General features: G+C 71.8%; 117 protein-coding genes (1 of these 117 only partly in view). 17 read left to right on the top strand and 100 right to left on the bottom strand.

Annotated elements, in window-relative coordinates; all coding sequences use genetic code 11:
- From F7Q99_RS35315 to F7Q99_RS35255, 13 genes are all read right to left on the bottom strand, one after another.
- Nucleotides 1-120: the 5' portion of a hypothetical protein gene (locus tag F7Q99_RS35315; protein WP_153469962.1), read on the bottom strand. 552 nt of this gene lie to the left of the window's left edge; the window shows 120 of its 672 coding nt (coding positions 1-120); its start codon is at nt 118-120; the stop codon falls past the left edge of the window.
- Nucleotides 121-143: 23 nt separating this feature from the next.
- Nucleotides 144-749, bottom strand: a complete 606-nt coding sequence (locus F7Q99_RS42150) for a hypothetical protein (RefSeq protein ID WP_230211238.1) — start codon at nt 747-749, stop codon at nt 144-146.
- Between the two features lie 43 nt (nt 750-792).
- Complete coding sequence (locus tag F7Q99_RS35305) at nt 793-1,185, bottom strand: hypothetical protein (protein WP_153469959.1); 393 nt, start codon at nt 1,183-1,185, stop codon at nt 793-795.
- Nucleotides 1,182-2,735: a DNA phosphorothioation system sulfurtransferase DndC gene (dndC, locus tag F7Q99_RS35300; protein WP_153469956.1), complete on the bottom strand. Its 1,554-nt coding sequence runs from the start codon at nt 2,733-2,735 to the stop codon at nt 1,182-1,184. The genes F7Q99_RS35305 and dndC overlap by 4 nt, the downstream gene beginning before the upstream one ends.
- 109 nt (nt 2,736-2,844) lie before the next feature.
- Nucleotides 2,845-3,876 carry an AAA family ATPase gene (locus F7Q99_RS35295; RefSeq protein WP_195911391.1) on the bottom strand — a complete coding sequence of 344 codons (1,032 nt, stop codon included), beginning with the start codon at nt 3,874-3,876 and terminating at the stop codon, nt 2,845-2,847.
- Between the two features lie 71 nt (nt 3,877-3,947).
- A complete protein-coding gene (locus tag F7Q99_RS35290; protein ID WP_153469950.1) occupies nt 3,948-5,261 on the bottom strand; it encodes a hypothetical protein in 1,314 nt (437 codons plus the stop codon).
- Nucleotides 5,262-5,368: 107 nt separating this feature from the next.
- Complete coding sequence (locus F7Q99_RS35285) at nt 5,369-6,028, bottom strand: hypothetical protein (RefSeq protein ID WP_153469947.1); 660 nt, start codon at nt 6,026-6,028, stop codon at nt 5,369-5,371.
- 104 nt (nt 6,029-6,132) lie between these two features.
- On the bottom strand, nt 6,133-6,717 hold the full coding sequence (locus F7Q99_RS35280) for a hypothetical protein (RefSeq protein WP_153469944.1): 585 nt from the start codon (nt 6,715-6,717) through the stop codon (nt 6,133-6,135).
- A gap of 218 nt (nt 6,718-6,935) precedes the next feature.
- On the bottom strand, nt 6,936-7,358 hold the full coding sequence (locus F7Q99_RS35275) for a hypothetical protein (RefSeq protein WP_153469941.1): 423 nt from the start codon (nt 7,356-7,358) through the stop codon (nt 6,936-6,938).
- 526 nt (nt 7,359-7,884) lie between these two features.
- Nucleotides 7,885-8,523: a hypothetical protein gene (locus F7Q99_RS35270; protein ID WP_153469939.1), complete on the bottom strand. Its 639-nt coding sequence runs from the start codon at nt 8,521-8,523 to the stop codon at nt 7,885-7,887.
- Between the two features lie 109 nt (nt 8,524-8,632).
- Nucleotides 8,633-9,346 (bottom strand): hypothetical protein, encoded by a 714-nt coding sequence (locus F7Q99_RS35265; RefSeq protein ID WP_153469936.1) that lies wholly within the window; start codon nt 9,344-9,346, stop codon nt 8,633-8,635.
- 31 nt (nt 9,347-9,377) lie between these two features.
- Complete coding sequence (locus F7Q99_RS35260) at nt 9,378-9,857, bottom strand: hypothetical protein (RefSeq protein ID WP_153469933.1); 480 nt, start codon at nt 9,855-9,857, stop codon at nt 9,378-9,380.
- A complete protein-coding gene (locus F7Q99_RS35255) occupies nt 9,854-10,432 on the bottom strand; it encodes a hypothetical protein (protein WP_153469930.1) in 579 nt (192 codons plus the stop codon). The genes F7Q99_RS35260 and F7Q99_RS35255 overlap by 4 nt, the downstream gene beginning before the upstream one ends.
- Nucleotides 10,433-10,735: 303 nt before the next feature.
- Between F7Q99_RS35255 and F7Q99_RS35250 the strand changes: the two genes are divergently transcribed.
- The 4 genes from F7Q99_RS35250 (at nt 10,736) to F7Q99_RS35235 (ending at nt 12,826) form a co-directional block, all read left to right on the top strand.
- A complete protein-coding gene (locus F7Q99_RS35250; RefSeq protein ID WP_153469928.1) occupies nt 10,736-11,467 on the top strand; it encodes a hypothetical protein in 732 nt (243 codons plus the stop codon).
- 41 nt (nt 11,468-11,508) lie between these two features.
- Nucleotides 11,509-12,204 carry a GNAT family N-acetyltransferase gene (locus F7Q99_RS35245; RefSeq protein ID WP_153469925.1) on the top strand — a complete coding sequence of 232 codons (696 nt, stop codon included), beginning with the start codon at nt 11,509-11,511 and terminating at the stop codon, nt 12,202-12,204.
- 69 nt (nt 12,205-12,273) lie between these two features.
- Nucleotides 12,274-12,453: a hypothetical protein gene (locus tag F7Q99_RS35240; RefSeq protein WP_153469922.1), complete on the top strand. Its 180-nt coding sequence runs from the start codon at nt 12,274-12,276 to the stop codon at nt 12,451-12,453.
- Nucleotides 12,454-12,490: 37 nt separating this feature from the next.
- Nucleotides 12,491-12,826, top strand: a complete 336-nt coding sequence (locus F7Q99_RS35235; protein ID WP_153469919.1) for a hypothetical protein — start codon at nt 12,491-12,493, stop codon at nt 12,824-12,826.
- A 25-nt stretch (nt 12,827-12,851) separates the two neighbouring features.
- Here F7Q99_RS35235 and F7Q99_RS35230 read toward each other — a convergent pair whose 3' ends face one another.
- Entirely contained in the window at nt 12,852-13,415 is a 564-nt protein-coding gene (locus F7Q99_RS35230; RefSeq protein ID WP_153469916.1) for a hypothetical protein, read from the bottom strand.
- 367 nt (nt 13,416-13,782) lie between these two features.
- Between F7Q99_RS35230 and F7Q99_RS35225 the strand changes: the two genes are divergently transcribed.
- Nucleotides 13,783-14,436 (top strand): hypothetical protein, encoded by a 654-nt coding sequence (locus tag F7Q99_RS35225; protein WP_153469913.1) that lies wholly within the window; start codon nt 13,783-13,785, stop codon nt 14,434-14,436.
- Between the two features lie 82 nt (nt 14,437-14,518).
- Here F7Q99_RS35225 and F7Q99_RS35220 read toward each other — a convergent pair whose 3' ends face one another.
- From F7Q99_RS35220 to F7Q99_RS40635, 32 genes are all read right to left on the bottom strand, one after another.
- On the bottom strand, nt 14,519-18,160 hold the full coding sequence (locus F7Q99_RS35220) for a LysM peptidoglycan-binding domain-containing protein (protein WP_153469910.1): 3,642 nt from the start codon (nt 18,158-18,160) through the stop codon (nt 14,519-14,521).
- Between the two features lie 8 nt (nt 18,161-18,168).
- A complete protein-coding gene (locus F7Q99_RS35215; RefSeq protein ID WP_230211237.1) occupies nt 18,169-18,621 on the bottom strand; it encodes a pilus assembly protein TadG-related protein in 453 nt (150 codons plus the stop codon).
- Nucleotides 18,618-19,067, bottom strand: coding sequence for a TadE/TadG family type IV pilus assembly protein (locus F7Q99_RS35210; protein WP_326847492.1), 450 nt, complete (start codon nt 19,065-19,067; stop codon nt 18,618-18,620). Before F7Q99_RS35210 ends, F7Q99_RS35215 begins: the two co-directional genes overlap by 4 nt.
- Nucleotides 19,064-19,471 carry a TadE/TadG family type IV pilus assembly protein gene (locus F7Q99_RS35205; protein WP_326847491.1) on the bottom strand — a complete coding sequence of 136 codons (408 nt, stop codon included), beginning with the start codon at nt 19,469-19,471 and terminating at the stop codon, nt 19,064-19,066. The genes F7Q99_RS35210 and F7Q99_RS35205 overlap by 4 nt, the downstream gene beginning before the upstream one ends.
- The gene (locus tag F7Q99_RS35200) at nt 19,472-19,702 is read right to left on the bottom strand and encodes a hypothetical protein (RefSeq protein WP_153469907.1); all 231 of its coding nucleotides are present in this window, start codon (nt 19,700-19,702) and stop codon (nt 19,472-19,474) included.
- Between the two features lie 26 nt (nt 19,703-19,728).
- Nucleotides 19,729-20,625 carry a type II secretion system F family protein gene (locus tag F7Q99_RS35195; protein WP_153469904.1) on the bottom strand — a complete coding sequence of 299 codons (897 nt, stop codon included), beginning with the start codon at nt 20,623-20,625 and terminating at the stop codon, nt 19,729-19,731.
- On the bottom strand, nt 20,622-21,515 hold the full coding sequence (locus tag F7Q99_RS35190; protein WP_153469901.1) for a type II secretion system F family protein: 894 nt from the start codon (nt 21,513-21,515) through the stop codon (nt 20,622-20,624). The genes F7Q99_RS35195 and F7Q99_RS35190 overlap by 4 nt, the downstream gene beginning before the upstream one ends.
- Nucleotides 21,515-23,059 (bottom strand): CpaF family protein, encoded by a 1,545-nt coding sequence (locus F7Q99_RS35185; RefSeq protein WP_230211236.1) that lies wholly within the window; start codon nt 23,057-23,059, stop codon nt 21,515-21,517. Before F7Q99_RS35185 ends, F7Q99_RS35190 begins: the two co-directional genes overlap by 1 nt.
- A complete protein-coding gene (locus F7Q99_RS35180) occupies nt 23,046-23,900 on the bottom strand; it encodes a P-loop NTPase family protein (protein WP_153469898.1) in 855 nt (284 codons plus the stop codon). Before F7Q99_RS35180 ends, F7Q99_RS35185 begins: the two co-directional genes overlap by 14 nt.
- 1 nt (nt 23,901) lies before the next feature.
- Complete coding sequence (locus tag F7Q99_RS35175; protein WP_153469895.1) at nt 23,902-24,594, bottom strand: SAF domain-containing protein; 693 nt, start codon at nt 24,592-24,594, stop codon at nt 23,902-23,904.
- A 29-nt stretch (nt 24,595-24,623) separates the two neighbouring features.
- Nucleotides 24,624-25,610, bottom strand: a complete 987-nt coding sequence (locus F7Q99_RS40640; protein WP_195911390.1) for a hypothetical protein — start codon at nt 25,608-25,610, stop codon at nt 24,624-24,626.
- Entirely contained in the window at nt 25,604-26,185 is a 582-nt protein-coding gene (locus F7Q99_RS35165; RefSeq protein ID WP_153469892.1) for a hypothetical protein, read from the bottom strand. Before F7Q99_RS35165 ends, F7Q99_RS40640 begins: the two co-directional genes overlap by 7 nt.
- A gap of 144 nt (nt 26,186-26,329) precedes the next feature.
- Nucleotides 26,330-26,791: a helix-turn-helix domain-containing protein gene (locus F7Q99_RS35160; protein ID WP_153469889.1), complete on the bottom strand. Its 462-nt coding sequence runs from the start codon at nt 26,789-26,791 to the stop codon at nt 26,330-26,332.
- Between the two features lie 511 nt (nt 26,792-27,302).
- On the bottom strand, nt 27,303-27,662 hold the full coding sequence (locus F7Q99_RS35155) for a hypothetical protein (protein ID WP_153469886.1): 360 nt from the start codon (nt 27,660-27,662) through the stop codon (nt 27,303-27,305).
- Entirely contained in the window at nt 27,649-28,686 is a 1,038-nt protein-coding gene (locus F7Q99_RS35150) for a hypothetical protein (RefSeq protein ID WP_153469883.1), read from the bottom strand. The genes F7Q99_RS35155 and F7Q99_RS35150 overlap by 14 nt, the downstream gene beginning before the upstream one ends.
- Nucleotides 28,686-29,408: an HNH endonuclease family protein gene (locus F7Q99_RS35145; protein WP_153469880.1), complete on the bottom strand. Its 723-nt coding sequence runs from the start codon at nt 29,406-29,408 to the stop codon at nt 28,686-28,688. Before F7Q99_RS35145 ends, F7Q99_RS35150 begins: the two co-directional genes overlap by 1 nt.
- 132 nt (nt 29,409-29,540) lie before the next feature.
- On the bottom strand, nt 29,541-30,518 hold the full coding sequence (locus tag F7Q99_RS35140) for a hypothetical protein (protein ID WP_153469877.1): 978 nt from the start codon (nt 30,516-30,518) through the stop codon (nt 29,541-29,543).
- A 75-nt stretch (nt 30,519-30,593) separates the two neighbouring features.
- Nucleotides 30,594-31,004: a hypothetical protein gene (locus F7Q99_RS35135; protein WP_153469874.1), complete on the bottom strand. Its 411-nt coding sequence runs from the start codon at nt 31,002-31,004 to the stop codon at nt 30,594-30,596.
- Entirely contained in the window at nt 31,001-31,249 is a 249-nt protein-coding gene (locus F7Q99_RS35130; RefSeq protein WP_153469871.1) for a hypothetical protein, read from the bottom strand. The genes F7Q99_RS35135 and F7Q99_RS35130 overlap by 4 nt, the downstream gene beginning before the upstream one ends.
- A 60-nt stretch (nt 31,250-31,309) precedes the next feature.
- Nucleotides 31,310-31,819 carry a hypothetical protein gene (locus F7Q99_RS35125; protein ID WP_153469868.1) on the bottom strand — a complete coding sequence of 170 codons (510 nt, stop codon included), beginning with the start codon at nt 31,817-31,819 and terminating at the stop codon, nt 31,310-31,312.
- Complete coding sequence (locus F7Q99_RS35120; RefSeq protein ID WP_153469865.1) at nt 31,816-32,064, bottom strand: hypothetical protein; 249 nt, start codon at nt 32,062-32,064, stop codon at nt 31,816-31,818. Before F7Q99_RS35120 ends, F7Q99_RS35125 begins: the two co-directional genes overlap by 4 nt.
- Nucleotides 32,061-32,546: a hypothetical protein gene (locus F7Q99_RS35115; protein WP_153469862.1), complete on the bottom strand. Its 486-nt coding sequence runs from the start codon at nt 32,544-32,546 to the stop codon at nt 32,061-32,063. Before F7Q99_RS35115 ends, F7Q99_RS35120 begins: the two co-directional genes overlap by 4 nt.
- 81 nt (nt 32,547-32,627) lie before the next feature.
- A complete protein-coding gene (locus F7Q99_RS35110) occupies nt 32,628-33,764 on the bottom strand; it encodes a hypothetical protein (protein ID WP_153469859.1) in 1,137 nt (378 codons plus the stop codon).
- A 175-nt stretch (nt 33,765-33,939) separates the two neighbouring features.
- Nucleotides 33,940-34,326 carry a hypothetical protein gene (locus F7Q99_RS35105; RefSeq protein ID WP_153469856.1) on the bottom strand — a complete coding sequence of 129 codons (387 nt, stop codon included), beginning with the start codon at nt 34,324-34,326 and terminating at the stop codon, nt 33,940-33,942.
- Between the two features lie 101 nt (nt 34,327-34,427).
- Nucleotides 34,428-34,715, bottom strand: a complete 288-nt coding sequence (locus F7Q99_RS35100; protein ID WP_153469853.1) for a hypothetical protein — start codon at nt 34,713-34,715, stop codon at nt 34,428-34,430.
- A gap of 174 nt (nt 34,716-34,889) precedes the next feature.
- Complete coding sequence (locus tag F7Q99_RS35095; protein ID WP_153469850.1) at nt 34,890-35,432, bottom strand: hypothetical protein; 543 nt, start codon at nt 35,430-35,432, stop codon at nt 34,890-34,892.
- Between the two features lie 26 nt (nt 35,433-35,458).
- Nucleotides 35,459-35,971, bottom strand: coding sequence for a hypothetical protein (locus tag F7Q99_RS35090; RefSeq protein ID WP_153469847.1), 513 nt, complete (start codon nt 35,969-35,971; stop codon nt 35,459-35,461).
- Between the two features lie 178 nt (nt 35,972-36,149).
- On the bottom strand, nt 36,150-36,662 hold the full coding sequence (locus tag F7Q99_RS35085; protein ID WP_456114943.1) for a hypothetical protein: 513 nt from the start codon (nt 36,660-36,662) through the stop codon (nt 36,150-36,152).
- A 393-nt stretch (nt 36,663-37,055) separates the two neighbouring features.
- A complete protein-coding gene (locus F7Q99_RS35075; protein ID WP_153469837.1) occupies nt 37,056-37,859 on the bottom strand; it encodes a deazapurine DNA modification protein DpdA family protein in 804 nt (267 codons plus the stop codon).
- The gene (locus F7Q99_RS35070; protein ID WP_153469834.1) at nt 37,856-38,242 is read right to left on the bottom strand and encodes a hypothetical protein; all 387 of its coding nucleotides are present in this window, start codon (nt 38,240-38,242) and stop codon (nt 37,856-37,858) included. Before F7Q99_RS35070 ends, F7Q99_RS35075 begins: the two co-directional genes overlap by 4 nt.
- A complete protein-coding gene (locus F7Q99_RS35065) occupies nt 38,232-39,215 on the bottom strand; it encodes a DUF4007 family protein (protein ID WP_153469831.1) in 984 nt (327 codons plus the stop codon). Before F7Q99_RS35065 ends, F7Q99_RS35070 begins: the two co-directional genes overlap by 11 nt.
- Nucleotides 39,216-39,286: 71 nt before the next feature.
- Nucleotides 39,287-39,562 carry a hypothetical protein gene (locus F7Q99_RS40635; RefSeq protein ID WP_195911389.1) on the bottom strand — a complete coding sequence of 92 codons (276 nt, stop codon included), beginning with the start codon at nt 39,560-39,562 and terminating at the stop codon, nt 39,287-39,289.
- A gap of 316 nt (nt 39,563-39,878) precedes the next feature.
- On the opposite strand from F7Q99_RS40635, the gene F7Q99_RS40630 reads away from it, so the two are divergent.
- The gene (locus F7Q99_RS40630; RefSeq protein ID WP_195911388.1) at nt 39,879-40,187 is read left to right on the top strand and encodes a hypothetical protein; all 309 of its coding nucleotides are present in this window, start codon (nt 39,879-39,881) and stop codon (nt 40,185-40,187) included.
- A gap of 87 nt (nt 40,188-40,274) precedes the next feature.
- On the opposite strand, the gene F7Q99_RS35055 is transcribed toward F7Q99_RS40630, so the two are convergent.
- From F7Q99_RS35055 to F7Q99_RS34970, 19 genes are all read right to left on the bottom strand, one after another.
- Complete coding sequence (locus tag F7Q99_RS35055) at nt 40,275-40,982, bottom strand: hypothetical protein (RefSeq protein ID WP_153469828.1); 708 nt, start codon at nt 40,980-40,982, stop codon at nt 40,275-40,277.
- A gap of 705 nt (nt 40,983-41,687) precedes the next feature.
- Nucleotides 41,688-42,131, bottom strand: coding sequence for a hypothetical protein (locus F7Q99_RS35050; protein ID WP_153469825.1), 444 nt, complete (start codon nt 42,129-42,131; stop codon nt 41,688-41,690).
- Between the two features lie 62 nt (nt 42,132-42,193).
- Complete coding sequence (locus F7Q99_RS35045) at nt 42,194-42,589, bottom strand: hypothetical protein (RefSeq protein ID WP_153469822.1); 396 nt, start codon at nt 42,587-42,589, stop codon at nt 42,194-42,196.
- 131 nt (nt 42,590-42,720) lie between these two features.
- On the bottom strand, nt 42,721-43,095 hold the full coding sequence (locus tag F7Q99_RS35040; protein WP_153469819.1) for a hypothetical protein: 375 nt from the start codon (nt 43,093-43,095) through the stop codon (nt 42,721-42,723).
- On the bottom strand, nt 43,095-43,658 hold the full coding sequence (locus F7Q99_RS35035) for a hypothetical protein (RefSeq protein WP_153469816.1): 564 nt from the start codon (nt 43,656-43,658) through the stop codon (nt 43,095-43,097). Before F7Q99_RS35035 ends, F7Q99_RS35040 begins: the two co-directional genes overlap by 1 nt.
- Nucleotides 43,659-43,745: 87 nt before the next feature.
- A complete protein-coding gene (locus tag F7Q99_RS35030) occupies nt 43,746-44,018 on the bottom strand; it encodes a hypothetical protein (protein WP_153469813.1) in 273 nt (90 codons plus the stop codon).
- Between the two features lie 176 nt (nt 44,019-44,194).
- A complete protein-coding gene (locus F7Q99_RS35025) occupies nt 44,195-44,608 on the bottom strand; it encodes a hypothetical protein (RefSeq protein WP_153469810.1) in 414 nt (137 codons plus the stop codon).
- Nucleotides 44,609-44,811: 203 nt separating this feature from the next.
- The gene (locus F7Q99_RS42145) at nt 44,812-45,168 is read right to left on the bottom strand and encodes a DUF3263 domain-containing protein (protein ID WP_326847490.1); all 357 of its coding nucleotides are present in this window, start codon (nt 45,166-45,168) and stop codon (nt 44,812-44,814) included.
- Nucleotides 45,150-45,302, bottom strand: a complete 153-nt coding sequence (locus F7Q99_RS42140) for a hypothetical protein (protein WP_230211234.1) — start codon at nt 45,300-45,302, stop codon at nt 45,150-45,152. The genes F7Q99_RS42145 and F7Q99_RS42140 overlap by 19 nt, the downstream gene beginning before the upstream one ends.
- Nucleotides 45,303-45,370: 68 nt before the next feature.
- Nucleotides 45,371-46,690: an Eco57I restriction-modification methylase domain-containing protein gene (locus F7Q99_RS35015; protein ID WP_326847489.1), complete on the bottom strand. Its 1,320-nt coding sequence runs from the start codon at nt 46,688-46,690 to the stop codon at nt 45,371-45,373.
- Nucleotides 46,691-46,806: 116 nt separating this feature from the next.
- Nucleotides 46,807-47,811, bottom strand: coding sequence for a hypothetical protein (locus F7Q99_RS35010; RefSeq protein WP_153469804.1), 1,005 nt, complete (start codon nt 47,809-47,811; stop codon nt 46,807-46,809).
- Nucleotides 47,808-47,996, bottom strand: a complete 189-nt coding sequence (locus tag F7Q99_RS35005; protein WP_153469801.1) for a hypothetical protein — start codon at nt 47,994-47,996, stop codon at nt 47,808-47,810. The genes F7Q99_RS35010 and F7Q99_RS35005 overlap by 4 nt, the downstream gene beginning before the upstream one ends.
- 178 nt (nt 47,997-48,174) lie before the next feature.
- Nucleotides 48,175-48,654 (bottom strand): hypothetical protein, encoded by a 480-nt coding sequence (locus F7Q99_RS35000; protein ID WP_153469799.1) that lies wholly within the window; start codon nt 48,652-48,654, stop codon nt 48,175-48,177.
- A 47-nt stretch (nt 48,655-48,701) separates the two neighbouring features.
- Entirely contained in the window at nt 48,702-49,295 is a 594-nt protein-coding gene (locus tag F7Q99_RS34995) for a cell envelope biogenesis protein OmpA (protein WP_195911387.1), read from the bottom strand.
- A 691-nt stretch (nt 49,296-49,986) separates the two neighbouring features.
- A complete protein-coding gene (locus tag F7Q99_RS34990; protein WP_153469796.1) occupies nt 49,987-50,751 on the bottom strand; it encodes a hypothetical protein in 765 nt (254 codons plus the stop codon).
- 100 nt (nt 50,752-50,851) lie between these two features.
- Nucleotides 50,852-51,424, bottom strand: a complete 573-nt coding sequence (locus tag F7Q99_RS34985) for a hypothetical protein (RefSeq protein ID WP_153469793.1) — start codon at nt 51,422-51,424, stop codon at nt 50,852-50,854.
- Nucleotides 51,421-52,140, bottom strand: a complete 720-nt coding sequence (locus tag F7Q99_RS42135; RefSeq protein WP_230211233.1) for a hypothetical protein — start codon at nt 52,138-52,140, stop codon at nt 51,421-51,423. The genes F7Q99_RS34985 and F7Q99_RS42135 overlap by 4 nt, the downstream gene beginning before the upstream one ends.
- Nucleotides 52,141-52,333: 193 nt before the next feature.
- A complete protein-coding gene (locus tag F7Q99_RS34975) occupies nt 52,334-52,708 on the bottom strand; it encodes a hypothetical protein (protein WP_153469790.1) in 375 nt (124 codons plus the stop codon).
- 230 nt (nt 52,709-52,938) lie between these two features.
- Nucleotides 52,939-53,232: a hypothetical protein gene (locus F7Q99_RS34970; protein ID WP_153469788.1), complete on the bottom strand. Its 294-nt coding sequence runs from the start codon at nt 53,230-53,232 to the stop codon at nt 52,939-52,941.
- A 360-nt stretch (nt 53,233-53,592) separates the two neighbouring features.
- On the opposite strand from F7Q99_RS34970, the gene F7Q99_RS34965 reads away from it, so the two are divergent.
- Entirely contained in the window at nt 53,593-55,227 is a 1,635-nt protein-coding gene (locus tag F7Q99_RS34965; protein ID WP_230211232.1) for an ADP-ribosylglycohydrolase family protein, read from the top strand.
- Nucleotides 55,228-55,323: 96 nt separating this feature from the next.
- Here F7Q99_RS34965 and F7Q99_RS34960 read toward each other — a convergent pair whose 3' ends face one another.
- The 30 genes from F7Q99_RS34960 to F7Q99_RS34815 form a co-directional block, all read right to left on the bottom strand.
- Nucleotides 55,324-56,088, bottom strand: coding sequence for a hypothetical protein (locus F7Q99_RS34960; protein WP_153469785.1), 765 nt, complete (start codon nt 56,086-56,088; stop codon nt 55,324-55,326).
- A 58-nt stretch (nt 56,089-56,146) separates the two neighbouring features.
- Nucleotides 56,147-57,253 carry a hypothetical protein gene (locus tag F7Q99_RS34955; RefSeq protein WP_153469782.1) on the bottom strand — a complete coding sequence of 369 codons (1,107 nt, stop codon included), beginning with the start codon at nt 57,251-57,253 and terminating at the stop codon, nt 56,147-56,149.
- Nucleotides 57,254-57,526: 273 nt separating this feature from the next.
- The gene (locus F7Q99_RS34950; protein WP_195911386.1) at nt 57,527-58,303 is read right to left on the bottom strand and encodes a GP88 family protein; all 777 of its coding nucleotides are present in this window, start codon (nt 58,301-58,303) and stop codon (nt 57,527-57,529) included.
- Nucleotides 58,300-58,695, bottom strand: a complete 396-nt coding sequence (locus tag F7Q99_RS34945) for a hypothetical protein (RefSeq protein ID WP_153469779.1) — start codon at nt 58,693-58,695, stop codon at nt 58,300-58,302. Before F7Q99_RS34945 ends, F7Q99_RS34950 begins: the two co-directional genes overlap by 4 nt.
- A complete protein-coding gene (locus F7Q99_RS34940; protein ID WP_153469777.1) occupies nt 58,685-58,957 on the bottom strand; it encodes a hypothetical protein in 273 nt (90 codons plus the stop codon). Before F7Q99_RS34940 ends, F7Q99_RS34945 begins: the two co-directional genes overlap by 11 nt.
- Nucleotides 58,958-59,169: 212 nt before the next feature.
- Nucleotides 59,170-59,670 (bottom strand): hypothetical protein, encoded by a 501-nt coding sequence (locus tag F7Q99_RS34935; RefSeq protein WP_153469774.1) that lies wholly within the window; start codon nt 59,668-59,670, stop codon nt 59,170-59,172.
- Nucleotides 59,671-59,997: 327 nt separating this feature from the next.
- Nucleotides 59,998-60,420: a hypothetical protein gene (locus F7Q99_RS34930; protein WP_153469771.1), complete on the bottom strand. Its 423-nt coding sequence runs from the start codon at nt 60,418-60,420 to the stop codon at nt 59,998-60,000.
- Nucleotides 60,417-60,983: a helix-turn-helix transcriptional regulator gene (locus F7Q99_RS34925; RefSeq protein ID WP_153469768.1), complete on the bottom strand. Its 567-nt coding sequence runs from the start codon at nt 60,981-60,983 to the stop codon at nt 60,417-60,419. The genes F7Q99_RS34930 and F7Q99_RS34925 overlap by 4 nt, the downstream gene beginning before the upstream one ends.
- 122 nt (nt 60,984-61,105) lie before the next feature.
- Nucleotides 61,106-61,570, bottom strand: coding sequence for a hypothetical protein (locus F7Q99_RS34920; RefSeq protein ID WP_153469765.1), 465 nt, complete (start codon nt 61,568-61,570; stop codon nt 61,106-61,108).
- Nucleotides 61,571-61,608: 38 nt separating this feature from the next.
- Complete coding sequence (locus F7Q99_RS34915; protein ID WP_153469762.1) at nt 61,609-63,864, bottom strand: hypothetical protein; 2,256 nt, start codon at nt 63,862-63,864, stop codon at nt 61,609-61,611.
- The gene (locus F7Q99_RS34910; protein WP_153469759.1) at nt 63,864-66,584 is read right to left on the bottom strand and encodes a hypothetical protein; all 2,721 of its coding nucleotides are present in this window, start codon (nt 66,582-66,584) and stop codon (nt 63,864-63,866) included. Before F7Q99_RS34910 ends, F7Q99_RS34915 begins: the two co-directional genes overlap by 1 nt.
- Complete coding sequence (locus F7Q99_RS34905; RefSeq protein WP_153469756.1) at nt 66,584-66,979, bottom strand: hypothetical protein; 396 nt, start codon at nt 66,977-66,979, stop codon at nt 66,584-66,586. The genes F7Q99_RS34910 and F7Q99_RS34905 overlap by 1 nt, the downstream gene beginning before the upstream one ends.
- 163 nt (nt 66,980-67,142) lie before the next feature.
- On the bottom strand, nt 67,143-67,826 hold the full coding sequence (locus F7Q99_RS34900; protein WP_153469753.1) for an NUDIX hydrolase: 684 nt from the start codon (nt 67,824-67,826) through the stop codon (nt 67,143-67,145).
- Nucleotides 67,827-67,985: 159 nt separating this feature from the next.
- Nucleotides 67,986-69,098: a DUF4417 domain-containing protein gene (locus F7Q99_RS34895; RefSeq protein ID WP_153469750.1), complete on the bottom strand. Its 1,113-nt coding sequence runs from the start codon at nt 69,096-69,098 to the stop codon at nt 67,986-67,988.
- On the bottom strand, nt 69,095-70,411 hold the full coding sequence (locus F7Q99_RS34890) for a ParB N-terminal domain-containing protein (protein WP_153469747.1): 1,317 nt from the start codon (nt 70,409-70,411) through the stop codon (nt 69,095-69,097). Before F7Q99_RS34890 ends, F7Q99_RS34895 begins: the two co-directional genes overlap by 4 nt.
- Nucleotides 70,412-70,461: 50 nt before the next feature.
- Nucleotides 70,462-71,475, bottom strand: a complete 1,014-nt coding sequence (locus F7Q99_RS34885; protein WP_153469744.1) for a replication-relaxation family protein — start codon at nt 71,473-71,475, stop codon at nt 70,462-70,464.
- The gene (locus tag F7Q99_RS34880; RefSeq protein ID WP_230211231.1) at nt 71,472-73,916 is read right to left on the bottom strand and encodes a type IV secretory system conjugative DNA transfer family protein; all 2,445 of its coding nucleotides are present in this window, start codon (nt 73,914-73,916) and stop codon (nt 71,472-71,474) included. Before F7Q99_RS34880 ends, F7Q99_RS34885 begins: the two co-directional genes overlap by 4 nt.
- Before the next feature lie 24 nt (nt 73,917-73,940).
- On the bottom strand, nt 73,941-74,456 hold the full coding sequence (locus F7Q99_RS34875; RefSeq protein ID WP_153469741.1) for a hypothetical protein: 516 nt from the start codon (nt 74,454-74,456) through the stop codon (nt 73,941-73,943).
- 197 nt (nt 74,457-74,653) lie between these two features.
- On the bottom strand, nt 74,654-75,739 hold the full coding sequence (locus F7Q99_RS43490; protein ID WP_326847488.1) for a bifunctional lytic transglycosylase/C40 family peptidase: 1,086 nt from the start codon (nt 75,737-75,739) through the stop codon (nt 74,654-74,656).
- A 13-nt stretch (nt 75,740-75,752) separates the two neighbouring features.
- Nucleotides 75,753-76,157 (bottom strand): hypothetical protein, encoded by a 405-nt coding sequence (locus F7Q99_RS34865; RefSeq protein WP_153469738.1) that lies wholly within the window; start codon nt 76,155-76,157, stop codon nt 75,753-75,755.
- Between the two features lie 374 nt (nt 76,158-76,531).
- Complete coding sequence (locus tag F7Q99_RS34860; protein WP_153469736.1) at nt 76,532-79,123, bottom strand: hypothetical protein; 2,592 nt, start codon at nt 79,121-79,123, stop codon at nt 76,532-76,534.
- Nucleotides 79,120-81,723 carry an ATP-binding protein gene (locus F7Q99_RS34855; RefSeq protein WP_153469733.1) on the bottom strand — a complete coding sequence of 868 codons (2,604 nt, stop codon included), beginning with the start codon at nt 81,721-81,723 and terminating at the stop codon, nt 79,120-79,122. The genes F7Q99_RS34860 and F7Q99_RS34855 overlap by 4 nt, the downstream gene beginning before the upstream one ends.
- Before the next feature lie 87 nt (nt 81,724-81,810).
- Nucleotides 81,811-82,104 (bottom strand): hypothetical protein, encoded by a 294-nt coding sequence (locus F7Q99_RS34850; RefSeq protein WP_153469730.1) that lies wholly within the window; start codon nt 82,102-82,104, stop codon nt 81,811-81,813.
- Between the two features lie 31 nt (nt 82,105-82,135).
- Complete coding sequence (locus F7Q99_RS34845) at nt 82,136-82,726, bottom strand: hypothetical protein (RefSeq protein ID WP_326847487.1); 591 nt, start codon at nt 82,724-82,726, stop codon at nt 82,136-82,138.
- Nucleotides 82,723-83,058, bottom strand: coding sequence for a hypothetical protein (locus tag F7Q99_RS34840; protein ID WP_153469727.1), 336 nt, complete (start codon nt 83,056-83,058; stop codon nt 82,723-82,725). The genes F7Q99_RS34845 and F7Q99_RS34840 overlap by 4 nt, the downstream gene beginning before the upstream one ends.
- A 24-nt stretch (nt 83,059-83,082) precedes the next feature.
- Nucleotides 83,083-84,201, bottom strand: coding sequence for a conjugal transfer protein (locus tag F7Q99_RS34835; RefSeq protein ID WP_195911385.1), 1,119 nt, complete (start codon nt 84,199-84,201; stop codon nt 83,083-83,085).
- A complete protein-coding gene (locus tag F7Q99_RS34830) occupies nt 84,198-84,479 on the bottom strand; it encodes a hypothetical protein (protein WP_195911384.1) in 282 nt (93 codons plus the stop codon). Before F7Q99_RS34830 ends, F7Q99_RS34835 begins: the two co-directional genes overlap by 4 nt.
- A gap of 110 nt (nt 84,480-84,589) precedes the next feature.
- The gene (locus F7Q99_RS34825) at nt 84,590-85,519 is read right to left on the bottom strand and encodes a hypothetical protein (protein ID WP_153469721.1); all 930 of its coding nucleotides are present in this window, start codon (nt 85,517-85,519) and stop codon (nt 84,590-84,592) included.
- 1,157 nt (nt 85,520-86,676) lie between these two features.
- Entirely contained in the window at nt 86,677-88,365 is a 1,689-nt protein-coding gene (locus tag F7Q99_RS34820; RefSeq protein ID WP_153469718.1) for a hypothetical protein, read from the bottom strand.
- A gap of 1,221 nt (nt 88,366-89,586) precedes the next feature.
- Nucleotides 89,587-90,369, bottom strand: a complete 783-nt coding sequence (locus tag F7Q99_RS34815) for a GntR family transcriptional regulator (protein WP_195911383.1) — start codon at nt 90,367-90,369, stop codon at nt 89,587-89,589.
- Between the two features lie 110 nt (nt 90,370-90,479).
- Between F7Q99_RS34815 and F7Q99_RS34810 the strand changes: the two genes are divergently transcribed.
- The 9 genes from F7Q99_RS34810 (at nt 90,480) to F7Q99_RS34770 (ending at nt 98,025) form a co-directional block, all read left to right on the top strand.
- A complete protein-coding gene (locus F7Q99_RS34810; RefSeq protein ID WP_153469712.1) occupies nt 90,480-90,764 on the top strand; it encodes a hypothetical protein in 285 nt (94 codons plus the stop codon).
- A 157-nt stretch (nt 90,765-90,921) separates the two neighbouring features.
- Nucleotides 90,922-91,581, top strand: a complete 660-nt coding sequence (locus F7Q99_RS34805; protein ID WP_153469710.1) for a WhiB family transcriptional regulator — start codon at nt 90,922-90,924, stop codon at nt 91,579-91,581.
- A 94-nt stretch (nt 91,582-91,675) separates the two neighbouring features.
- The gene (locus F7Q99_RS34800; RefSeq protein ID WP_230211230.1) at nt 91,676-92,041 is read left to right on the top strand and encodes a hypothetical protein; all 366 of its coding nucleotides are present in this window, start codon (nt 91,676-91,678) and stop codon (nt 92,039-92,041) included.
- Entirely contained in the window at nt 92,038-93,483 is a 1,446-nt protein-coding gene (locus F7Q99_RS34795; protein WP_326847486.1) for a hypothetical protein, read from the top strand. Before F7Q99_RS34800 ends, F7Q99_RS34795 begins: the two co-directional genes overlap by 4 nt.
- A 77-nt stretch (nt 93,484-93,560) precedes the next feature.
- Nucleotides 93,561-93,755 (top strand): hypothetical protein, encoded by a 195-nt coding sequence (locus F7Q99_RS34790; protein WP_153469707.1) that lies wholly within the window; start codon nt 93,561-93,563, stop codon nt 93,753-93,755.
- Nucleotides 93,752-94,312 carry a hypothetical protein gene (locus F7Q99_RS34785; RefSeq protein ID WP_153469704.1) on the top strand — a complete coding sequence of 187 codons (561 nt, stop codon included), beginning with the start codon at nt 93,752-93,754 and terminating at the stop codon, nt 94,310-94,312. Before F7Q99_RS34790 ends, F7Q99_RS34785 begins: the two co-directional genes overlap by 4 nt.
- Nucleotides 94,312-94,818, top strand: a complete 507-nt coding sequence (locus F7Q99_RS34780) for a hypothetical protein (RefSeq protein WP_030230748.1) — start codon at nt 94,312-94,314, stop codon at nt 94,816-94,818. Before F7Q99_RS34785 ends, F7Q99_RS34780 begins: the two co-directional genes overlap by 1 nt.
- Nucleotides 94,819-94,880: 62 nt before the next feature.
- On the top strand, nt 94,881-97,088 hold the full coding sequence (locus F7Q99_RS34775; protein ID WP_153469701.1) for a hypothetical protein: 2,208 nt from the start codon (nt 94,881-94,883) through the stop codon (nt 97,086-97,088).
- Between the two features lie 163 nt (nt 97,089-97,251).
- Entirely contained in the window at nt 97,252-98,025 is a 774-nt protein-coding gene (locus F7Q99_RS34770) for a VWA domain-containing protein (protein ID WP_153469698.1), read from the top strand.
- 1,346 nt (nt 98,026-99,371) lie between these two features.
- Here F7Q99_RS34770 and F7Q99_RS34765 read toward each other — a convergent pair.
- The 4 genes from F7Q99_RS34765 to F7Q99_RS34750 all read right to left on the bottom strand — a co-directional run bounded on the left by F7Q99_RS34765 (nt 99,372) and on the right by F7Q99_RS34750 (nt 101,201).
- Nucleotides 99,372-99,632, bottom strand: coding sequence for a hypothetical protein (locus tag F7Q99_RS34765; RefSeq protein WP_153469695.1), 261 nt, complete (start codon nt 99,630-99,632; stop codon nt 99,372-99,374).
- A gap of 86 nt (nt 99,633-99,718) precedes the next feature.
- Nucleotides 99,719-100,465: a hypothetical protein gene (locus tag F7Q99_RS34760; RefSeq protein WP_153469692.1), complete on the bottom strand. Its 747-nt coding sequence runs from the start codon at nt 100,463-100,465 to the stop codon at nt 99,719-99,721.
- Between the two features lie 114 nt (nt 100,466-100,579).
- Entirely contained in the window at nt 100,580-100,792 is a 213-nt protein-coding gene (locus tag F7Q99_RS34755) for a hypothetical protein (RefSeq protein ID WP_153469689.1), read from the bottom strand.
- Between the two features lie 52 nt (nt 100,793-100,844).
- Nucleotides 100,845-101,201, bottom strand: a complete 357-nt coding sequence (locus F7Q99_RS34750; RefSeq protein ID WP_153469686.1) for a hypothetical protein — start codon at nt 101,199-101,201, stop codon at nt 100,845-100,847.
- 1,793 nt (nt 101,202-102,994) lie between these two features.
- Here F7Q99_RS34750 and F7Q99_RS34745 point away from each other — a divergent pair.
- Nucleotides 102,995-109,144, top strand: a complete 6,150-nt coding sequence (locus F7Q99_RS34745) for a DnaB-like helicase C-terminal domain-containing protein (RefSeq protein WP_153469683.1) — start codon at nt 102,995-102,997, stop codon at nt 109,142-109,144.
- A 58-nt stretch (nt 109,145-109,202) separates the two neighbouring features.
- Here F7Q99_RS34745 and F7Q99_RS34740 read toward each other — a convergent pair whose 3' ends face one another.
- On the bottom strand, nt 109,203-109,688 hold the full coding sequence (locus F7Q99_RS34740) for a hypothetical protein (RefSeq protein ID WP_153469679.1): 486 nt from the start codon (nt 109,686-109,688) through the stop codon (nt 109,203-109,205).
- Nucleotides 109,689-109,812: the final 124 nt, after the last annotated feature.

The raw sequence follows: 109,812 nt of genomic DNA, 5'->3' as shown, positions 1-109,812 counted from the left end.
CTCGGCGGGGGCCAGGAGGCCGTCGGCTGCCGGGGCGAGGCCGGTCGGTCCCGCGGCGGGGCCGGGCCGGTCGCGGTCGGCCGCATCGGGCGACCGTTCGTTCATCGTGCTCTCCTGCATGGTCGGATGGTCCGGGGCGGGCGTCAGGCCGGTGCCGCGGCCGCCGGGCCGGAAGGGGCGTCGTGCTCGGGTTGTACCGCGTTCGCGTCCAGTTCCCACTGCTGGAGGAAGTACGGGTCGGAGGGCAGGGCTTGGAGCAGGCGCCGACCGTCGGAGGTCAGCTGGGCGCGGGTGACGAGGTAGGCGCTGCTGCGGGTGGCCGGGCCGGACAGGTGCGGGCAGGACGCCCGCGCCAGATCCCTGCACACCTGGTGCAGCGCGGCCTGCAGCACCACGCCGAAGGGCGTGGCCAGCACCCACGCCTGCTTCGGGAGGGGGTCGCCGCACATCTGGCAGCGCCACTCGTTGTGGGCGCGGGCCAACAGCCGGGAGTCCATGGCGCGCCACCAGGCCCGTGCCGCGCTCCACGGCGTCACCCAGGGCACCGGCAGGCCCTGGCGCGTCGGCCGGGGCAGCCCGGTGACCGGGGGGAGCAGCATCCCGGCTTCCTCCAGCGCGCTCCACACCGGCTTCTCCATCCCGAAGAACGCGCACTGCCCGTTGCCGCAGACGAAGACGGCGTCGGCGGTGTCGTACTCCAGTTGCTCGGCGCAGTCCGGGCAGGCCGGGTCGGACTCGGCGCTCGTCATGCCTCGCTCTCCTGCTCGTTGAAGGTCTTCTGGGGCCCGGTCGCTACAGTCGCTGCGCCGGGGGCGCGGCCGGATGGCACGGGGCGGTCCAGGTGGTGCGGGTGACCTGGGTCCAGCCGTGGAGTTTGACCGGGTCGGCCCAGGCCACCGGGTCGACGGTGTAGCCCACCGCGGGGAGCAGCCCGGTCGCGTCCGTGAGCGGCGGAACGGGCTGGGGCTCCGGGCTCGGGAGGATCAGGTGGTGCTCGGGGCCGTCCGGGTCGGCGACGGCGAGGGTGTCGGCCGGCCCGAGGTCGAGCGCGTCGACGACGACTTCGGGGCCCGGCGCGACGACGATCAGCTGCCATCGATCCCGGTGCACGGCCAGCTCGGCCATGTACAGCGCGGGCATGCCCCGGTGGTCGGGGTGCGGCGCGGCCGGCGGCTGCTCGGTCACGAACTCTCCTTCGATCCGTACGGGTTGTCGTCGTCCCCGCCTGCTTCCGGGGGCTCGGGACCGCTCTGATGGTAGAGGCCGGAGCGGATCTCCTCGCGGGCGATCGCGTACCGGAGGGCGTCGTCCTCGTCGGTGAACATGTACTTGGTGACGGTCTTCTCCAGGGCCTCGAAGTACCCGGCGCGGCGCCCGGCGGTGCGGAAGCGGCGCTCCAGCCCGAGCAGCGCGCGGACGCCCTGGTACTGGCTCTCGTCGCCGTCGCAGACCTCCCGCAGTACGGCCATGGCGGCGGCGTCGAAGCCGACGCCGCCGTCCAGGACGGCCGGGCCGGGGAACGGCTCACCGGTTTCCTCCAGGTAGATGGACGGGAGGAGGTCCTCGACTTCATGCTTGACGACCACCCACTCGTGCCGGATCGCGTGCAGTTCCTCCAGGCTGATGAGGGCCAGGTCGCGCACGTACTCGGGCCCGCGGGTGCGGATCTGGTGCTGGGCACGCAGCAGCCGGCGCAGCCAGTCCTCCCGGGCCGCCTGGGTGTAGGGGCCGTGCACCAGCCGGCCGTGGAAAAGCATGAGCGTCCCGTTCGACCTGCGGTAGTCCCGCAGATGCCGGTCGTCGTCGATGTCGAGCGCGTTGCGCAGCTCCAGCAGCGGACGCATCCAGACGTTGTCGTCGTCATTGGCGATCATCGCCTTGAGGGACTTGTCCTGGCTGACCATCGTGCACGTCCAGCACCCGAACCGGCTGTCGCCGCACGAGGGGGTGGTGGTGTCGACCACCAGCGGGCACTCGGAGTCCGGGCTCGCCCCCTGGTAGAGGCCCAGCAGGTCCTTGTGGCTGTGCCCCCACGGATTGTCGTACTGCATCAGCAAGATCCATACCTCGTCGTTGGTCAGCGCCTCGATCGGGCTGTAGACCAGCGAGTTGGGCAGGTCGCCGTTGGGCGAGAGCCGCTCGCGCACACGGCCCTTCTCGTGGCGGGCCATGGACTTGGCCCGCGCCGCGCTCTCGGCCTTGCGGATACCCAGCACGAGGATCGCCTCTCCGTGGGCGGCGACGACGGAGCGGATGAACCGGCTCGACGGCTTGATCTTGAGCCGCTCTGTGCACCACCTGAACTTCGGCCGCGGCGCCGCGTAGCCGCGCCCGATCAGACACATCCAGAAGGAGTCCTCCACGGCCGGCGTCAACCGGTGCACCTCGATCGGCAGCTGCTGGGCGGCGGCGGCCTCGCGCATCGCGTCCAGCGACCGGCCCACCCACGCGGCCACCAGAGGGTTCTCCACCAGGGTGTCGGTGGAGATCACGTGGACGGTCTTGGTCCGCTGCTCCGGCGGCAGGGAGGCCAGGGCCCACCAGACCAGCGCCGCGACCAAGGTGCTGTCCTTGCCGCCGCTGTAGCCGACCACCCAGGGCACCTGGTCGGCCCGGTACAGCTCCCGGATCTCCTCCAGGAGCATCTCCAGGTACTCGTGGGGGGCGAGGTCGCCGAACGGGCTGCGGCGGGTGGGGCCGAGGCCGGGCACCAGGACGGGCGGGGGCGGGGGCATGGCTGGCCTTTCAGTACGCGGGGTGGTGGTGGCCGGGGCCGGGTCGGCGGCGGCGGGAGGGGCGGGCCAGGGTGCCGGGCCGGGAGCGGCCCGGCACCCCGGCGGGGCTTCACGCGGCGGTGAGCATCCGGGCGAGCCGGGAGGGCCGCACGCAGTGCCCCGGCCCCTCCTCGGGCCGGGGCTCCCGGACGGGCAGGGCGACGCTGACGGGCGTGATGGTTTGCTGCGCCGGGTCGACCCGGTGGGGCTTCTCGATCACGACCACGCCGCCGTGGTCGCCGCCGGACAGCGCGTTGACCACGTCCAGGACGTACGTGCTGGCGATCAGTTGGGAGGGCGAGGAGGAGGCGCCGAGCCGCCGGGAGATCCGCCGGACCAGTTCGGCGGCGGCCTTCGGGTGGAGCCCTTCCCCGATCCCGTCCAGGACCAGCACGCCGGGCCGGGTGTGCCAGGCGGCCAGGACTCCCAGGATCCGCAGCGCCCCGGCGGACATCATGTTCATCGGCACCCAGCCCCGGTGCGCCATCCGGACCTCGATCCGTCCATCGGCGGCCCGGACGCCGGAGGCGCCGTGCACCAGCGCCGCGAGGTCAGCATCCAGCCGGGCCGCCGCCTCCGGGCCGAGCCGCCCGAGCAGCGAAGCGGTGTCGCCCGCATCGCCGGATGCCGTCCGCCAGTTCCTGGCCTGCTCCCGGAGCGTGTCCATCAGCGCCCCCGTGCCGTCCAGCGGAATCAGGTGCTGCGCCGCCCCGGTCCGCGCGGCCGTCCGTACGCCGCTGCCAGCGGTGTCGAGCACGGCCGTGCGGCCGTCGGGGGCCCGGAGCGCGGTCAGTTCCACCGAGACCGGCCCGGCCGCGCCGGGCACCAGGGCCTGCACGGTGATGCGCATCCTCTGCGCGGTCCGGGGCCGGCCTTCGTGCTCGCTCCGGAGCAGGAGGGCGTCAGCGGCCAGCCGTGGGCTGGAGACGGTGGCCGCCTCCCAGCCGTCCGTCAGGGTCCGGGAGACCAGGGTGAGGGCGTCGAGGAGGTTGGTCTTGCCGGTGTCGGCGGGTCCGGTCAGCACGGTGAGCGGGCCCGAGGGGAATGCGAACTCGAAGTCCTGGAACGACTTGAAGCCGTCTATCGCGATGGTGGTGATCACTGCAACTCCCGGTTCGGGGCGGCCGGACTGCAACCGGCCCGGTGACATCCACCATACGCACACTCATGGAATTAAGCAATGTCGATGAAGGGGTGCCCGGCCTCGATTCGCCCTGAGCCCGATCGGGCCGCCTCACGCCCTCCAGCCGGGACCCCCAGCGCGTACACCGTCTCCCGGTCTGCCAGCGGCAGGTCCGGCCTGATCCGGGTGCGCGCCACCCACCGGTGCCGGTACTCGTAGGTCACCCCGAGCACCGCGTGCTCCTTGTAGACCGGCCCGACCTTGCGCCCGCTGCCGTCGCGGATCCCGTAGCGCACACGCGGGCGGACGTGGGCGCGCCGCCAGGTGCCGACCGCGAGCTCGCCCGCCCCTGCGGCCGAGCGCGTCCGCGCGGCCGGCTCCTCCGGCGGAGGCTCGTAGTCGAGGAGGTGGACGCCGTGGAAGCCGCCGTCGCGGGCCTGCCGGGTCCGCGCGAGCTTCTTGATCTCCCTGTCCTGGCGGCCCGAACCGTCCCGCCGGGGCAGCTCGGGCGGCGGCCGCCAGTTCTCGAAGGCGAGCAGTGCCGCGTAGCCGTACAGGGCCCGCCCGGCCGGATGCCCGCCGTAGGGCACCGGCACCAGGGAGTAGAGGGGGATGCCGGTGCGCCGGTCGGTGGCCGCGGTGAGGAGCCAGCCCAGTCCCTCGTCCAGGTGACCGTCCTCGCGGGCGGTGAGTACGCCGCCCATCACCACCGGCGCGTCGCCCAGCGGCAGGCGCCCTTCGTCGGCGGCTTCGACCAGGTCCCTGTCGTCGGCCACCGCGTCGAACGGCACGCCGTCGTGGAACAGCAGCACCGACGGGGCGGGCAGCGTCAGTTCCGCGCGGGTCTGCGCGTCCATCATCGCGGTGGTCGCGGCGTCCTCGGCGAGCGGGCCGGGGACGAAGTGTGGCACCGAGCTGTATGCGGCCAGGCCGGCCGAGACGCGCAGCAGGCGCCCGTCCTGCAGATGGTGAGGGGTCGCCAGGCCGTGGTGGGCGAGGAGGGCGCCGGGAGGGGCGAGCCGGCTGCGCACCGCGCCGATGTCGGCGGGCGCCAGGTCGCGCAGGGCGCCGCGGCCGCCGGTCCACCGTTCGTCGTAGCGGGCGAAGGTCTCGTCCCGCAGCCGGGCCTGGGCGAGGGTGCCGCCGGCCACGGCGACCACGTCGACGACGGTGTCGGCGCGGGGGCCCGTGCGGGGCATCAGCGCGGCGATCGTCTCCTCCGACTCCGGGGCGTCGAGGGCCGGGGCCCATCCGCCGCACGCCGCCCGGACGGCGTTTACCGCGCCGGTGCGGTGCAGCAGGTGCCGCCAGGCGGTGTTCAGGGGCAGCTTGGGGCCGTGGGTGAGCAGATCGGCGTACGGCATGCCGTACAGGAACCGATCCAGCGCGGCGCGGTCCGCCTCTTGCCGGTGCGCGCTGCCGGCCCATGTCGCGGCCGGCCGTGCAGGGGAGCGGACCGGCCCGGCCCCGGTCACCGCCGGCGCCATTCGGTGCCGTCGAACACCCGGTAGAGGAAGCGGCGGTTGATGTCCAGGCCGGTGGCGATCTGCTTGACGAGCCGTTCCTCCTTCATCCATGCCTTGCCCCGGCGGACCGCGTCGCCCAGTTCGGCCGTCAGCACCACGTCCCGGACCTGGTTCGCGCAGCGCCGCAGGTGGGCGCTGGCGATCTGCGCGGTGAGGGTGTCCCCGGTCAGGACGAGGCCGCCGGCCATCTCGTCCAGCCGCTCGGCCATGGCACGGTGGGCGGCGTCCCAGGTGTCGTGCTCGGAGAAGCCCGGCACCCCGTTGCTGACCCAGGCCGCGGCCCACCGGTCCCCGCCGGGCTCCGCGCCGGCCGCCGCCCGGTTGTCCGTGTCCCAGCCCTTGCTGACCGCCGCGTCGGCGAACACGGTGTCGGCCAGGGCACGGTGGAAGGCGAGCTCGGCCTCCTGCGCCAGTGGATAGTTGGTCGCCGTCGGCTCGGCGGTGCGGCACACCACGATGGGGCCGTCGAGGTGGTTGCGGACCTCGTAGGTCGCGCCGCCCCACTGCCGGTGCAGGGGCCGGCCCCGCGTATCGCGCCACAGCGGGGCGTCCTCGAGATCGGGGATGTCCCCGGCGGGCAGGACCTGGTCGAAGGGTACGGGCACGGCCACCTCGCCTGTTCACGGTAAGTGAGCACGAAGGTACACACGGCCGTGCCGAGTGTCCACTCAGGTACACACTTCCGTGTGGCGGGTGGCCGAGACTCCGCCTACATGACGCTGATCAGCACCGGGTGCCCGGACGGCAGGCGCCCTCGGCCGTCGATCCCGAACGGAATCGCGGGGGCGGTCCGCAACGCGGTGACCCCCGTCGAGGCCGCGACCATCGCCCCCTTGGGGTCGTCGGCACCGTCGACGAGCAGCTGCACTCCTAACCGCTGCGCGGTGTCGGTGACCTCCAGCCCGCTGACCGAGACCGGCAGGCCAGCCAGGGTCTGCGCCCAGGGAACAAGGGTCCGCAGGAGCGCCGCGGTGGCGGCGGTGGAGGTCGAGCGTTCGGGGCGGGACCGGTTCAGGGTCGGGTGCGTTCCCGCGACCAGCACCATCCCGCCCGGCAGGTCCGCGGTCAGGGTGTAGGTGTAGGCGCTCGCCCCGAGCTCGGACAGCACCGGGTCGGCGCCGGTCGCCGCGGCCAGCCGGTCGACGCTGCTGCGCTGGTCCGCCATCGTGGTGAACTCCGCGAAGGAGACCTGCACGTCCCGGCCGGCGAGCGCGAGCCGCAGGGGCTCCAGCGGGCCGGCTGCGTCCAGCACCTCGGCGGTCGCGTGCAGCAGATCGGTCAGGTCGAAACGCATGCCGTCATTGTCGCCGCTCGGACAAGCCCCGCACCAGACGATCCCCGGACTTCGCCCCACACCGGAGGCGCTCCGGCCCGAGGCCAACTGGTTCACCGGCCACGACCGCGGACCACGGCCTCGGGGCGCGCCCGACCCGGCTCGCTGCTGCCAGGGCAAGCAGCTCGGTGCTCCACTGCCGGTCCGGTGGAGGGCGCGGGAGACGGCAGTCGTGGCCCCTACCGGTCGTCCGCCTTCGGCCCCCGTCGCAAACGGGACAACCCGGCCGCCGTGATGCGCTTCCACCAGGGAACAGGGACGGGCGGAGGGGGTTGGCACACGGCGACCTCTTGGGCGAGCTCCGCGAGTGCTTCGAGGGTGCTCTCCGCTGCGCGGGCGAGGAGGAACTCGTCACTGAGCACAGCGATGACCCCGGCCATCACGCGGGAGAAGTCCGGCGAGCGGGTCGGCTTCCAGAACTCGCGTCGGCTGCTGACGTACATCGACCGTGAGACGGGCTCCGGGCCGGTGATCCCTGTCTCGAAGGCACGGCGGAGCTCCGCTTGGAGCCAGCTGGCGCATTCGATGTCGGCTGCGGTGGGCTCCCACAGTCGAGTGCGGAGCTCGAGCTGCAGCGACTCCGAGGCCGCCTCGATCGGCATTGGGAACGATGTACCCCGGATAGGGGCCGTAGCGGCGACCTGCTTCAACAGGTCGCGCCGGCGTTCGACGTGGTCAACGGCTGGGCCGAAGTTGGGAAACCAGAGTGCCCCGCACAGGTGGCACACGATTCGGGCCTCCTCGCCCAACCAGCCGGCCACAGTGTGGGGCCCTTCACTGCCGCACGTCGTGCAGGCGAGCACCCGAACCGGGACGCCGGAGACGGGGGCACCCGGTGGGCCGGGGTTGGCGACCTCCGGTCTGGCCTCGGCGATCTGACCTGTAACCACCAGCCAGAACCCCGGGGTTGGATCGGCAGAAGGGAAGTCACGGGTATTCACGCAGTCAACATAGTGCCTTCCTCTGACACGGTTGACGGGAAGGACGCAGCGGGCAGATTCCGCTGGAGGGCTGGCGCGTGGGGCCCCACCCCGCACGGTCTGTTCGCCGTGAAGGCCGCGACGGAGCCCCGCCGACCAGCCCGGCCGGGGCCCGGTGAGCCGATCGAGACGGCCCCGCGCGGCCCCGCTACACGCGCTTCACCGGCGGGGGCATCTCCAGCGGGAAGACGCCCGTACCCTGTCCCATCAGCCACAGTGCGGGGGCCAGGGTGCGCCCGCGGGGGGACCGGGAGATGTGACCTTGGGACCGGCGCGTGGTCGGCTCACCCGCGGTGCGGGTGACGACCAGGACCGTGCCGTCGGCCAGCACCGCGGTCAGGTTGCGCTGCTGCTTGGCCCCGGGAGTATCCAGGATGTCCACGCCTTCGATGAGTTCGCCCTGGTCGAGCGCCCATCGCTCGGCGAGGGCGAGTAGCCCTACGACCGGGCCCATAGGGTTGGTCCTGGAATCTGCGCCCAGACCGGCGGACTCGTCGAGGAGCGTCTGCCCGTACTCCTCCATCGCGACCTGGAATGTCGGCCCGCCGTCGCGGGCCCAGGCCGGGACGTCCATGTCCTCGACCGCGACCGCTTGGCTGGCGGGTCCTGGACCGATCAGCTCCGGATGCGGGAGGCGGATCTGCATCCAGGTGACTGGCAGGCTGCCCCAGGCGACGGACTCGTGGAACCCGTGCTCCAGCGCGACCAGGGCGGCACCGATGGCGCCGCGGGCGTCCTGGCTGAGTAGTTGGCGGGCGTGATTTCCGGTGTTGATCAGGCGGGTCACAGTGGTTGGTCCTCTCACAAGGTGGTGGAACGGGAACACGACGGGCCACCCACGGCGGGGAAGTGGCAGAAGAACGAGGCGCGGACACAGCGCGCGGCCCGGCTCGGGATCACGATGCGGCGGCTGATGAAGCAGGGCCGGTAGGCGGTGTGCCGAAGGCTGGGGACGGTATGGGGGGTGTGGTCATGCGGACGGTTCCCAGGTCGATGGAGGGCAGGTACTCGTACCGGTCGTCGACGTCCAGATCGCGGGCCGTCTCGGGCAGCGAGCCGAAGGTGACTCCGGCGGCCTGGAGCTCGCCCACGATGTGGTCGAGGTCGAGCTCGCAGCGCGGGTCCTTGCCCCAGGCGCGGGCCAGGTCCTCAGGCAGGGCGGGGAGCGGTTCGTCGAAGTTGTGGACGGTCGTCCCGTCGGCGGTGACCGCGCGGTCCACCATGAAGGTGTCGTCGCCGCGGACCTGCAGCACCACGTACGCGGCGTGGGGGAACAGGACGCGCAGGAGCGCGGTGAACTCCTCGGCGGCGGCCTCGGCCTCGACGCGCAGCCATTCCTGGAGGGCGAGCATCCGGGTGTAGCGGACGGCCGGTGACTCCTCGCCGGCGTCGGCGGCCTGCTCCTCGGCCTCCTCGGCCATCAGCACGTGGGCGCGGGCGGCCAGCTCGTACTGCCGGGTGCTGAGATCGTCCGGGTCACCGTGGACGGCTTCGGCTGCGGTGCGCACGAGGCCCTCGAGTTCGAGGGGGGTGAACGAGGCGCTGATGCCGGTCAGTTCGGCGAAGGGCGCCGCGCCGGGGCGGGCCGGGGGGATGGGCTTCTGGGTCATTTTCGCTTCTCCGGTCGGGAGTTGGGGGTGGTCAGGTGTCCTGGACGGTCAGGAGCACCGGGGGGCGGCCGTAGGACTGGGTGAGGGCGTCGACGACCGTGCGGCCTGCGGCGGTGAGGTCCTGCTCGCTGGCGGTCCAGAAGCCCGCGAAGCACTCGGCGATCGGCGTGGCCGGGTCGGTGTCCGGTTCGCGCAGCGCCCAGCTCGCTCCGGTGGTGCCCAGGAGGAGGGCGGCCAGGAGGCCGGTCGAGCGCTCGGCGGCCTCGGGGTCGCCGTCGTCGATGTCGGGGAAGACCGCGGCCCACGGGCCGCGTTCGCCGATGGGCTCTTCCTGCAGCTGGGCGAGCAGCAGGAGGCCGGGGGAGCAGACCAGCATCGGCTCGTCGGATGCCTCGGGCCACACGGCGTAGACGCTGGTGCCGCAGCCTCCGTAGCTGTCGAGACGGGTCGGCCAGTTCACCAGGGAGCCGGTCATGGCGGTGCGGTCCATCCGCCGCCAGTGGGCCGTCACGTCCGGGCTCCGGCCGTTTGGACGGACGCGGGGCAGCGGCGAGCGTAGGAGGCCAGGACGATGCCGAGGATGCCGTCCTCGCTGGCCTCGGGGTCGGTCACTTCGTGATCGTGGAAGAAGCCGGCGGCGGCCTGGAACGCCGCTTCCAGGAGGCGGCCTTGGGCGTCGTACCGGTAGCCCTGGTGTTCGGTGTCCAGGGCGTAGTCGAAGGTGAAGGTCCAGGTGCCGCGCTCGCGTACGGGGGTGGTGGCGAGGTCGATGCCTTCGCCGACGACGAGGGCGGTCTCCCATGCTGCCCAGTTCGCGGTGAAGGCGGGGCGCGTGAGCTTGGCGATCAGAAGCCGGGCCCGCATGAGCGAGTGGAGCTGTGCGAGGCGGGCGGCCGGGACCGGCGGGGCGCCGTCGGTCGTCTCGTAGATGTCGTACATGGGGTGGCCGGGGAAGGCGTGGGAGCCGTGGACGGCGAAGGTGCGGCCGGTGTCGGCGACCTGCCAGCGGTGCCGGTCGCCCGCGCCGCCCGGCGCTGCGAGCGCGGTCAAGGTCTGGTCGTGATCCCAGGGGTACGCGGAGAGCATGAAGAGGGGCCCTTCAAGGGTGTGTGCCAGGGCGGCGGTGCCTGCGCGGAGGTCCGGCGGCGTGCCGCGAGTGCGGGGCGAAGACGCCCGGTTCTGATTGCCTAACTCTATGAGTGAGATTAATGAAGGTCAAGGGCCTCGTGAGATTGCTTAAGTCTATGAATCTGCATTACTGTGTGGGTGTCGCCGAACGAGGCGGCAACTGATCGGCCGCCGATGACCTTTCTCGGCCTGGCCTGCCTTCACCGGCGCGCGTCCGCTCGTCCCTTGCCGCGCCCCGTTCCAGCCGAGGAGTTCCCACACATGAAGCGAAGCCTGCGCAGCCACATAGAGGCCGCCATCAACCAGACCTGGAACCCCCGCCGCTTCGACCGCCGCGGCCGCGTCACGGTCGTGCTCTCCTTCCCCGAAGCGGCGTTCCCCGACGCCCCGCAGTGGAGCCCCGGGCCCGGGTTCACCGCCACCGCCGGCGACTACGCCTGGCTGCGCGACAACGGCGACGGAACGAGTACAGCGGTCGTCGCCGGGGTGGGCCCCAAGGAACTCCCCGGCGCGGACGGCGGGGAGTGGACCGAGCCGGAGGTCTGGACGGCCACCGCCCCCAACGACAGCCTCTTCATCGACAGCGGCGCCATGTGGGACAAGCCCCACCGCATCACCTGGCTGCTCGACGAGCCCGGCGCGACGGTCACCCGCGAGCCCTACGAGGGCCACCCCTCCGCCGCCGTTCAGGACCACTGGGACAACTTCCACGAGCAGTGGGGCTTCGTCCCGCGCCGGATGCACCGGGGCGAGTTCCCGTACGCGGACCGCCGCCGGTTCGCCGTTCTGCACACCGAACCGGACTTCGGCAGCCTGCCCGACGAGGCGCAACTCCTGGAGACGGCCCACACCTTGATGCGCTTGTTCGGCGCGAAGGCCCGGGTCTACGCCTACGACCCCCAGCGCGGCACCACCCGCGATCCGATGCACACCGTCTCCGACGGCACGCTCACCGACGTTCTGCGCGCCCTGGACCGCCGCGCCTCCCGCTGACCGCGACGACCATCCCTCTCACTTCCCCAGGAGACCCTGCCATGGCACCGCTTCCCGACCCCCGACCCTCCACCGGCAGCGCCGCATTCACGGTCCGCGACGCCCGCCCCGCCGACACCGACACCTTCATGCCGGTGATCGCCCTCGCCGACCCCCTCGACCCCGACCCATTCGGCCTCGCGCGGGACGTCCTGGCCTCACCGCCCATGCCGCCCCTCTCCCACGACCGGAGCCTGGCCCTGGTCGCGGAGGACAACGAGACCGGCACCCTCATCGGCGCACTGCTCGGCGGCCCGCCGCGCTGGCTGTTCACCCACCCCGGCATCGACCGCCTCCCGCTGCTGGAACGGCTGGTCCACCGCATGGGCATGATCAACGGCATTGCCGTCCACCCCGACCACCGCCGCCGGGGCGTGGCCGCCGCCCTGCTCGGCGCCGCCGAACAGCGGTTCACGCAAGCCCGGTACGGCCTGATGACGGTCAACCACGAGCCCGCCCTGGACGACTTCTACCGCCACCACGGCTACACCATCGGCGACGCCCTCCTGGTCCACCTCCCGCAGCAGCGCCTCATCGGCATGACCACCGACGACACCCGCATGTCCGCCAAGCCTCTGCACCCGGCGGTCCGGCTCGCCGACGTCTCCGGCGCTCCCCACCGGGTCATCACCGGCCTCCTGCCCGGTGCCTCCCTTCCGGACGACGCCGTGTTCGACGGCACACGCCTCCAGTACTGACGAGACGACCGCCCGCCGGGCCCGGCGTCCCACCAGCCGGCCCGGCCCCACCACCAGCAGGAGCCCCCATTGCCGCCCCACCTGCACATCGCCGAACGCTGCATCCACGGCGAGACGAAGCGCATCCTGTGCGACCACCACGTCGCCTGGCACCGCTACCGCGTACGGGAAGTGCCGTGCTCGCCCTCCTTCTGCAAACCGCCTGCCGAATCCGGGCCGCAGGAAGCCAGGACCGCCGACCGCGACTGAGCACCCGCTGCCCCGAACGATCGCCGAGGACAGCCCCATGCCCCGATTCCGCTTCCGCCACCGCGGTGCCCCCGAGGCCTACGACTCCGAGCTCCTCCGCGCCTGGAACGACTTCTGCGCCCGGCACCGGATCTCCGCCTCCCCCCGCTGCCCGAGCGGCGACGCCGAACTGGATGCCTGGAACGCCTCGCACGAGTACCGCGAGCGCCCGCTGGCGCAGATGACCCGGCTGCGCCTGCCCGCGCCGGTGGGGCGGCTCCGCCCCGGCCGCTACCGCTGGCTGGCCCGCAAGTACTGGAGGAAGAACCCGACCCGGCTGTGGTGGCTCGGGCACGTCCGGGACGAGGTCCGTTCCGACTTGCGTGCTCGGTGACCGTGCCGGCCGGGATCGCGCAGGGTCAGCCCTGGGAACCCGAGGGAGCAAGGTCGGTGAACCAGGCGGCGAAGGGGACCCAGGTGCCCGCGGGAACGGCCATCAGGTTCTCCAGCGCGCCGAACCGCGGTGCCGCGCTGCTCCCGAGGGGGAACACCTCTCTGAGCATGTCCGCCTGCGGATCCAAGCCGCTGGGCCGGACCCGCTCCTCGAACAGCTGGTAGGACAGCGCCTCGGCGACACGGAGCGCCCCTGCACGGCTCCCGACCACCAGGTAGGGGCAGACGCGAGCGGCGTAGGCGGCGCACGCCGCATGCAGCGGTGGCTCTCGTACGAGCTGGGCGGCGGTCCCCTCCGACTCGCCGGCGATGAAGACCACCTTCGCGTCCCGGTCGATCGAAGAGCCGCACAGCTGGCAGCGCCGCCGGGCCATCGCCGTGCGCTGGCGCCGGGGACACACCTGTCCCAGCAGCGGGGTCCCGGTGCCGGTCGCGCAGTAGCACCACAGCACCATGCCCTCCTCGGGGCTGCGGATCACTGAGGACCGGCCCGGAGCGTCGCGGGGTTCCCAGAGCGTCGTCCAGCCCACCGGATATCCCCGGCCGTCGCGGGGGAGGCCGGCCACGGCTGGCGGCATCGGGACCTGCTTCCACCCGGGACGCGCTCGCATCTCTTCCACGCCGCCGATCCTCGCAGAGCACCGCCGCGCGTCCACGGGCGGGCGGAGCCGACGACGCCTCCACGGCCCGGCTCTTCGCAGCGGTGCAGTACAAATGAGAGTTGCTTAACTCTATGAGATGCTTTAATGTCTAGTTATTACCCCGCCTGGGGACCCACCCGCCGAGCAGAGGCGGGCCGGCGTGCCCTTCTTGGCGAACAGTCGCGGGCTGAGCCCGGAATCCGGCCGAACGGCGACCGGGGTCGGCACCCGATCCGAAGAGAAGAGGCAGTAGCAGATGGCTGGTTCAACGGACCCGACCGACGACCCGGTGCGCCTCGGTGAGCGACTCGCCACCGCGCGCGCCGAGCTCGAGACCGCACGCGGCCGGGTGACGGCCCTGGAGCGCGAGGTGACGGCCCTGGAAGAGCGGATCGTGGCGGCCCAGAGTGCCGCCGCTCTGGCCCGCGGGGGAACGGAGGGCGTTCTCCGGTGGTGGTCGGAGCGGGGCCGTGGACGGGACGAGGACCACAAACGGACCGCGATGCGCGCGTGGATGCAGAGCGTGCATCCCTCCCTGAGCTGGCCGGACTTCAGGCCCGGCAAGGGCCCCGTCAACATCAACTGGCGGGTGGAGCGCTCGTCCACCCCGGAGGAGACAGCGGCGGTGGCCCGGGAGCTTGACCGCATCGGTGCGGCGGTACGCGCCGTGCGATCGCAGGACGTGCCGCTGGCCGGTCTGCACGTGCTCGTCATCGCGCCCCGCACCGGGCCGATGCGTTTCGGCGACCAGTTTCCGAAGCCCTGTCTCGTGGTTCGTCTCCAGCCCCACGGCTGGGACCTGGTCACCCCATCCGAGCGGCCTCTCACGCTCGGGGCCTCCCAAGAGGACTTCCTGCCCCTCCTCGAACAGGCCCGGGTGGCCGCGCTGAGTCTCGCGGCCGACGCCTGAACGAATTAGGCAAGGACTCCAAACGTCGGGGGCCTGTCCGTACCGGAAGTCCGGTTCGGACAGGCCCCTTTCGCGTGCTCGGTCAGGCGGACGCGATGCGGTTCGCGTCCATCAGCGCGTTGATCAGGGCCACCGTCTCGGGCGCGGAATCGGACCCGCTTTCGATCTCGATGCGCGTCAGCTGATGAGCCGTCCGCTCCATCCCCTGGCGGTCACCGGTCTCGCTGTAGACGGTGAACAGGTCCCGGTAGAGGAGCTCGCTCATCGTGTCGCAGACCAGCCCGCGGGAAGCCGCCGCGAGCGCGGCGCGGTAGTCGCGCACCGCCATGCGCCGGGTGGCGAGCTCGTGCGCGACGTCGACGACGGCCGAGATCATCTCTTGGATGTCGTATTCGGCCCAGGCGTACTTGGACTGGTTGATGTCGCTGAACGGCCGGCCGCGAACGAGCGCCAGCGCGTTGGCCAGCGCGGTGTCGGCCTCCGTGCCGGAGTAGTGCATCCCTTCCCGGTAGTACGCCTGGAACTGCTGCCAGTCGCTGGTGACCTGGTCGTTGAAGGCATAGATGCCGCCGCTGATCGTCGGCAGGTAGGCGCCGGACGGGTCGTCGGCCGCCAGGAGGGGATCGCGGCCGAGCCACGCCCTCAGCTTGGAGATCGCCGTGTTGCGGGTGTCGGCGCGCACCCGCTGGCCGGGCCAGACCGCCTCGTCGAGCTCGTGGCGGGACTTGCCCGGGTGCAGGGCCAGCCAGGCGGCGATCTCGGTGAGCCCGTTGCGGCGGTACGACTCGACCTTGCCGAGGGTGCCGATCACGTCGACGGGTCCAAGGACCCGGATCTGAGGGGCGGCCGGCGGGTCCGGCGGCGTGTTCAGGGCCGCCAGCACGCCGGACGTGACGGCGGTGACCCGGGCGGCCGGACGTACGGGACGCGCGGTGTCCGGCTCGACCTGGTCGACCTCCGGTCGGCCAAGGGCCTCCGGGGACAGGGCTGAACCCTCCGGTGCCTGCCCGGCGTCGAGCTCGTCCAGGTCTTCGGGCTCCTCGCCTTCTTCGTCCTCGTCGTCGCGTTCGTCGAGGACCTCCTGGAGCGTCTCGTCGAAGAGCTCCTTGGGCAACGCCTCCACCTCCGGTGCGATTCCGTCTTCGGCTTCCTCTAGCGGGTCGCCGCCCGCCGCGCCGGTGACTGAGGGCGCCAGGGCGCTGAGACCGAGGTCGGGTACTGCCGTGGCCGAGGAGGACCGCAGGGCGCTGACCGCCACCTGCACGATCGGAGCGGCCGGCAGAGCGGCGGGCGGCTGCTCGGCGGCGTCCTCCAGCGCGGTGTCCTCGCCGTGGGCGCCGTCCTCCGTCGTGTCCTGGGCGAGGGCGGAGTCGCCTCGCTGCGGGATGGGACTCGGGCCGTTCGGCACGGAGGTGCCGTCGGGCGCGTGGGTCCAGGCGGGGGCAGGGACGTCGTCGGTGCGGGCGGCCGTGGCGAGCAGCTGGACCAGCGGCAGATATGCCTCATCTTCCAGCCTCTGCAGGGTGACCGTCAGATCCAGGCCGGGAAGCTGCACCGGGCTGCCGGGCGCTGCCGGAAGAGTCCACGCGCCGGGGATCTCGAGCTCGTCTCCGGCCTCGGTGACGATCGCGGTCGCGGTGCGGGGCCGCGAGGACATCAGATCGACAAGGGCCTTCGCCTCGTCGCCGCTGGGCGCGGCGGGGGCGATCAGCACCTTGGGGATCCAGGTGTCGCCGCCGTCTTCGGACAGGCGGGCCTGGCCGAGATCGTCGAGGTCGCGTGCCTCCAGAGCACGGCGCTGCAGGGCGTCGTGCGCGCGCAGCTCCGGCAGGGCCTGCGCCAGATCCTCCTGGTACTCGACACGGACGGGGAAGACGCCAGCGAGTTCTTCGCCGAGGCCGGCCAGGAGCAGCGTGGTGTCGTCGGACAGGCCGGAGGAGGCCAGCTCGACGGCCATGCCCAGCATGACGGCGTGGATGTCGGTGCCGGTGCCGGTCAGGCGCAGCGCGCCGATGGACTCGAGGTTGACGAGCACGGGTTCGCCCTCCTCGGTCTCCCCGAGGCTGACGAGCGCCGGGTAGGGCGGCATGGTGTCGTGGGCCTGGTCCTCGTCCAGGAGCTGGGCGCCCCGGGCCGGGCACCACCAGCGGTCCGGGCCTTCCTCCATCTCGGTGAACGGCGCGATCTGCGGGGTCGGCGCCGACAGGTACAGCTCCAGACCCTTGGCGGTAACGCGGACGGCCTCCAGTGGCGGGAGCGGCTGGCCGGCCTTGGCGCAGTTGGCAGCCAGGGTGCGCAGGGCGAAGTCGACCAGGTCGAGGCCCTCGGGGTCGGAGGCGGCCCGCAGCTGCTTCTCCAGGTCGGCCGTGGCGGTGGCCTGCTGCGGCATCGGGATGCGCCGCCGCGGGCGGCGGCGGCGTTGCTGGAGCGCGCGTCGGCCGCCGAGGACGGCCAGGACGGCGGCGGCGAACAGGCTGGTGACGGCCAGGACCACCGACACGACGGAGGACTCGTCGGCATCGTCGGCCGACGCTGCGGCGGGGGTCTGGGGCTGCTCGGCCTGCGGGTGGGTGGGCGCGGTGCTCGGGGTGGCCGCCGGCTGGCTGTGGTCCGCGCCGGTGTCCGGGGTCGCCGGGGGCTTCGGGGCTTCCTTGGTGGGCTCCGCCGTCGGGGTGCTGCTCTGGCCCGCGCCGTCGCCGGTGTGGGGCGCGGGTGTATCGGCGGTCGATCCGGTGCCCTGGCCGTTCTCGGTGCCGTGGGCGGACTGACCGCCCCCTCCCGCGTCCGGGGTCTGCGCCGGGGCGGATGTGTCGCCGGAGGGCTGGGCGGTGTGCGGCAGCTGCAGTTCCCAGCCGGGATAGATCTTGTCCGGGTCGGTCAGGGTCCGGCCGTCCGGCTGCTGCACTCCCTCGTTCAGCTCGGCGAGCTTGGGGTAGTCGGCGGCGCTGCCGAGTTCCTTCTCCGCGATCGAGGACAGCGTCTCGCCGGGCTGGACCCGGTGCTCGCGGTCGGTGGGGTTCCAGTCCTTGGGCATCGCCAGCTTCCAGCCCGGCTGGAGGGCGCTGCGGGTGGAGAACGTCGTCCCGTCGACCATGGTCTTGCCGTCGTTGGCCGCGGCGATCTCCCGCCACCTGGAGGCGTCCCCGAGCTGCTTGAGGGCGATCTTCGACAGGCTGTCGCGGGCCTCGACGGTGTAGGTCCCCGGGTGCTGATCGGTGGTGCGCGCCACGGCGGCCGGGGCGTCGGCGGTCGTGGCCGCCTGCACGGTCGCTGGGGCGGTGACGGCGGTGGGGGAGTGCGTGACGACGGGTGCGGCCGAGGCCGGCGCCGCCATGGCGGTTCCGACGGGCAGAAGCACCAGGACGCCGCTGACCAGGGCGCCGGCCATGCGCTGCTGGAAGCCGAGGGCCGGCAGGCGCAGGGTGGGGCGCCCGCGCAACTGGGCGGGGATCTCCAGCAGGGTGGACAGGGCGAAGGTGGCCCAGCCGATCCAGCCGATCGCCATGACGACGGCGAAGAACGGCGCGCCCAGCTGGTGGCTGGTCAGCAGCGAGGTGATCTCGTCGAGTGACACCCCTTCGGGCAGCAGCACGCCGGTGAGGGCCCACAGCAGCACGGGCAGTCCCGCGAGGAGGGCTATCAGGACCACCAGGCTGACCAGGCCGCGGACGACATCGACCGCCCGGAGGCGGCGCCGGGCGGTGTGGGAGCGAGTCGGTGTCATGGCGCGGATCATCCCTCCGGAGCGCCGATGCCGTGCAGGAGCTCAGCGCTGGCGTGACCCTCGACGGGGAGCGAGGACTGGCCGATGACCTGCAAGAAAATCGTCTTGTGCTGAATGGTGACGTGGACGTTGATGGTCTTGCGGTCACCGCTGACCGTGACGGTGCCGCGGACGCCGGCGGAGTTCAGGTACCGGTAGGCCGCCTGCTGAGCGGGGCCGGGGTCCAAGACGACCGCCTTGCCTGCGATCGCCTTCGCCGGGTCGATGGCCTGGCCGCCGGCGCGAGCGGCCTCGGCGGCGATCGCGTCCGCCCGCTCGACATCGCGCAGCTTCCCGCCGAGGTCGAAGCACAGGCCGAGCATGACGAACATCGGAATGACCATCAGGAGCCACCACATCGACAGCGAGCCGCGGTCGTCGCGGAGCCAGTCGAGGCGGGAGGCGGAGGTGGTGGTGCTCATCGCTGCCTGTACCTGTCGATCACGGAGGTGAAGCTGGACTGGACGGTCTTGGTCCCGATGGAGAAGCCGAGGTCGTTCAGCTGCACCGTGCAGCTGACCCGCACGGTGACCGCGCCGTAGGTGCCCAGCGGGGCGCTGAAGCCGGAGGTGTCCACGCTGACGCTGGTGTTGGCGCACTTGAGCTTCTGGTCCGAGAGCGCGACCTCGGCGGCGGCGCGCGCGTTGCTCTGCGCCTCACCGGGACTGCGGGCGATCGAGGCCTCGCGGGCGGCGGCCGCGGCCGAGGAGTCGACGGCGTTGCCGGCCATGACGATGCGCCCCGCCACGAACGCGATCGCGAGGAACAGGATCGCGGCGGGGACCCACATCACGAACTCGATGGCGACGCTGCCGCGGTCGTCGTCGCAACGACGGAGGCGGCGCAGGAACCGCAGGCGGCTGGTCACGGGGTGGTCCACCTCTCTACCGGGCCGGTGGCGCGCTCGGTGACGGTGATGCTGAGACCGAGCAGGGACGGTGCCTTGGCGGTGACGGTGAACACGACACGGTTCGCGTCGGAACCGGAGGCGCTCACACGGGGGTTGACCAGGGTGCCGTGGACCCGCTGGAAGACGGAGTTGGCCCGCGCGACACCGTCTCCGGTGCTGTTGCCGTAGGCGCGAGCACCGGAGACGGCCTCGCGGGCCGCGGTGGTGGCGGCCTGCTTGGCGAAGTAGACGTTGCAGGTCTCGATCACCATGAACGTCAGCAGCAGGGCGGCGGGAAAACAGATCAGCATCTGCAGGCTCGCGTCGCCGTCGTCCTCCCGCCACCGCTGCCGGATACGACGGGCGAGTGCCCGAAGAGCCACTTACAGGCCCTTCATGTCGTCGAGCTTGGACTGGCCGAGGACCTTGAACGCGGCGATGGCTATCGCCGCGAACGCCACGATGCCGACGATCCACATGATCGTGGAGATGTTGTTGTCGCCGCGGTCGCCCTCCTCGCGGGCGTCGGTGAACTTCTGCTCGGCGGTCGACAGGAGGTGCGCGAGCGCGGTGTACGCGGTGACCGCCATGCGCAGAGCGGGAGAGGTGTTCATGGTGATGTGCTCCTTGTGAGTGCGGTTCAGACGAGGAAAATGCGGACTACGGAGGGGAAGCCGAAGAAGACCAGCAGGACCATGGACAGCAAGGTCACCGGCACGATCAGGCTCTCGGAGGCGGCGTTCGCCCGGGCCTGCTCGGCGGCGGCCTGCTCGTCGGCCAGGCTCTCGGCCCGGCTGCGCAGGGTGCTGTAGATCGCGGCGCCGTCGGTTCCGGCGCTGGCCACGATGTCGGCGATGTCGCCGGCTGCGGGCACGTCGAGCTCGTCGGCGATGGAGCGCAGCGCGTCCCAGGCGGGTGCCCGGTCGAGGCGGGCGCGGACGAGGGCGGCCTGGATGCGGCGGAAGGCCCAGCCGTTGCCGACCTCGGCCGGCCGCTCCAGGGTGTCCTGGGCGCCGGAGCTGGAGATGCGCTCCATCGCGGCGAGTTCCATGTAGGCCATGACGGCCTGTGATGCTTCCGCCCGGGCTTGGGCGGCCCGCTTGGCCAGCTGCGCGTCGGGGAGGAACCACAGGCCCACCCCGGCGGCCACACCGGCCAGGCCGGTGAGGAAGAAGGGCAGGTCGATACCCGCGAGGGTGACGACCAGCGAGAAGAACGAGGGCAGGAGCAGCCCGACGACGAAGTGCAGGGCCTTGCTGCCGAAGAACTCGCCGATGCTGTCGCCGACCAGGTTGAGGTTCTTGACCGGGACGCTGACACCGGGCCAGTCCCTGACCCGCTCGGCGACCCGGTCACCGACCCGCTCGATCAGCGGACGCTTGTCGTCGCGGCGGCGGACCGGGGCCTGGGCCTTGCCGTGCAGGCGTTCCAGCGCGGGACCGAGCGCCGGTCCGGAGGGCAGCAGTTCGCGGACGAGGAAGAACAGGCCCAGTCCGATGCCGGCGCCGGCCAGCAGGGCGACGGTGAGTTCGTTCATCGTGCCACCTCCGCGAGCACCGGGTCGGTGTCCGAGCCGGCGGCGCGCTCGTCGTACTCCATGAAGCCGGGCAGGGGCTTGTCCATGCCGAGGCGGCTCATCCACCAGAACAGGGCGACGACCGCGGCCATCAGGATGACCAGGACGAGCATCCCCAGCGGGGTGCCGTAGGGCTCGATGTAGGCCTTGTTGAAGGAGAACCCGACGATCACGACCAGGGTGATCGCGCAGATCCAGCGGGTGGTGGTGCGGTGCTTGGCGCGGTCCGCTTCGACGTCGCGGCGGCGGCGGACCACGTTGGAGGTGCGGGCCGCCAGGTCGGACAGGACGTCCGCCAGGCCGGGCCCGCGGTCCTTCATCCGCAGCAGCAGCGCCGCGGCGACCAGGTCCGCCCGCGGGTCGCCGATCGCCCGCGCGAACGCGGTCAGCGCGTCCGCTGCGGCGACCCGTGACTGCAGGCGCACCGCCAGGTCTGCCACCTCGCGCTCGATGGGCCGCGGTGCGGTGCGGACCGACACCGCGATCGCCTCCTCGATGCCGGTACCGGTGCGGACCAGGTCGGAGAGGCGCTTCGTCCACTGGGCGAGCGCGTCCAGCCGCTCGATCTGCTCGTTGGCCGCCTTGTTCGGGTTGATGAGCCACGGCAGGAAGAAGACGGCGCCGGCGACCAGCAGGGCGGAGGGGAGCCACCCAGAGACCAGCCAGGTCAGCATGCCGGCGACGGCGGCGCCGCTGATCTGCAGCTGCCGCAGCCGCTTGGTCTTCGGCGGGAGGGTGCGCTTGACCTTGACCGGACGGTCGGCCACCTCGGTGCCGCGCACGCCCACGACGAACAGGACGAGGCCCCCGATGAGGAACAGCGCGGCGAAGCCGGCGATCAACAGACCCATCAGGCCACCGCCGTCCGCTTCAGTTCCAGCGGGCCGCCCCAGTTGCCGTTCTCGTTGCGCAGCCACTCCGGGTTGAAACCGGCGCGCACCAGGTCGTCCAGGCAGGCTGGGTTGACACCGGTCGGCACGGCACGGGGGTCGCGGGACCCGGGGCGCGGCGCGTAGATCTTGTTGGTGGCCGGAAGACCGGTCTCGCTGGCCTCGCCGGTGACCTCCAGGATCTGCTCGACGAAGCGGACCTTCTTACCGCCGAGGCGGGTCTCGTCGATCATCTTGACGTGGACGACGAAGTCCAGCGCGGCGCCGGCGATCAGGTAGGCCAGCTCCTGGGTCATCCCGTCGCCGTGCTGGATGCACAGCTGGGCGATGCGCGCGAAGACGCCCTCGGCCTTGCGGCTGTGGATGGTGCACAGCGACCCGCCCTCACCGGCGGACATCGCCTGGAGCATGGGGACGATCTCGCGGGAGCGGACCTCTCCGACGATCATGCGGCGCAGCATCATGCGCAGGGAGGGGGCGATGAGGTCCGCGATCTCGATCTCGCCGACCTCGCGGCCGTCGACCCTCTCGCCGTTGCCTTCGCGGGCCTCCATCGGGACGACCTGCTTGAGGTGCCCGACCTCGTGGAGGAAGAGCTCGTACTCCGTCTCAAGCGTTCCCACGCGCTCCTGGGGGTCGATCTCACGGGCCAGCGCGATGATCATCGTGGTCTTGCCGACGCCCTGGGTCCCGCTGATCATGATGTTCTTTTCCGCGGCCATGGCGGCCTTGAGGAAGTGCATCATCCCGGCGTCGATGCTGCCGTACTCGACCAGGTCCTCCAGCGTGACGGAGCGGATCCGCTGCTTTCGGATGGTCACGTACGGCCGCGGGGTGGACTCGGTCATCGCCTGCAGACGCGAGGTGTCCGACAGCCGCAGGGCCAGGGTCGGCGAGGCCTTGGACAGGCTCCGCTCGCCGGCGCCGTGACGGCGGGCGAGCATCTGGAGGAACTCGACGAGTTCCTCGTCGCTCTCCGCGACGGGGTCGACCTTCTGCCGGGGGCGGTCGGTGTAGTCGATCCACACGTCGTCGCAGCCGTTGATCAGGATGTTCTCGACCGTCGGGTCGTCCAGGTGAGGCTGGAGACGGCCGTGGGCGAACTGGGCGTCGAACACTGCCTGCGCGAGGGTGGTCTCGTCCGACTCGGCCGGCGAGATCTGCCGGGCCGCGGCGAAGTCCGCCGCCCAGCGGGCGACGAGCTCGTTGATGATCTCCCAGCCGCGCTGCTCGGCGTCGTCGGCGGGCATGTCCCGCTTGTTGCTCTCCCTGTACGCCTGGAACTCGGGCGCCATCTGGCGGCTGAGCTCCTCACGCAGGCTGTTGACGGTCTCCCAGTCCCACAGCGACTTGCGGGAGACCACGCGGCCGTCCCCGGCCGGCTTCTGCGCCGTCACCGGGGCCGGGGCCACCGGGCCGGGCACGACGGGGAATCCCGCGACGGGGACCTGCTGGGGCAGGTAGGAGGCCTGGCCCGGCGCGTACAGGGGCTTACCGCGCTGCATTGACAGCTCCCTTCATTCGGTCGAGGACGGTCTGCGGACGCGCCGCCGGTGCGAGGAGCCTCTGCTGCTCCTGGACGGCGAGGCCGCGCAGCTGTTCGGACATGACGCGTGCTTCGCGCAACAGGGCGGAGCGGCCGAAGTACCGGCCGCCGTCGCCGCCGTGGGAGAGGACCTGTGCGGCCCTCGGGTCGTGGGGGAGGGTGGCGAAGATGGGCAGCTGCAGTTGCTCGGAGATGTCCCGCGGGCGGAAGTCGCCGTCGTCGATGACCACCAGGCCGAGCCGGCCGCTGTCGCGTCCGCGGACCTCGAGCGCGGCGCGCAGCGCCTCGACCCGCGGCTTGGCGGCGCTGGCCGAGCGCAGGGTGCGTCGTACGACGACGGCGACGATGTCCGCGGACCTGGCCAGGGCGCCGGCCGTGCCGGTGGCGCCGGAGCGGCCGAGGTCCACCAGGACGTCGTAGCCGGGGTCCTGGGTCTGCAACTGCTCGAAGAGCAGGCCGAGGCGCTGCCAGACCTGGCTGAGGCCGGCGGCCTGGGCGGGATTGGTCAGGCCGGGCAGCAGCAGACGGTCCTGGGTGTCCTTGTCGGACAGGTCGATCAGCTGGTACCAGAACTCCTGGTCGAGCTGGCGGCGGCGGTGGGCGACCTCCAGGTTGTGCAGGCCGTAGTCGCCCAGGATCCGCGACTCGAGATAGCCCGCGGCGATCGAGCCGCCGTCCGGGTCGCACTCGGCCAGGATGGCGCGGCGTCCCTGCGGGAGCGGCCAGGTGAGCAGCGCCGCGAGGGCGGTCGCGGTCACTCCGGGGCCGCCGCTGGCGCCGGCGAAGGCGATGACGGCCATGTCAGCTCCCCGACGGCACGACGACGAGGGAGGCCTCGCCGTTCGCGGACCACTGGGCCAGGGTCGCGCCGTCAAGGGTGTTGGCGGCGAGGTCCACAACGCGGTCGCCGCTGTTGTCGGCCTTGCCCACCTCGATGACGACGGCCTGCACCGTGGTGTTCTTGTTGCTGCCGGAGGCGCCGTCGGTGGCAGCGGCGGCGTTGTTCTTCGGCGTGTGGATGACGTTGACCTTCTGGCCGGGGCTCAGCTGGCTGGCGGGGATCTGCGCCGGGGAGAGCGAGACGCCCACCAGCGACTGGCCCTGCTTGATCAGCGGCTGATCGGTGACCGACTGGGTGGTCAGCAGGCTGCCCTTGGTCAGGCCCACGGTGGTGCGCTTGCCGATCATCTTCTTCAGCTGGCTGGCCGGCACGGGGGTGAGGACCGGGTCGGTGGCGATCCGGGCTTCCACGAGGTCGTCGGCGGTCAGCTGGGCACCCATCGGCACGTCGTGCGCGATGGCGACGACGGGCTCGCGGTTGCCCGTGGACATGTACAGCCACGCGTTGGCGCCGACGCCGACCGCGATCAGCGCGACGGCCATGGCGATGAAGCCGGGGCGGCGTCGGCGGACGACGGGCTGGCGGACGATCGACTTGGGCGCGGGCGTCTGCTGGTCGGTGGTTTCGGGGGCGGGCCCCGTGGTGGTGCTCATCTGGGTAATTCCTTACGTGTGCGGGCGAGTCACGGCTTGGCGACGACCTGGGCTTCGCCGATGGCGAGGTTCACGCCCCCGGAGGCTCGGGTCGTAGTGATGTCGCCCTGCTGGCCTCCGCCCTCCCAGTGCACCGTCCAGGTGGTGACGGCACTGACGGAGAAGGCGCTGGAGGTCTTGGTGTACCGGTAGCCGCAGTCGGGAGAGGCGCTGCCGCCGTAGGACTCCTTGTAGGGAGTGCCTGCGCTGGTGCAGGTCACGCCGCCGCCGTCGCCCATCGTGTAGACGATCTTCTGCACGTTGGCCGTGGCGTTGACCGTGATGCCACCGGCCGAGGCGCTCGCGGAGACGGGGCCCCAGGTGCGGTCGGTCTTCACGTTCCAGATCCACACGGGCATGCCGACGATTCCGGTCGTGCCGGTGCCGGGCGCCGTGCCGATCTGGGCTCCGAGCAGCCGCATCTTCTTGATGGCTTCCTGGGCGAGCTCCTCGGGGGAGGGGCCGCCGCCGAAGCCCGGAGGCGGGTTCAGGCTCCAGCTGGTGCCGCCGGCCAGCTCGCGGCCGATGCCCGGGCAGATGACGTTGTACGCCTTCCCCTTGGTACGGGCCGCGGGGTCCGAGGGCGCTCCGCTGCCCCACTGCCAGTCAGGGGCGTCTGCGGGGGGCTGGGGGTTGAGGATGTCCCAGTAGCACTGGTCCGTGTAGTTGAACCAGCCGACGCCCTCCTTGTAGCAGGGCACCTCGCCGACTTCCTGGCCGTTGGGGTTCTTCCAGGTGATGACGCATTTGGCAGCTCCGCCGCCTCCGCCGCCACCACCTCCGCCGGTGCCGCCTCCACCGCCGGTGCCTCCACCGCCGGTGCCGCCACCGCCTCCGACGTGGATGTCGCAGTCGGGGACGAGGTCGGGGCACTTGACACCACCGTCGGCGCTGGCCGTGCCGACGGGCACGGTGAGCGCGACCAGCAGCGCGATGAGAGCGCCGATCAGCGCCCCCGCCCCTCTGCGGCTCAGCATGTGCTGTCCTTGTCGATGGTGGAGTCCACGATCAGCCACTTGCCGCTGCCGTAGTACGCCTTCGAGGTCTGCACGTGGCGCCGGTTGGCGCCGTCGAGGTCCGACTTCTTGCCCGTCTTGGCGTTCTCGGGGACGAAGTTCGAGCTGTCGACGCAGTCCACGACGGTCGCGGTCTTCGGGTTGGTGTCCAGCGACAGGTCGGTGACCTTCGGGGACAGCACCGGGGCGCCCTTCACTACCAGGCCGTTGTCCTGGTAGTACAGCGCGGCCACCTTGACCTTGGAGAGCGCCTTGTCGGCCGCGTACTCCTCCAGCTTCGAGCCGGCGAAGGTCCCCGAGCTGTAGATCTTGGTCTGCTCGGTCCACATCCCCCGGTAGGCGGCCAGGACCTGCTCGGTCGCTGTGGCGCTGGGGTCGGGCGAAGGAGCGGCCGACGTTGCCGAGGCGGACGGTGATGCGCTCGCCTTGGCGTCGCCGCCGCCCGACCCACAGCCGGCCAGCAATGCCACGGCGGCCGCGGCCACCACCGCGGAGACGCCGGCCCGGCGTATCTCAGCACTGATTGAAGGTGCCACTGGCATATCCCCCTGATGAGTGGTGGTCAGAAAGCTGAAAGGCATGGGAAATCGGCGGACCACGGAATTCCGCGTCCAGTATGCAAACGGTTGATCAAATGGATAAGGAGCCTAAATCGCCTGCTGCGGAGTCGTCACATGCTTTTAGCGACGACCACGCGGCAGCCGGCTGCCGGTGGCGGCGTCCAGTGAGCGCAACAGCTGCTCGACCGTGACCTTCAGCAGTTCGGCGGCCAGCCGGAACTTCGACTCGTCGAGCGATGCGAGGCCCCGCTCGATCCGTGACCACCGAGCCTGGGCAACGCCCAGCCGGTGCGCCAGCGCTCGCTGGCTCCAGCCGGCCAATAGCCGAAGCCTCTGCACATCGTCCGGCTTCCCGGTCGACAGGAGCGACTTCAGCGGCACTCTCAGGCTGTCGGCGAGGGCCTGCGCCGTCGGCAACTGCGGTTTTCGTCGGCCCTGTTCGTACAGGCAGATGTGGGTGCCGGCCACTCGCGCCCCGCGCCCGCGGGCCAAGGCCGCCAGCTCGTCCTGCGACAAGGAGGCCTTGGTGCGCAGTCGGCGCAGGGCGGCGGCGCTGAAGGCTGGTACTCCTCGGCTTGCCACCTTGCTCCGTCTCGACGGGGGTCTCGAGGCGCCTCTCGGCGGGCGGGGTCAAGCCCGAGCCGGAAGCAGACTGCGAGGCGGCGGCGGTGGCATGGTGGCCGGCCGCCAAGTGCGCTCGCGCTGAGCCGGATTGACTTGCGCCCCAAATCTGATTGAGGGTCAGCATTCCTTTGAAATGCACACGACCCCCCTCCCCGTGGCCGCACGTGCGTGTGCGGATAGTGCTCGTCCCGTGACTGAATCTGACCGGTAACTTATACGAATCTTGCACGGCCTTTTCCGGCCGTCAAGATCTATTCTGACGATGATCTTGCGCTTTGCGGCTTATGCCCGATTCGTTCTAGTGTGGCGCTGACCTGGCCATCTACCCGGCAGCGGTCGGTAGAGCGCTCGTCGCCCTGCGGAGTCGCACCGGACAACCCCGTACTTTCGGCCATGCCGAAGGTCCCGCGCCCCTGTCCGGCGAGGCACTGGGTGCCGCCGCAGCGCCCAGGGCCCGCTGTGGCGGAGATCACGGCTCTTCTTGTGGACGCGCGGGCTCCGGAGCGGGCTTCGAGCGCGCACCCAGCCGCCCCGGAACGGCGACCCGGCCGAGAGCGAGCAGCGCCAGGAACGCGATGAACAGCCGGTAGAGCGTGACCAGTCCGGACACCAGGCCGCCAAGGAGAGCGAGCAGCAACACCGGCCTGCCCCAGGGGCTCGGAAGGTAGGGCGCCGTCACCACGGTCCCCAGCAGACTGACCGTCAGGACCGCCCACACCACGCCCCGGGCGAACGACGCCGCGGCCAGACGCGCCCGCTCGGCCGCCAGCGGATCCCGCGCACCCCCGCGCGCGGTCGCGGACGCGGACCACCGCTTACCGGCCTTCATGGCGCTGCTCCCCGGTCCGAGGCGTCACATCGGCCGTACGCGCGACGGCCTGCTGGGCGTCCCGCAGGCCGGCGGCCAGCTCGTCCAGCCCGGCGGCGAGTTCGTCGAGGAGCTGCACCGGTACGGCATCCTCGACCAGCCGGGACCGCCGGCTGCCGAGGTAGGCACCTGGTGCCTCGGCCCCGCGCCCCGCTTCGTCCAAGTCCGCCAGCCGGTGCTCCAGGCGCTCCTGCTCGCCCAGGGCCGCAGCCGCCGCCACGCCCAGCCGCCGGTAGGCGGCCTCGTACTCCTGGACGACATCGAGGCCGGCTCCGTCCTCTCCGGCGGCCAGCACCAGGCCGGCGGCGTCCCACAGGAACCGGTGTCCGGCCTCGGCCGCGCGCCGAAGCTCGGCCACCCCCGACGCCGTTGCCGCCGCGGCCACCTGCTGCTGCAGGGCCAGGAGCCGATGGATGGAATCCGCCCGAGGGACGGTGGCATCCACGACCCGCACATGGCGACGGGTGACGATCGCGGCGAGGCCCGGCCCGCCCCAGGCCAGCGTGACGCCGACCGCCACGGCCGCGGTCAGGGCCGCTCCCGCGGAAAGGTGCTCACCCAGCGCCGGGGTCAGCAGCAGGACGGCGGCCACGACCACGGCCAAGCGCCCCACGCTCACCGCTGCCGGCAGCTCGGCGCCGCCGATCCTCCGCAGGAACGGGGCCGGCCGCCGCCCCCACACCGTACGGGCGAGAAGCGATGCCGCCCGTGCGCGCGAGGCCGGGGCGAGCACCCCGACCTCTGCGGGGAAGGCGTCCTCGAACCGCGCCTCCGAATCCAGCGGGTACCCCCACCGGACCCAGCCCCACTCCGTCCGCTCCACCTGCCGCACTGCACTGACGGCGGACTCGAAGGCCGCGGTGCCGGCGCGGCTCTGTCCCGACGCGGCGAGGTGGTACTGCAGGGCGTGGACCGTTTCGCGGTGCCAGCGGTCCACGTCACCCCCGTAGGGAAGCAGCCGGAGCCGGTCCTGGAACTCGCCCATCACTTGGACGCCCCCTCACCCGGCAGAGCCGGCCCGGGGCAGCTGCCCAGGACGCGGCGCAGCGCGTCCTTCTCCGGCGGGGTCACCCAGAGCTTGTACTTCGCCTTCACCTCGATCTGGCGCTGCGCGTAGCCGCAGCGGATCGGCTTGTTCGGCGGAAGCCAGGTGGCGGCGTCGCCGTCCCCCTTCGCCTCGTTCGTCGGGCCGTCGACCGCCACCAGGTTGAGCGGGTCGTTCGCGAGGCTGAGCCGTCCGGCTGCGGTCAGCTGCTGCGCGCCGGTCTGCCAGCTGAGGCTCAGGGGCACGATGTGGTCGATCTGCACGGCCAACGACGTCTTGACGCCGCGGGTGAAGGAGATCGTGCGCGCGGTGTACGGGTCGTGGAGCACCCCGGAGACGACGGTGCACGGACCCTGCCGCACGACGTCGGACAGATCGCGGGCGAGGATGTCGTCACGGGTCGAGCAGCCGTTGTGGCTTCCCGGGGCGGTGCTGCTGTCGCTCCAGGCCGGACCGAACTGATCGCGGCTGTATCCGGTCTGGGGGGCTCTCCCCTTGACGGTGAGCTGGTCGAGTGCCTGGAGAGCGGCCGTGGCGGACATCATGGGCCCGGCCGCGGCCTCGGGCGCTGACTTCACGACGTCGGCGGGGGTGCAGGCGGCGAGCATGGCTGCCGCAGAGAGAGCGGCGCCGATGGCCGCGGTGCGAAGAGGGCGGGGCATGGAGTGGTGCTCCTGACTGGTCGGAGGTGCGCGTCATCCCATAGAGGTGCCGCGCGACGTATCCGTGTGACCACTCCAGCCCCACCGGTGTCGAAAAGTTCGGCGCGCCCCGGTCGGCGGCGCACCTCGTCGTCAGCTGAGCGTGCCGCTGAAGGTGATCCGGTCGCCGTGGTCGAGGGCCTCGACCGTGACCGGGCCGGGGACGGCGGAGGAGGGGAGGGTGAACCGCACGGTGACGGTGGCCGAGCGCGAGGGCGCGATCGGAGCGTCGGGGTAGTCCAGGCTCGGGGTGACGGTCGCGGCGTCGGTCAGGCCGGCGCCGGGCATCACCCGCAGGGTGATGCCCAGGCCCGGCTGCGGCCGGGGATCGCCGTTGGTGACGGTGAGGTCGGCCGTCGCCGTCCGCTTGCCGTCCTTGTCCGGCCCGAGCGTGATCGGGGAGATCCGCAGACCCGCCGGCGACCACGCACCGAAGGGGAGGAGAGGGCCAGATGACGCCGGCGTCGTGCCGGTGGGATCGGGAGAGCCGGAGGACGAGGTGGAGCTTCCGGGCAGGGTGCCCTCGAAGAAAAGGTCGTCCGCCTCCGCCATCCCCTCCTGGGTGGCCTCGGCGGTGACGGTGACCCGCTGGCCCAGGCCCTGCGGGGGAACGGCCACGCCTATCTCGGCGGTGTAGGAAGCGCCCGGCGCGACCTTCGTCGCAGCATCGTGTGCGGGGAGCCCGGGGAGGGTCTGGTCCCTGACTGGGACGGCCTGGCGCCCCAGCGGTCCGTAGCGCACGGTGAGCGCGGTGTCCGGCAGCAGGGTGATCCGATCGCTGGTGTTGGTGAACGTCGCCGTGGTGCGAAGGACGGCCCAGCCGGCCGGCACCTCGCCGGACGAGGCGCCGGCCTCCTTGAACGGAGCCACCGCCAGGGTCCAGCCCTGCGCCGCGACGGGGACGGCAGGCCCCAGCTCGGTGATCCCGGTCGGCAGTCCGGCCGGCGTGGCGCCAGCGGAGGCGGATGCCGGGCCGGGAGCAGGCGGCCCCGACGTGGAGCCGCTGCACCCCGCCGACAGCGCCGCGACGGCCATCACGACTACGGCGGCCCATCCCCGTGTGCTGCGCATGATTCTTCCCCTCGGTCATGGAGCGCGATCGCGCTCCTGAACGGGGATCATGCCAAAACAGCCGACGGTCGAACCTCAGCGTTGCCCGGTGGCGGCCGCGCCGGGAAGCACCGGCCGGTGACGTGCGCCCAACGCTCCGGGTGCTGCCTCGGCTTCGTCGGGCGCGCTCCCGGCGGGCTGCCCCGCCTCCGCGCGGGCCCGGGCGACGGCGGCCAACCCCTCACGCACGATCCGCTGGTTCCTCGAATGGAAGGCTTCCGCCTCGATCAGGCGGCCGAACAGGAGGTCGGAGGTGATCAGGCCCAGGCGGTACGACTCGGCGGCGTACTCCGCTGCCGCATCGACGGCAGCACGGGACAGCTCGGCCGCGCGCTTCGCCCACGCCTCGATGGCCTCCCCGGTGTCGTCGGTGTCCGGGAGGCGGCCTACGTGTTCGGCGAACGCCTGGGCAGCGGCGAACGCCAGAGAGATCGGCTTGAAGATCACGCCTGCGCCTCCGCTCCGGGGTACTCGCTGCTGAGCGCGGCGCTGCGTCGGCGGTGGTGCTCGGCGGTGATGAGTCCGGCCGCAAGCTGTGCGTCGAACAGGGTGCGCGCGGCGGTCTGTCCCTCGGCGCGGGCACGTTCGATCGTGGCCGGGTCGGCGCCGAGGATGGCCAAGCGGAAGTCGGTCACCCGGGCGTTGAGCTGCCGAGCCCGCTCGCGCACGGTCTCGCGGTCGATGGTGTTCATGTGGGTCGTTCCTTGGAGGGGTTGGAGGGGTTGGCCGTCCGGCCGTTGCGGCTGGCCGGTTCAGACCTGGCGCAGCGCGGGGTACGGGCCGCCGAGAGGCCGGCTGTAGCCGGCGGGTACGAGGTAGGCGACGTAGCAGCAGACGGCGGCGCCGCAGTGGAAGGTGACGTGCAGGCCGTAGGGGATCGCACCGTTCGCCGCGCTGAGCGGCTCGACCCGGCGGATGAAGGGGTCCTGCCGCGCGGTCAGTGCGCGGATCAGGTGCCGCTCGACGGCTGTGAGCGGCGTCTTGCCGACGGCCGGCAGCGCGGCGGTGCGCTGCCTCGGCGGCGGGGTGCCCTGCGGTTCGGCGCGCCCGTCCGGAGGGCGGGCGGCCACGATCTGGAGGTAGACCTCGGCGCCGGTGGGGAGGGTCAGCCGCAGTCCGTACCGGCTGTGGGTACAGCCGGTCTCGGCGAAGGTGGCGACCTGTACCTGGTTCCTGGTGTTCTCGTCGAGGCAGGTGCGCAGAAGCGACTCGAACTCGGAAGCCTGCCAGGGCTGGAGAAGGGCCGGGGCCAGGGCGCTCATCGCTCGGCCCGCCGCCCGGCGCACACCGCGTGGTGGTCGGTGACCATGCCGATCAGCGTGGGCAGCACGTCGCCGGACTCCGCGTCGCACAGGTGCTGTCCGCATCCGGTGTGGATCAGTTCGAGGTCGTGCTTGGCGGGGTCGCCGGAGTCGAGCAGCGGGTAGTCGTCCCAGGCGATCGGCGGGGGCGGCGCATGTTCGGCCGGGGTGGTCGCCTCCGGTCCGGCGAGGGGCTCGGGGCTCATCGGTGGCTCTTCTCGTAGGGCTCCAGCGCGGTGAGCACGGTGACGCCGAGGACCTGGTCTCCGGCGCCGGTCAGCCAGTCCTGGACCGAGGTTCCTTTGGGAGCGGCGGAGAGCTGCTTGGTGAGGTCCGTGACGTCGGCGTGAGGTACTCCCTCCGCGGTGCAGCCGGTCTCGTAGATGCCGACTCCGGGCACGTGGGCGACGAGGTGGCCGTCCGCTCCGGACCAGTGGGGGTCCTGCCAGAGCTTGAAGACAGCGGTGGGGGCCTGCGCCTGGAGGGTTGCCGCGAGGTCGTCCGAACTGCCGAGCGGGGTCTCGTGGATGCCGTAGCACGCACCGAGCACCAGCCGGGCGGGGTCCGGTTCGTCGGTGTCTCCCCAGTCGAGGCCCAGGTCCTCGTCGGAGATGGCCCTGAGCACGGCGGCCTCCTCGTCCTCGTGGACGGCGTAGACGAACAACTGCATCGGTGAGCGGTCGGACATGGTGCTTCTCCGTGTCGTGTGAGGGGGTGATGTGGTTCGAAGGGCGGGGCGGTGCCGGTCTGGCACGGCCCCGGGGGCGGTTCAGGCCGCGAGAGCGGCGTCCGGGCGCTGGCGCTTCTTCAGCCCCCGCGTACGGAGCGGGTCGTGGCGCTGCTCGTCCACGGGGACCACGGTGGTGATCGGGTCGGTGTCCTCGGGGAGCAGGTCCAGGCGGACCCAGTAGGGCATCACCCAGCGGGTGGTCTCGCCCTGGCGCCGCTTGCCGATCCGGAAGCGGCGGAAGTGTCCGCACCGCTGGTGGGGTGCCTGCTGGATGCCGGAGGGGATGCCGTCGCCGTCCAGCACGCGGCCGGTTGCCCGGCGGGCGGCGTGCAAGGCGGGGCCGACGCGCCAGCCGATCTCGACGAAGAACGGGTCGCGGTTCTTGTGGACTGCCCGGCGCTTCTTCTTCGACGGCTTGACGACGGGCGGTTCGGCCAGGTCCCGGTTGTCGCAGCAGAGGTAGATCAGGACGCTCAGCGCGGGGCGCAGCAGCTCCTCGAACAGGGTGTACGCGGCGGCCTTGTCCCGGGTCCGGCTCCAGTGGGCCTCGGCCCTCGCGGCGGCGAAGTCCACGGCCTGGGCCACGGTGAACTTCTCCATCCCGGTGGGGATGTTCATGCGTATGTAGGTCTGGCCGCGTACCTCCCAGGTCTCCTCGTCGAGGAGGTCGATCACGAAGAGCAGGCCGAGTCCTTCGATCTCCTCATCGGTGTAGGTCTGCTGCTCGGGGTTCTGGTTGAAGCCGAAGAGGTAGAAGCCTCGGACCAGGCCGTCCGACTCCTTGTACCGGATGGGCCAGGGCTCAGGCAGGACGACGAGCGGGTTGATGTGCGGGAGCTGGCTGAAGATGTTCCCGGGCAGCGTGTCCGAGGTCGAGCGGTACAACTCTGCGGCCAGGTGCTGGTTGAGGTCGTAGGTGACCCGGCCCCGCCGGGCCCACATGCGGAAGATCCCCACGTGGCTGGCGACGTCGATCAGGTCGGCCTGTTGGGCGAGCGTCAGGCCGGGCGGCGCGGTGTGCCCGAGGGTGACTGGCCGCCCGGTGGAGAGCTGGTCGAGCTGGGGGGCGAGCCACAGGTGGTTGCCGCGCAGAGCGCTCTCCCGCTCGGTCAGCTCTTCGACGAAGACCTCGCTGATGTCGCGGCTTCTGAGCGCGCGGGAGTGTCGGCGGTTCATCTTGGCCATCCCTGTGGCTACGGGCCCTAGAGGCCGGGGCGTCCCCGGACGGACCGCTGGAAGGCGGTCCACCCGGGGGAGGATCCGGTGCGCGGCGGCCGATGGCTGCGCCGGGTGCGTGACCCGTTCGCACCGGAGATGCCCTAACCATAACTCATCTCATAGACTTAAGCAATTATGGAGTGGCGGGGATGGGCACCAGGAAGAACTCCTGCCCGTCCTGCCCGGCCACGCGGATCGGCCGGTCCGGCAGCGCACCGAACACCGCCTCTGCGACGGCCGCCGGCGCACTGCCCGGGCCCAGCGCCGGCCCGAGGGCGGAGCGGATGGCCGCCAGGGTGTCCGCCGACAAGGGCGCCTTCAACGGCGCTGCCTTGGCCTCCGCCGCACAGGCCGCCAGCTCCCCGTCGTCAGCGCTCGCGTCCAGGCCGTGGCGGCGGGCGATGGCGGCCACCGTCGTGGCAAGCGCCGCGCGGTTGTGCCAGCGGCACAGGTCGCCCGGAGTGCCCGCGGGGTGCAGGTGCCGGGCGGTGCCGATCGAGGTCTTCTTGGTCGTCTTCACGTGTCCTCCATTGTGAGGGGGCGGCTGATGCCGGGGGCAGGTTGGGGGCCGGTCCGCTCAGTACCGGGCGGGTGTACCGGAAGCGGTGGCCCTGGGCCTCGTCACGCTGCCAGCCGCCGATCCGGCCTCCGGTGCGCTCCGAACGAGTGGAGGATCGTGACGTCGTGGTCGGCCAGCACCTGCGCGTACGCGCCGTTGTCGCGCACGTAGCGGTTGATCTCCGGATCGTCGATGTAGTGCGCGGTCCAGCAGAGCATGTGGCTGCGGCCCGAGGTGCGCTCGTCGGAGCAGATCTTGCGTGCGTCGACTTCACTCGTCCGCCAGAGCACCCGCCGGTGGGTGGTGTTCGAGTTCTTGGAGGCGATGAAGACCGCCACTTGTGCGGTCATGCGGAGTTCCGATCGTGTGTGGGCGCCCTGCGCGGCTCGGTCGGCGCAGTGCTATGGGAAGGCACGCTGTCGGGCCCGGCGCACCAGCCGGGTGCTGATGCGCCGGGTGTTCGAAGGTGACGGGCTCGCGGACTTCTGCGTCGTCCACGGGCGGGAGGGCCGCCTCGGTGCCTGCTACGGGGGCGTGACCTCGAAGGTGCCGGTGGAGAGGTTCACGGTCAGGTTCGAATTGTGCTTCGGCCGGTCGAGGCGGGAGTAGGCCGCGAGGAGGTCCCGGAACCGGGCGTCCAGCGCGTCGGCCGAGTCGTCCTGCTGCTCCGGGGCCTCGTACTGCCATTCCCGGCCGTCCGTGCCGTGGAGCCAGAGCGTCTCCTCGTCCCAGTACACGCCGTCGGAGTAGTTCGCGTTGGTCACGAACTCGACGCTGGCCGCCGTGCCGCCGGCCTGGTCGGGGCAGCGGGCGCACATGGCGCGCAACACCTGGAGCAGTTCCTGCTCCAGCCGGTCGTCCGCCGCGTCCCGCAGCCAGTTGCCGAGCTCGTAGAGCTCGTCTCGGGCCAACTGCGGGAGCAGCGAGCTCATCTGCTCCTTGGTCAGCATCGCCCTAGTGAGCAGGGTGCCCGTCTCCAGGGTGACGCCGGACCCGGGGGCGGCGTCTGCCGGGAGCCGGTTGGCGCTGTCGTGGCCGCTGGCGTTCTCGGAGAGGGTGCCATTCATGATCGTCTTCCTCTTCTGGGCGGGGTTCAGGCGTGCAGCGGGACGAAAAGGACGGGGCTCGGCGTCCCGTAGGGCTGCTCGTCGTCGGCGATCTCGATCAGGGCGTCCGCCACGAACGTACGGTCGAAGTCGGGGGCCTCGACCGTGACGTGGGGGCCGTAGTGGAGCGTCGCGCCGTAGGTGTTCCAGGCCGGTCCGTCGTCGTAGTCGTTGGTCACGATGAACGTGACCGCGCTCGGCACCGGGTGCTCAGGGCTGTCCGCGAAGAACTCGATCAGAGCGTCCCGGAGGTCCGTGCGCAGCTCGGCCGGAACCTGGGGGTACACGTCGTGGGCAGCGCCCAGGGTGACGGGGAAGGCGGCGCGCCACGCGGCGGCGGTGTCCGGCGGAAGGTCCCGAGAGGCCGTGGCGCCGAGTTCGGGCGGGAGGGCCGTGGACGTGGTGGCCAAGGCGCCGAAGGCGTGCTTCAGGTCGTCTTCGGTGGCGCGGAGTACGGCGTCCTGGGCGTGACGCTCGATGTCGGACAGGGGCTTGGGCATAGCTGGGCTCCTGATCGGATGGAAGGAGGCCGCCTACTACCAGGTGGACGGTGAGCGGCTCTGCCGCGTCGCTCACGCGGCAGGGGAGGGCTCGGAGGGCTCGGTCTGCGCGGCGCCGGGCCGGGCGGTCGAAGGGCGCCGCCCCGGCAGCTCCCTAACCATACCCATTTTCATCGACTTAAGCAATGTCGGTTTTGGGGTAAGGCTGAGCGCCGAGGGCGATGAGCGTGCGGGAGCGCTCGGCGCGGCTGCGCCCGACGGCCAGGACATAGCGAAAGTTGCCGGGATGACGGATGGAGCGGGCTCCGAGCTGCTCCAGGGCCCTCGGCAGCCACTGCGATGGGGATTCGCCGGCCGTGCGGGGCGGCGCTCCGAGAGCGGCCAGCCGACTCTCCACCCCTGCGGCCCCGGGCTCGGGCACGCGGCTGGTCAGCTTGGCCCGGGACCGGGCCGTCAGAACGGTGCCGTCCGGCAGCAGCGTGAGCGTTCGCTTCGTCCCGCGCCCGGTGAACCGGAAGTTGCAGCTCTGGTACACGATGCCGAGGTGCCCGTTGGAGATGATCATCTCTCCGCTCGGCGTGCGCCGTGACCTGGGCACCGGGTCGGAGAAGCTCACCACTCCCCGGATGCCGCGCTCGGCGGCACGCCTGAGGGCCGCCGCGATGAAGAAGCTCTCGCCGTTGGCCGCCACGTCGTCGGTGAGCGCCAGGCGCGAGATCTCCGCGCTCTCGTAGTACGGCCAAGCGGGGAAAGGCCCTGGTGAGGACGCGTTCGTTCATGGGGCAGCCCAGGACGAGAACGCCGACCAGGGCGGCGCCTTCGGGGCCGGGGCCTTCCCCGCCCTGCGGCGGCTCGTGGTCCCACAAGCCGTAGCGGTGGAGAGCCGAGGGCCAGCCGGCCAGGTAGTGGTGGCGCTCGATGAACGAACGGGCGAGCGCCTCGGGGATCTCGGTGACGCTGTACCGCTCACGCCGGAAGCCGCCCTCGCTGACGTGCCGCCAGCTGGGCAGGCCGTACCGCCAGCGCTGGGTCCAGCCCTGCGGCCGCCCGGCGAGGATGCCGCGCATCTCGGCCGGGGTGGGCGTCACGCCGGGCATGACGGCACCCCGGCGTCCTCCAGCCGCTCCATCAGGTGGTTCCTCCACCAGAGCGCGTACGACATGCAGTTGCTCTCCGTCTTGTGGGTCGGGCCGCACCCTCGTTCCCTGCGGCCGGCCGAGCTCCAGGCCATCGAGTCGGCCGACGCCAGCGAACGAGACAGCGTCAGGCCCTGGATCTTGAAGCCGAAGGCGTGCAGCGGCACGAGCGGCGCCCCGCGCCCGCCGAGTCGGGCGAGCTCGTCCAGGAGGAGGGAAGCCCGCCAGTGGTTCTGGCGCCGGCACATGCTGCCGACGCCCACGAGCGGCTCGGCCAGGAGGTCGATGCCGGCGTCGGCGTACATCTCGGCGCAGCGGAGGTAGTGGGGGCGCAGCCAGCCCTGCAGGACCGGGATGACGCGGGTCTTGATGCCCAGAGAGCGCAGTTCGACGACGGAGTCGACGGTGCGCCTCAGGTGCTCCTCGATGGTGAGGCCGGTCTTGGGCAGCATCCAGGGCTCGCAGACCCAGTCCATGGGACTGCACCACTCGAGGTTGCCGATCTCGTCGTGGTAGCGGTTGACGGCGGTGGCGTACTGCTGGGCGGTGGTCTTCCACCGGCCGTAGAGGTCGACCTCGCTGAACGCCCCGCTGTCCAGGGCCCAGGGGCCGGCGGCCCGGGGCAGCGACTTGCGGTTCATCAGCCGCCGGTTGGAGACGAACAGGGGGAAGTCGAGGTGTTCCATCCATGCGGGCTGGTGGACGCCCAGGTGGAACCTGACGGGGGTCGGCGTGATGGCGGGGGCGGTCATGGCAGGAGCCGTTCGTTGGGTGTCGGATGCTCGGGCCAGGGCGCGAGCAGGGTCGGGTCTCCGGCTTCCTCGCGGGCCCGGTCCTGGGCCTCGGCGGCGCGGACGCGGCCGGTGTGGAACCGGTCCGCCGCGTGCCCGCTCGGCCGGATGCAGCGCTGCTCGGCCTTGACGGAACAGCGCGGGCAGGGCAGGGAGCCGGGGCAGGTGGCGGTGTCCACCAGCCAGTCGCAGGTCGGGCAGGGGGCGCCGCTCACCGGCCGCCCGGCCCGGTCGACCAAGGCGCCGGCGGCGAGCAGCTGCTGGTACTCGAGCCGGTAGACCGGGGCCGGGAGCGGCTGGTACACACCGGCGAAGGCACCCGGCCGGGAGGGGTCAGCAGTCACCGGGTCCCTCCGGGCGGCCGTAGGCGGCGGCCAGGACCTCGTCGGCCAGCTCCGCAGGGGGTGCCGAGTAGGCAAGCAGGGCCTCTCCCGCCGCGGACTCGACGACCGACAGGGCCGGGTGTCGGCGCGCGGCTCGTTCGAGGGCGCTGTGCAGCGAGCGGGTGTCGATGAGCAGCACCCGGCCGGGGCTGCCGGGCTCGTTGGCCAGCCGCGAGAGGGCGATGCTGCCGGGAGCCGACCCGCAGCGGCGAGCAGCGTGGTCGAGGCAGGCGTGCGCCAGGACGGCGGCGGGAGCGAGTCGGCCGGCCCCGCGGTTCAAGCTGAGGACGTGACTGCGGTCGCCGTGGTGATGTTCCCCCGGGGCCGCGGTGGAGAGCAGGTTGAGGTCGCGGAACGGATTGGTGAGGACGTCCTCCAGGCCGGCGCGCGGCTGGTCGGGGGAAGCGACCTGCGGGGCGTACATCGTCGCGATGCAGGCGATGTCGCGGCCGACGGTGTCGTCGGCCGGAGCCTTCCAGCCGGTCCGCTCCGCTGCTCCGCGGACGTGGGTGCGCAGCTCGGCCCGGGTGAACGTGGAGAGCCCGGCGCGCGCGAACAGGTAGTACCAGGCTGGTACAGAGCAGGGCGTGCCGCTGAGCAGCCACCAGTGCAGCAGCCACAGACTCGCCGGGTCCTCCAGGTACGGGTCGGCGCCGGCTTCGTCGAGCAGCCAGTGGCCGCGGGCGGTCGGCGTCACCGCTCCGCTTCCTGCGGCATCCTCCTCGACGAGACCGAAGGCGTTGGCCCAGAACCGCATGCTCGCCACCATGCTGGAGCCGACGCCGAGGATGACGGGCGCGTCGGGGTGGCGGAAGACCAGCGGGTCGTCCTGAACGGCGGTGTGGACCTTCAAGAGCCACCCCTGCCTCGGAGGGTAGGTCCGGTGGCGGCCGAACGCCGGAACGCAGCCGGCCAGCGGCGGGTGATCCGTCATCGGGACGGTGTTCTCCTTGTCGTGGACGGGTGCCCTGCCGCTCGGCGGCAGGGCACCCGGGCGGTCGGAATTCAGGCCGGGACCTCGGAGCGGGCGAACTCCCTGGGGCCGGAGGGCCAGACGGCGCTCACCTGCTGGCGGTGCAGGAGCTCCGTCAGGTCCTTGTCGGGAGGCGAGGGGAGCAGCAGAGCCCGGCGCGGCTCCGCGTCGAAGTAGCGGGCCAGGTCGTGCAGTTCCCCGATGGCTTCCCGCACGACGGAGCGGGCGGCTGTCGCGCGGGCCACCACGAGCTCGTTGCGGGTGAGGTCGTACAGGTCGACGTGGAGTTCGGCGAAGGCCCCGGCCACCTTGACTCGGAAGCTGGACAGGTCGGCCTGGTGCGCCCACCGGGCGTAACTCTCGTAGTCCCGCAGCAGCCTCCTTGGCCGGGCTGGGATCGGTGGTCCTCATGACGGTCCCGGGGCCGATCGGCCGCACGGCGTTCAGTTCCGCGATGGGGTCGACGGTGCTCAGGCCCATCGGGGCGCCGTTCAGCGGCAGCAGCCGGAAGACGAGAGCCCTTCTGACCTCCTGGGGCCGCCGCGCGTCGAAGGGGCCATCGGCATACACGACCGGCACCTCGGGGTCCAGCCGGTACTGACCCAGGTACTGGGCCGGTCGTCCGTGAAGCTGGAGGAACACGCGCAGCGCCCGGCCGTCCTGCTCGTGTTCGACGACGGAGCGGTTCCCCTGCGAGAGCGTCTGGTCCGTGCCGTCGAGACCGCCCTCGCCGCCGAAGTGCAGATGAGCGCCGGTCCAACCGTCGAAACAACTGGCCTCGGCGTCCGGTGTGACGAACAGGTGGACGTTCGGGCTCTGCTTCGACGGGCTGATGCGGGAGTGGATGCGGCCGCCGAAGCGGGCGTGGATGTCGGTGCGGTCGATGTGCTGGCCGGGGATGAGGTCCCAGGACACGGTTGGCTCTCCTTGTAACGGGCGGTGCTGGAGGGGGAGTTCGGTGGAGCGGCGCCGCCAGGCTGTCCGCCCGGCGGCGAGGGGCCGTCTCCGGCGGGCCGAACGTCAGCGGCGGCAGTCGACGCCGACGACCAGGAAGTCGGCGGGCAGGGCGTCGATGTAGGCATTCGCGTGTTCGTAGTACGCGGTGCTGCCCGTCTCGGCGGCGTCGTCCGAGTTCAGCCCGGCTGGGTCGGCGGTCCACGTGCCGTCGAGTTCGAGGAGGATGTGGCCGGGGACCGCCCGGCGGCGGGCCCGGTCGATGAACCCGGCCCGGTCCAGGCTGATCAGCGCCGCCTCGTCGTCGTCCCGCTGCCGCGGGCCCGTCCTGCCCTTGATCTCTGCCAGGGCCTTGAGCCGGGGCTGGTCGCGGAAGGCGAGGAGCGCCCGGGGGGAGTCGCTGCCCCACTGCTCCGCGAACGCCGCCCATGGCCGGGCAGGGGGCATCCCTTCGGTGGCATGCGCCCAGGTGTCGTAGAGGTCGGCCGCCTTCGCCGCGTGCTGGTCCCGCAGAGCTGCGAGGTCAAGGAGGCGGAGGACGCCGCCCGCGCACCGGCCGGGCTCTCCTGACGCGGACCGTACGAGGCGAGGATCGTCGGCGGGCGCTCCGGCGACCAGCGGGAAGTGGCTGGCGTATCGGCCTTCGGAGATCTGGTAGCTGGTGGTGTCGTCGTCGTCGGCTTCCTCGACAGCGCACAGCACTCGGGTGGCGAGGGGGTGGGCGGCTTCGGCGGTGTGCGGGGGCAGGCAAACCAGGATGTGTCGTGAGGTCATTGGGAGTGTCCGTTCGCGGAGGAGCAGAGAGCGCCGAACCAGGAGCAGGCCCTTCAGAGCGAGCTCTGCTGATGGCGCGTGATGTTCAAACAATACCTATTCTCATAGCGTTAAGCAATATCACGAGGATGCTTAACGCCTCCGGCTCCGAGGGATGTCGAAGGGGCGGCCGATGTGCCAATGCGGCTCTCGCCCGCTGTACTGGCACTCGTACGCGACCTTGGGGTGCCTCCATGGAGACTCGCGCGCCAGCCGCTTGACGGCCTCCTGCGCCGAGTCCGGCGACGGATACGGCCGCTTGTCGAGGCAGGCGCGTCTGCGGGTCGCGGACACCTTGGTGCGCCGCAGCGCGGACTTGCCCATCAGTCACCACCCTCCGACGCGCCCCCCTGCGGCCTGCCGGCCCCCGGAGGTCGGTCGGGTGCCCCTGGCTCCTCGGTCCGAGAGGCCCCAGAACTCGGGAAGTGCCCTATCGCCTTCGACGGCAGATACCAGGAGGGCAACGGGCCGCGGCGCGGCAGGTCGCTGTTGTCGATGATGATCCGGCGGGCCTGAGCCCGCGGCACCCCACCGGACTTTGTGTCGTCCATGATTCCCTTCAACGTGTGTCGCGGGCGGGACCTGCGGGCTGTTGGCCGCCGGGTTCCGTCTGGGCGGAGTGCGGGGGCCCGCGTGGCGGGCCCCCGAGCCTGGGGCGAGGGCGGGCTAAGCGTAGTAGCTCGCCATGATCCATTCCGGCTTGGTGGTGTGCGGATGCAGCTCCAGCGCGAACAGCGCCCGCGCCAGGGGTGCGTCGTGCTGAGAAGTGGCGCCCATCGTCGCGGGATCCAGGGTGAGCGGCTTCCCGTCAGGCTCACGGACGACGGCGGCGAGGATGTGGCCTTCGTCGTCCGGGCCGATCGAGTACGTCCGGAGCAGCAGTTCACCCAGGCCGAAGGCCGCCAGGCGGTCCTCGGCCGCCGCGGCGAAGTGGTCGCTGTGGTTCTCCTCGCGCATGGCGTCCGTCGCCCATGACACCTGCGGCATCAGCCAGGATTCACCGTCGGCGCTGTACCAGGTCAGGTCGCTCGCCAGCCCGGCCCAGCCGTCGGCCGGGCCTCCCAGGCGGTACCCGTACATGAGGGCTGTGTGGTTCTCGATGGCGCCCATGGCGTCCTCCGTGTTCGTGGTCTGGTCGGTCTGGGTCGGGCGGCGGGGCGTCGCGGGCGGGTTCAGGCCAGCGCCTTGTAGATGCTCTCCGCCTCCTCGCGGAAGTACTGGCAGGCCTCGACGTACATCTCCTGCCGCGCGTTGGACACGTGGGTTCCCATGCCGCCCGTCACCCCGATGTCGACGGTCCTCTCGGCGTTGGCGATCGCATCCTGGAAGACCAGCGAGGCGTTCCTGAGCGCGCACTGACCGACGACGCTGGACCACATCTCGATGAGCTGCTGGCGCAGCTCCAGGCCCTTGAACAGGCCCGATGCGTTGATGATCCTCGGGTCCATGTCCTTGAACCGGTCCCAGTGCTCGGCCAGCTTCTTCTTCTGGTCCTCCAGCGCGCGCTGGGCCCGGCCGGAAAGGCGGTCGTGGATCTGGGCGGATCGCTTGCTGGCGGTGGGGGTCATCGTGGTCTCCCGTGGAGGATGTCGGGGTGGGTTCGACGGCTACTGGTGGCCGGCCCGGCGGGCGGGCCGGCCGCGATGCCTCCACTCTAGCCATATTCATAGAGTTAAGCAACATCTGATGTGTGGTGCACTCAGCTCACCGGAGGCCGCGAGTGCACCCACTTCTGGGCAGCGGGGTGCCAACGGGCCTGTGCGAAGACCCTGTTGAGGTCCGGCATGTAGTCGGTCCCGTAGTCCACGGCGTCGGGCCTCGGCGTAACCGGCACCCATCCCTCGCCGGGGCGGAGCGCGGCGAACCAGCCGAAGCCCACCGCGGCTTCCTCGCCGGGTACGAGTCCGGTCCACACGCCACCGCCGCTGTGGCCGTGGCGGCCAGGGCAGATGGCCTGCGGGAGGCCGGTCTGCGGGCAGTGGGTCTCCAGGCAGCCGGCCGAGTGCTCCTCGCCGACCTGCACCCCGCAGCCGATGCACGGTTCACCGCAGGAGAGGGTGAGCTCGGTCGCCATCAGCGCCCCCCGTCCGACAGGGCCTGGGGCCCGAGGCGGAGTTCGAGGAGACGCAGCGCCCGATCCCGCTCGCCGTCGACGTACGCGCGTTGGCCGGGAGTGAACGAGGACCTGGTCGCCAGCTCGTAGTCGGACGGGTCCGCCCAGAGCGGTACGACCACCGAGGCGATCTCCCGAGCCGCCTCGACCCAGTCTGCGGCGGCGTCCTGCGGGATGTTGAACAGCGGGGCGAGAGTGCTTGCCGGATAGGGGTCCCTGCCCAGCGGCGCCGGGGTCCGGGCCAGCTCGGCGGCCAGCGGGCGAAGGTGCTCGGCCGGGCAGGTTCCGTCGACGCGCTCCTGCGTCACTTCCGCCCCGCGCTCACGGAGGTGGCGAATCTGCTGGTTGTGCACGGCCAGGCAGCCGAGCTCGTCCGAGTCGAACCGCTGGACGACCTCGCCACCCTGCCACTCGTACCCGGCGCCGAGCACCACCAAGACCTGATGGAGGGCCAGGGGCCGGGTGGGGTATGAACAGGGGAACGCGCGGATGAGCTCGGCCAGGGTTCGGTCGACGCTCGCCATGGAGACACCTCTTGACGTTGGGGGTGGGATCGGGCTCCGGGGGCGCGACCTCATGGCCGCGCCCCGCCGGTCGGATGGCGGTTGCCGCTATGCGGCGGCGGTGCGGAATTCGACGCACGCCGGGAAGTCCGGCTTGATGTCCGGCCCTCGCCGACGCTGGGCCTTGATGGCGCACTTCATTCGTGACTTGCCGTCGTCGGCGACCCGTTCCACCAAGAAGGTGCACGTCCCGCAGCGGGAGGCCGGGGTGATGGTGCCGGGCTCCAGCAGCGGCTTGAGGGTGGCCGGGTGGATGCCGCGGTCCAGGTTGATGCGTATCGCTCCGCGACCGACGACCGCCGGCGGAATGGTCAGGTTCATGTGGCTGCGCCCCTTCGAAAGGTGCTGGTGGGGATGGGTGATGGGCAGGCTTGGCCCTGTTGGTGCTGTGCGGTGGTTGTGGCGGAGGCAGGGCTCCTTGACACGGTCGCCGGGCTCGAGTTCGGCGACCGTTGCGGGTCATCGGTGCGAACCTGGTTGGTATGGCCAGGGCTAGGTCAGCGGAGCTTGACGTACGTGGTGTAGTGGCGGCCGATGTAGCCGCGGGTGAAGCGGGCCCCGCAGCGCCAGGCGTCGGTGAGCAGCATGTCGAGAGTGCGCTTGGCGTCGTCGGCGTGTGGGCCGACGTGGGGCCGGGCGGCGCGCTTGGGCAGCCGGGCGAGCGGCCAACCGCCGATGCGGTGCGTCGGGTAGAGCACACGGCCTGAGCGGTAGGGCCCGCCGTGTCGGCGGCCATCGGCCGTGTACACCTCGCCGATGTGCGCCTGGCCCTGGTGGACGTGGACGGTGACGTAGGTCGCCTCGGGGTAGAGGGCGGCCAGAACGGCGGCGACGGCGCCCGTGAGCTGCTGCGCGACGGGAGCGAGGGCATTGCGGGCAGCGTCGAGGGCGCTCACGGCGTCGGTGCTCACGGTCGTCGGCCTTCCTCAGGTGTGCTGTCGTTGGCTCGGGTTCGGATCGCCGGTCGACTTCCGGAGTAGCGCCCCGCGATGTCACAACCATAGCGAAATTCATAGACTTAAGCAATGTGAGTGGCCATGCGGGGCGGCTGCGGCGGGAGACTTCCCCGTCCGAGCCGCCCCGCGGGACGCCGGCCGCGACCGGCTTGACTGCGCTACTGCCGCGCGATCCGCCGACTCTCCCGCACGGCTCGGAGGCGATTGATCATCACGGGGTGGCGGGCGAGGGCTGCTTCGCTATCCATGAGGCCGTTGAGCAGCTGGTAGTAGCGCGTCGGCGAGATGCCGAGTTCCTGCCGGATCGCCGCTTCCTTTGGCCCCGGGGCAGCGGGAGTCGACCTGGGCCAGTGCCTGTGCTCGAAGTCCAGGAGGGCGGAGTCGTGCTCGCTGAGGGCCAGTCGGGCTGCGGGGACCCCCTCCGCCCTGCCCGCCCTGTCGCTGTCTGGGCTGTTCGGTGGCGGCGCGGGAGGTCGGATGGCGTCGGGCGGGGTGCTCAATGGGTGGTCTGCCACTCGCCGAGGCCGATGGCGACTACGACGGCCAGCCACATCAGTTCGAACTGGCTGTAGATGAACAGCCCCGCGGCGGCCATCCATGCGAGATAGCGGAACGCGTCCAACGCGATGTTCACGGTGCTCTTGCTCAAGGGGGTCACTCCATCGGGAAGGTGGGCCACTGCGGCACACGATTGAAACCATAGGCGAAATCGTAGCGTTAAGAAATATCCGAGAGGGGATCGTCTCCCCTGCGGTGCGTCTCGAACCCCCGGCGCAGGCGGTCGAGCGCCAGTCGCTGGTGGACCGCCTCCTCGATTGCTCTCCACACCAGGCCTTGGGACGGGTCCTCCGGCACCCCGGGCTCGCCCCGGTTGCCGCGGATGGCGATCACGGTGTCCCCCTGCGGCGGCCTCGCCCTGTGGACCATGATCAGCGTGGGCGTCCCGTGGCCAGGGATGTACGCCCCCGACGTGTCGATCACCCAGGTCAGGTCCAAGCGGGAGAGGTACTGCTCGATGTACTTCTTGCCGAACTCGCGCTTCATGAACGAGTTGGCCGTGAGCTGCGCGATCGTTCCGGCTGGCCGGGCCAGGTTGGTCATCAGCACGGTGAAGGGCAGCGCGAGGCTGTACTTGCCGCTGCACACCTGCGGGTAGGCGCGCCGGATCTGCTCGCGCACCTGGGGGTCGCGGACCGTGATGTAGGGCGGGTTGCCCACGACCGCGTGGTAGCGGCCCGGCTGGAGCAGCGGCTCGTCGGTGTCGAGCAGCGCGTCGGCCGCGGCGACCTGCACGGGCCAGCCGGCGGGCACGGCCGCGATGGGGCCGCCCAGGATGCCGGCGGTCGTCGCGAGGAGCCGGTACCGCGTCAGAGCGGCGGCGTAGGGGTCGAGGTCGACGCCGTGCACGGCCTGGAGGGCACGCTCCAGGGAACGCTCGACCGTAGCCCCGGCGTACGGGGCCCGCCCTCGCGGCCGGTAAGCCCGGACACGGTGGAGGGCGGATAGCAGGATGTGCCCGGTCCCGCAGGCGGGGTCGATCATCCGGACGTGGTCGGCGCCGACGTCGTCGAGCGCCGGCTCGAGGGAGAGATCGAGCAGCAACTCCGCGACCCAGGGAGGGGTCTGGCATAGCGCCCTCGACTTCCGGGCGTCGGCCGACAACGCCTGGTAGGCGTCTCCCAAGCGGTATCCGTCGATGCGGTGACCGTCGTCGCCGATCGGTGCGGCGTTCCACAGCCGGGCGACCAGTTCCCAGCCGGCCGGGCTGATCGGGCTCTCCCAGAGGGGGACGACCTGCGGGTCGGCGAGCGGTTCGAGCGCCGGGTGCGAGCTGGCCAGCGCGCCCAGGACGCGCCTGGTGTGATCGGGGCCGGCGCTGCCCTGGCGCAGCGCGGCGACGAGGCCGTGGGCGGCGGCGTGCTTGACCAGGGCGGCCGCGTGGGCCCAGGAGACTGCGGCCTTGGCGCCGATCTCGCCGGTGAGATCGGCGATCAGGCGCTCGCAGGCCCGAGGGGAGAGTGCTGCGGAAGAAGACACGGAGTTCCTTTCATTCGGAGGCGGTCTCCGCGCCAGGTGCCGCGGAGACCGCCTCCGAACTGTTCAAGTCGACGTTGAGAGAGCTGCTCGCGCGGAGGTCCAGGGGCGAGGGCTTCTCACACTGCGGCTGCTCTGGTGCTGATCGTGCTGATCCGGGCGGTACGACGGGTGTCGAGACCTCGGCCCTTGGGGCCGTTGACGTGTGCCTTGACCCGGACCTTGATCTTGGGACAGGTCCCTCCGGCTTCGACGATGGCCTTGTGGTCGCGGGGGTTCGGGCAGCGCCAGCTCCACCGGGCGTCGACGCTCCAGCGCAGTGTCTCGTCGGCCCACCTACGGTCGTGCTCGGCCGGTACGTGCTCGCCGGTGAAGCGGGTCGCCGCCTCGCGGATCACTCGGACCGGCCGGAACTTCACGCGGAGCTTGCGGCCCTTGCCGGTCTTCTGCGCCACGGTCTGCTCGTCGTGCTCGAACGCGGGGCGCAGCGTCCAGAACGCGAGGAGGAGGCCGACCAGGATGGACGTCGGTGCCGCGCCCCAGTGGGGATGGTGTCCGTAGCTCTGGATCTTCGTACTGACCTCGGGGACGGCCAGGACCATGGCGTTGGGGGTGTAGGGGCTGCGAGCCCAGTGGAAGGGGAGCAGGGGCGGGGGGAGGGCCTCGTACAGGTCGGGTGTGCTGGTGAGCGCGGTCACGGACAGCTGGAGCTGGTCTCCGCTTCCTTCGGATTCCCAGGCCAGGCCGTGAATGGGGAGTTCGGAGGCGGCAGTGATCGGGATGGGGAAGTACACGACGCCGACCGGCGCGGGGGCCTCGTCGGTGTTCTCCAGGAGGTAGCCGTCGGAGCTGGTGACCAGCTCGTGGTCGGTCATGGCCGAGGTGAGGGACGGCGAGGCGACCCACACCTGCGCCTGTTCGAGGTTCTTGGCCATCTGGAGGACCCGGTCCCGGTGGAGTTCGACGGCACGCCGGTCGTCCCCGAAGTCCTCGCTGGTCCGGCTCAGGTGCATGGCCTGGATGAAGTCCAGGGCCACGGGCAGGCCGCGGACAGGCTTGCCGAAGAAGTCGGCGAGGTCGGCGCGCATCTGCTCGGCGGCTTCGGCGCTGTGCTCGATGCTCACGGGATCACCTCCTCGGAGAGGATCAGCGTGCCGATCCGGGCGGGGTCGAGGCCGTGGGCCTCGAACAGGCTGACGAACAGCGAGGTGACCAGGTCCGCGGCGGGCTGCTCGCGCAGCGGGAGCGCGCGGCCGCAGTTCGCGCAGTGAAGCTGGACCTCGTCGGTCTGGATGTCGGTGATCTCCATGCGCGTTGCGCTGGGGTTGTCGGCGTCGACAAGGTTGATCCATGCCGTGGTGGCGATGGAAGGAGTGGTTTCACCGCACTTCGGGCAAGGGCCGAACATGATCAGTACCTCCTGGAGGTGGCTGGTGAGCGGGGTCGGCGCCCGGCCTGGCGGTGGCCGGGCGCGGTGTGAGGACGGGTCAGCGGGCGGGCTCCGTCGGAAGCTCGGCGACCTGCTGTCCGAGGGCAGTGCGGAACGGGTAGTGGACTGCACCGGAGACGCCGGTGTCGCCGTCGGTCGGCTTGGGGTTCCCGTTCGCGTCGCGGTACTCGGCGAGTCCGAGGTCGACGAGGGAGCTTGCCGTCTGCCAGGTCACGTTCGGCGCCAGACGGCCGCTCGGTTCGACGTGCCGGGTCAGGGCGTACAGCTGCGGTGTGCTCAGGACGGCTCTGCGGCCCTCCATCGTGATGAAGACCGGTCCCGCGGTCTCGGCGAGCGCGTCCTCGACCGAGAGGCGGTAGCCGTCGCCGTCCGGGCGGTAGGCGTATTCGTCGGTCAGTAGTGCGTGGAGGATCTTCTTGCTGATCTTGTCGGGCAGCCGGCCGTTCGGGTCGGCGCACGCGGTCTTGAGGTGCTTGACGGCCCTCTGCGTCGGGGGTTCGGGGGTGGTCGTGGTCACGGGAAGTGTCTCCGGGTTCTCGGTGCGGGCGTGGGCTGAGTGGGGTGCTACAGGCCCAGGGCGCTGATCAGGGCCCGGAGCCGGTCCAGTTCGGGCCGGGGGTTTCTCCGGATGGGCCGGATGCGAAGGACCGGGACCGCCAGGTCCACCCCGAGCAGCACGTTCGGCCGGTCCGGCGCCGTCTTGATCCGGTAGTGGGCGGCGTCGATCATCCAGGCGTCGAAGTCGTCGGCGGGACGGCCCGAGCGCGCGGAGTGGCCCTGGTCCGGTGCGACCTCCCGGCAAGTGCAGCCGGGGTCCTCGCACGGACGGCCCGCCGGGTGCCTGGCCAGTGCGGAACTCTTGCGATACGTCGCGGCGGTCCCGTTGAGCATGGGGCACCGCTGCTTGCTGTAGGCCAGGCACTCCGGGTGGAGTGCGGGTTCGGACGCGAAGCCGACCCGGACGTCCATCGGCCGGACCGCCAGGCAGAAGCGCTCCTCCAGCTGTTCTCCGCAGACCTGGCACAGCCGCTCGGCCAGTGCCTGCTGGGCCCTGACGGCGTCGATGGTGCCGAAGGCGGAGTACCCGCCGTGCTCGTAGGAGATCCAGGGGACGACGAGGTCGCCCACGCGCTGCCGGGAGCGGCACCGGATGGGCACCGGCGGCCCTGCGGCCTGAACCGCGCGCCCGCCTGAGGCCGGGCACGGCGGTGAGGCAGGGTGCTGAGAGGAGGCTTCGGAAATGGTGGTGGGCATGAGGATTCCTTCACGCTGGCGCGGGGTCGGGGCCGATCAGCGGCAATACCGCCAAGCCGGGCACGGCATCCGGGTCGACGACCACCGGACGGTCGCCCGCGGATGGATCGGCGGCGCAGCAGACACATTACCTAAACTCACAGACTTAAGCAATCTCATTTGTTTGCCCCGACTCCGGCGGCGCGCGGCGGTGGTCGGTGGAGTTCAGGCGGCACTCCACCGGGGCGGGGCCGCCTTGGTCGACCTCTGGGAGGTTTCAAGGCTGGCGTCGGCCGGTTCGGCGCAGCGTTCCGGCCGTCGGGCGCACCCGCGCTGTGACCCGTGGCCGCCCATGCCGTCTCCACCTGCGGCTCCGGAGCCAACTGCCCGCGGACCGCCGGTCGCACACCGGCTGACGGGGCACCGTGCCGGCCGCTCGCGATCTACGCGCCGTCGTCGGATGTCGAGCGTGGGGGTGCCGGGCGGGGCGCCGCAGTCGGCGGTCCTGGGAGGTTCGACGCCGCGGAGCGGTCCGGGAGGCGAGGCCGGCCGCTGCCGGGCTGATCGCTGATCCGCCGAACCGGCGCCGCGTGGGGGCGAACCGTGTCGACGCCCGTCAGGTGCCGATGTGGAGGGCGCCGTCGAAGGCCAGGGTCACCGTGTAACCGCGATCGGAGAGGAGTGCCGCGCACAGGAGCCGCACCCCTCCTTCGACCCAGAGGCTCGGACCGCCCGTCGCGTGCGATTCCCACCACGACACGGTCACCGTCGTGTCGCTGCTGTCGACCACGACTCCGACCGTCTGCGGATCGCTCCAGTCGGCCATCCGGACATGCTGGGCGAGCAGGGCGCGGACGGCGGCGCTGCGGCGCACCGTCGCTTCCTTGTGCTCGCGGGCTACGCCCCTCAGCTGGTGGGCGACCTCCGGGCTGACGGGTCGGAAGACCGTGCTGCCGGAGCCCACGGAGGTGATCACGATCGCCCCCGTGGGTCCGGCGGCGACGCGGGAACTGCCGACGGCGGTGGCGAGCTTGAGGAGCTCGGCACGGCGGGAGACCTGCGCCGTGCCGCCGCTGGCACCCTGGCCGACCGTCAACCGGAGGTAGTGGTCGTGCCGGACGGCCTCCAGTGCATGGCGGGCGTCGGAGAGCCTGCGTCCGAGCTCGGCGGCGCCTGGGCCCAGGCCCGTCGCGTACGCGTCCAGGCGGCGCAGCGCCTCGGTGTCGACGTCGAGCGAGCCCCGGCCGTGCTGGGCCTCCTGTTGTACCGACCGGCGGATCCAGTCGATGGTCTCGCCGAGGTACGGGGCGGAGAACGGGGCGCTGCGCAGAAGGCTGAGGAGGCTGTTGGCGTCGATCTCGGACATGACGGTGCTCGGCATGGCGTACTCCAGGGGATGGGCGGCGGAGCGCGGAGACGGGCGGCGGGGCCCGCGCCGCCGCCGACCTCTTAACCATATATGCACTCATAGTGTTAAGCAATCATCGACTCAGGAGGTGCCGGGCGTCGACAAGCTGCCCAGAGCGGATCTCCTCAAGGCCGGTCCAGCGGGCACACCGCGCCATGACCTCCTCCGACCCGTCGGGCAGTGCCAGCCGGATCGCCTCATGGGCGAACGTGCGAGCCAGGTACATGCGCTGCGGCCGCTCCTGGGCCACCAGAGGCGACGACGGCCGGGTGGCACGGTCCTTGCGGTAGCGCGCGTTCGGATTCAGGAGGAACGGGCAGCCGGCCGCAGGGTGGGTGGCGGCGAAGACCGCGCACGGCACGCACATCGGCGGATCCATCGCGAGGTGGTGCTCGACCACCTGCGGCCCTCCGATCACCGCCCGGACCAGCGGCAGCGGCTGCCCGCACAGGCCGCACAGGTGCTCGATGATCGCCTTGGCCCGCCGGGGTCCGTCGAGCTCGGTGAAGTCCGGCGTCCCGCCGGCCCCCAGTGCGGTGACGAAGCTGATCGGATAGCCGCGCGCGTCCTTCGGCCGGGCGGCGATCGGGTCCGGCAGTTGAGCCGCGAGGCGGCGCTCGATCGCGGAGCCGGAGTCGGCGCTCACGCTTCCTCCCCGCGGTGGGCCTCGGTGAAGGCGGTCCACGCGTCGTGCTCCTCGCCGGTGAAGATGAGCGCCGGACGCTGCGCGGACTGGCCGAAGCAGGTGTCGCACCTGGGCGGGACGGAGCCGCTGGCGTCGGCCACTCGCTCGGACAGCCATCGTCCGCAGACGGAGAGGGCGCCGTCGGCGTCGAACGCCCCGACGGCCAGGTGCAGCTCCCCGCCGTCCGAGCTCAGCCCCGGCGTGACCGGGACGAGACCGGCCGCGGGGGCGGGGGACGGCGCATCGCCGCCTGCACCATCACGCGCTTCTTCGGAGTGGACCTGCAGAGCGCCGCCCAGGAGCCGCAGCGTGTCGTCAACGTGCCACAGGCCGAGGTGCAACAGGGCGCTGGCTGCCCCCCGGATACGGAGCTCGGCTTCGTCCGGCGCGGGGTGCGGCGTGAACCGCTCGCGCTCGGCGAGGAGGAGCAGCAGCAGCCGGCCGCCTCCTTGCCCCTGGACGCGGGCGTCCAGAAGGTGGGCGAGGCTGGCGAGGCCGTCCCGGGCGGCGGCCGCGACGGCGGGAGAGCTGCCGAGGTCGTCCCGGTTCAACAGCCCGCTGTCCAGGAGGGCGGACTGCACGGCGTCGGCGCGGCGTGCGTCGTCCCGGGGCAGGGGGGCGGACAGGGCGTTGATCAGGCGTTGGGCGTCCGCGCGGGAGTCGGCGGGGGTTCGCATCGTTCGGTACTTCCTCTCGATCGGGGTGGCTGCGGACCTTCAGGGGCCGGGCCGCCAGACAGTGCCGCGGTAGGCGTGGCCGGGGTAGCCGGCCCGCGTCTTCGCCAGGTGGCCCTCGTACGTACGGGCCCCGCACTTGCACGTCATGGCTCTCTCGTCGTCAGGGGCGCCTGCGCGCCCGTTCGGTGGCGGGCTACAGCGTGGGGGCGTGACCGGCCAGCCACTCCTTGGCGGCGATCCGGTCGGCGTTCTCGGGGAAGGCCAGGTAGAAGTCCAGCGGCCCCCTGCGGCGGGCGGCGGGGTCCCCGTACGGGAACAGGTCGTAGATGAGCGTGTACTCGGCGGAGACGCCGGTCATGCGGCGCTCGCGGAGGCTGTAGGTGCGGGCGATCGTCAGCTCGACGTCCTCGGCCGCCGCCAGCGTCGGACAGACCATCAGCGCGTACGCCGCGCACCGGGGATGGACCGGGGGCTCGATGTAGAAGGTGGCGTTCGGGCCTCCGATGAACACCAGGCGGCTCGTCGCCTTGATCGCTCTTCCGCAGATCCCGCAGAGGCGCTGCGACATCAACTCCCTCTGGCGGGGCGGGCACTGGTCGCCGAAGGCGGCCGTTCCACGACCGGGCTCACACGGGCACACCACATGCTCGCCCAGTTCGACGCTGGATCTGACGGCCAGCTGCCCACCGCTGGTGGCGGGCTCGTGCCAGGGCGTGTTCCTGGGGACCGGGCGCCCAGCGGTGTTGCGCGGGAGCCGCGCGATGTTCGGCGGCATGGGGATGGATCGCCAGTGGGCGGTCAAGGTCGTTCCTCCGTCGAGGGGCTGGGCGACTCCGGGTGCGCGATGCTGCTCCCCGCACCCGCGGGGTCTTTGATGACGCTCGCGCTCAGGGCGAGCACCACGGAGTCCACGACCTCTTCGGCGAGTTCGGCCTTCGCCTCGCTGCGGGCGATGCTGTGGTCGGTGTCTCCGTAGTCGGGCTTCGGGGCCGGCGTGTACCAGGCGACGGTGTCAACGGCGGCCTGGACAGCGGCCGCAAGCTGGTCGCGGTCCGCCTCGCGGACGAGCCGAGCCAGGTCGGGGACGAGCATGACGTACTCCGGTTGATCTCGGTGCGGCACAGCTCCGGCCGCCCGGGGTGAGAACGCCCGGGAGGAGCCGACCTGCCGCTCGCGGATCTGCAAGCCGCAGCCCGCTTCGCTGAGTTACAGGGGCATCCGGGAGCTCTTCGCCGTTCCGGATGTTCTCGACCATACGCAGACTCATAGATTTACGCAACTTCGCCAATGTCCTTGACGTGCACTGTGACGCTATGACAACTTGTCAATGCGTCGCGGCGGACAGCTCGCGGCCCGCCCGGCCACTTCCCGCGCCGCGCCCCTTTCCTTCCCGGCTCCGCCCGCGTGCGGTCGCCGCCCCAGGCCCCAGCGGCCCCGCAGAAAGAGACCCCCATGCCTTCCTCCTCCGCCTCCCCCCGCCCCCACGCCGACCTCGGGCCGTGGCCCGCAGCCACCGACCCCGCGCCGCGCCTGGACGAGAAGGCCATGGACCGCGCCGCCGGCGTCATCCTGGGCGCGGCGTCGGGCGACGCGCTGGGCGTCCCGTACGAGTTCAAGCCCAGCATGAGCGACAGCCAGTTCCCGGAGATGAAGGGCGGCGGCCCCTTCAACTTCGCCCCCGGTGAGTACAGCGACGACACCCAGATGCACGTGTGCATCGCCGAGGTCGCCGCGACCGGCGCCGATCTGCGCACCCCGGAAGCACTGGACGCGATCGCCACGAACTTCCTCCGCTGGTACGGCGGCGGCCCGGCCGACGTGGGCAACCAGACGCGCAGCGTCCTGAGCGCCACGGCGCGGGGCAAGGGGAGCTCACCCTCCGAGGTGATGCTGACCGTCTCCCGCCGGTACGCGGCCGCCAACCCGAACAGCAGCGCTGGGAACGGCTCGCTGATGAGGACCGGTGCCGTCGCGCTCGCCTACCTGGACGACGCGAACGCCATGGCCGAGGCCGCGAAGCTGGTCAGCGAGCTGACCCACGCCGACCCCGACTGCGCCGAGGCGTGCATCCTGTGGTGCTCCGGCATCAGGACTGCCGTCCTGACCGGCACCTTCGATGGTGTCCGGGAGGGCCTTGAGCTCCTGCCCGAGGCCCGCCGCAGCGTGTGGGCGGCCCGTCTGGACGAGGCCGAGGCCCACCCCCCGCGGCACTTCCAGCGCAACGGCTGGGTGGTCGAAGCCCTCCAGGCCGCGTGGTCCGCCATCGTCCGCACTCCGGTGCCCGAGGACCAGCCGGAGCAGGGCGGCTTCGCCGCTCAGCACTTCCAGCTCGCGCTGGAGGCCGCCGTGCGCACCGGACGCGACACCGACACCGTCGCTGCCATCGCCGGTGCTCTGCTCGGCGCACGCTGGGGCTGCTCGGCCATCCCGCTGGCCTGGCAGCGCAAGGTCCACGGCTGGCCCTCCAACACCAGCGCCGACCTTGTCCGTCTCGCTGTGCTGACGGCCCGCGCCGGGCAGAGCGACCGCGACGGCTGGCCCTCCGCACCCCGGGTCACCACCCCGCTCTCCTCGGGCAAGGCGTTCTCCGTCCGGCACCCCCGCGACCCCGGCCTCTTCCTGGGCAACCTGGCCCTGACCGAGTACACCGGTCCCGCGCCGGTCGACGCGGTCGTCTCCCTGTGCCGTGTCGGCTCCGACCCGATCCTGACCGGCGCCGATGTCGAGCACTCCCGGGTGTGGCTGGTCGACAAGTCCGGCGCGAACTCGCACCTCCACTTCACCCTCGACCAGGCCGCCCGGGAGGTCCTGCGGCTCCGGCAGGAGGGCAAGCGCGTCCTGCTCCACTGCGTGGCCGGACGCAGCCGCACCCCCGCGATCGCGGCCCTGTACAGCCACCTCGCCGACGGCGTGCCGCCCCTGGACGCGCTGCGAGAGGTCAACCGGGCACTCGGCAACTACTGGACGCTGCCGAACCACCCCGAGATGCTCGACGCGGTCTTCCAGCTGGCCGGTGAGGAGCCCCAGCGGGCCGCCTTCCGTGCGGCTCGGCGGTCGCGGTGGCGCGAGCTGATCCACCGTCGCTGAAACGCAGTGCGGCTGAGCTGCCAAAACGGGGTGTGGCCCCCAGGGAGATCTTCCCTGGGGGCCACACCCCGTTTCCATGACCCGCCTTCCAGCCGGTCAGCTCTTCTTCCGGTTCGTGCGCCGCGTCCGGCTGGCACGGACCCGTCCCTGCCCCCTGCGGGAGTAGACGTGCCGGGTGATCGTCTCCAGGTACCACATGTCCTCGAACACCTCGGGCCGCTTCCGGTCCCCCGGGGTCCGGTCCGGTGGCTCCAGGTGGCCTTGCCGCTTGTAGTTCTGCGCCGTCGTCCGGGGCAGCGGCTCGCCCCGGGTCGCGTTGCCGAGGATCATCCCGTAGCCGCTGACGTCGTAGAGGTCCTTCGGGTTGCCCTCCGGAGGCGGGATGACGACCTTGGGGCCCTCGCCGTTGAACTCCGCCCAGACGTGCGCCCGGTGCTCTTCGACCCAGGTGTCGGCCTCGTGGGAGGGCCACCGGCCGGGTTCCGCCTCGTCCGGGAAGCCCTCGACCTTGGTCCAGGTGTCCACCGTCGTCTCGGAGACGTTGTACCGCAGCGCCAGGCCGGACTTCCCCAGCAGCTCGTCCTCTTCGGCGGCCTCCTCCGCTGCGGAGGCGCCGGCGGTCTCCGCCTGCGCGGCCGCAGGGCTTTCCGCCGCGGAGGCAACGGCCCGGCCGGGCCAGGACTGCGGCCGGCTGACCTTGACCCAGGCATCGACCTGCTGCGCGTCCCACTCCCCGTCAGCGACCTGGGCGGGAAAGTTCAGCAACTTCACCCAGGCGTCGACCGTCCGCTCGCCCTCGCCGTAGGTCTCCCCGATCCCCGCGCGGGTCAGCCGCGCTGCTGGGGGCTTGCTGGTGCTCATCAGTCCACCGTCCTGTCGTGCCGGGTGCCGACCGCGGGGGCCGGAGCGGTGTCTGCCATCAGCGGGCTCCGCCGAGCTTGCCGGGGCGGCGGATGAAGGTGTAGGCGGTCGAGCGGTACCACTTGGGTTCGTCGACGGCCGGCTCCTGCCCGTCGTCCGGGGTCCGGTCGGCCGGCGCCAGCAGCCCGCTGTACAGGTACGTCCGCATCGACGCCACGGTGGTGGCCTTGCCCCGCCCGCGCGCCTTCCCGTCGAGCTTGCCGATCTCCTGCAGGGTGAACAGGTCGGTGTCCGCGCCCGCTGGCAGCTTCAGGTCGTCCCGCAGCGGCCCCGTAGCCTCGGCATCCCGGCGGGGAGCACGTGCGGCTGCTCCGCCGAGCTTGCCGGGGCGGCGGATGAAGGTGTAGGCGGTCGAGCGGTACCACTTGGGCTCGTCGACGGCCGGCTCCTGCCCGTCGCCCGGTGTCCGGTCCGCCGGCGCCAGCAGCTTCTGCGACAGGTAGTTCTTCATGGTGCCGACGGTGGTGGCCTTGCCCCGCCCGCGGGCCTCGCCGTCGAGTTCGCCGATCTCCTGCAGGGTGAACAGGTCGGTGTCCGCGCCGGCCGGCAGGTCCAGGTCGAGCAAGTCGCCGACGCCGGCGCGCGGCTTCGGCGCGGCCGGCCGCTCGCCCGCTTCCCCCTTGGTCGCTCGGCGCGTGCGCCGCGGCCGGGTGATGTAGGCGTAGGAGGTCTCGCGGAACCACATCGGCTCGGTGACGGTCGGCTGGCCGCCGTCGTCCGGGGTCCGGTCGGCCGGCGCCAGGATCTTCTTGGACAGGTACGTGCGCAGGGTGGTGACCGGAGTGGCGTCCCGCTTCAGGGCCCGCCCCTCGAGCTCGCCGATGCGCCGCAGTGTCAGGAGATCACGAGGACCACCCTTGGGCAGGTCGAACGGGTTCTTCTTGCCCTGCTGCGACTGCACCCACGTGCCGAAGTGGTGCTCGCGCAGCCACGCGTCGACCTCGTCCTCGTCGTAGATCTGCTGTCCGCCCTGGCCGGCCGTGAACAGGACCTCGGGGAAGCCTTCCTCCTGGGACCACTTGGCGGCCGACGTCCGGTCTACGTTGTAACGCGCCGCCATCCTGTCGAAGTTGGTGTGCTTGCGCTCGTAACCTGCGGGAATCATGATCGCTCCATTGGGGCCAGCTGGGCCGGCGGTAGTACCGGACTGCCCACGGGGGCGACCGGGCTCTGTCTGTGGTCACGGCCGGCGGATCCGTCCGCTGGCAGCTCTTGTGCGCTGGCCGAGAGCCGCAGGGAGCGACCTCGCCAGCGAGATTACCCAAACTCATAGACTTCCGCAATGTGACGGGCCGGCGTGCCCCCTCAGCGCCGAACGCCGTGAGGGCGGGCCCAGCTGAGTGCTGGGCCCGCCCTCACGCCGGTGTCGGGCATCCGGTCACGATGCCAGGCGGAATGCCTTCTCGGTCGCGCGCTGGTTCTTCTTCGCATCCAGGGCTCGCTGGCGGCTGGAGAATGTGTCCGCGCCTTGGAGCTTGAGAAGATGCGGAATCCGATTGGCTGGAATTCCGACGAGAGGTGAATCGCTGAGCACCGACAGGAGGTCGGACTCGGTCTGGTCAGAGTATCCGGCGGCGATGAGCGCCTCCAGATCGGGAAAGACGTCGGCATGCCTCTCGTTCTTGAGGTCGATGAGGTGATCCTCGCGTCCGCCGAGGCTGTAGCACCAAAGGAAATTATCGGGGGCGTCGTTCTCGACCAGCCGCCGGAAACGGGAGATCTCCTTGGTGTAGCAGTAGAAGCGAACGTTCGGCGCTCCCCTCATGATGCGCATCCATGCCGACAAGTAGTCGTCCGAGAAAAAATCTCCAGAATCGTGCAAGCGAATCCACTTCCCGTCGTAGCGGGAGTGCGTCAATTCCTTCGCCATGCGCTCCTCCCACTCCTCCGGAGAATCCCGGCATAGTAGAAGATTGCGAATGTGTGCAGCGCGGACGTTCTTGAACCTGTAGGCCCCGACTCGGGCGTAGCAAAGAGATGCACACGCGCCGGCCTGGCTGCACACATTGAAATTCTTGCCGTCGGGAAGTTTGATGACGAAAGCCGGTAGGGTCCAGTTGAAAATACCCTCCTTGCGCAGCTGCGAATTCTGCGTGAGAAGCCTTTTCTCGGCAGGCTTCTTCTTTGCCGGGGCGGTTTCAAGCGTGGTGGTCATTTCATCGTCTCGCAGAGGTCGGGGGTGGTGGCTCGCTCGCCGGGGCAGTAGGGGTGCGGGGCGGTGCAGGCGTGCACGCCGAGCGCGGTGACCCCGCCCTCGGCGCGGGCCAGGACGGCGAAGCCCTTGGCCAGTGCGGTTCGGGACGAGCTCTGGTACCTGCCTCCGAACTGGAGGTCGTCGCCATGGGAGGCGATCTGCTCCAGTGCGTCGGAGCGGGCGCGGTCGATCTCGTCGGCAGTCGCGTGCCGCTGCTCCGCGATGAACATCGGGACCATGAACAGCAGCCAGTCGGCCAACCGCTCGCGGAACCCGTCATCCGATGGCGCACCGGTCCGGGCCTTGGGGTCGAGCAGTACGAGGCCGAAGGGGCCGTGGGAGTCACCGGTCATCGCGGGCTCCCGTGTCGGCGCCGTGGCCTGACGGCTCGATGCCGAGGATGTCGACGAGCGCGACGTCGGTGACCCGGTCCAGCGTGGTGTCGGTGCACGCGGCGGACAGGACGCCCGGCTGGAGGTCTTCGACGTAGCGGCGGATCGCCGCGGGATCGGCGCTCGAACCTTCGGGCAGGCTGAGGAGGAGGGTGAGGTCGTAGAGGGCGGTCCGGGCCGCCTTCACATGCACAACGACGGTGGCAGGGGCAGAGGGGTTCACTGCTGCTCTCGCTTCTTGTGGAGGCGGGCGACGTCGGCTCGCGGCCGCGACGGGGACAGGTCGGCGCTCGCGGCCCGGACGGGTTCCACACCAGATGGGATGCGCCGGCGTAGGGGCGCGGCGCGCCGTTCATGCAGGGTGCCCCCGGCTCGAAGAGCCGAGGGCACCTGGGACGTACTGGGGCACCGGGGGCGGTGCCGGGGGCGAGCCGGTCAGTCGCCGCGCACCGGGCAGTGGGCACGGTGGACGGGCGAGGAGCGGAACTGCGGGGCCTCGTGCTGGTCCCGGGCGTCCATGAGCAAGTCACCGAAGTCCGCCAGGGAGTTGATCGTGACGGAGGGGACGGGAGAGAGGCAGGCGTAGCACGGCGCGATCACGCTGAAGGCCAGCCGGGCGCTCCCGGCGTCGTAGGCGGCGATGAAGAAGTAGCGCCGTCGGCCGTGCGAGAGCTGGACGCGGGCCGCGCGGTAGTGCTGCGCGTCGGGGAACAACGGGTGGTTGGCGTCCTCGTACACGCTCAGCCGGATGCTGTCGTCCAGCCCGAGCCGGTGGCGGAGCAGTGCGGCCACGCCCTCCAGCTCGGATTCCGAATCCAGGATCGTGGGCTCCGGGCCGGAAGGGATGCCGCTTTCCAGGCCGGTCGCGCGGGCGATGGCGGCCCGGAGAGCGGCGTTCTCTATCGCGTCCAGATCAGGGCTGATGGTTCCGGGCATGTCGTCTCCTCGACGGGGATCACAGAAGGGGGGCGAGGCCCGGACCGGCCGGGAGGGGGTGGCCTGGTCCGGGCCTCGTGGCCCCGCCGCCCGGGGGGAGTGGCGGAGGGGCGAGCCGCGCAAGGCGGCTCCTACGGAGTGGTCTTCGCTGTGAGGTGTTCTCCCGCCCTCACAGCAATGACTATACGCACACTCATTGACTTAAGCAATGTGCAGGGCTGTGTTTTCCGGCGCTCTCCACCGGTGCCAGTCCGCACTCCCGGGAGCCGGGCCGGGCTCGGCGCCTCCGAGGGCCGGAGGCCACCGAGCACGGGCTCGCCGCGCCGGCTATGCAGCGAGCGAACCGACCCGGTCCAAGATCTCCTGCGCACAGGCGAACGCTTCCCGCTTGTGCCCGTAGGAGGGGACCCGCAAGTGCATGCACTCGTGGGCGAGCGCGCGGTCGGCGTCCCCCCTTGTCGGCACCATGCTCAGGTTCATCACCATGAGCGGCGTCTCCAGACGGGCGCCGGGCTCTCCCCGGTAGACCTGGGCAACGTAGTGGGGGTGGAAGGCCAGGCCGGTGACCTCGGCGTACCAGGCGGTGTCGAAGGTGAGGGCGAACGGCCGCTCCGCCGCCTGTCTGAACAGTTCGGCGCGCCCCCGGAGCCAACGCGTGTCCACCGGCAGCTGGGCCTCGCTGGGAGGGAGCCTGCTGAGCAGGGCCTCGTGCCGGGCGACGGTCAGCGGGTGCCCGCGGTGGTAGGTCATCGGGACTCACCGCCCTCGCCGGCCGCCAGGCGCTGCGCCAGGTGGAGCAGGTCCTCGGGGGCCATCCCGAAGTGGTCCGCCAGGCGGTCCAGAAGAGCGCCCTCCAGGGCGAGGGGCGCCGGCCGAGACGCCTGGCCGGCCACCGAGGCGGCGTGGGCGGCCTCCACGGCATCGCGTTCCACGTCGAAGAGCGCGGCGAGCCCCTCGGCCGCCTGCGGCGCCAGAGTCTTGGTGCGTCCCTGCTCGAGCATCGCGTACGTGCTGCGCTTGCGCCCCGCGGCCTCGGCCGCCTCCGGCTGGCTGGCGCCCGAGCGCTCGCGCAGCTCCCGCAGTGTCACGACGGTCGGCCGGCACAGGTCGGTGACCTGGCAGCCGAGGGCATCGGCCAGGCGCGAGAGCGTGCCCGGGTCCGGCAGGCGCTCCTCGGCCTCGTACTGGTTCAGGACCGTCACGGTGAGGGCGGCCTGGGAGGCCAGCTGGCTCGGGGTCCATCCACGCCGACCGCGGGCCTGCGCCAGGCGCTGGCCGTCGAAGCTGCTGACGCCGCGTCGCGTGGTCCGCATGCTGGTACCTCCTCCGTTCCTTCGGCGCCGGCCCGGGCGCCGGCGGAGCGCCGCCGGCGAGGTGCCGGCGGCGGGACCATCATGCCAAGACGCTCCGGGCCGGCCGGATGCCGTGGCCGCGGTCACGAGAACTGCCCGTGCCACGAGTCGGAGTCCAGGGCGTCGAGCTGTGCTTCCTCCTTGCGGGTGAGCCGGTCGGTGAAGCGGTCCCAGCGCTGCAGCTCGGCCAGGAGGTCGCCTTCGGCCGGCTGCACGATCGCGGTCTCGCCGGACCGCAGGAGCAGTACGACGTCGCCGTTCTCCTCCAGGTGGGCCCGCGTCCAGCTCAGGCCCCGGCGCCGGGTCGCGCTGAGGTTGAACAGGTAGCCGAGTTCCGCGGACTCCGCGCCGCCGACCAGCGGCCGTATCCATATCAACTGCGGGTCGTCCTGGTCGACGCGGTGGTGACGGGCGAGGGCCTGCAGGAACACCTCGGCGCCCTCGTCGTCGAACACCCTCAGCTGTGCGCCGGCGTCGACCGGGTCCCCGTTGCTGCTGTGACGGCCGGCGATGAGGTCAGCGAGCCGGGTCTGCCAGGTAGTGCTCATGTGGACATTCTCCTTCTGGGCGGGATGGGCCGACGGCCTCAGTGGTTGCTCTTCACGACGTCCTCGACGGGCTTGCCGCCGAGATGGGTGATGCCGCGGGCCTTGAACGACTCCAGCAGCGCCGTGCGCTGGTGCGCGTAGTGGCAGACGATGCGGCTGGGCGCCTCCGCGCCCAACAGGTCGATGCCGTCGCGAAACATGATTTCGTTGTTGGACGCGTTGTGCGTGGCGATCTTCAGAGGATCGCGGGTCAGTCCCGACGCCTTCTTCTTGTCCGGGCTGACCCCGTACTTGTCGCCGTTGTAGGCGTAGTAGTCGGACCGGCGCATCAGGACGGACGGGTCGTCCCAGATCAGCTGGCCGCCGTAGCCCGACGCCGGGGTGTTCGAGACGCGGAGGAAGACGGAGTTCGCCCCGCCCGTGTACTTGTCGGCCTGCTCGGACATGCCGATGCCGCCGCCGATGCCCATGACCGCGCGCTTCTCCGTGGAGGCCAGCACCCCGGTGCCGAACAGGGCGACCATGTCGCCGCTGCCGATGCTGTGCGTCAGCGACCGGCCCTTGTACGCCTCCTTGATCTGCGCCGTCTTGCCCGTGACGTCGAACCGGGACCACGTCAGCCAGCCACCGGACGTCGCCGGCGTGGGGTCGTACCCAGCGCTGGCCGCCAGCGCGTCCCCGCTGTCGAAGCCGGTCGCCTGGGCGACGGCCTCCCTGAGCACCTTCACCTTCTTCGGCAGGACCTTCTGCGCGGCCTCCAGTTGGATGCGCTTGACCTGGTAGTGGAGCTCGTCCTCCCCCAGGCCGATCAGAGACTCGGCGCGCTGGTGCACGATCTCCTGGACCTGCAGGTCCTCCAGCCCCTTGGCCTCGGCGAAGGCGGCCTTCATCCCGGGAGCGTTCGCCAGGTTCTGCGCGGTCACGTTGTTGGCGAGGTAGGTCCATTCGCCTTCGGCGGCCGTCATCGGGGCGTTGACCAGGTGCAGTTGCTCAAGGCGGTCGACGAGCTGCTTGCCGTGGCCGGCGCCGACCGGGGCGTGGACCTCGAGCTGGCCGCGCATCGAGAACTCGGTGCTGTTCGGGTCGTTGGCGGCGTACGGGCGGTACACCGCGCTCCAGCCGTCGCCCAGGTCGATTGCGTATTCCTGCCCGTTTGCCTTGCTGCGGCTCTTGCCGTCCCAGGACGACTCGCCGCTCTGCCCGTCGAGCGAGGCCTGGATGCGGCTGGCGTCGCGCAGCTGCGCGGTGAGTGTTCCCGGCTCCGGCTCGTCCGCCGGGGCCGGTATCTGCTTGGTCACCATCTTGGTGACCGGTAGGCCGTGCGGGTCGAAGTGCGCCATCGGCGCGCCGCCGTTCTGGATCTTCTCGCCGACGGTGTTGACCTGGTCCAGGTAGTACTGGGCCATGGCCTTCTCGTCGTCCGTCAGGTTCGGCGAGGCAAGGACCGTGTTGACGGCGTCGAGGGCCTTCTGGTGCTTCTGGATCGAGGCCTCGGACATCGGGCCGCCGCCCTTGAGCTTGTGCTGCACCGAGGTCGTCGCTGCGGTCACCAGCTCGGCGAGCTGCGCCTTCTTGTCGAGCGCCAGCCGCTCCTTGGTCTCCTCCTCGACCTGGACGTCCACCATCTTGGTCCCCGACACGCTCAGCGCGTCGAGCAGCTTGCCCTCGGCCTCCTCACTGACGTGCGCGAGCAGTACCTCGCGGGGACCGTCGGGGGAGAGGTAGGAGACCAGCGCCGCCTGCGAGTTGAGGAAGTCCTCGCCTCCGACCAGGATCGGCGTGCCGAGGGCTGCGCCGGCCACCGGAGCATCCGGAACGGGCGTCAGCGGCGGATCAACGTCCTCCGGCTCCTCCTCCGGCTCGTCCTCGACCTCCTCCTCGAACGCGGGTCCGGCTCCGGCTGCGCCTTCGGCAGCCTCCTCGGCGGCGGGAGCGAGAGCGGCGCCCTCCTCCTCGGCCGGCTCGTGCGCTGCCTCGTCCTCGGCAGCCTCGCCCACGGGGCCGCCCGTGGCCTCCGGCTGCTGCTCCTCGGGCTCTGCGGCCGGCGGCATCTCACCGCCCGCCTGCCCGCCGAGCACCGGCTCACCGTCGGTTGTCCATGCACCGCCCTGCTCGGCGAGCGGCACCTCGCTGGTGAAGTCGGGCATCAGCATCGACGCCAGCAGCGCCGGGTCAATCTCGTTCACCGGCTCGGGGCCGGTAGCCGCGAGGTTCGGCGGCGCCGGGGGTGCCTCGGTCGAAACCGTCGGGGAGACGGCGTAGGACTCGTGGCTGCTCTTCGAGTTGGTGCCCATCACTCAGCTCCGTGCTTCAGCGACGCCGCCTGCGGCATCTTCAGGTCCTTGACGAAGAACTCCGCGAACGCCTTGCGGAGGTTCTGCTTGCGCTCGACGGCGTGGTCGAGGAACGCCTCGGCGATCTGCTCGGTGCTGACCTTCGCGGCAGAGATGCCGTGCTTCTTGGCGGCCTGCTTGCGCATCGCGGGCACCCAGTGCACGCCGCTGCCGGCCTTCGCGCCCTCGTACGCGGTGGAGTGCAGCATGGAGCGCCACTGGCTGTCCGGGATCGCCTCGAAGTTCTTGAGCACCGGCTGCACGACGGCGTGATTCACCTTGACGCCGTCGGCCAGGCCGCCGCTGAGCGCAGCGGAGTAGAGCTTCTGGTGGACCGGGTCGTACGACCCCCCACCGGAGGGGGCGTAGCCGAGGGAGAGCTTGTCGCTGCCCCAGTGCTTGAACGCCTGACCTCGGTCGATCTGAACCAGGCCGCCCGACGCGGTCCGCAGCACGTTGGCCGGGTGGCCGTCGTGGTCGCCGACCATCCATGAGCCGACGTGGGAGCGCACGATCGAGTCGACGTCCGACTGCGACCACTTGTGCGGGTCGGAGGCGAAGTGGCTGGCGCCCTTGAGCATCGGCTGGACACTGCCGACCTTGCCACCCACTTCCTTGACGTACACCGGGACGGCCGGGACACCACCCAGCGAAAGCGCATGGGAGGCGGCCGCCTCCGAGTGGGCGATCACCCCGCCGTTGTGGTCTGCCTTGAACAGCCAGCTGGAGCCGTCCGGCGCGGAGTGAAGGGACTTGCTGTAGGTGCCGCCGAGGTTGGCGGGCGTCCCGGCGCCGAAGCTCCACGAGCCGACGACGTCGGAGTCGATCCGGGCCGGCACGTCCTGAGAGGTGGCCTTGACCTGCTGGAGGTCGGCGATCAGCGCCTGGACCTTGCCGTTGAACGACCCCGGAGCGGCAGGCTTCTTCGGGGCCTTCGGGATCGGCTTCGTCGGTCCCGCCGTGGCGGCCTGGGCGAGCTTCTGCGCCTGCACGGGGCTGGCGCCCATCTTGATCGCGGCCTCGACCTTGCTCTCCTGGGTCAGACCGCCGGTGCCCGCAGCGCCTGCGGCGGCCGCGGGCGGAGCGGACGCAGTGCCCGTGCTGCTCGCGAGCTTGGACTTGAGGGCGTTGACCGCCTCGTCGGAGGCGAGCGGGGACGCGGCCTTGGCGGCCGCGGCCGCCTGCTTCTTGGCCACCGTCGCCTGGACCTTCGCGTTGATCGCGTCCTTGTCCAGCGCGGGGTTGAAGCTGGCGGCGATGTAGCCCTGAAGCTGGGCACGGTTGGCCTTGCCCGGGTCCGGCATCCCCAGTTCGCCGGCCACCGCACGCAGATCCCCGACCTTCTGGTTCTTCGCCCAGGCGTTGAACTCGGTGGTCAGCGCCTTCGGGTCGACCTGGTGGGTGTTGAGGAGCGCGGGGTTGGCGAATCCGATGTCGACGGGAGACTGCAGGGTCTCGTGGATCCACCCCTGCGCCTCCTGCTGCAGCGTGTGCAGCTCGCCGGTGCTCTTCGCCCAGGAGGCGACCTGGGCCGCGGCCTCGGGGCTGCCGGCCAGGTCGGGCAGCGTCAGCTCGGTGTGGATGTCCTGCTTGCCGCCCTGATGGACGTCCAGGGCGTTGTCGAGCGCCTTGAGCTGGTCCTTCCGCGCCTGAGCGGTCGCCTTCAGCGCCTCCTTCTCAGCCTCGGGCGTCCCCGTGCGCAGCAGGCCGACGAGTTCGACCGGCTTGAGGTGCTGGGCCTCGGTCAGGGACATCTCCCCCGAAGCCAGAGCCTCCTGGACCAGCGGCATCACGGTCGACTGGTTGATCTTGGCGACCGCCAGGGGGTCGCCGGTCCACACCTGGATCTCGTTCTTCTTCGTCTCCAGGTCGGGGGTGTCGGGCGAGTGCGCGGTCAGGACCTGCTTCTCCGCGTCGAGGAGGTTCTTCAGCTTGTCGCTGTCCAGCACCCCCTTGGCGTAGGCCGCCTCGTGGCTCGCCTGGGTCCACGCGTCCACCGCGGCCTTGAACTGGTCCGGCGTCGCGGCCCACGTTCCGGCCGGCGCGTCGGGGGCGCCGCTGGTGCCCTCGATCTGCTGGAGGTCGGCCAGGGTCATCCCGCCGACGGTTTGTCCGGCCGCGAGCTGCTCGTACCTCTTCTGCGCGGCGGCCTGGATCTTCTGCTTGGACGGGATGTCGTCGTTGTAGTACGGGTCGAGCCAGTGGACGAGGGGGTGCTGGCTCTTCCCGGACAGGCCGACCAGGGCCGGGTGTTCGAACCCCTTGGCAGCGGCGATCTGCTGCAGCTCTTCCGGGTCGAGCGCGTTGAGGTAGGCCAGGGACTGGGCGCGCAGGGCGTCGAGCTGCGCCTTGACCTCCTCCTCGGAGGCGCCCTCCTCCTTCAGCTGCTCGATGGCCTCCCGGGCGGCCTTGATCTGGTCGGCGAAGATCTCGTACCGCTCGACCGGGTCGTCGGGCAGCTCCGGGTAGTTGCCGGTCGCCACGCCGTTGCCGACCGCGAGGGCGTCCAGGTTGTCCATGGCCACCATCAGGTCGGTCGTCGCCTTGACGAGGCCGTCGCTGAGCTCGGGCTCCGCCGGCGCGGCGGACAGGCCGACGCCCTCGCCTCCCTCGACGGTCTCCGGAGCGCCGGCCGGAGCTATGGCATACGAGGAGTGGGAGCTCTTGGAGTTGGTGCCCATCACGCACCGGTCCGCGGAGGCAGCGCGGGGATGACCTCGCCGAGGAGCTCGTCCAGGAGGAGATCAGCGGCGTGCCGCAGGTCCAGGGCGCCCTCGGGCAGGTCGGCCGCGGCGATCTGGCATGCGCCCGACTCGGCCTCCCACCGGGCGATCCGCTCGGGCGAGACTCCCTCGGCCAGCCGCTCGCGCCAGGGGTTGGCCTCGTCGTAGACCAGGGGCACCCAGACGACGTGCTGCGCCGGCTCGGCGTCTTCGGCGGTGTCCAGCGCGAGGACGGCGACGGGGTCGACGGGCATCCCCAGGGCGGGGTGCCAGACCATCAGGATCCACAGCTTCCAGGTGGTCTCGGCCTCGGGTGCAGTGCTCGTCGGCTGTGGCGCGGGGGGTGTCGACATGGCGGAAGCCCTCCTTTTTCGGGTTCGACGGATAGAGGTGTCGAACCCGGCCTCCGTGTGACCGAGACCCGGGGAGAAATCTCCGCCCGCCCCGGGAAGCGCGACCGCCCGCCGACCGGGATCGGTCGGCGGGCGGTTCGGGGAGCGGGCGCGGCGCGGTCGATCACACGCCGGCCACCGCCCTGTGCCGGCCGGCGGCCTTCGAGGCGGCGTACAGGGGAGCAGCGGGGGAGGCCAGGCCGTGCAGCCGGGCCCGGTACAACAGGGCGATGGTCAGGCCGTCGGTGATCTGGCCGTCGCGCACCATCCCTTCCGCCTCCTCGAACGTCACGGTGAGCGCCTTGCGGATGCCTTCGGAGGTGGCGAGCGCACCGACCGAAGTGATCAGCGCGGCGAAGAGGCGGACCTCGTCGCCCAGGGCACCGGTGTCGGGGTGGACCCGGCCGAGGGCCAGCAACTCGGGGGCGTGCGCGCCGATCTCCTCGCCCAGCTCCTTGGCCGCGGTGTCGGTCGAGGTCAGCCCCGCCGCGCCGAACCCGCGGGGAGCTTCCAGATGCCAGGACCGGGTGGCGTGCCGGAAGTGCTCGACGAGCACGAGCCTCCCGTCGGGGAGCATCGGGAGGACGGCGGCGCCGGGCTGGGGGGAGGCGCTCATCGTGCGCAGGTAGGTGCCGGGCCGGCCGCCGGGGAAGGTCACGGCGTCGCAGAGCACGATCCGCCTGGTGTCCTGGTAGATGACGCCTCCGGCACGGGCGACCGCGTCGGGGGAGGTCTCGATGTCGATTCCGCCGGGCGTGTTCGTGAACCATTCGGGCCGGGCGGCCCTGAGAGCGTCGTACTCGTGCATCGTCGGTGTCCCTTCGGATGGAGGTGCCGGTGGCCGGGTGTACAGGCCCGCTCGCGGCTGGACCGTGGTGGCAGGTGCCCGGTCGAGGGCGGGTTCTGGTAGCCCGGGCCCGGGGTCGGCATATAGAGGTGCCGCGCGGGGCCTTCGTGTGACGGCTGCTCATCGGGGCGGCAGGAGCGAGGCCATGAACTGGACTGTGGACGCGAAGGCGTCGCCCGGCCGGGCGTGGACGTCCTCACGGCCGTTCGCGGTCATGATCGCGCCGTGCAGCGCGTACTGGTGGGGATTCTGGCTGACCAGGGTCAGGCGGTTGCCGAAGAGCGCGACCACCTGGGCGATCCTGTCGATCCGCGACAGGCCGGTGAGGATGATCGGCATGTCGGCCGGCAGGTTCTCCGCGAGCCAGTAGAGACCGGGCAGCGCCCACGTGTCCCAGTTCGAGTTCTCCCTGACGGTCTGCAGGTTGACGGCGATCGCCGGCGGCGGCACGTCCTCGATCCAGGAGATGTAACGCTCCAGGTCCTCCAGGCGGAACCAGTAGATGTTCGGAACGGTGGGCACACCGGCGTCGGCGAGCTCCTGGGCGATCAGGAGGCACCGGCGCATGTTGAGCAGGTGCTCGGTCCTCGGCCAGTTGCCGTAGATGCTGAAGTTGGGGGCGAGGACCAGGTCCCAGCCCTGGGCGGCGATCTCCTCGACCAGGCCGTCCCGCTTGCGGTACGTCCAGAGCGCTTCGACCAGCGGGTCCTCTCCGTAGCCGACGAGGACGGCCTTCTGGTTCTCGCGCAGGGCGAGGACCTCACGGGCCTGCTTGCCGGCGAAGCGCGGGTAGATCGAGTGCGTGTCGGGCGAGAAGACGCGGCGGAGGCCAACCCCGTACGCGGGCCAGCGCAGGCTGGCGTCCAGCTGGGTGACGTTCGAGCCGTCGGTCATCGGGATGAAGGCCGGAAGCTCGGGCAGGGTGCCGTCGATGGTGATGTCGTCGAACGTGAGGGTTCCGCCGACATCGGCCATCCACTGCGCGATGTCCGTGCGTGATCCGCAGCGGATCGGGCAGCCGCCGCACGCACCGGAGGGCGAGCCCGCCTCGGTCGCGGAGCAGCCGCAGTACGAGCAGTCCGAGTTGCTGCCCGAGCACAGCGGCTCGACGGTTGCCGGGCCGCCCCGGCCGTCCGGGCCGGCCCAGAACGCGCAGGCGCGGCAGTCGCAGCCGCGGCCGGGCAGGGGCAGCGGCTGGCCGACTCGGGGCATCTGAAGGGAAACGATGGTCATGCGGCGGTCTCGCTCTCTTGGATCGGGGTGGGGTTGGCGGTGTCGGCCAGGTGCTGTTCGAGTTCGCGCAGCGCCAGGCGCAGTGACCCGCGGTCGTACCGGGGGACTTCACGTCCCGCACGGACCTCGGCCAGCAGGCCGCGGAGTCCTTCGAGGGCGCTGCGGACCACCTGGGAGTCCGCAGCGGGAGCCGGAGGTGGAGCCGGTGGCGTGTCCTGCGCGGGGGGAGTGAGAACGGCGGCGACAGCTGGGCGCTCGACCTGGCCGTCGGGCCCGGCGTCCTCGATGTCCTCCTGGGCCTCGTCCGTTCCGTCGGTGTCCGTGTCGGCGGGGCTGAGGGGCTCGGGGACACGGGTGAGCGCGCGGCGGCGGCCGTCGTTGGCCCGCTCCAGACGTTCCTCCGCGGCCTCGATCACCTCGTCGGGCTCGAGTTCCGGTGCCGTCAGGCCGATGTCGACGGCACTGGGCAGCAGGTGCAGTCGGCTGCTGCCCTTCAGCGCCGCCCAGATGTCGGCCGCCGCGGCCTCCCGCCCGCGGCGCAGCGCCGCGAACTTGATCCTGGTGTTGAGGCGGACGGCCTCCTCGTCCATCTCCTCGGTCAGCTCCCGGGGCAGCTCCCGGAAGGCGCGCACGAGTTCGGTGGCCTTGCGCTCGGTGAGCTGGAGGCCGAGGCGGCTGAGGACCTCGGTCCAGGGTGCCGCGCAGCTCTGGTCCGTACCGCGGATCTTCTCCAGCGCCTTGAAGCGCTCGACGCTGTCGGTGATGGCGTAGACGTGGCCCGGGACGGGCTTGCCGGCCCGCAGCAGCTTGCCGACCAGCACGGCGCACCGCTGGTACATCAGGGCAGCGGCCTGCTCGCCCGGGCGCAGCGGCTCCCGGGCGAAATTTTCCACAAACCTCCACATATGCCGCTCTTCGTCGCTGAGTGGACCCGGGCACACAACGGCGGCCAGCGCCGCGAAGTGCGGGTTGTCCGGCAGGTTCTGAGCACCCCAGCGCATGGCCCGCAGGCGGCGCTCGCCGGTGACCAAGCGGATGGTCGGGGCGCGGCCGGCGACGGTGATCTCTTCCGCCAGGACGGGTTCGAGCATGCCCACGACCGACATCGACGAGATGAGGTCGGACAGCTCCTCCGGGGCGGTCACGTCGCCGGGCTTGCGCCCCTGGGGCTCGGTGAACGGACTGCCCGGTCCGCGCATCGGGAGCATCTCGAAGCGGCGCTGCCTCAGCTTGGCGCTGCGGTGCAGGATCTCGGTCAGCTGGATCATGCTGCCGCCCTCGGGCGGCGCGTCTTCCACCGTGGCGATGGTCATGAGCTGGTGTCCTTCGTGCGGTGGCGGCGCGGCCGGCGGGCCGCGCCGGCTCACTGAGCGGTCTTGAGGTACAGGTCGGTCAGCGGAGGCCGCTGCTCGGGGGTGCCGCGCAGGAGCGGCGTGAAGATCGGCTCGAACGGGCCGCGCTCCTGCAGGAGCTGCAGGGTGGTCACGCCGATCGACAGCCGGCCGGCCAGACGCGAGAGCCGCGGATCCGCCCGGGTCAGGGTGTAGAGGTCTTCGGTCCGCGCGGCGAGCCGGGAGGCGAGCGTGGGTGAGGGCCTGCCGTCCAGGACCACCAGGAGCCGGGGGAAGACGGGGTAGGTGTACTGCCACGCTGGCCTGGTCGACGCCGCCGACCGGCGGGCCCGGTCGGGGTGCTGCGGCACGTACTCGTGCATCCGGCCGTACGCCGCGATCTTGGCCGCCAGCCGGGCGGCCGTCATCGTGGCGCGGTCCAGCTCCAGGAACAGCGTCATCATCGCCCGCTGTCCCCGGCGCACATGCACGTAGCTCAGGACCGCGTCGCTGATGACGTGGTCGTCCTCGAAACGGCGCTGCCCGTCCCGGATCCGGTGGGCGACCTCCGGTGTCCAGTCGAGCGGGCCGCACTCGTGCCCCAGCCGATCCGCGTGCCGCGCGAAGGCGATGCCCGTCTCGTTGACCGCCAGCGTGTGCAGCTGCCGGGCACCGGCGACCGCCTCCGGCGTGATCCGGTAGGGCCGCGGCTGAAGCTCCCCGCCGTCCTCCACGGACTGCGCGCCCTCCTCAGTCAGGAACCACAGGTACGGCGGCTTGGTCGGGCGCCGCGTCTTGCGCTCTCCTTGCACGGCCGCCTGGGGCTGGTGGCTGGCCCAGATGCGCTGGACCAGGCCGGCCGCCAGGAGGCCGCGCAGCTGACGGCGCAGGTAGGAGGCGCTCGCCGCCGGCAGCAGCAGCCGCTGCAGCTGGTCGGTGGACATCACCCGGTGCTGGTACAGCACATGGAGCACCCGGGTGCCGATGGAGTGGAAGCTGGCGCGCTGCTCCACGCTCGGAGCAGGGGCGTCGGTGATCACGCTCATACGACCACCGAGCCGCCGGCCGGGCCGTCGTCCTCGTCGTACGGCGGCTCGTCCTCGTCATACGGCGGTTCCTCGTCGTAGGAGCCGCTGATCACCGTGCCCGGGTCCTTGCTGATCCGAACCCGTCCGCCCTCGGCTGCGTCCTCGACCTGGACAGGGGCGCCGTCGTCTACGACGCCCCCCTGGTCGCGGGGCACGTCGTCGTCATCGTCCGGCTGCACCTGGATCGAGGCGAGGGCACGCATGATGCGGTTGTCGAGCCGACGGAGATCGTCGAGGATGTCCCGAACCGGGCGCCGGCGCAGGTTCTGGTCGACGGACGCCGACAGCTTCGGCAGATCGTCGGGACGGTGGTAGTCCTCGTACAGCTCCTCGACGCTTGCACCCCGCACCCGGAACGGGTCGGTGCGCCCGTCGGCGAGAGTCACCGACATCACGTAGTTGTACGGCCGCAGGGCGGTGATGGTGTCCGGCTCGACCTTCTTGCCCCAGCGCCGGGTCACCAGCATCGCCTCGTCGACGTCGCTGGCGGTCGTCGAGAGCACCGACAGGTTCTGCAACAACCCCTGCCTGGTCGTCGGGGTCAGACGCTGCGCCATCTGCGTCATCGCCAACAACTTCACCCGGAACTTCCTCAACTGCTCCGCGATCGCAGCCAACGTGCCCTTGCTGGCCCCGTCGACCGCGGTGAGCTCGTCGATGAAGCAGTAGAAGTCCTTGCGGTCCGCCACGGGTATGTCCCGGCGCGACAGACCGGCCCGGAACAGGTCGTAGATCAGCAAGCACGACACGATCCGGTCGGTGTCGCCCGTACCCGACGGGCAGATGAAGACCACCTTGCCCTGGTCCATGGCGGTGCGGATGTCGTAGGTGGACAAGGACGACCCGAGGAACGCCTTCACGGCGTTGCTGCTGTCGAGACGCTCGATGATGTTGGTGACGACGGGCGTCGCCTCGCCCGGGTACTTCTTGTAGGTCTTCTCCCAGAAGTCCCGCAGATTCTTCGACAGGTAGGGGACGACCGCGTCGCGCCACTCCTCGTCGGTGAGGATCGTGCGGATCTGGAAGATCGTCGGGGCGAGTTCGGGCTTGCCGGCCTTCGCGAGCAGCAGGGACAGCTCCACGAGCGACTCGACCGAGCGGGTGAGGATCGTCTTGGCACGGCCCGCCGAGTCGCTCCAGTTCAGCGCGCTGGAGAAGCCCGTGACCACGTACTGGACGATGTCGGGGATGTCCTCCTCTTTGCGGTTCTGCATCGACAGCGGGTTCCAGGACGCGACCTTGGCGTTCATGTCGGGCGAGGTCAGGTCGATCTCCCAGATCCGCGGCGCGAGCTCACGGTGCGCGAGGTACGGCCGGGCCCGCTGCCAACCGTCCCCATGCGGGTCCAGGAACAAGATGCCGTGCCCGTTGTGGGCCAGCGCGATGGCCTGGACGAGGGACATCTCCGTCTTGCCGTAGCCCGCCTTGCCGAGGAACAGGGCGAAGAGCAGGTAGCGCAACGGGATGCCGGCCAGGCGCTCGCCGCCACCGGGCCGGGAGACCCAGCCGAGCGGGAGCAGGTCGGGCTGGCCGGTCCACGAGGGCAGTCCCGGGTGGGGCGGCGGGACCACACCGCCGGAGCGCATCACGTTCGCCGCCGAGTTGTGCTTGGTCGGGGGCTTCAGCAGCCCGGCGATCTCCTCACCGGTCACCCATCCGCGTCGGCGCGGGGCGAAGAGCCCCGTTTCGAAGCGACGATCGAAGTGCTGACGGTAGAACACCGAGTCGGCGCGCAGCCGGGTGAGGCCGAGGTTCAGCCCGACAGGCCGCAGGTAGTTGTCGCCCGCCCAGCCCTCCAGGGCCGCGAGGAGCTGGTCCAGCAGAAGACGCGGCCGGTGCGGGTCGGTCGAGCAGGTGCGCAGGAGCAGCTGAAGGTCGAAGACCGGGTCGACACCCGGGTGGAACTTCCCCATCGCGGCCTTCATGTCGGTCGCGTTGAGCATGCGCTGCGCCCGGGGGCGGCTGCCCGCGGCGGGACGCTTGGCCTGGGCGCCGCGCATCTCGGCGGCGATCTCCGAGCCGATCGAGGACAGCCGGTCGAGGCTGAATCCGGAGCCGCCCCCGCCCTGGCGCGGCATCCCAGGGATGGCCGGCATGTCGTTCGGCGAGCGCCGGGCGGCAGCCAGGAGCCGACTGCGCCGGCGGGCGACCTTGCCCGCAGCGACGGGGACCAGGTCCAGGACGAGGTCGGCTCGCTCCTGGAGGGAGGTGCGGACATCGGCGACCGCGGCGGCCAAGGCCTCGAGCGGATCGGGCTTCAGCGGGACGTCCCGCAGGGCCAGGTGGTCCGGCAGCGCCAGGGCCAGTTCGGCGCGCGCGACGTGGAGTCGGCGCTCGGCGGCTGGCGGGGTGTCCTTGGACAGGCTCACGGCCGCGTCAGAGTCGGACGACTTGCTCATGATCGTTTTCCTTCGTGCGGGCGGTCAGGCGGCGGCGGTCGAGGCGCTGGTGCCGTCGTTGTGGACGCCGAGTCGGATCTTCGGACGCTCGGGCTTGCTCTCCCGGCCGGTGACCGCGCGCAGCTCGCACTGGGCGTAGCCCTGGTGGCGCAGCACGGTCGTGGCGCGGGCGGGCCCTTCGACGCGGAGGGTCAGCGGACCGCCGACGGACATCAGCCGCACGCGCATCGCGGTGCCGCGGGCCGGCAACGCCCAGCGGGACGTGCTGCGCTGGGCCCGCGCGATCTGCTTCGCGAAACGCAGGACGTCCTCGAGCGCCGGGTCGAAGCCGTTGGTGGGGAGCACCTCGAAGGCGGTGCGGTTGCTCAGCGTGGACCGGCTCATCAGCCGCTGCACCGAACTGACGGCGACGGCGACGAGGAGGGCGCAGGCGGCGACCCACCACAGGTTGCCCATGGCCCAGTCCTGGGCCTGCTGGGCGAGTTCGGGGAGGTTGCCGACGCCGGAGACGATCTCGTCGATCACGTCGTTGGTCGTCATCGGCGGTTGGCCTTGCTACTGACCGGGGCGGTCTTCGGGTACTCGGGCATGGGATGGCTCCAGGTGGCATCAGTCGGAGTTCGGCGGATGCACATAGAGGTGCCGAAGTGCCCAGGGGTGTGACAGTCCGGGCCGAGAACTTCCAGGCCGTTCCTCTGGTGCCGGGCCGCGCTGGGCGGCGGCCCGGCACCGGGGCGTCATCCGATGTGGCGCATCTCGACGATGGTGTTCATGGGGCCGGCGGATCCGGTCCACTGCGACAGGGGCGTGATCCGGACGGGCTTTCCCGTGCGCGGTGCCTCGATGACCTCGTTGTTGCCGATGTACATGCCGACGTGGCCGGGGGCGGAGGCACTGCCGTCCGATCCGGGCGTGAACAGCAGGTCGCCCGGCGCCAGCCGGGACACGTCGCTGACGTGCGTACCGGACTTGACCTGGTCGAAGGTGACCCGGGGGAGGTTCACGCCGGCCGATGCCCACGCGTACTGCATGAGGCTGGAGCAGTCGCAGCCGTTGTTCCGGGCGTGGTCGAAGGGGGGTTTGCAGTCCCCGCCGTACTGGTACATCGTGTCGAGCGCGGTCCTGGCGGTGGCGATCGCCTGCGCGGCGCCGCCCGATCCCTGGGGCAGGGGAACGTTCCCGCCGCTGTCGAGGGCGGCCCACTTCCCGGCCAGGTCCCGGATCGCCTTGACGTAGTTGCGGGTCTCGGTGATGGGCGGGATGCCGCCGGCCTTCTGCACGGCGTAGGGGCCGGCGTTGTAGGCGGCGAGCATGTTGTCGGTCTTGTCTCCGGCGACGTCCTTCACCTGGTCGGCGAGGTAGCAGTCGTAGGCGATCGCCGCAGGGATGGCGTCCTGGGGGTTCCAGACGTCCTTGACGCCGTCGCCGTTGCCGTCGACGCCGTGCTCTGCCCAGGTGGTGGGGATGAACTGCGCGATTCCGTCGGCGATCGGCTTCTTGACCTTCTCGCCCGTCTTGGGGTCCTTCACCCACTCGAAGGACTGGGCGGTCGGGTCGAAGCTGCTCTCGCTGTAGATCTGCGCGGCGATCAAGGAGGCGGTCACCTCGGCGCACCCGTACTTCCCGATGTTGTTGAGGATGAGCGTCCTGTACTCGGCGGGCACGGGTGCGTTGTCCGCGATGCCGCCTCCGAAGCCGGCGTTCTCCATCCCGCTGCCGGTGTTGTCGCTGCCCACGGCTATTGCGACCGCGATGACCGCGGCGATGACGATGGTGATCAGGAGGGCGCCCAGGCTGGTCAGGGCGAACATGACCTTCTTCATCTGCGGCCCCTGCTCACGCGTCGGGCAGCGCGGTGACCAGCCAGGTTCCGGCCTGGCTGCGCTGGAGCTTGAGGGCGACCTGCTCGTCCGTGCCGGTCGGCTTGCCGGCCGCAGGGGTGACGGTCAGCCGGTACCACACCCGAACCCAGGCCGTGTCGGCCGTCGGAGCGGGGGCGCCGTCGGGAACGGCGACGCGGGAGATCTCCGCTGCGACGAGCGCCTGGGCGTGGGTCCACTGCTGCCACTGGCGTGCGCTGCCAGGGGAGGTGGTCGTCAGCTGCTCGGCCAAGTCCTTGCTGACGTAGGCGCCGGCTCGGCGGGCGGCGTCGTCGTAGGAGCCGTCCTTCCCCGGCCGGGCGTCGTGCCCGGTCCAGGCGAGGAGGAACCGGCGGGCGGCGGTGGCGACGTCCTCCGGCACCGGAGCGACGCTCGGGGCATCGTCGCCGGCCGGCGACGTGGAGGGGCTGGTGCTGGAGGAAGGCGTCACCGCCGGGTGGCTTGGGGCGCTGTCCGAAGGCTCGGTGCTGCTCTCCGCCCGGGGCGTGGCCGCAGTCGGTGCCGAGGCCGGCCTCGGAGCGGACGACGGTCCGTGGGTCAGCAGCGCGATGCCGACGCAGGCGAGAAGGGCTGACGCCGCGAGAAGTGCCACAGTGCCCGCGGTGCGGGGGCGTCGCTGGCGATCGGTGTGCGGCATGGGGGTACCCCGTCCGGTGGTTCGAAGTGGTCGCGCGACGACGGCGCGAGAAGGGAGCGGGGCTGGTGGGGCCCGCGGGGCGGGCCCCACCAGCGGGATCAGGACTTCGGGCTCGGCGGTCCGGTCGGCCGGGTGGCGCGGCGGATGCGGCGTGGTGTCCCTGAGCTGGAGCTCGGAGCGGCCGGCGTGCTGCCTGTGCCCGGGCCGGCCGCCTTGGGTGCCGGGGCCTTCGGCGGGTTGGGCAGGGCCGGAACCGATGCCGGTCCGCCTGCGGACTGGCCCTTCGGCGGTGCCGCCGGCGTGCTCTTCGAGGCCGCCTTGGGCGCGGCCTTCGGCGCGGATGTGCCAGGGCGCGGGGCCGTTCCGGGAACGCGGGGAGCGGTGGCCGCGACCCGGGTCCCCATCGGCGTGGACGGCTTGGGCGGGGCCGTGGGCTGCGCCATCCCGAGCTGGATGTTCGCGCCGTGGCGTCCCACGAACCGGCTTGCCGTCGCGACGTTGCGCACGTACTCGTCCTTGAACGCCTTGGCCTCGCCGAACTTCTTGTCCACCTGGGCGGCCGTCCGGTCCTTGACCGCGGTGAGCTGGCCCTTGACCTGGTCGGTGCGGGCCTTCGCGGTCGCTGTGCCCCGCTTGGCCGCGGCGACTCCCCGAGGGATGCCGACCGGTGCGCCGACGGTGGCCAGGGCGGTGAACTTGGTGGCCTTCCACCCGTACTTGCCGGCTGCGGCCGCCACCTTTCCGGTGGCCATGGTGGCCCGGCCGCCCCTGGTCTGGGACAGCTTGTTCGCGGCGGCCGTGGCCAGGCGCTTCTTCAAGGTCTGCTTCGCCACGTTCTGCGCTGCGATCTTCGCCGCCGTCGCGGTGCCGCCGGTTCCGACCGCGGTCGCGACGTTGGTGGCCAGCCTCGCGGCCGCGCGCACCCGCCCGCCCTTCTTCCCGGCCTGCGGCGGACCGGTCCAGAGCTGTTTGGCGGTGCGGCCGACCTTGCTGAGCGGCTGGGTGACCTTCCGCGCTTCGCCGCGGGCCTCACCCCAGACTTGCTTCAGGCCGGGGGCGGTCTCGGCGTACCGACCGGGGGTGTTGAAGACGCTCTGCCGCGAGCCGCCGACGCGCGCGTTGGCCAGGCGCCTGTTGAGGTTGACGCTGATCTGCCGGGCGGTCTCCTTGATCTTCTTGTGGCCGGCCAGCCCGGCGATCGCGGTGATGTCGATGGCGATGAACTTGACCGCCAGGACGCTGCCGGTGTCGGCGCGGACGAGCGCGATGATGATCAGGATGAAGATCGCCAAGAAGAGGATCGACAGGACCACGGCCAGTACGGCCTTGGTGATCGCCGACACCCAGCGCCACAGGACGGCGCGCCCGCCGCCGGGCAGGATGCCGGCGCACAGCGCCCAGTGGCCGCGGATGCCCTCGAAGGCGATCCAGCCCTGCGCGGTCAGGAAGCCGCCGGTGACCAGGACCACCAGGACCGAGACGATGATCGCGGCCAGGGCGACGAACGCGGCGCTGAAGGTGAGGTCGGCGGACGCCTTCTTCGCCTGGATCTTGGTGTTCTGGCCCTGGCACGCCTTGGTGAACTGGTCGCCGGCGTTGAGGAGCTGGTCGCTGTAGGACGCGCCGCCGGGGTTCGCCCGGGTGGCCTCCCAGAAGTTCAGGCCCTTCTGCTGCCAGTTGTATTCAACGAGCTTGGCCTTGGCGAACGCCTCGGCGCACTTCCCGTCGAAGACCTGCCCATAGAGCATCAGCTGGGTCGGCTTGACGATGAAGGCATCGACTAGGGCGTCGGTGATCGGCTTGCTGACGGTGGCGGTCTGGGCCTGAGTACGGCTGGGGTCCTCGGACAGCACCAAGCTGGAGATCTGCAGGGACAGGTCCTTCGACTTGCCCAGCAGACCCTCCTGGGACAGCAGCATCGTCGACCCGCCGGGGCTGGGCTGGTCCTGGGTCCCGAGCAGCACCTGGGCCGGCGAGAGCAGCACCGTGGTGGCGATCGCGGCGACGACCAGGGAGACGCCGGCCTCGGCGAAGCCCCGCGACTTCTGCTTGAACATGATGTGCCAGCCCGCGTAGACGCCCGCGAACGTGAGGAACAGACCCGGCAGGCCCAGCCGGTTGATGACCTGGTCGCGGATCGTCGTGGCGATGTGGTCGACCGGGCCGACGAGGATCTTGGCCAGGCCGAAATCCAGCGCCCACTTGATCAGCCAGCAGGCGAAGCCGATGAACCACTTCGCGACGCCGAAGAACAGCTGGGCCAAAATGTTCCAGATCTTCAGGTCGATGTCGGTCCAGCCCCCGGTGTCCGCGCTGACGGTGTAGGCGGAGATCGGGACGCCGTACTGGTCCTTGACGTTGAAGGGCTGAAGGAGGCCGTCGGAGCCGTCCGCCGGCGACGTGCTCAGGTCGTCGACTGGCTTGCCGTCCGGCGGCGCCGGAGACAGACCCGGCCGCGGCTCGGTGATCGGGTTCGTCGGCGTCGGGTTGGGCGCTGGCGTCGGCTTGGGGGACGGGGTGGAGCCCGGAGCGGAGGGGGCCGGGCCCGGCGACGGCGTCGGGACCGGGTCGGCCCATGCCAGGGCGGCGAACAGCGCGAGGAAGACGGCGATCGGAATCGCGAGGAGCCAGACCCGGCGGCGGCCGGTCTGCGGGCGCGGGCGGCGCACCGTTGCGCGGCGGGCGCTCATGCAAAGCTCTTCTCAAGCACCGGGACCGCGTCCAGCTCGTCGACGTCGGCGTCCTTGCCGCCAGGGGTGGTGTGGATCGCGTCGGCCGCGCGCTCATCCGCCGGGATCAGGACCTTCATGCCGCCGATCCGCTTGCGCAGGTCGCGGTACAGGCACTCGCCGGCCCGCAGCAGCCGCTCGGTGTCGGAGACGTTGATCGGGCTCAGGTTCTCCGTGATGACCTTGAGCATCTGCGGGTCGGCCGGGTCGAGGTCCAGGAACTCCAGGCACCGGCTCGCCAGGGTCTTGCCGCGGTGGCGGAAGACGAAGATGTGGGACAGCAGTGACCGGATCTTGTCGCCGATCTCGTTCCGCGGGCCGATGTCGTAGGGGTCGTGGCTGCCGGCGAAGACGCCCGCGAAGTGCTTGCGGCCGTCCGCGATGATCTCCAGGAGCAGGTTGGAGCCTTCCGCGCTCGAGGTCAGCCACCAGCACTCGTCCAGGAACACGCCTGTGAACTCGGCCGGGTTGGAGAAGGCAATCTCGCGGCACAGGGCCGTGATGAGGTACATCAGGCGCCAGCCGAAGAGCTTTTCGATCTCCAGGCTGCCGAGCCGGTGCTCGGCCAGCTCCTCCTTCGTCGGCAGGCCGATTCGGTCGACCGCGAACACGATGCTGTCGGCGTTGGTGATCTGGACCACCGGCAGCGTCGGGTCGAAGATGACCTTGCCCAGGTCCTTCTTGGCCAGGGCGCGGAGGGTGCGCACCAGCTCCGAGGCGGAGGCGCGCACCGCGGCGTCGTTGGGCTCGTCCGGGTCCGGGGTCTTGGCGCGCCGGGCCAGCGTCTCGACCAGGGCGCTCATGCTCGGGTTCGGCGCAAGGCGGGTCGCCTCGATGGCCTCGGCCAGCGTGACGCCCTCGACGCTCATGGAGCCGATGCCCAGAAGAGGGGTCAGGAAGGACTCGCAGTACCGCGCGGCCCGCGGCCCGCGGAAGACCCGCAGGGGGTCCAGGGATATGCCGGCCATCTCGTCGACCCGGATGATCTGCGTGGTGCCCGGGCACGCGGCGGCGAACCGGCTCCATTCCTGCTGCGGGGTCCGGTCGATGACCAGCGCCCGGCCCCGGCTGCCGGCGGTGCCCTCGCGGTGGCCGGTGGCCAGGATCGAGTGCATGGCCGTCTTCATGGCGACGCTCTTGCCGGAGCCGAGCTCGCCGACGAACGCCGCGGAGGCGCTCGCGTTCACCTTCGGGCCGTGGCTGAAGTCGACCAAGACCGGCCGCACACCGCCGCCGTTGAGCTGCAGGCCGTACAGGCTGCCGGTGTCATCGCCGAGCGCGGCGCCGCAGAAGGGCAGGGCCATCGCGAAATCTCTGGCGAGGAGGTACTGGGTGTAGTCCATGACGGGCTTGGGCGTGGGGACGCCGGGGAGCATCGCGTGGAAGAGCGCCGCTTGGTCGCCGACCGGCCTGACCAAGGTGTAGTCGTTGCCCCCGAAGTGGGCGGCCAGGCTGCTCGCCTTCTCGTTGGCCTCGTCCGCGTCGGCGCCCCACACGCACGTCATGACGGTCGCCCGGATCTCGACCTCGGTCGAGGAGGAGGTCAGGCGGTCGCGATACTCGTCCAGCTGGAACGAGGCCTTGTCCAGGGAGGCCGGGACGCCCGCGGTTTCGCCCTCGTACTCGCCTCGCTGGTGGGCGAGCTCGCGCTGCTGGCGGCGCGATCGCGGCTCGGCCTTGGAGCCGGCCTCGATGTGCAGACGGACCGCCCAGTCCACGGGGAACCCGAAGTCATCGAGCGCGCTGAGGTATTCGCTGCCGGGGAAGACGAAGCTCTCGGGCATCTCCGACAGGACGCAGAACGCCTGGTAGGAGTCGCCGTGCTCGGTCGACGACTTCAGGTAGCGGCGGCGGAAGGGGTTGACCGGCGCCTTGGATCCGCTGTCGCTGCGGGCCCCCTCGTCCAGAAGCACCTGGGTGTGGGCGGTGACCGTGTGGCCGCGGCCGCGCAGGGAGCGGGCGGCGCCCTCCTCGGGCAGGAGCGGCTCGGTGACGCCGCGACGGGCGCTGTGTCCGTATATCCAGAGGATCTCGGCCTCGGTGGCCGGCCTCATCTTGATCCCGGTCGGCCAGGAGGCGGCCATCCGCCGGGCATCGGCGAATCGTTTCTCCTCCTCGGCGACGCTCACCGGCGGCACCGGCATGCCGAGCGTGGAGAGCAGCTCCCCCTGGGCGGAGGCGAACACGGCCTTCGCCGACTCCTTGAAGTCGGCGGCCGGCAGCGGAACCGCGATGAAGTCCACCCGGCCCGTCAGCTCCCAGTCCTCCAGCTGGTCGAGGACCTTCAGGGACAGGTCGATGTACTCGGGCGACTTGTCGAGGTCCACCCCGGAGGTCATGCGCGTGACCACCGACGCCGCATCCACCTGCGGGCACAGCGACAGCAGCAGGACCTCGCCGCGCAGCGACTTGAAGAGCGCTTCGAGGGCGTCCAGCCGCTCCCTCTTCGTGGCCCGAGAGGCGTGGGTGTAGTTCTCGGAGTCCACCTTCCACACGCCCCACACGGCGGCGTTCTTGGTCCAGAGGAGGTGGCCGCTGATGTGCCGGACGGGGAGGCGCATGAGATTCCTGCTTTCGGTGCGAAGTACGAGGGGGTGCCGCGCCGGTCGGCTCCGGAGGCCGGGCCGGCGCGGCGAGTGGAGAGGAGGTCAGGGAGCCGGGACGGTGCCGGCCGGTGCCTCGTAGGGAGCGGTGATCCGGTTCAGGGCGGCGCGGACACGCGCGGCGTTGCCCGTGATCCAGGAGGCGAAGACCTCCTCGCTCACCTGGCCGCGGCAGGCCCGGGCCTCCTCTGCGGGGCTGCCGGCCCGCGCGGCGGCCGCTTCGAGGTGCCTCATCGCGGCGACCAGATCAGTGATCAGCGGCGTCTCGATGAGGGCGACCTTGCGTACGTGGTCGCAGGAAGCGGCCGGGACGAGGGAGGCCGGGGAGATGGTGTTCATGCTGGTTGTCCTTCGGAGGTAGAAGTAGGGGTCATCGCTCGTCGAGCGAGGCGAGCAGTGCCTGCAGGCCGGACCTGGCCGGTGGACGGGTCCGGGGCGTCGGTGAGGCTGCGGCCGGAGCGGGCTGTGGGGCGGGGGCCGGGCGCGGAGCCGGCCGGGCCGCCGGCTTCCGGGCCGCGGGAACGGCCGCTGGAACCGGCTTGGCCTGAGCGGCCCGAGGGGGAGTCCGCACGTGAACGGTGCAGGTGGCGCCAGCCAGCCGCGGCCGGCTCCGGTGCTGGGGCGAGCCCGCCAGCCGGCCGTCGGCCGGGGTCGACGCGTAGACCAGGAGGCTGCGCAGCGCCCGGGCGGGATCGCGTCCGTCCAGGCGGGCGTACCGCAGGACCCAGGCCGTGCCCCAGGGCAGGATGACCATCGCCAGGACGTTCATGACGCCGAAGTGGGCCCACAGCTGCCGAGTGATGACCAGGAGCAGGAAGGTGGCGACCATCGTCACGATCTGCGTGATCGTGTACGGGCCGCCGGGGAGCCGCCCGGCGCCCGGGAGCTTCCCGATCACCAGCGGGTGCTTGCGCGCCCGGGTGTAGGAGTGCCCGATCAGCTGCTCCTCGTCGGCGCTCACAGCACGGGCCCGTCACCGGCGGCGGGCGGCTGGATCACCGGCGGGACCACGACGTGGATGGCCTTGGTGCCGGTGTCGTTGATCTCGGAGCCGACCTTGCCCTGGAGGCTGGGCATGTTGGCGATGCCCCACAGGACAAGGGCGCCGAGCAGGAACGCCACGGCGGTGGCCACCCAGGACTTGGTGCGCCAGTAGGCGCCGATGATGGCGACGACGACCAGGACGCCGGCGACCAGCTTGACCAGGGTGCCGACCTGGTTGGTCTTGGTCGTGGCCCAGGTGAGGATGTCGCCGGCCAGCAGGACGGTGTTCGGGTCGGTGGTGGTGTGCATCGTTCTTCTCTCTGGATCACAGGGTTAGGAGCTCGACGGCGACGGCGAGGGGCTGACCCCTGTGCCGTCCGCGCCGCCGGAGTTGGGGGAGGGAGCGACCAGCGCCGGAGTGCCTCCGCGCTGGAGCACCGGGGCGGACCCGAGGGAGGCGACCTCCCAGCGGCCGCCGCGCGAGCGCAGCGTCAGCGCGTAGGTCAGCGGATACGTCGCGCCGGAGGCGTCCTTGGCGTTGACCGTGGCCAGGGCCTGGCGGACGGCGCCGTCGGTGGGGACCGTGGTGCTGCTGGCGTTGCCCGAGTCGTCGGCGACGTCCGTGATCTCGACGCCGGCGTACGGCGCCGGGGCGACGGCCCGCAGGGTGACGCCGGGGGAGGTGTACCGGTCGAGCTCGCCCTTGCCGGCGAGGTACGCGCTGAGGAACCCGGCGATCGTCTGCGTCGCGGGGTCGGCCGGGTTGCTGCCGCGGTCGGTTCCGTAGCCGAGCCCGCTGGGCTTCAGCGCGCCCGGTGCGGCGACCTGGGCCGGCAGGGCCGTCGCCGCGTAGCCCGCCGCCCCGTCCTCGGACTTCTTGCTCCCGCCCGCGGACAGGGGGCCCAGCACCTGGACGGGGACCTGGTAGTACTGCAGGCCGGCGTCGGCCCAGGCGCCCTTGGCGTCCTTCTGCGCGACCCGGGCCGCGACGGTCACCGTCCAGTACCCCGGCTGCACCTCGCGGCTTGCCACCGCCACGGTGCGCGTGGTGCTGCGCGTCCCCGGCTGGTTGGTCAGCGTGATCGACCCGGCGAAGTAGGGGCTGAGCGAGTTCTCGGTGCCCTGCCCGGCCTCGATGTAGGCCGCCACGTACAGCTGCGCGAATCCGCTGGGCCCGGTGTCGGCGACCGACTGGGCGGCCGGTGCCGCGGCGGGCGCACTCTGGGCCGGAGCGGAGGTGCCGAGCAGCGACGCGACGCCCAGCAGCGGGCCGGAGGCGATCAGGACCCAGGCCCCGATGCGGGCGAGCCGTGCAGCGCCGGACAGGCTGGCGGTGCTGGTCTTCCAGCCGGTCTCGTCCTCGCTGTCGACGACGTCCGGCTCCGGCTGCGCCGCGGGGACGTCGTCCCACGTCTCGTCCTCGGCCGCCAGCCGGCGGCGGCGGAGCTTCACGACGCCCTCCGCTCGGCCTGGGCGGTGATGACGGCGCGGATCCGCTCGCGCAGCTCGTCGGGGCTGCGCTGGAGCATCGACTCCCAGGACTGCAGGGCGGGCTCGGAGTCGCGCTCCATGAAGCGGCGCAGGGCCTGGTGCACGCCGCGGTCGAGCGGGGCAAGGACGAGCGCGGTGCCCAGCTCGGTCAGCTGGCGACGGGCGCGGGCGACGCGGGTCTCGTCCTCGTCGAGGAGAGAGTCGGAGGGTCCGTGCGGGCCGGCGAGGGAAGTGGACACAGTGGTACTCCCGGTCTCGGTGGAGGGCTGGGCGGAAAGAGGTCGTGGATGCGGATCGCCACTAGAGGTGCCGATCGGGGCCGCGGTGTGACGCTCGGCGGCCGGGAACTTCAGACGGTGGCGAGGTAGCCGTTCAGATCGGCGTCGCGCAGCGGGCGGACCGCCCGGCTGGCGCGCTGGCGGAGCCTGGCGCCCTCGGCCCCCATGGCGCGGGTGGTGCGGAACGCCTGCTCGGGGTCGAGCGAGGTGCTGAGGTAGTACTCCGTGATCCGCTGGGCGTCGGAGACCTTCAGCGCCTGGATGTCGACCGCCCACATGACCAGGGCCAGGAGCTCGGTACGGGCGTCGCCGTCGGTCAGCTCCGGCTCGTCCTGGCTGACGAGCTCAAGCTCGGCGGCGTGCGCCAGGAGGTCGGCGAGCTCGAACTGGAGGAGGGGGTCCGGCGCCTCGGTGCCGATCAGCGGCACCTGCGGGTCGCCGGCCAGCGGCGCCAGCGACCGGGTGATCTTGCGGAGCTCGCGGCGGTCGTCGAAGTCGTCAGCCAGCGTGCTCTGGGCCAGCATCAGCGTGTCCATCGACAGGTTCGCGAAGATCGCCCGGGGACGGCGGGCCAGCGGGTAGGTGCGCACCACCTCGAACAGCGCGCTCAGGACCGTGCTGAAGATGACCTCCCAGTCGACCCCGGGCCGCAGCTGGGTCTTGGCCATCAAGATCGCCTTGGGCAGGAAGATCCGGACGGCGACCCGCCAGGCCACCTGCCCGTCGAAGTCGTCCGTGGTCGCCCGCCGGAGCAGTGCGGCCAGGGCCTGGTCGTGGCCGGCCCAGTCACCGCGGCGGAAGAGCAGGACCAGGCGCTCGACGACGTCCTGGGGGGTACGGACACCGGCGAGCTGGTCGTCCTCCTCCCCCCAGCGAACGATCCGGTCGGCAGCGCGGGGGTCGCGGCTGAGGACCTCCCAGTCGCGGTTCATGCGCTGCAGGGCGCCGTACCCGGACCCGGAGAGAGCAGTGGCAGAGGCGGTGCGGTTCTTGGTGGCCACGTCCGTGCCCGTCCTTTCGCGTCATCTGGCTGATGTCGCTCACGCTCTTCGCACCCCCCTTGTCCGCGGCCTGATCGCCTTCCGCGGGCGGTGCGGTCCAGGGGAATCGCCGGCGCGGTCCGGCCGGACAAGGGGTGCGCGGACAAGGGGGTGCGGCGCGGTGCGGTGCGCGGACAAGGGGTCCGCACCGCACCGCCGCCCCCCCGACCGCACCGCCGCACCGCACCTCGGTGGTGCGGTGCGGCGGTGCGGTGGGTGCGGTGCGGTGGGTGGTGCGGGAGGTGCGGTCGCCGTTGCGCATCTCCGCGATCCAGGGCGTCGTCCTCGGTGCGGTGCGGTGCGGTGTGCTGGTGCGGACGCTGGACCGAGCCCGGTCTGGCGCAAGACGGCCTGGGCCGGAGGAGCCGTGGTGGACGCGGAGGGTGACCGGGGGGGGGAGAGATCTCCCCCGGGCGAGCAGCTCCCGGCCCGGGCCGGCGCCTTCGCGGCTGCGGGCGCCCGGTGGGGCCGGGCCCGCGTCCAGACGGACGAGAGCTGACCCTGTCCAGGAGAAACGTCGCTGGAGCTGACCTGGACAAGGGGGGCGGTCAGACGCTGGACAAGGGGGTCCGGGCGCCTGCCGGGACCCGGACAAGGGGGGTGCGGCCGACGACGGTCGAGCTGGACAAGGGGTGCCGCCTGGAGCAGGACAAGGGGGTGACCAGCGAGCACTGCTCCCGGACAAGGGGGGCTGGCGGCTACGTTCCGCAGTCGCCGATGCCGAGCCGGGCGGGAGGTTCGGTCCGGCGCACGGGGCTGTCGATGGGCCCGGCTGCCCGCCGCACCACGCGCGGTGCGGTCGGCCCGATGGGGGCGCACCGCACCATCCGAACCGGCCTCGACCGCACCGCACCGCCGCACCACCGCACCGCATCCCCCTGGTGCGGTGGTGCGGCGGTGCGGTGCGGTCGAGCCGCAGACACCTGACCGACCGGCGCACCGCACCACCGGTCCGTGCCTCGGACCACGTGGTGCGGTGGTGCGGTCCTCGGGCGCGTCGGCGGTCCTGCGACGGCCGACGGGTGGTGCGGAGCACCCGCACCACCGGCCGCACCGCCCCGGCGGGGCCGTCCCAGTCCGGGGGTAGCCGGTCCGGATCGGGTCCGGGCGTGCGCGGGTCAGACCGCGGTGGCGATCTCCACGATCCGGTGGCGGACACAGACGCTGCGGGCCGGGAGCGCGGGGCGGTCGCACGCCGCACCGTCCGCACCGCCGACGCACGTCGCGGGTTCGACGGCCGGACAGGAGGAGCGCGCCGCGACCCGCGGCAGCCCGGACACCTCCGAGCGGCAGAGCTGGCAGGAGCTGTCGACCACGGCCTGACCGATCAGGAAGATCCGGGCACCGCACCCGGTGCACGCTCCGCGCGGCGGTCCGGCGGGCTCAGGCCGAGCGGCCGGGACAGGGCGGCGGATGGCGTCGTCCAGGACGCAGTCCGTGCAGGATCCGGCAGGCCCAGGCCGGGTGCCGTGCTCAGGACACAAGCCCTCCGCCAGGCGCTGATCGCGTTGACGCGCCGCGGCCCGGTCGGCGACGACTTCCGCGCACACATCGCAGCGCCGCCCGCTCGACCACATGACGCCGCTCTCGCAGTCCTGGTGTCCGCAGCCCCAACGCGGCAGAGCCACGCCGAGCAGCCAGCGGCCCGGATCGCGGATCTCCGAGGCCATCGTCCGGGCCGCGCGGATGGCGAGGCGGTGGCTGATCCGCTCCGCGGCCATCCCCTCGCGCAGCTGTCGGCCGACCTCCCGGGCGATCTTCCGTGCGACGAACGCGCTGTCGACTCGCTCCAGCAGCCAGTGGACCGGTTCCAGCACCGCGTAGATCGCCGGGCTCAGCGTCAGCTGCGGGCCGTTGTACGTCCGCCGGGACTCCGTCGACCCGCCGGTCCTCGGCTTGGGGATAGCGGGCTGGTTGTGTGCATCCGCGCGCAGCGCGAGAACCGCCGAAGGCCGACTGCGCGGCCCGGGGACCAGCGGGTTTTCCACAGACGCTGCGCCCTCTACTACCTCAATCTCGCCTACGGCGGATGAGTCAAGCGCACCCGCGTCCTCCGGTCGGTCAGTCCTAAGTGATTCCTCATTCGCGAGGGATCCCTCATCAGCCAGCGGACCCGAACCCTCACCAACCGGAGGACTGCCCGCCTCAGCCGGAAGGACGCCCGTGTGCCCCTGCTGGGCCTGGTCCGCGTCGCCGTCGAGGGCCGGGCCCGCCAGGCCGGAGCCCTCTTCTTCCTGCGGAGCAGGGGTAGGCGCGATGTCGTGAGCGGTGAACAGGTGGCGTCCGCGGGCTCCGGCGCGGCGCCGAATCGTCAGCCACCGTGCCGCCTCGAGCTCGTCGACCACCTGGCCGGCCGCCGTCACGGTCAGCTGCTGGCCGGCCTTCTGGCCGGAGTGGTGGAACAGGGAGCCGGCGAGCTCCCCCTCGGTCAGCTGGATACCCACCGCCTGCGCGTACGCGATGATCGCGTACGCGCGCAGCTGGCGGGGCGTGAGGTCCTCCGCGGCCGCCACTGGCACCCACACGAAGGTCTCCGTCCGCGACATGGGCCTGATTCGGCGGAGCGCCGAGGTCCCCTGCCCGCCGCGCAGCGTGCGCCGCTGGGAGAGCAGCTCCACAACCTGGTCCGGAGCAGGCTGCGACAACTGCGCGAGTCCTCTCTCCACGGAGGCCTTCGAGAGGTTCAGGTACGAGGCGATCGTCGACGACCTTGCCTGGCAGCCCTCCTCGCGCATGCCGAGCGCCTTCACCTTCACGTACACCGCCAGCGCGATGTCGGCGTAGAAGGGCGAGGTGACCAGTCGCATCGGCACCTTCACCCGCTGCCGTCGGACGGGCGCGCCGCAGACCGCCGCGGCGGGTCCCGCTGCCGCCGGAGCGGGGTGCTCGCGTGAGGCGAGCGGTGAATCAGAGGAAAGAGCGATGGTGGGCACACTTCTCCTGGCACAGCGGCCCATGGCTCACTGCGCTGGGTTTCGCAGCCCCGCCGGTCGCAGAGGGGGCTGTTGTGTTGTCGATGTGGGCGCGGTCCTCGGCCGGTCAGAGGTGGGTGTCGGCCATAGAGGTGTGCGAGCCCGGTTCGGTGTGACGGGGAAGGCGGAAGAATTCGGCCCCCCTTGTCCACACCCGGACCCGCTGCCTCCTTGGCGCCTCTCGGACCTGGCCGGAACCAGGGGCTGACCTGCAGGACAAGGGGGTGGGGCAGCGCCGTTCTCCCCTCGTCCGCCGTACGGGCCGGCGAGTCAGCCGAGAGCGGGACGAACCGCGGGCCGGAGACGGCGCGGAGGAAGGCCGCCAGCAACCGGACAAGGGGTGCGGGCCGCGGCAAGAAGCCGTTCCAGGACGGGCCCGTGCATCCCGGCGGCGGACATGCGCGAGGAGCCCTGGCGCGCGAATCTGGTCGCGCGGGCCGGGGCAGTGGCCGGGATCAGACCCTGCTGGCGGGGCCTGAGCTGACAAAGGGCATGGCGGTACTGCAAGATGTACTCCGTCCTCTCCGGGCCTGGCCCGGGGTACGACAAAGCCCCGCTTGGGGCGGCTGCTGGTGAGGCAGTGATCATCAGACCGCGAGGTCTGAACCTCGCTCAGGGGAGCGGCAAACTCCTGCTGAGCGGTGAAGGCCGGGTCGAGGAGCGGCAAACTCCGGGACCGGCGGAGAAGGGCGAGGAGCGGCCTGGCAAAAGGCGCCCGCCCGGCGAACTACGACATCCCGCCCCCCTCAACCGGGGCGGTGCGCCCATCGCGCGAGCCGCACAGCAGAACAGCCCGCCGCGGCGACGTCGAAGACGTCGCTCGATCAGCAGGCTGACTGAGTGCTTGCGCGTGGGTGCGGGTACGCTTCACCACGAGACACCGCCTTATCGGTTCTCGGTTCGATAAGCCCCCGTGACTTGCTCAAGGTCGCGGGGGCATCGTGCATTTTCGGGGCCGATGCTAGATCGACTGGATGTCACCCTATCCCCATACCTGTCGTATGTGGACAGCCGATTGATGGTCGCCACACATGGCGCGCACACACCAAAAACCTGTCATGTCTCGGGCATTTCAGGTGGATTCCCGGCTGACCGCGACAGATGCACGCGATCAGTGCGAACCGCCGTCAGCTCGCAGAAGACGGGTTCGCCCTCGTGGAAGCCGGTCCGCTGGATGAAGTGCACGGGGGCGGGGCCGGACTTCAGTACGCGAGCCTCGTCGGCGGTCGCAGCTCTGGTCGACCAGCTACTGCGGACGCCGTCCCGCCCCAGCCCGTGCTCCGCGAGCAGTCGCTCCTCGTCGACGTACTCCGGCTCCAGCAGCCGGCGGGCCACATCGGCCACCGATCGCGGGGTGAAGAACTCGCGAAGCGCCCACGGCGCCCCCGCGTGCTGGTGCACGGTGCTGCGCACCGCCACCGTCATCCCGTCCGGGCCCTGGAGGAGGCGGGCGACCGGGCTCGGTGCCTGGCGGATCTCCGCGCACAGCTCTTCGCCGCGGCCGAGCTCCTCCTCGCCGGCGGGCAGAAGCTGCCCGCCCTGCGTCCAGACGACCTCGAACGCCTTCGGGGCGCCGATCACCCGGTAGCCGCGCTTGGGGAGCGACTCCACCAGCCCTTCCTTGACCAGCGGCTCGATGCCGGCCATGGCCGTGTTGCGGACCACGTCGAACCGCGAGGCGAGCGCCCGGCTGGAGGGCAGGAAGCTGCCTGGGGCGAACTCGCCGGCCACGATCGCGCGGCGCAGTTCGGCAGTGACCTTGTCCTGCTGGCTCGGCTGCGACATGAGGCACATCTTGCCGTACCGGTGCGGGCGGCCCCGGGCCCTGGTCCGCTTCATCGGGCATCCCCCTTGACGTGATCGATCTTCAGGTGCACCATCATCACACATCTGGCTCAACTGGAACGAGCCAGATGAGCCAGATGTGCCTATGAGTGATGGAGCCCTCCATGAACGCCCGAACCCGAATCGCCGCTGGCGCCCTCACCGCGACGCTGGCCCTCGGCGCCACCGGCTGCGCCCTGGACGGAGGCAAGGCCACCCAGCCCCTCCTGGACGCGCCGAAGGGCGCGATCAACAAGCAGCCGATGGACATCGTCGTGATGAGCGACGGCTTCTCCAACGTCGGCGCGAAGTGCGACGGGCCGAACCGCGTGTACGTGATCTTCCACGGCGACGACAAGTACGGCTCCGTCGCCGTCGCCCCGAACGACCCGCGCTGCACCACCCGCTGACCCCGGACCGTGCCCAGCACGGTCCCCGCGGGCCGGGCGGCCACCACCGCCGAACGGCCCGCCCGATCCGCGCGCTCCACGCAAGCGGCCTCCGGGGCTGGACCCCCGGAGGCCGTGCGGAGCGCGTCGCCCCCCGCTTCACAGGAGACGACAATCCATGAACAGCATCATGATGGCAGGCCAGCCGGCCCCTGCCGAGACACGATCGGCCGCCGACGGCACCGATGAGGCGGCCATCGCCCTCTACCTCGCCCAGGCGGACCCGATCGACGTCCTCGCCGCCGGCGGATACCTCGCCGGCCGCGACGGCAACCTCATTGCCCGAGAGCTGCGCCGGCCGCAGCTGCGCAAGGCCCTGGAACACTCCGTCTGCCACACGGTGGCTCCCGACCCCGACCACTTCTACCAGGGCGACGAAGAGCCCGACGCCACCTGGCGCCGCCGCAGGGCCGCCACCATCCGCGACCACTGCTCCGTCTGCCCCGTCCGCGCCGTATGCGCCGAGCTCGCCCTCCGGGACGACGACCCGCACGGCGTCCGCGGCGGCCTGTCCCAGCAGAAGCTCGCCGTCCGCCTCAAGACCGAGCACAAGCGACTGGCGAGCGCCCGCGCCGAAGACACCCGATCCGCCCTCGCCCAGTCCGACCGGATCCAGGCTGGCGCCGATGTCCAGCGCATCGCCCAGCAGTACACCGGCACCTCCATCCCGACCACCAGGCGAGCCGAGAACACGGCCGCGATCCTCGCCGCTGTCCAGCACCGCGACAACCTCCGCCGCACCCACCGGGTCGCGGCCGGCTGGACGGAGGCGGCGTGATCCACCACCAGGACCCCCGCACTGCCGCGACGTCCTACCGCGCCGGCGCCACCACCCAGCAGCCGACCGGCCGGCCGTACCGCGGCGGTGACCGATGATCCGCTTCATCCGCACGAGCACCCTCGCCGGCCTGCTCCGGACGGCGGCGACCGCGCGCCACGAGGCCCGAACCGCCCGCCGCGAGCTGACCGAACTACGCAGCCGCCACCGCCGCCTGATCAGCCATCTCGCCCGGCGCGAACCCGCCCAGATCCTGGTCGTGCCGGTCCCCGCCACGGCCGGCACCGACCAGATCAGCCCGCTGACCCTCCTGCTGCTCGCGCTGTGGCACCAGGCCGCCCTCGAGCGCGAGGCGTTTCGCACCTGGGTCACCGAGGAGCCCACCCTCGTCACTACCGCAGAGCTGCAGGCACGCGCCGCCGAGGCCGCCAGCGAGGCCGCCCGGAGGGACAGCCCGTGACCTTCGACCAGATCCCGGGAACGACGCTCCCCATCACCGAGCTGCTCACCTCCTGGCAGTTCATCGCTGGCGCGATCGTTCTCACCCTCGGCCCGGCGCTCGCCCTGCGCCGACGGCGGGCTCTCCACGCCGCCCTCGACGACAAGCAGCGCTCCGCTGCCGCCGACCTGCACGGACGCCGTCTCGAAGACCGCCTGACCATGGTCATCGCCGCCGCGGCAGCGGCCCTGTCGGCGACCGGGCTCCGCCGTGTAGGCCGTCACCAGATGGGCCTGAGCGACCCGTTCGACCTTCTGCCCTTCGTCGCCCTCGACATCGCCGCGATGGTCTGCGGCCGCCGCGCGCGCCGCCGCGCCCGCGCCGGCGAAGGACCAGGGCTGTCCGGCGTCCTCTTCTGGGTACTGGCCGGCACCAGCTCCCTGTTCTCCGCAGCCGAAGCCGCCTCGCCGCTCGGCGCGGTCGTCCGCGCCGTGTGGCCGGTCCTGGCCGCAGTCCTGTGGGAACTCGGCTCCCTGGAGGAACGCCGCGCCGCCCGCAGCAGCCGCGCCCGCCCGGACCGCCGCCTGGCGCTGGTCCGACTCTTCCACCCCGTCGAGGCCGTCCGCGTCGCCCTGCTCCTGGCCGCCCGCCAGGACCTGGCCCAGGAAGAGGCCACCGCCGAGGTCCGCGTCTCCCGGGCCGCCTTCCGCTGGTACCGGCTGCGCCGCGCCCAAGAAGCGGTCCGCAAAGCCGGCCGACCGACCCGCTGGGCATACCGGCTCCTGGAGGCACGGGCCGACAGCCGCGCCCAGACCGCCAGCGAGCGAGCCCGGTGCGCCGACCCGGCCGTGCTGGAACAGGTCGTCGGCCGACTGCAGCTCCGCGTCCGGCAAGCGGAATGGGCCGGTATGAACCTGCGCTCCGCAGCGGCCTTCGAAGCCATGCGCGGCACGCTGATCGGAGCCGCCGGAACCGTTCCACCTCATACCGGCACCACCCATACCGGCACCCCGGACGACCCGGCCTCCCCCGAAGAACCGCAGGTGGAGAGCGGTATGGGGGCCACCGACGGTATGACCGACGTCCTGACCGACGCGGAGGTGGAGGAGAGGTTCGTCCGCCTCGTGCCCCTACGCAGCGACGGCAAGCTCGCGTGGGGCATCAACAAGTGCGCCAGCGCCGTCGGCATCGGCACACCCCGCGCCCGCAAGTTCCACAAGTCCCAGGACACCTGGCTCCCGGCCGCGGTGACCCGGTATGGCACCGGCACGGCAGCCCCTCTGGAACGCCACGTCGACCAGGCCCTGGCCCTGGCCAACGCGGCTCCCGAACCACCCGACACCGAGGGCCAGTCGACAGCCCAGACCTTCGACGACGAACTCCTGCTCGCCGGCCTGACCGACGGCTACCAGGTGCTGCCCGGCTCGACGCTCCTCGTCCCTGCGGGCGCTGGCCGACGCTGACCCGCCCCACCTGCCTCGCTCTGCGGACGTCGGCCCCGGCCGCCCGCGAGCTCCCGAAATCTCGTGAGGACCCAGCCATGCCCAGCCCTGCCAACACGCCGGCCCAGTCCTTCGACGACCATGTCGCGGACGTGCTCGCTCTTGTCGCCGACCGGCGGCCCGCGCTCTCCCCGCGCGTCTCCCCGCGCCCGCGGCACATCGGACGCCCGCACCTCACGCTCGTCCCGCCTCTGAGCGGCCGCGCCGCCGACGACCGCGAGGCCCACCGATGAAGATGATCTCGACCGGGCGCCGCCGAGCAGAACCCGCCGCCGCGCCCCGGAGCCAGCCTGGCGCCGATTCCGCCGCGATCGGCGGAGACGAGCTCAGGGCCCGGGCCTACGTGAAGGCCGCCCTGGGGGAGACGGACACCCTCGCCCCGACTCGGCGGAACCACCACACCGCCGCCGTGGGAGAGGGGGAAGCCCCAGCCGTCGCCCCCGGGGTTGAGGTCCACCACCACCACCACTACTACTACGCCGAGATGCAGGCCCCGACCGCCGGCCGGGACCGGATGTTCGACTTCTCGTGGATCGTCGCGGACAAGGCCCGCCTGAGCGCAGTGGCCGCAGGGGCGCTGATCCAGCCCGCCCTCTACGCCCTGGCCCACGACGCCGGCACGGCCGCGCCCGTCGGCATGGCGTTCATGGCCGCCCTGATCACGGGCTCCTGGCGGCTGCGCTACCCCGGCGCGATCACCCGATGGCTGTTCACCCTGAACATCTCCGCCGCCGTGCTCTACGGACCCACCTTCCTCCTGATCGTCACCGCCCTGACCGGAGCCTCCTGATGTTCACCACCGCCACGTACGTCACGATCGGCGGCCTCACCGTGGCCCTCTCCTTCCTCGTCTGGCGCGGAGTGCGCTTCTTCCGCCACGACCTGCGCAGCTGGAAGGCCCTCATTCCCTTCCTCCTCGGCCAAGCACTCGGCATGCTGTCCGTCCTGTGCACCGGGGGAGCGCTCGGGTACTTCTTCGGCTTCGTCGCCCACGTCATGAACATGGGCGGGGACAAGGTCCTGTCCGGCGCGACCGGATCGGCCACCCCCGCAATCCACGGCGGAGCCCACCCCGGAGTGATCACCCCGTCCGGCGCCATGGTGCTGGTGCTGCTCTGCGTCGGCCTGGCTACCGCCTGGAAGTCGATCACCAAGTCCGTCTCCCTCGACTTCGGGCTCGGCGCCGCCTCCGGCAGCGGACTCGGACTGTCCGCAGGTGGCGCCGGCCTGGCCGCCGCCACCCTCGTCCCCCTCGTCAACGGCATCGGCATCCAGATCACCGGCGCCTTCAACTGATCCACGCCGCGGTTGCCGCCGCCCGCCCGGCCGGCAACCGCGGCACCGCCAGGAGCAGCAGCATGTCCGCCTCCCCCGCATCGTTCGACGAGTCCGACAAGGAAGCCGTCGACTCCGGCCCCCGCGACGATCCCAACGAGCCGCCGCTACCGGACCGGGCCGCCCGAGCCGCCACCCTCACCGCGTACGTACACAAGATCGCCGTCCGGGAGCGCTCCGTCCTCGCCGACGGCACCCGCCACACCGCGCGGCAGCTGAGCCGCTGGTGGAACGCCCAGGACCTCTCCCCGGAGTACCTGACCGCCTTCCACCTCAACCACCAGCACACCCAGTGGAAAGAACGCCGCACCGCCGACCTGCGGGAGATCAACACCCAGCTCAAGCACTGGAAGAACTCCAGCGACCATCAGGCACACCGCCAGCGCGCCCTCTACTCCCGAGAGGCGAACGCCGTCCGCGGTGAAACGTTCACCCCCCGCCCGCCCAGCGGCGCCGACCTCGCGGCCACCCGCACCGCCCGGGCCCGAAACCGGCGCCTGGGCACCGCCGTGCTGGCTGCCATCTCCGTCGCCCTCGGCGCACAGAACCCCGCCCCCGCCGCCTACACCGCCGCCACCGCCGCCCTGCTCGCAGGAGCAACCGCCTGGATCCAAGGGCGCCGGCCCACCACGCTGAACCCTCCGCCGCCCCGCCTCGGATTCCCCGCACCCGAGCCGGCCCCCGGCGTAGCCAGCGCAACCCAGTCCGACACCACCCCGTACCCCATAGCCCGAGCGACCACCGCAGACCTGGCGGCAGAGTGCATCCTGCGCGCCCTGCGAGCCGAGAACATCCCCGTCGCCGAAATCACCGACGTCGAGCAGCAGCCCTGGGGCTGGCAGTCCACCGTCCGCGTCTCCAAAGGCACCCCTGCCGCGATCATCGACAAGGCCCCCGACCTTGAGACGCTCTTCGACCTCGGCAAGGGCGACGTCATCGTCCAGCCGCTGAAGAACCGCACCGCCTGTGCGACCCTCCTGCTACGCCAAGGCGACATGTTCGCCGATCTACCGCCCGCGCCCTACCTCGCGCCGAAGTCGATCAGCATCACCGACTCCTCCGTCTACGGCGGCTCCGCCAACGGCCGCCCCCTCGCCTTCCCCCTGGCCGGCCTCATGGGCGAGGTCATCGCCCGATCCGGCGGCGGCAAGTCCACCCTGCTGCGCGCACTCGTCGACGTCACCACGGCATGCCGCGACGCGGTCACGCTCTTCCTCGACCCCAGCGGCGACGGACCCGGTCCCTACGAAGACGCGATCCGGCTCACCAGCCTCGACCCCGCGACCATCGAGCGCACGCTGCTGTGGCTGCACTGCCTGGCCGCAGGCCGCGCCCGCATCCGCCGCGGTCTCGGCATGGGCGACGCCTGGCAACCATCCCCTGAACATCCAGCAGTCCTTGTATTCATCGACGAATTCCCCAAGCTGACCGAACTTTCCAAGCTGCTTGTCGCATCCCTCCTGCTTATCGGCCGCAAGGAGGGGGTCTGGATCGTCTTCGCCGCGCAGGGCGCCACCACAGCCTTCCTCGGCTCCAACCTGGCCCAGCAGCCGGCCCTGAAGATCCTCGGCCCGTGCCGCGACGTCGACGTCAAAGCCGCCCTCGGCGGCGGCATGATGGACGAAGGCTGGCTCCCGCACCGCCTCAACGGCAAGTCCGGCGACGACCTGCGGCAGTGCGCACAGGTCTACATCGAAGGCGCGCCGGGCATGCCGGACGACCCCATGATCCACAAGATCCACCACATCACCCTCGACGAGGCGAAGCGCCGCGCAGCTGAACGGGCTGAGGCTGGTCTCGTCGAGATCGACGAGACCAGCCTCGCCGCCGCTCTGGGCGCCCCACTGCCGGACTTCGTCACCGGCGCCGCCGACGACCGACTCAGCGAACCGCCCACCTGGGGGGAACTTCTCCGACTCACCGGAGCGACTGGCGCCCCCGCAGCGGCGCAGCCAGCGATCGCGCTACACCTGCTGGGCGCCTTCGCCGAGCACGGCAACCCGCCCCACCTCACCGTGGCCCAGATCCTCGACCACCTGCGACAGGCCGACCCCGAGCGGTGGGAACGCTGGGACGACCGCGAGGAGAACACCAGGCTCCGAGAAGTCGGCAAGGCCCTCGCGCGAGCGCTGCGCACCTCGGGCCTCACGCTCGCCTCGCGCCGCCTCACCGATCTGGCGGGCAAGCCGACGGGCTACCGCCTTGCCGAGCTGCGAAAGGCCCTGGAGTGACGAAGTGAGTTGCTTAAGTCTATGAGTTGAGGTAATGTTTGATCTGCGGGCAACGCTGGGACGCCGAGCATCGCTCATCAACGGCGTCACACCGACCCCCATCAGCACACCTCTATTGTCCGAACCCGCAGAAGCGGGATCTTCGGCACGTACAAGGAGCACTATGTCCATCCCCAGCCTGACCAAGACCTCCGCCATCAGCCTGGAGAAGATCACCGGCACGGCACCCGGCTTGATCGACACCTACAGGTCGGCCGAGGCCACCCTCAGGAATATCGACCTCCTGGGCCTGCGAGCCGCCGTCTACCTCGTCCTGGACCGCTCGGGTTCCATGCGCCGGTTCTACAACGACGGCAGTGTCCAGCGCCTGTCCGAGCAGGCGCTCGGCCTGGCCGCCCACTTCGACGACGATGGCATCGTGCCCCTCACGTTCTTCTCCACCGGAGTCCACACCCACAAGGTCCGCCGTGGCCTGCTGCACCGCAGCGAGAAGACCATCGACCTCTCCCTGGACAACTACCAGGGCCGCGTCGGCGCGATCCACAACGGCCTCGGCCACATGGGCCGCACCTACTACGCGAGCGGGATGGAAGCGGTCATTGAGCACTACCAGCAGAGCAAGACCACTGCTCCGGCCTTCGTCATCTTCCAGACCGACGGAGCCCCGGATGACAAGCCCGCCACCACGAAGCTGCTCAAGGAGGCGGCGAAGCTCCCCATCTTCTGGCAGTTCATCGGCTTCGGCAACGACCCGTTCGCCTACCTCCGCAGCCTGGACGACATGCCGGTCCCCGCGGCTCGAATCGTCGACAATGCGGGATTCTTCGCCGCCGGAGACAACCCCAGCGCCTTGACGGATAACCACCTCTACTCCCAGCTGATGGGGGAGTTCCCGAAGTGGCTCAAGGCAGCCCGAGAGCAGGGCATTCTCCGCTGACCCCTGCCCCTTGAGACGCCGATGCGGCGGTGTCCCCAGGTCGAGACCTGGGGACACCGCCGCATCGGCGTCTGCCCGTACTGGTCGGCCCGCGCGGCGGTCGGCCAACCGAGTCAGGACTACCGGCGCCCGCCGGTCCGTTACAGCCAGCGAGGGCCTGGCCCATGGCCGCGTACTGCTTGTCCGAAGACTGTCTGCTGTTCGCCCTCCTGGGCGTGCCGTGCCTCGACGGACGAGCAGCAGACGAATGCAGGTCCATCCGCCACCTGCGAAGACGCCTTGGACAGCTGCGAGAGGAAGTGGCCGTGGGAGCAGCAGAACCGGCCCGTGGACCGCGCGTCGGGGGGAGATCTCTCCCCTCCACCCTGAGAGTCCGGCCGGGGAGGAGATCTCTCCCCGCTCCCGGCCGGCCGGACAGCCCCGCACGCGTCCGCGATGGGGAGTGATCTCTCCCCGCCGCGCAGAGCAGGAAGGAAACGCCGAGGGCGGGGGGAGTGACATCTCCTCCCTTTGGCCGGCGGCAGGACTCATGGCCGCTCCTCCGCCCGGAAGGAGATATCTCCCCCCAGGCGGAGGGCTCGGGACCACGCCGGCCGGGAGCGAACAGAGTGGTTCCGTTTGGGGTTCCCTTTGGAGTCCCGTTTGGAGTCCCCTTTGAGGTTCCGTTTCAGGTCCCGTTTCGAGTCCCCTTCCATTCAAGTCGCTAGAAGCCAAACAGGCAGGTCACAGGCACGGACAAGGGGACCGCGGCACGCCGACTACTTCCCTACGGGCCTATGGCGGAGCTGGATGGACGTGCGAAGAAACATCAGCTGGAGCGGGAGAGAGCAGGCAGAGCCGGCGTGCGGCGAGGCAGAGGGTTGGAGCGGTACGGACGACGGACGGAGGAGGAGCGGGGTTGGAGCGGTACGGACGACGGACGGAGGAGGAGCGGGGTTGGAGCGGTACGGACGACGGACGGAGGAGGAGCGGGGTTGGAGCGGTACGGACGACGGACGGAGGAGGAGCGGGGTTGGAGCGGTACGGACGACGGACGGAGGAGGAGCGGGGTTGGAGCGGTACGGACGACGGACAGAGGAACAGCGGAGTTGGAGCGGCAGAACCTTGCAGACCAGAGGTAGGACACGGGCGGCTCAGAGCGAACCATGGTGAGCGGAGCGGGTAGGTCGGACGGCAACAGGCCAGAGGACGTGGTGGCCGTTTGGGAGCGTGGCGCGGGTGAGACCGTGAGGGTGCCGGGTGCCGGGTGCCGGGAGGCGGCGGGCGGCGGCGGGCGGCGGCGGGCGGCGGGGGGAAAGCAGGATGCCCCGCTCACGTTGTGAGCGGGGCGGGGGCGGGGGCGGGCGCTACGCGGCGCGCTGGTTGGCGTCGGCCAGCAGGGAACGACCGACGTGCCCTGCGGCTTCTGCGGGGGACTTCCCGGCCCCGAGGGCCAGTAGGTAGCGCGTGGTGGTGACGGCGACTGCTTCGGGGGTGCTGAGCGCCTTGTGGACCATGGGCGGTCGTACGCCCCACTGCTGGGCGATCAGCGTGCTTGCGGCGGAGGTGATGAACGCTACGGCGTCGGCCACACCGTTGGCCTCATCCGGGGAGAGCGAGTCGCTCATGGTCCTACTCCTTTCAAGGTGAGTGTGGCGTGCGGGTCGGAGTCAGGAGGTCCGGGGTGCGCCCGGTGGGCGCACCCCGGGGTGTGTCACGCCTTGGTCAGCGTGGCCAGCTCGGCGGACAGGTCCGCGCGCTTGAGGTTCAGCGCTGCGATCGCGCCGGTGAGCTGTGCGGCGGGAGCCATGTCCGGGGTGACGTCGGGGCTGGTCATCCCGTTCTCCGGAAGCTCGTCGCGCTCCTTGGTCAGGTCCGCGATCCGCTCGCCGATCGACAGGACGTCGAACTTGAGCTTGTCGATCTTGTCGGCCTTCGCCTTGGCGTGCTGCTCGGTCCAGGGGGTCTCCGACTTGATGAACTCGGCGTACTTGGCGGCCAGCTCGGCGAGATCGTCGCGCTTCATCCATTCGACCACCAGGGCCGTCACCAGGTCAGCGGTGCGGATCGCGGTCCGACCGGAGACGTCCACCGCGCTGACGCCGGTGGCGTACTGGGCACCGGCCAGGTTGTGGAGCCAGATGATCGGCGAGGCGGCCGTGATGTCCAGCGGGTTCACCTTCTTGTGCCCGACCACGAACGGGGTGCTGGCGCTTCCCAGGGCCGGGACGTCAGTGCGCTGGTGCCGGTCCTCGGACGAGCCCGCGCCGAACTGGACGTTCACCAGACCCGGCACCGTGGGCTCCGCGTCGTAGTCCGGGTGGATCACGAAGGACCCCACCGGAAGGACGCCCTCCTGCACGATCCGCTTGACCGTGTAGGTCACCTCACCGTTCTCACCGATGTTGCTCTCGGCGGAGTAGGTGGCGCCGGTCACGGTGGTGAAGGTCTGAGCGGTCATGTTCGTTGTCCTCCTGCGTTGAATGGGGCCGGGATGCCGTTCCCGGCCCCTTGTGAGTTCTACTTTACACAGACTCAGAGAGTTAAGCAACATCGAATCTGTGAGTGGTCGATGTCAGTGAGCGGCGGGCGCCATCATGCGGCCCATGGCTTCCCGAAGGGCCTCGTGTCCGACGGTGGTGGCCTTGACCACGAAGACGCTCCGGGAGCGAGCCCGAACCTCCGCGCACTCGGCCAGCCTCTCCCACAGCTTGAGTTCCGCGAACAGCTTCCGGAACGCCTCCACGGAGGTCCGGGCTATGCGGTACTGCTTGGTGGTGTGTTCCATGATCGCGCCTTTGTGGTTGGTGGTTCAGTGCGGGGTGCCGAAGTGCAGATGCCTACAGGGCCTCGACCGCGCAGAGCGTGAGAAAGCAGACCGGCGCTATGCAGGCGGCCAGGATCAAGAGTCCTACCGTGTCGCGAGAGGCCGCCTTGAAGGTCAGCGTCAAGAGGTTCAGCGCGTCGCGGGTAGCGGTGATTTCGGGGAGTTCGCAGTACGGGGGACGCTGGGTCAGCAGAAGCCCGTACTCCGCCTGGTAGTTGTCCGACCTCGTGAAGAATCCGGCGTAGAACTCGGCCGTGCGTCGGCTGCTGGCGAAGGATTTCCCGAGGTAGCCGCTGAGGTCCAGCGAGACTCCGTTGTGAGTGACGTACCAGGTGAAGAAGGAGCGCCGCTTGACGTTGTAGGAGTCCATTTCAGTCCTTTCGGGGCGCGCGCCGGCCGAGCGGTCGCACTGTCGGCGGCTTTTGCCGACCTCGTGATCACCACAGTACACACACTCATAGACTTAAGCAACGTGCCCGTCCCGGCCTCGCTCCACTGGCTTCGCGCCGCACCCGCCCCGCCGCTGCGCGCCGCACCCGCCTCGGGCATCCGGCCGCCGCTGGGTGGCGGGGGAGTGACCTCTCCCTGCCCCGGCCTCCGCGCCGCCGGGCCGCCCGGGCCTGCCCGCCCGTGCCGGGTGGTGGGGGAGTGATCTCTCCGGCCGCCCCCGCCGCCGCCCTCGGCCGTCGTTCGCCGCGCCCGCCCTCCGGCCGCCGCGCCGTGCCCGCTTCCCGTCCGGCCTCCGTCCGCCCCCCGGCCGCCCCGTCCGCTGCTGCTCCGCCCTCCGCGCCGCTCCCGTCCGTGCCCGCCCCGCCGCTGCGCTCTGTTGGGTGGTGGGGGAGTGATCTCTCCCTGCGTCCTGCCGTCCGTGCTGCGCCGCCGTGCCGGGTTGTTGGTCTCGCTGCTGCCGTCGGCAGCTTGTACGTCGGCTGCCCCGGACCACCCCACGGATAGATTCCAAGATCTTTTTGTCGGTCGTTGCCACTGGGGGTATCCGGTCGCGCCCGTGCCCGGAGGCCGCCCACCCGCCGGGGCCGTTCCGGTCGGGGTGGCGGGGGGAGTGACCTCTCCCCCCGGGCCGCCGCCGGGCCGCTGCCGCTCGCCTCCGCCGTTCGCCGCCGCCCGCCGCCCGCCGTCCGCCGCCCCCGCCCTCCGGCCGCCCCCGTCCGCTGCGCCGCCTGCCCGCCCGCGCCGTCGTCCGCCGCCGCGCTGGGGAGTGACCTCTCCGGCCCCCGGCCGTTCGGCGCCGTCCGGTCCCGTCCGCCGCCGTCCGCTTCCGTTCGGTCCCGTCCTGTCCCGGCCGGGGTTCCGGGCCGCCCGTTTCGGGCGTCCCGCCGCCTGTCCGTCCCGCCGTACCTCCGCCGCGCCGGGGCCCGCCCGGCCGTCGGGTCCCTGCGGGGTTCGCCTGTACGCCGGCTGCCGCCAGCTTCTCCCGCCCGGTCCGCCCGGTCCGGGCGGCGCCCGCCGGGCGCGCGTCTGTCCCGCCCCGGGCTGCCGGGCCCGCCCGGTCCGCCCGCTTCTCCCGCCGGTCAGCCGTTCGCTGTGCCACGCCCGGCCGCCGGGTCCGCCGGCTGCCGCCCGGGCGCTGTACCTCCGTCCGTCGGGCCCGCGCCCCGGTCCGGCTGCTGCGCCCTGCCCCGGTCTGCCGTCCGTCCGTCGTCTGCCGTCCGTCCGTCGTCTGCCGCCCGCTGTCCGCCGCTCCCGCCTCCGGGCCTCCGCCGTCCCGCCGGTCCGGCCGCTGCGCCCCGCCCGCGCTGTCCGCCGGGGCTGCCCGGCTGCCGCCCGGGCCCGCGCCGCCGAGCCCCCGGGGTGACACGCCTTCACTCGTTCTCGTTACAACATTCCGTGCCGGGTGTGTACCCGTGTGGCTAGACTGACAGCCAGCGTTACACCTTGTGTGTGGGTGCGGATGGCCTGCGGCCTGGGGCCGTGCTGCGCCCTGCCCGGGACCGGGACGGCCTCCTGCCGCCCGCCGGTCCGCCGTCGCCCGGTCCGCCGGGTCCGCCGGTCTACGCCGCCGTCCGGTCGGCTCCGCTGCCCCGTCGGTGGTGGCGCCCGCCCGCTTCGGGCCGGTGCGCCGTCGCCCCCGGGCCGTGCCGGTCGTCCCCCGGTTGTCTCCCGGTCGTTGTCTGCTGTGCGTCTCTTCTGTGTCTGGAGTGCCTGGTGTCCTCTTCTCGTTCGGGTTCCTCCCGCGCCGCTGCCGGTGGCCGTCGCGGTGATGCCGGTGCGGCGCGCGGTGCGGACGGGGCCCCGCCGGTCGCGGGCCCGGCCGGCCAGGACCCGCTCGTCCCGGCCGCAGGGGGCGCCGGCACCCCGGACACGACCACCAGCACCCCGGACACGACGGCCGGTGCCGGGGGCGCGATCGCCGGTGCTGCGCCCGCTCCGGCCCGCTCCGGCAGCGCCCCGCGCGGAGCCGTACGCGGGGCCGGTTCCTCGCGGCGGTCCGGCCGGACCCCCGCCACACCGGCCGCCTCCGCCCCGGAGCCGGGGGCGGCCGGGTACCTGAACCTTCCCGGCCCGGAAGACCCGCTGTGGGTGTCGATCCCGCTGGGGCTGCGCCAGAACCTGGCCATGCCCGCCTACCAGTTGGTGAATCCGGCGCGCGGTCACCTGGCCACCCCGGCGGGCCGCAAGCTGAAGTCCGCGCTCGGGGCCGCCGCCCGGGGCAAGCTCACCGGGACGCACTGGCTCGCGCTGCTCACCGCTCCTCGTGCCGCGTTCGGCGGCCCGACCAGCCAGAGGGCGGGCCAGGTGTACAAGGCCCTGGAGCAGCTGGTGGCCGACCACCTGCGGCCCGCGCTGGGCGCGGTCGCCGCGGCCGAGTTCGCCGCCGGGGTGGAACTGGCCCAGGCCGCGCCCGCCGACCCGGCCGCCGCCGTACCCGCCGCCCCGGAGACCGGCCCCGCCGCCGCCCCGGTGCCGGGCACCCCGTCCGGCACCGGCCAGGCCACGGCCGCCGCCCCGGAGGCCGACGCCACCGACGCCACCGACGTCCCGGCCCCGGCCTCGCTGCGCCCCGCCTCGGCTCCGGGCGGCGACGTCCCCCACCCGGCCACCCCGGCCGCCGTAACTACCCCTCCATCCAACGCCGTTGACGCCGACCCGGCCGTCGCCGACCCGGCCGTCGCCGACCCGGCCGTCGCCGACCCGGCCGTCGCCGACCCGGCCGTCGCCGACCCGGCCGTCGCCGACCCGGCCGTCGCCGACCCGGCCGTCGCCGACCCGGCCGTCGCCGACCCGGCCGTCGCCGACCCGGCCGCCGCCGTGCCCGGCCCGGCCCCGGCTGCTGTCACCCTCCCCACCCCCGCCGGACCGGACCCGGACCCGGACAGCACTGCCCCGGCCCAGCCCGGGCCGCCGGCCGGAACCCCGGCACCGGCGCCGGTGCCGCTGGGCGACCTGGCCGAGCTCCTGAGCGTCACCACCCAGACCCCGGGGACGATCCTGGCGGTCACCAGCACGCACACGACCACCGCGCAGACCGCTCTCGCCCAGGCCCAGGACCTCGAGCCCGCTCACCTGCCGACCGTGCAGGTGAGCGGCCACGACCGCGCGTCCCTGATCCGCGCCCTGTACACCCGGCTCGGCCTCGGCCAACACCGCCGGCTTCCCGGTCTCGACGAAGCCGAAGACCTGATCACCGCCGAGCTGCAGCACACCCCCCGCCTGGTCATCGCCACCACCACCCTCGGGCTGCGCCCGGCCGCGCTCCAGCTGCTGCACCGCCTGTGGGCGCCGAAGCCGTTCCCGCTGGTGCTCGTCGGCGACACCACCCTCGACGGCCTCCTGAGGCGCCACGACCTCGCGGAACTCCACCCCCACATCACCCACCACCGCGTCCAGGAGCCCCCCGTGCCGCAGTCTGCCGCCGCCCCGGCCCCGGCCGCCGACACCGCCCCCGCCGCGCCGCAGCCCGCGACCCCCGCCACCGTCCCGGCCCCGGCTTCCGCCGCCGGGCCGCACCCCACAGCCGCCGGCGCCACCGTCCCGGCCGCCGACCCGGCCACCGCACCCGCCGCCGCGGCCGACGGCCTGCTCCAGGACCTGCACTCCACGGTCGAGCACCACGCCCTGCTGTGCGTCACCGGCCCCGCCCCCGCCGACACCGCGATCACGGCGGTCACCGCCGCCACCCAGCACCAGCCCCTGCCCGCCGTCTGGATCCGCCCCCACCCCGGCACCGACGAACCGGCCCTCATCCGCGCCCTGTACACCGCCCTCGGCCTTCACCACCGCCAGCCGCAGCCCCGCGAACACAGCGCCGCGCTGGAACTCGTCGCCGCCGAACTCGACCGCTCCGCCCGCCTCCTGGTCGTGCCCGACGCCCACCGGCTGGCCACCGCCGCGCTGCAGACGCTCTACGGCCTCTGGGCGCCCGGCGGGCCGGAGCGCTTCCCCCTGGTCCTGGTCGCAGACGACCACCTCCACACCGTCCTCGACCGCCCCAAGCTGGCGAGCCTGAAAGCCGCAGCCGACCACCACCGCCTGGCCACCGCCGCCCCCGCGCCGGAGGCGCGCGAGAACACCCCCGCCCCGGCCGCCCCGGCCGCCCCGGTTCCGGCCGGACCGCAGCCGGACGCCGCCGTACCCGCCCCGGAGACCGGTACCACCACGGCGCCCACCGCCCCGGCCCCGACCGGTGAAGTCCCCGCCGCGCCCCACCCCGTCCCGGCCGCCCCGGCCGCACCGACCGGTGAAGACCCGGCCACCCCGGCCGCCGGCGCCGCCCTGCGGCCGGCCACCGCCCCGGCCGGCGAAGCCCCCACCGTCCCCTCGACCCTCGACCCGGCGCCCGCACCGCTCCCGCCGGGCCTCGACCTGGTCCTGGCCCCGAGCCCGCAGACACTCCACCAGGCCCGCAGCACCCTCCCGCAGCTGATCAGCGCCGCCGGCCAGGGCACCTCCACCCCACTGGCCCGCGGCACCCACCACGCCCTGCTCACCGCCCCCACCACCGCCACCACCCTGGGCTGGGACCTGACCACCGCCACCGCGCACGGCACCGCCGACGCCCGCAAGAAGCTCGGCGACCTCATCCAGGCCGCCGCCACCGGCCACCCCCAGGTCCTGCGCCGCCACGTCACCCCCCTCGCCGTGCTGCTCCCCGCCGCCCCCGACGGCACCCCGCTCCCGCCCCCCGGCCACCCCGGCCGACCCGCCCCCGGTACACCCGCCGCAGCAGCAACGACCGGACCCAGCACCGGAGTTGTAACGCCCACCCCGGCCACCGTCCCCGCCGCAGCAGCGCCCGCCCCGGCCGCACCGGACCGCAGCAGCGAAGTCGAGCCGGACGACACCCTGTTCTCCACCCCGGCCACTTCCGGCGCCCAGCCGGCCACCGTCCCGGCCCCCGCCGTGGTCGAGCCCGTCCCGGCCGCCAACCCCGCCGCGGCTGTGCCCGGCCAGGCCGCCGATGCCGAGCCGGCCACCCCGAACGCACCCGCCCCGGCACCGGCGGCCGGCGAGCCCGCCCTGCAGGACCCCGCGGCCGCGGCCCCGCCGGCCGGCCAGCCGGCCGCGGCGCCCGCCACACCGCGGCCCCCGCGCCGCCTCGCCCCGCTCGCCGACGCCCTCACCACCGTCCTCACCCCCCAAGCCCCCGACCCGGACACCACCCCGGCCGGCCCGCGCGCCCTGTCCACCGGCATCCGCACCCTCGACGACGCCCTCGGCGGCCTCCAGCCCGGCCGCTTCTACCTCGCCGCAGCCGCCCCCGGCACCGGCGGCAGCCTCCTCGCCACCACCACCGCCCGCACCACCGCCCTCGACCACCACCTCCCCGTCCTCTACGCCGCCTCCGGCCTCACCCGCGCCGACGTCGCCGCCCGGATCGTCGCCGCCCACCTGCCCGTCGACTACCGCCGCCTGCGCACCGGCCACCTCACCCCCGCCGAACAGGCCGACGCCACCACCCTCCACACCGAGCTCGCCGCCGCCCGCCTCTACATCGACGACGGCACCGACCTCACCCCCGACGCCATCGCCGAGACCGCCGCCGACCTCGCCGCCGACCTCACCCACACCACCGGCCAGCCCGGCCTGGCCCTGGTCGTCGTCGACCGCCTCCAGGCCCTCGACGACCCCCGCCTGCCCCTGTCCGGCCCCCGCCTCACCGACGCCGCCCAGGCCCTGGCCCACCTCGCCCGCACCCACCACGTCCCGGTCCTGGCCATCCTCGACACCGACCAGCCCGACCTGGTCACCGCCCTCGGCCTCGACACCACCCTCACCCTCCACCCCCACCCCGACGCCCCCACCACCCAACTCCTCCTCACCATCGCCGAACGCGACCTCGGCACCCAAGCCACCCTCACCCTCACCGCCGACCGCGCCCACGCCCGCCTCACCGACCCCACCCCCTTCAACCCCTACGCCCGCCCCAACCCGGCGCCGGAGGCGCCCAACACCCCCGCGGCCCCAGCGCCGGAGGCGCCCACCAACCCCCCCACCACAGCGCCGGAGGCGCCCACCCAGGCTTCTGCGGCCTCCGACTGGCCCACCATCGCCGTCCCCGGCCACCCCGCCCAGGACACCGCCGCTGCGCCCGACCCCGACTTCGACTCCGAGGTCACCCCGGCCACCGCGGCAGCCCTGGACACCCTGGCCAACCTGACGCCCGACCAGCCCCCCGCCCCCCCGCTGCGCCCGACCCGGGACCGCGCGGCGCGTACGGCCGCCCCCAGGCCCGCCCGCACTGGCGGCGGGGACTACGCGGGCCGGGACTACGGCCACTTCCTCGACATGATCAACTCGGTCGTCGAGCAGACCCTCCAGGAGCACGGCGGCGACACCAAGGCCGCGATCACCGCGCTGGAGCTGAAAGCAATTCCGAACGGAATGGCCCTCTTCGAGGCAACCCGAGTCGGCGGAAATTACGAGCACACCGTCTACCCGGAACGCCTCGAATTCCTCAGTAAGAAATCCCGCGACGGAGCCGACGACATCTGGGAGGGCCGCCACAAGTGGGAGAACGGCCCGCTCATGGACCAGCTCAAGGCCGGCACCCACCCGGACATCGACGTCGACGTCCTGGACACCAACGCCGCCTTCTGCAGCTCCCTGAAGACCTGGCTGCCCATCGGCGCCCTGCAGCACCAGCCGGACGGCGGCTTCAACCCCAAGCGCTCCGGCATCTACCTCCTTCCCAAGCGCCCCACCTGGGAACACCCGCACCTGCCCGACCCGATCGGCAACCGCCGCGAGCTCGGCCCGGTCCTCCTGGACGACGCCACCATCCGCCTCCTGATCCGCTGCCACAAGCTCGGCCTCGCCGAGGCCCCCGCACATCACCCAGGCATGGACCTCCGGCGCCTCCGAAAACATCGCGGAGAAGTTCCGCCGCGTCCTCACCATCGCCCGCGAAAAGGCCATCCTCGACGGCGACGACGTCACCGAGAAATACGTCAAGGCGATCTACTCCAAGTTCGTCTCCACCATCGGCGAATCATCATTCAACCGAGACCTCCGCCGACCCGACTGGATGCACATCATCCGCAGCCAGGCATTCGCCAACCTCTGGTACAAGGCACACCGCGCCCACGAACACGGCCTCACCATCGTCCGACTCCGCGGCACCGACGAACTCCACATCACCGGCGACACTGCATGGCGAACGGTATTCAACGAAGGCCGCCTCACCACCCAGCTGAAGCTCAAGACCCAGTACACCCTTTACGCGAAGGCCGCCTAATGTCGACCGACGGCTGGAAGAACTTCGGCAAATACGGCGCCGACCTCGACCCCGAAAACCGCCACGGGAAAATCGTCCTCGCCCGCGCCCTCGAAGACGCCCTGGAACGGATGATCGTCGAGGGCGGCATCAAGTCCCCCGTCACCACCCGCCGCGGCCTCATCGCCCGCATGAAGTACCTCACCACCACCCAAGGCGGCGCCCAGGCCATGGCCGACGCCGGCATCACCGCCGTCCCCAAGACCATCAGCGCCTGGACCAAGGGCAAGCAGCACCCCCTCCCCGCCAACCTCGACGCCATCGACACCGCCTACTGGAACCTCCGGGCCGCCAACATCCTCAACAACCCCGGCGCGTTCAAGCAGCACCTCAACAACAACGGCAAGGGCACCAAGGTCGAGATCCACCCCATCAACCAGGACGTCGTCGACGAACCCCGCCGCCGCGACAACCTACGCATCCGCACCCTGCAGGTCCGCTACCTCTGGGACGACGCGGTCGACGCCATGGTCGCCGGCGACGTCGGCAAGCTCGAGGAGATCTGGGACGACGTCATCGCCGACCTCGACTCCGACTGGGGCGCCTACACCTACGTCCGCCACATCGGCCTCGGCGCCTGACCACCCCCACCCAGCCGCGCGCCCGCCCCACCGGGCCGCAGCTGCGCCCCACCCCAGCTCAGACCAGCACCACCGGGCACAGCAGCGCGTACATCTCCCCCCGCAGCTGCGCCTCCGCGATGTCCCAGGGGCCGGTGATGCTGCCGGCCAGGGCGACGAAGACACCGTGACGGCGCGCGGTGCGGCGCCAGGCGCGCGAGCTGTTCAGGCCGCCCTCGTAGAAACAGACGCCGGACCGGCCGGTCACCATGAGGACGTCGCCGGCCACGTCCAGGACGGCCGACCAGCCGGCCGCCGGCTCCGCCCAGCCCTCGAAGTCGTCGAACCGCGCCCACCCGCCGGACGCCAGCCCGGCCAGGTGCGGATCCGGCCCGCGGCCGCCGGCCGACGCGAACGTCTCGACCCGGTGCGAGGCCGCGAAGACCACCTGCGCCCGCTGCGCGTCGACGGCCCACGCCTGCATGCCCAACGGCCGTAACGGCTCGCTGCCGACGTCGACGGCGTACATCGTGCCGCCGTCCACCGGGGCCGCCTCGTCGCTCACACCAGGCCAACGAACCGGCCCCCCAGAGGTAACCCACCAGCGGCCGGCCCCGCCCCGCTGCGCACCGCCGGGTCCCGGTCGGAGCTCCACCACCTGGCCGAGCGGGCCGGGCTGAGCCGCCCGC

Origin of the sequence: Streptomyces kaniharaensis (assembly GCF_009569385.1) — a bacterium.
Taxonomy (GTDB): domain Bacteria; phylum Actinomycetota; class Actinomycetes; order Streptomycetales; family Streptomycetaceae; genus Kitasatospora; species Kitasatospora kaniharaensis.
Note: the sequence above shows the minus strand (reverse complement) of the source record. Positions and strands in the feature narration are given on the sequence as shown.

What these genes read in the sequence shown, in the direction of transcription:
- F7Q99_RS35180 (WP_153469898.1), bottom strand. Translation starts at nt 23,900, where the DNA reads ATGGCCGTCATCGCCTTCGCCGGCGCCAGCGGCGGCCCCGGAGTGACC.
- F7Q99_RS35275 (WP_153469941.1), bottom strand. Translation starts at nt 7,358, where the DNA reads ATGCCGATCGAGGCGGCCTCGGAGTCGCTGCAGCTCGAGCTCCGCACT.
- F7Q99_RS34760 (WP_153469692.1), bottom strand. Translation starts at nt 100,465, where the DNA reads ATGACCGCTCAGACCTTCACCACCGTGACCGGCGCCACCTACTCCGCC.
- F7Q99_RS35190 (WP_153469901.1), bottom strand. Translation starts at nt 21,515, where the DNA reads ATGGGTCTGTTGATCGCCGGCTTCGCCGCGCTGTTCCTCATCGGGGGC.
- F7Q99_RS34790 (WP_153469707.1), top strand. Translation starts at nt 93,561, where the DNA reads ATGCCCAGCCCTGCCAACACGCCGGCCCAGTCCTTCGACGACCATGTC.
- F7Q99_RS35185 (WP_230211236.1), bottom strand. Translation starts at nt 23,059, where the DNA reads ATGCAGCGCGGTAAGCCCCTGTACGCGCCGGGCCAGGCCTCCTACCTG.
- F7Q99_RS35155 (WP_153469886.1), bottom strand. Translation starts at nt 27,662, where the DNA reads ATGAAGGCCGGTAAGCGGTGGTCCGCGTCCGCGACCGCGCGCGGGGGT.
- F7Q99_RS34905 (WP_153469756.1), bottom strand. Translation starts at nt 66,979, where the DNA reads ATGTCGACACCCCCCGCGCCACAGCCGACGAGCACTGCACCCGAGGCC.
- F7Q99_RS35100 (WP_153469853.1), bottom strand. Translation starts at nt 34,715, where the DNA reads ATGACCGCACAAGTGGCGGTCTTCATCGCCTCCAAGAACTCGAACACC.
- F7Q99_RS34785 (WP_153469704.1), top strand. Translation starts at nt 93,752, where the DNA reads ATGAAGATGATCTCGACCGGGCGCCGCCGAGCAGAACCCGCCGCCGCG.
- F7Q99_RS34800 (WP_230211230.1), top strand. Translation starts at nt 91,676, where the DNA reads ATGATCCGCTTCATCCGCACGAGCACCCTCGCCGGCCTGCTCCGGACG.
- F7Q99_RS34955 (WP_153469782.1), bottom strand. Translation starts at nt 57,253, where the DNA reads ATGATTCCCGCAGGTTACGAGCGCAAGCACACCAACTTCGACAGGATG.
- F7Q99_RS35195 (WP_153469904.1), bottom strand. Translation starts at nt 20,625, where the DNA reads ATGAACGAACTCACCGTCGCCCTGCTGGCCGGCGCCGGCATCGGACTG.
- F7Q99_RS35255 (WP_153469930.1), bottom strand. Translation starts at nt 10,432, where the DNA reads ATGCTCTCCGCGTACCCCTGGGATCACGACCAGACCTTGACCGCGCTC.
- F7Q99_RS34810 (WP_153469712.1), top strand. Translation starts at nt 90,480, where the DNA reads ATGAACGCCCGAACCCGAATCGCCGCTGGCGCCCTCACCGCGACGCTG.
- F7Q99_RS34930 (WP_153469771.1), bottom strand. Translation starts at nt 60,420, where the DNA reads ATGACCTACCACCGCGGGCACCCGCTGACCGTCGCCCGGCACGAGGCC.
- F7Q99_RS42150 (WP_230211238.1), bottom strand. Translation starts at nt 749, where the DNA reads ATGACGAGCGCCGAGTCCGACCCGGCCTGCCCGGACTGCGCCGAGCAA.
- F7Q99_RS35175 (WP_153469895.1), bottom strand. Translation starts at nt 24,594, where the DNA reads ATGAGCACCACCACGGGGCCCGCCCCCGAAACCACCGACCAGCAGACG.
- F7Q99_RS34945 (WP_153469779.1), bottom strand. Translation starts at nt 58,695, where the DNA reads ATGACCGGTGACTCCCACGGCCCCTTCGGCCTCGTACTGCTCGACCCC.
- F7Q99_RS34925 (WP_153469768.1), bottom strand. Translation starts at nt 60,983, where the DNA reads ATGCGGACCACGCGACGCGGCGTCAGCAGCTTCGACGGCCAGCGCCTG.
- F7Q99_RS35225 (WP_153469913.1), top strand. Translation starts at nt 13,783, where the DNA reads ATGGCTGGTTCAACGGACCCGACCGACGACCCGGTGCGCCTCGGTGAG.
- F7Q99_RS35120 (WP_153469865.1), bottom strand. Translation starts at nt 32,064, where the DNA reads ATGAGCCCCGAGCCCCTCGCCGGACCGGAGGCGACCACCCCGGCCGAA.
- F7Q99_RS35235 (WP_153469919.1), top strand. Translation starts at nt 12,491, where the DNA reads ATGCCCCGATTCCGCTTCCGCCACCGCGGTGCCCCCGAGGCCTACGAC.
- F7Q99_RS34895 (WP_153469750.1), bottom strand. Translation starts at nt 69,098, where the DNA reads ATGACCATCGTTTCCCTTCAGATGCCCCGAGTCGGCCAGCCGCTGCCC.
- F7Q99_RS34755 (WP_153469689.1), bottom strand. Translation starts at nt 100,792, where the DNA reads ATGGAACACACCACCAAGCAGTACCGCATAGCCCGGACCTCCGTGGAG.
- F7Q99_RS35090 (WP_153469847.1), bottom strand. Translation starts at nt 35,971, where the DNA reads ATGCCCAAGCCCCTGTCCGACATCGAGCGTCACGCCCAGGACGCCGTA.
- F7Q99_RS35215 (WP_230211237.1), bottom strand. Translation starts at nt 18,621, where the DNA reads ATGAGCACCACCACCTCCGCCTCCCGCCTCGACTGGCTCCGCGACGAC.
- F7Q99_RS34920 (WP_153469765.1), bottom strand. Translation starts at nt 61,570, where the DNA reads ATGAGCACTACCTGGCAGACCCGGCTCGCTGACCTCATCGCCGGCCGT.
- F7Q99_RS35140 (WP_153469877.1), bottom strand. Translation starts at nt 30,518, where the DNA reads ATGCGCAGCACACGGGGATGGGCCGCCGTAGTCGTGATGGCCGTCGCG.
- F7Q99_RS35115 (WP_153469862.1), bottom strand. Translation starts at nt 32,546, where the DNA reads ATGTCCGACCGCTCACCGATGCAGTTGTTCGTCTACGCCGTCCACGAG.
- F7Q99_RS34965 (WP_230211232.1), top strand. Translation starts at nt 53,593, where the DNA reads ATGCCTTCCTCCTCCGCCTCCCCCCGCCCCCACGCCGACCTCGGGCCG.
- F7Q99_RS35030 (WP_153469813.1), bottom strand. Translation starts at nt 44,018, where the DNA reads ATGAACCTGACCATTCCGCCGGCGGTCGTCGGTCGCGGAGCGATACGC.
- F7Q99_RS42135 (WP_230211233.1), bottom strand. Translation starts at nt 52,140, where the DNA reads ATGCGAACCCCCGCCGACTCCCGCGCGGACGCCCAACGCCTGATCAAC.
- F7Q99_RS35110 (WP_153469859.1), bottom strand. Translation starts at nt 33,764, where the DNA reads ATGAACCGCCGACACTCCCGCGCGCTCAGAAGCCGCGACATCAGCGAG.
- F7Q99_RS34990 (WP_153469796.1), bottom strand. Translation starts at nt 50,751, where the DNA reads ATGCCGAGCACCGTCATGTCCGAGATCGACGCCAACAGCCTCCTCAGC.
- F7Q99_RS34900 (WP_153469753.1), bottom strand. Translation starts at nt 67,826, where the DNA reads ATGCACGAGTACGACGCTCTCAGGGCCGCCCGGCCCGAATGGTTCACG.
- F7Q99_RS34970 (WP_153469788.1), bottom strand. Translation starts at nt 53,232, where the DNA reads ATGCTCGTCCCCGACCTGGCTCGGCTCGTCCGCGAGGCGGACCGCGAC.
- F7Q99_RS40640 (WP_195911390.1), bottom strand. Translation starts at nt 25,610, where the DNA reads ATGCTGAGCCGCAGAGGGGCGGGGGCGCTGATCGGCGCTCTCATCGCG.
- F7Q99_RS35005 (WP_153469801.1), bottom strand. Translation starts at nt 47,996, where the DNA reads ATGGAGATCACCGACATCCAGACCGACGAGGTCCAGCTTCACTGCGCG.
- F7Q99_RS34805 (WP_153469710.1), top strand. Translation starts at nt 90,922, where the DNA reads ATGAACAGCATCATGATGGCAGGCCAGCCGGCCCCTGCCGAGACACGA.
- F7Q99_RS43490 (WP_326847488.1), bottom strand. Translation starts at nt 75,739, where the DNA reads ATGAAGAAGGTCATGTTCGCCCTGACCAGCCTGGGCGCCCTCCTGATC.
- F7Q99_RS34950 (WP_195911386.1), bottom strand. Translation starts at nt 58,303, where the DNA reads ATGACCACCACGCTTGAAACCGCCCCGGCAAAGAAGAAGCCTGCCGAG.
- F7Q99_RS35250 (WP_153469928.1), top strand. Translation starts at nt 10,736, where the DNA reads ATGAAGCGAAGCCTGCGCAGCCACATAGAGGCCGCCATCAACCAGACC.
- F7Q99_RS34910 (WP_153469759.1), bottom strand. Translation starts at nt 66,584, where the DNA reads ATGGGCACCAACTCCAAGAGCTCCCACTCCTCGTATGCCATAGCTCCG.
- F7Q99_RS35220 (WP_153469910.1), bottom strand. Translation starts at nt 18,160, where the DNA reads ATGACACCGACTCGCTCCCACACCGCCCGGCGCCGCCTCCGGGCGGTC.
- F7Q99_RS35125 (WP_153469868.1), bottom strand. Translation starts at nt 31,819, where the DNA reads ATGAGCGCCCTGGCCCCGGCCCTTCTCCAGCCCTGGCAGGCTTCCGAG.
- F7Q99_RS34860 (WP_153469736.1), bottom strand. Translation starts at nt 79,123, where the DNA reads ATGAGCGCCCGCCGCGCAACGGTGCGCCGCCCGCGCCCGCAGACCGGC.
- F7Q99_RS34880 (WP_230211231.1), bottom strand. Translation starts at nt 73,916, where the DNA reads ATGAGCAAGTCGTCCGACTCTGACGCGGCCGTGAGCCTGTCCAAGGAC.
- F7Q99_RS35095 (WP_153469850.1), bottom strand. Translation starts at nt 35,432, where the DNA reads ATGAATGGCACCCTCTCCGAGAACGCCAGCGGCCACGACAGCGCCAAC.
- F7Q99_RS34775 (WP_153469701.1), top strand. Translation starts at nt 94,881, where the DNA reads ATGTCCGCCTCCCCCGCATCGTTCGACGAGTCCGACAAGGAAGCCGTC.
- F7Q99_RS35045 (WP_153469822.1), bottom strand. Translation starts at nt 42,589, where the DNA reads ATGACCCCCACCGCCAGCAAGCGATCCGCCCAGATCCACGACCGCCTT.
- F7Q99_RS35065 (WP_153469831.1), bottom strand. Translation starts at nt 39,215, where the DNA reads ATGACGGATCACCCGCCGCTGGCCGGCTGCGTTCCGGCGTTCGGCCGC.
- F7Q99_RS35040 (WP_153469819.1), bottom strand. Translation starts at nt 43,095, where the DNA reads ATGGCGACCGAGCTCACCCTCTCCTGCGGTGAACCGTGCATCGGCTGC.
- F7Q99_RS35055 (WP_153469828.1), bottom strand. Translation starts at nt 40,982, where the DNA reads ATGACCTCACGACACATCCTGGTTTGCCTGCCCCCGCACACCGCCGAA.
- F7Q99_RS34850 (WP_153469730.1), bottom strand. Translation starts at nt 82,104, where the DNA reads ATGAACACCATCTCCCCGGCCTCCCTCGTCCCGGCCGCTTCCTGCGAC.
- F7Q99_RS34820 (WP_153469718.1), bottom strand. Translation starts at nt 88,365, where the DNA reads ATGCGACTGGTCACCTCGCCCTTCTACGCCGACATCGCGCTGGCGGTG.
- F7Q99_RS35290 (WP_153469950.1), bottom strand. Translation starts at nt 5,261, where the DNA reads ATGCCGTACGCCGATCTGCTCACCCACGGCCCCAAGCTGCCCCTGAAC.
- F7Q99_RS34750 (WP_153469686.1), bottom strand. Translation starts at nt 101,201, where the DNA reads ATGGACTCCTACAACGTCAAGCGGCGCTCCTTCTTCACCTGGTACGTC.
- F7Q99_RS34890 (WP_153469747.1), bottom strand. Translation starts at nt 70,411, where the DNA reads ATGACCATCGCCACGGTGGAAGACGCGCCGCCCGAGGGCGGCAGCATG.
- F7Q99_RS34770 (WP_153469698.1), top strand. Translation starts at nt 97,252, where the DNA reads ATGTCCATCCCCAGCCTGACCAAGACCTCCGCCATCAGCCTGGAGAAG.
- F7Q99_RS34875 (WP_153469741.1), bottom strand. Translation starts at nt 74,456, where the DNA reads ATGACGACCAACGACGTGATCGACGAGATCGTCTCCGGCGTCGGCAAC.
- F7Q99_RS35145 (WP_153469880.1), bottom strand. Translation starts at nt 29,408, where the DNA reads ATGCCCCGCCCTCTTCGCACCGCGGCCATCGGCGCCGCTCTCTCTGCG.
- F7Q99_RS34935 (WP_153469774.1), bottom strand. Translation starts at nt 59,670, where the DNA reads ATGCCCGGAACCATCAGCCCTGATCTGGACGCGATAGAGAACGCCGCT.
- F7Q99_RS35245 (WP_153469925.1), top strand. Translation starts at nt 11,509, where the DNA reads ATGGCACCGCTTCCCGACCCCCGACCCTCCACCGGCAGCGCCGCATTC.
- F7Q99_RS35050 (WP_153469825.1), bottom strand. Translation starts at nt 42,131, where the DNA reads ATGGGCGCCATCGAGAACCACACAGCCCTCATGTACGGGTACCGCCTG.
- F7Q99_RS35035 (WP_153469816.1), bottom strand. Translation starts at nt 43,658, where the DNA reads ATGGCGAGCGTCGACCGAACCCTGGCCGAGCTCATCCGCGCGTTCCCC.
- F7Q99_RS34960 (WP_153469785.1), bottom strand. Translation starts at nt 56,088, where the DNA reads ATGAGCACCAGCAAGCCCCCAGCAGCGCGGCTGACCCGCGCGGGGATC.
- F7Q99_RS34975 (WP_153469790.1), bottom strand. Translation starts at nt 52,708, where the DNA reads ATGTCGCAGCGCCTCTGCGGGATCTGCGGAAGAGCGATCAAGGCGACG.
- F7Q99_RS34855 (WP_153469733.1), bottom strand. Translation starts at nt 81,723, where the DNA reads ATGCGCCTCCCCGTCCGGCACATCAGCGGCCACCTCCTCTGGACCAAG.
- F7Q99_RS34885 (WP_153469744.1), bottom strand. Translation starts at nt 71,475, where the DNA reads ATGAGCGTGATCACCGACGCCCCTGCTCCGAGCGTGGAGCAGCGCGCC.
- F7Q99_RS34915 (WP_153469762.1), bottom strand. Translation starts at nt 63,864, where the DNA reads ATGGGCACCAACTCGAAGAGCAGCCACGAGTCCTACGCCGTCTCCCCG.
- F7Q99_RS34815 (WP_195911383.1), bottom strand. Translation starts at nt 90,369, where the DNA reads ATGAAGCGGACCAGGGCCCGGGGCCGCCCGCACCGGTACGGCAAGATG.
- F7Q99_RS35280 (WP_153469944.1), bottom strand. Translation starts at nt 6,717, where the DNA reads ATGCGTTTCGACCTGACCGATCTGCTGCACGCGACCGCCGAGGTGCTG.
- F7Q99_RS34780 (WP_030230748.1), top strand. Translation starts at nt 94,312, where the DNA reads ATGTTCACCACCGCCACGTACGTCACGATCGGCGGCCTCACCGTGGCC.
- F7Q99_RS34840 (WP_153469727.1), bottom strand. Translation starts at nt 83,058, where the DNA reads ATGCACACCACCACCGACCCGAACACCGTCCTGCTGGCCGGCGACATC.
- F7Q99_RS35075 (WP_153469837.1), bottom strand. Translation starts at nt 37,859, where the DNA reads ATGACCGCCCCCGCCATCACGCCGACCCCCGTCAGGTTCCACCTGGGC.
- F7Q99_RS35130 (WP_153469871.1), bottom strand. Translation starts at nt 31,249, where the DNA reads ATGAACACCATCGACCGCGAGACCGTGCGCGAGCGGGCTCGGCAGCTC.
- F7Q99_RS35200 (WP_153469907.1), bottom strand. Translation starts at nt 19,702, where the DNA reads ATGAACACCTCTCCCGCTCTGCGCATGGCGGTCACCGCGTACACCGCG.
- dndC (WP_153469956.1), bottom strand. Translation starts at nt 2,735, where the DNA reads ATGCCCCCGCCCCCGCCCGTCCTGGTGCCCGGCCTCGGCCCCACCCGC.
- F7Q99_RS34765 (WP_153469695.1), bottom strand. Translation starts at nt 99,632, where the DNA reads ATGAGCGACTCGCTCTCCCCGGATGAGGCCAACGGTGTGGCCGACGCC.
- F7Q99_RS35150 (WP_153469883.1), bottom strand. Translation starts at nt 28,686, where the DNA reads ATGGGCGAGTTCCAGGACCGGCTCCGGCTGCTTCCCTACGGGGGTGAC.
- F7Q99_RS35265 (WP_153469936.1), bottom strand. Translation starts at nt 9,346, where the DNA reads ATGACCCAGAAGCCCATCCCCCCGGCCCGCCCCGGCGCGGCGCCCTTC.